Consider the following 105,213-nt stretch of genomic DNA (forward strand, 5'->3'; position numbering starts at 1 on the left):
TGAGAAATCAGGAAGGCTTGCATTCGCTGCAGGGCTCACTTATAGGCTTACCAGAATGGGCCTCAGAACAAGTTATGCAGCAAATTCGTCAACTGACAAATTACGAGCCAATGATCGGTATTATGGGAAAAACTGGAGCGGGTAAGTCCTCATTGTGCAATGCTCTGTTTGCGAGTGAGGTATCGCCGGTCAGCGACATATCAGCCTGTACCCGTGAACCTTTGCGATTCCGTCAGCAGGTTGGCGAACACTTTATGACCATCGTCGACCTGCCCGGCGTGGGTGAAAGCAGAGCTCGTGATACCGAGTATGCTGCGCTGTACCACGAACAACTCCCCCAACTCGACTTGGTACTGTGGCTGATTAAGGCTGATGATCGGGCGCTTGGAGTGGATGAGCACTTTTATTATCAGATAATTGGGGAAGCTTACCGCCATAAGGTGCTGTTTGTTATCAGTCAGTCGGATAAGGTCGAGCCCACTAGTTGTGGAGAGAAATTGTCCACGAAACAGAAACAAAATATCAGCCGTAAAATCTGTCTGCTACATGAGTTGTTCCAGCCGGTAAATCCGATCTGTGCGGTGTCGGTTCGTCTGCAATGGGGACTGCGGGTAATGGCGGAGCGTATGATTCGTTGCCTGCCACGCGAAGCCAGCAGTCCGGTGGCGGTACAGCTTAGTGCTCCACTTCGTACCGATGCCGTTAATAAAAAAGCCCGTGACGATTTTGGTGAAACGGTCGGCTCGGTACTGGACACTATAAGTTCCATGCCCCTGATACCGGCCCCGGTTCGGACAGTCATCCAGTCTGTACGCGACATCGTGGTATCAGTCGCTCGTGCAGTCTGGAATTTCTTCTTCTGAAAATTAACCCTTCTAACCCGTAGTTTCCTGAGCCCTGCCGCGATTGAGCGGTAGGGCTTTTCTGTCTTTATTTTCCCATCATGAGGAATCTGCTTATGACCCGTCTGGCTTCGCGCTTTGGCGCAGCAAATCTTATCCGTCGTGACCGTCCGTTAACCCGCGAAGAGCTATTTCGTGTAGTGCCCAGTGTTTTCAGCGAGGACAAACACGAGTCCCGCAGTGAACGGTACACATATATACCCACGATTTCTCTCCTCGACAGTCTGCAGCGCGAAGGCTTTCAGTCCTTCTTTGCCTGTCAGACCCGAGTGCGTGACCCAGGGCGTCGCGAGCATACAAAGCATATGTTACGTCTGCGCCGAGAAGGGCAGATTACCGGCAAACAGGTCCCGGAAATCATTTTGCTTAATTCTCACGATGGCTCCAGTTCGTATCAGATGCTACCGGGATTATTCCGTGCGGTATGCCAGAACGGGCTTGTCTGCGGTGAGTCGTTTGGCGAGGTGCGTGTGCCGCACAAAGGAGATGTCGTGAGTCAGGTGATTGAGGGGGCGTATGAAGTACTGGGTATTTTTGACCGTGTGGAAGAGAAGCGGGATGCCATGCAGTCGCTGATGCTGCCGCCACCTGCACAACAGGCTCTGGCACAGGCTGCACTGACGTACCGTTTCGGTGAGGACCACCAGCCAGTGACAGCACCTCAGATACTCTCCCCACGCCGCTGGCAGGATGAGAGCAATGATCTGTGGACCACATATCAGCGTATTCAGGAGAACCTGATTAAGGGCGGGCTCAGTGGTCGGAGTGCAAAAGGCGGGCGAACGCATACCCGCGCCGTGCGTGGTATCGACGGAGATGTGAAGCTCAACCGGGCTCTCTGGGTGATGGCTGAAGCGATGCTGAGTGGGTTTCAGTCCTGAGCTTGTTATCAGCATGTTAGGAAAGGACGCTCCCTGTCCGTTTTACCTCCATTGAGTTGAGTGTTTTTTCACCGCATTTCACGGAGCGCCGCGTCGGGCCTGCCTCCAGTGGAAAATAAAAAATAGTTCATTCCATGTCCATACCCTGTCCGCCCCCCTCTTTAGAATCATTTCATATTCAGTCAGTTAACTATTACGGAGATTTAAGATGACACAGGCAGAGCGCCGTCATGACCGGCTGGCTGTCAGGCTGTCACTGATAATCAGCCGCCTGGTTGCAGGTGAAACGCTGAACATAGCGCGGCTGGCTGCAGAGTTTGGTGTGTCAGTCCGTACCCTGCGACGGGATTTTCGCGAACGGCTGATGTACCTCGACCTTGAGTATCGACGGGGGCAATGCCGCCTGCGCAGTACCGGTGGAGGCGTACAGGGCGAGCTGGATGCGCTGACCTTTGCTCACCGGGCAGGACTGGCCGATATTTTTCCGGGGCTGGACCGGCGTCTGGCGGGCATGCTGCTCACTGCAGGAGGGATGCCCTGCCTGGTGTGGCAACCCCCACAGTCAGTGTCACCGGCCAGCTCGCTGGTGTTTTACCGCCTCGTCAGTGCCATTACCGCATGCCAGCGGGTACTGCTGCTGGCCGAGGGAGAGCGCTGTGACGGACTCGCCCCGTACCGACTGATTTCATTCGACGGCTGCTGGTACCTCACCGGTGAACTTAACGGGTATATCACCGTGCATCCTCTGGCGACCATCCATGCGGTGACAGTACTCAACACCACGTTCACCCCGCTAAAACGTCTCAGCCAGTTAACCACACAGTCGGGCTTTATCCGGGCCCTTCCGCACTTCAGCTGTATCCGCGAAGTCCTGTCTCCTGGGCCCTCTGAGGAGGAGCCGGGCAACACACTGATTTAATTATCTCTGTTAAGAAGGAAAAATAATGACCTGGCATTACGAGAAAAATGGCATACGTCACGACAATGTGACTGAAGACGACATCACCGGCCTGATTATGCGCGGTGAACTGACTGCATCCACTTTGGTATGGCGACAGGGCATGACGGAGTGGCAGCCAATCTCCGCTACCCCGCTGGCTTCGGCGCTGCTCCACAGCACTACACCACCGGCACTGCCAGGAAACCGCATTCCGGGCGGAGTGGTATGGACGCTGGCATTTGCTCCCTTCATTGGTTATGCGCTCGAGCTGTGGACGGCAGGGCTGAACGGAATGTCTTTTGACGAGGCATATGAGGCCGTCTCGGGTGGGCAGTACTGGTTCATCACGCTGCTGCTCAATATCGCACTGGGGTATCTCGATGAACGACGCCTGCGTAAGGCCGGAGTGGATACCACCACGTTCGGCAAACTTGCCTGGCTGGTGCCGTTCTATTTGTGGCGGCGGGCGAAAACCCTTGGTCAGAAACCGGCTTACTTTTGGGTATGGCTGGTGATGCTCGGCCTGACTATCTGGGCCTGAATCGTCGCTACCTGATACTTTCTCTGTTAAGGACCAACGTAATGAAAACGCTGATTAAAATACTTGGCATTACCGGCAGCCTTCTGCTCTGTGCAGGAGCTCAGGCCCAGCCTTATAACCGGACGCTACCTGCAGTCGTCAATGACAACAACGGGAACATTTTCTGGTGCGATGCGCATCGTCAGGTTACCGGAAAATGCGAAGCCATGTCTGTTGACCGCCTGGGCGGGATGGTCACGGTGCGTTCCGCACCCTTTAAAGACTGCGAAGGCGGCCTGTGGGGCTGGATAACTATCATGCACAACGATGTGTCGAAGGGATTCACCGTTACTCCGGACAAGAAATTCGGTCTCACCGTAAAAGACCTGTGCCGTCCGGGCACGATAGTGACCTTTAAGCCCAACCAGAAGAAGCCGGAATATGACGACCTGGTGGCACTTTACCAGGGCAAAGAGCTGTTTCGCTACCGACGCTTCTGATAACACACGATACCAACCTCCCTCATTTTGCCCGACAGCGGGCTGGATTAATTCAGGAAGAAGACCATGCTGAAAATAATGACCTCTGCTGTACCCGCCTTCATTCTGTCACTTGCCGCATTCAGTGCCGGTGCTGCTCAGCTTCCGGCAAGCCTGATGGATAAAGACAATCCCGGTCAGGAGTACTGGTGCCAGGGAAACGACATCAACACCTCCATGTGCTCACTGACCGGTGTCAGCGACGACCATAAATTTGCTCTGATTCAGGATTTGCCCGGTCCAGCCTGTGAAGATTTAAGTTTCGGGATTATTGACCTGGTATTTAACACCGGACTTAACATCCCTTATGACGGTGGTGACTGCAAGGGAGATGTAAAGGCCGGGTTTGTTCGTGGCACAAAAGATAATGCCCTGTATGTGAAGATTGTCCGGGGCAGCAAAACTTTGCGCCTGTATAAGGTGCAGACGGGTTTCTGATAATCACCCCACACCTGCATACTCCCATAGCCCCTGACGCATCTGCGTCAGGGGCTTTTGCTTTTAAGGTACACCGAATGTCTGAATCTCATATGCTGCCACCGGGACCTTTCATCCGACAGCAGGCTGAAGCGGTTACCCGCCGGTATCACAACATCAGCATTGAAGACGACCATGGTAGCCACTTCCACCTGGTGGTTCGTGACTCTGAAGGTCGAATGGTCTGGCGGGTGTGGTGCTTTGAACCTGATGCTGGTGAAGGACATAACCGTTATATCCGACAGTACGGCACCCTCAGAGCATCCTCCTCCTGATTACACCCATCCATCATCCCTGCATGTCCTTTATTTCCCATACGCCAGCCATCGTCGCTGGCGTTTTTATTGACGGAGAATATCCATGACGACACAAACGCAATGCAAATTGATGTCCGCTAATGAACCTCAATTTGACCTTACTGCATCACCAGTACCTGACGAGCAGCGTCTCGATTTCTGGCCGCTGCACTTTGGTGCTATCACACAGTGGATAACGCTGGAACCCCGTATTTTCGCCTGGATGGACCGCTTCTGTGATGAGTACAGCGGTGGTATCTGGTCCTTTTACACGCTCAGCAACGGCGGCGCGTTTATGGCCCCTGATGCTGAGGGGGACGATAAATGGCATCTGTTCAACAGCATGAACGGCAATCGTGCGGAAATGAGTGCAGAAGCCGCAGGTATTGCTGTCTGCCTGATTGAATACAACCATTACGCCTGTCACATCGAATGCGATGCCATGACTGAACACTATTACCGACTGCGGGATTACGCTCTGCAGCACCCTGAATCCAGCGGCATTCTGCGCATTATTGATTAAGGATACTTATGATGGAACGGTCACTTATCCCACTGTCTCCGGTACTTCCACTAACCGCACAACGCACGGTAAAACGCGCCTTAACACTGCTTGATCGACACCTGCGCGAAACTGGCGTGGCATTCACCTCCACCCAGGCAGCCCGTGACTGGCTGACACTGAAAATGGCGGGACTGGAACGCGAAGAGTTCATGGTGCTGTACCTGAACCAGCAGAACCAGTTGATTGCCCACGAAACCCTGTTTGCCGGTTCAATCAGCAGCACCGAGGTACATCCCCGTGAGGTGGTCAAACGCGCCCTGTATTTCAATGCGGCAGCAGTGATACTGGCGCATAACCATCCCTCCGGTGACACCACGCCCAGCCTGGCAGATAAGACCATCACGCAGCGTCTGGTGCAGGCGCTTCAGCTCGTTGATATCCGTGTGCCTGACCATCTCATCGTCGGTGGCGCGCAGATATTGTCGTTTGCTGAACACGGTCTGCTTTGAGGTATGAAATGAAAATTATCAGTAAACGCCGGGCGATGACGATTTACCGCCAGTATCCGGCCTCCCGCATTTTTCGATACTCCACCGGTAAGTACCAGTGGCACGGCAGTGTCTGTCATTACAGCGGTAAGGTCGTTCCTGACATTTCCGGCGTGCTGGCGGTATACGCCGAACGCCGCCAGGACCGCAACGGGCCTTATGCCTGTCTGATGAGTATCACTCTGAACTGACAATAAAGAGGTTATAAATGAGCAACACCACATGGGGCCTGCAGCGGGGTATCACGCCGCGCCTGGGAGCACGTCTGGTACAGGAGGGCAATCGGCTGCACTATCTGGCTGACCGGGCCAGTATCACCGGTAAGTTTAGTGACGACGAATGTCTCAAGCTGGATGTGGTATTTCCACATTTTATCAGCCAGATAGAGTCAATGCTGACCACTGGTGAACTGAATCCCCGCCATGCCTACTGCGTAATCTTGTACCACAACGGTTTCACCTGTGAAGCCGATACCCTTGGCAGTTGCGGCTACGTATATATCTCCATTTATCCCACCCAACGCTAACGAAATTCACGAGAACAAACATGAAAACTCTACCTGCAACAACTCAGCAGGCGGCGAAGCTATGTCTGTCGCCCGTGGCTGTCTGGCAAATGTTACTGATACGTCTGCTGGAACAGCACTATGGCCTGACGCTAAACGACACTCCATTCAGTGATGAGACGGTTATTCAGGAACATATCGATGCCGGTATCTCCTTGGCCGATGCAGTCAACTTCCTGGTGGATAAGTACGAACTGGTTCGTATCGATCGCAGGGGGTTTAACTGGCAGGAGCAATCCCCTTATCTTCGGGCGGTAGATATCCTGCGAGCACGACAAGCAACTGGCTTGTTTCGACGGAGCCGTAATAACGCTGTATCGTGAATTTTACGGGCAGTACTTCTGGCTTTTATCACTATCCGGGGATGCTTGCAGCGAGATGAAGAGGGCTGGGAGGTAATTGCTTACCTGACCCATTACCTGACCCAAATTACATCCAAAGAAAAAGGAGTCAGACGATTTCTCATCTAACTCCTTGTTTTATTTGGTGGCCCCTGTTGGGTTTGAACCAACGACCAAGCGATTATGAGTCGCCTGCTCTAACCACTGAGCTAAGGGGCCGTGGCGGTGGATTATAAAGTAACTCCGCGTCGCAATCCAGACATAAGCGTACGGATGCTGATTTTATAAACAATGTATTATCAGTCCGTTATACTGTTACTCTGATGTATTGTTCGGAGTAATTATGGTTAAGGACATACTGGCACCAGGGCTGCGGGTGGTGTTTTGCGGCATCAATCCGGGGCTATCTTCCGCAGGTACAGGGTTCCCCTTTGCGCATCCCGCTAATCGCTTCTGGAAGGTCATCCATCAGGCGGGATTTACCGATCGCCAACTGAAGCCAGAAGAGGCGCAACACCTGCTGGATTTCCGCTGTGGCGTGACAAAATTTGTCGACAGGCCAACGGTACAGGCTAATGAAGTGAAGCTACAGGAGATGCGTAGCGGTGGCCGTAAGCTTATTGAAAAGATTGATGACTATCAGCCCGCCGCGCTGGCGATTCTTGGCAAGCAGGCGTTCGAGCAAGGCTTCAGTCAGCGCGGAGCGCAGTGGGGAAAGCAGACGCTGACCATTGGCGCGACCCAGATTTGGGTATTGCCAAATCCCAGCGGATTGAGCCGGATTACACTGGATAAGCTGGTGGAGGCGTATCGTGAGCTGGATGACGCGCTGGTCATGCGCGGGATGTAAATAAAAACGCCACCTTGCGGTGGCGTTTGAACTTATACGGCGAGATTAATCGTCGAGGAAGCTACGCAGCACTTCAGAACGGCTCGGGTGGCGCAGTTTACGCAGCGCCTTCGCTTCGATCTGACGGATACGTTCGCGGGTAACGTCGAACTGTTTACCTACTTCTTCCAGCGTGTGGTCGGTGTTCATATCGATACCGAAACGCATACGCAGAACTTTCGCTTCACGAGCGGTCAGGCCAGCCAGAACGTCGTGCGTTGCGGCACGCAGGCTCTCGGTAGTGGCCGAGTCCAGCGGCAGCTCGAGGGTGGTATCCTCGATGAAATCACCCAGATGCGAATCTTCATCGTCGCCGATCGGCGTTTCCATGGAGATAGGCTCTTTGGCGATCTTCAGCACTTTACGGATCTTGTCTTCCGGCATCAGCATGCGTTCAGCCAGCTCTTCCGGCGTCGGCTCACGGCCCATCTCTTGCAGCATCTGACGGGAAATACGGTTGAGCTTGTTAATGGTCTCAATCATATGCACCGGAATACGGATGGTACGCGCCTGATCCGCGATAGAGCGGGTAATTGCCTGACGGATCCACCAGGTTGCGTAGGTGGAGAACTTGTAACCACGACGGTATTCAAACTTATCAACCGCTTTCATCAGACCGATGTTGCCTTCCTGAATCAGATCCAGGAACTGCAGACCACGGTTGGTGTATTTCTTGGCGATAGAGATAACCAGACGTAAGTTCGCTTCAACCATCTCTTTTTTCGCACGACGGGCTTTCGCCTCACCGATGGACATGCGACGGTTGATATCTTTAACCTGCTCGATGGTCAGGCCGGTTTCTTCTTCAATCTGCTGCAGTTTCTGCAGGCCGCGGTGAACGTCATCTGCCACGTCGTGCAGTTTTTCAGACCACGGTTTGTTCATCGCGATTGCCGCGTTGAACCACGTTTCGCTGGTTTCATTGCCAGTGAACAGAGTGATGAAGTTTTTCTTCGGCATTTTGCACTGCTCAACGCAGAGCTTCATGATCAGACGTTCCTGAGTACGCACGCGGTCCATCATGACGCGCATGCTGTTTACAAGGTAGTCGAACTGCTTCGGCACCAGGCGGAACTGTTTGAACACTTCAGACAGCTTCTGAATTTCTTCCTGCGCGGCAGCATGGCTGCGGCCTTTGGCCTTGATCGTGTCGCGGGTGATTTCGTACTGGGTACGCAGCTCAGCGAATTTTTCACGCGCTAATTCAGGGTCGATGCTGTTGTCGTCATCGCTGCTGTCGTCGTCATCTTCTTCATCTTCGTCTTCATCTTCATCCATCTCTTCTTGAGAGAGTTCAGAACCGACGTGGGTCGCCGTTGGCGCCATGTCTTCTTCCGCGTTAGGATCGACAAAGCCGGTGATGAGATCGGACAGACGCGCTTCTTCAGCTTCTACGCGATCGTATTGCTCAAGCAGATAGGTGATGGCTTCCGGGTATTCAGCAACGGAGCATTGAACCTGGTTAATCCCGTCTTCGATGCGCTTAGCGATGTCGATTTCGCCTTCACGGGTTAACAGTTCAACGGTACCCATTTCACGCATGTACATGCGGACCGGGTCAGTTGTACGGCCGATTTCGGACTCAACGCTGGACAGAACCTGGGCAGCCGCTTCTTCCGCGTCTTCATCGGTGCTGTTGGAGGTTTCAGCAAGCAGCAGATCATCGGCATCAGGTGCTTCTTCCATCACCTGAATACCCATGTCATTGATCATTTGGATGATGTCTTCGATTTGATCTGAATCGACGATATCTTCCGGCAGATGGTCATTGACCTCGGCATAGGTCAGATAGCCTTGCTCCTTACCACGTTGGACAAGAAGCTTCAGCTGTGACTGCGGGTTTTGCTCCATAAGACGGTATCCACACTTAATTCGTTTGATTGGTGTTGGGCGGTAAAACCGCCAACGGCAAAACGAGGGCATACTTATATTTTGCCGCTGCCTCTCCGTGCGGCTGTCGGGGGCTTCCCGATCGATATTCGGCAGTTAAGCCGTTAAATACTTTTGTCTTTCAGCTATTTCTTGGCCAGTTCCTGGTTCAGCGTCCAGAGTTCCCGGCGTTCTTCGCTGCTTAAACCGTGTGTGCGCTCACGAGCTATCAACTCTTCCTGGCGCAGTTCAAGCATCGAATCAAACATATGGTTGAGTGAGTCGGTGAAGGTTTTTTCTGCGATATCTTTATCTGCTATATCGTCCCACATCGACAGTTTTTCAAGGGTTGCAGCATCATTTGTGCCACGATAGTGCTCTAACAGTTGGCCGGTGGTCAGGCCTGGCTGAGCCAGACAAGTGTTGACCAGTTCTCTGAATAAGCCAAGTCCAGGCAGTTTATTACTGTCCAGTGCGCCTAACGGCGGAACCAGTGGAGCAAGGTCCGGGTTTTGCACCAGCAACCCTATAAGTATACGCATGGTCGTACGTTTTAGCTGTGGAACAGGGCGGGAAGCGCCATTTTCTGCCAGTTTTGGCATTAAACGTTCAAGCTGGCTGTCATCCAGAATGCCGAGCTTGTTTCCCAACTCCTGTCGCAGATAAATGCGCAACGTTTCGCCCGGCACCTGAGTGATCAGCGGCAGCGCCAGCGTGCTGAGCTGCGCGCGTCCGTCCGGGGTACTCAAATCTACCTGTGGCAACAGGCTATTAAATAAAAACGCGGAGAGCGGCAACGCCTGCTCCATCCGGGCTTCGAAAGCCTCTTTCCCTTCTTTACGCACTAACGTATCGGGATCTTCGCCATCAGGTAAAAACATAAAGCGTAGCTGGCGGCCGTCTGTCATATAAGGCAGTGCGGTTTCCAGCGCGCGCCATGCTGCGTCGCGTCCGGCGCGGTCGCCGTCGTAGCAGCAAATCACGTTGTTCGTCGCGCGAAACAACAGTTGGATGTGATCGGCAGTGGTTGACGTCCCAAGGGATGCCACGGCGTAGTTAATGCCGTATTGCGCCAGCGCCACCACATCCATATAACCTTCCACCACTAACAGGCGCTGCGGATCGGCGTTATCCTGCTGGGCTTCATAAAGGCCATACAGCTGGCGACCTTTATGGAAAATATCGGTTTCCGGGGAGTTCAGATACTTCGGCAGGGCATCGCCCAGCACGCGTCCACCAAAACCAATGACCCGACCACGTTTGTCGCGGATGGGGAACATCACCCGTTCGCGAAAACGATCGTAACTGCGTCCCTGATCGTTGGTGACCAACATCCCCGCATCGACCAACGATTTGCGATTCTCAGCATTGCCGCCAAACCGTTTCAGGACGTTATCCCAGCCGGGGGGGGCAAAACCAATAGCAAAACGGGTGATAACGTCGCTACTTAATCCTCGCTTTTCCAGGTACTGGCGCGCAGGGGTAGCGGCGGGCTGCATCAAAGACTGTTGATAAAAAGTGTTCAGGCCGTCCATCAATTGATAAAGGCTTTGCCGTTGATGGCGCTCTATCTGACTGGGGCCACTGCCTGCTTCATAGGGCACTTCAAGGTTGTGCATTGCGGCCAGTTCTTCGACGGTTTCCACAAACTCGAGCTTGTCGTAGTTCATGAGAAAGTCGACGGCGTTGCCATGCGCGCCACACCCAAAGCAGTGATAAAACTGTTTTTCACCGTTTACGGTGAAAGAGGGGGTTTTTTCGTTATGGAACGGACAGCACGCGTGATAATTTTTGCCCTGCTTTTTCAGCTTTACCCGCGCGTCGATGAGATCGACGATGTCGGTTCTTGCCAGCAGGTCATTAATAAATACACGTGGAATTCGTCCAGCCATATGCCCCGTTTATTTTGTTATGACTCACATACACAAAATCATTCAGGATGCATCAAGGCGGCAAGGGAGCGAATCCTCAGGAGCGTACATCAGTACGTGACTGGGGTGAACGACTGCAGCCAACGCAGAGGCAGCTTGAATGATGACGTGTATAAACGAAAATAAGCCGCGCATTCCTTCCGGAAGCACGGCCTTACAACTACAACTCAGTCTGAATTGAGAGCTTTAGCTCTCAATGAATTAGTACAGACGAGTACGGCGTGCGTTTTCGCGAGCCAGTTTCTTCGCGTGACGTTTCACAGCAGAAGCTTTAGCGCGCTTACGTTCGGTAGTCGGTTTTTCATAGAACTCACGACGACGAACTTCCGCCAGAACACCTGCTTTTTCGCATGAACGCTTGAAGCGACGCAGTGCTACGTCGAACGGCTCGTTTTCACGTACTTTAATTACCGGCATGTAACTCTCACCTTTAATAAATTCGGTTTGCCGCTGGCATCAACGCCAGCTTATTTCAAAATGGTGCGGAATTTTACTGCAATTGCTGCTGCTTTGTAAAGCACCCACGCGATTTTGAAAGGGACTTTTATAAGGACAAGGAGTATACACGAGGCATGCGCCTGGGGCGAACAAAGTTTTACATCAACCCGCATTGGTCCTACACTGCGCGGTAATAGAGCGAGGTAAAACAAGTCATGCGTGTACTGGGTATTGAAACATCCTGCGATGAAACCGGCATCGCCATTTACGACGATGAAAAAGGTCTTTTAGCCAACCAATTGTATAGTCAGGTGAAATTACACGCTGACTACGGCGGCGTAGTGCCAGAACTGGCCTCGCGCGATCACGTACGTAAAACCGTACCGCTGATTCAGGCCGCGCTGAAAGAAGCGGGACTCACGGCAAAAGAGATCGATGCGGTGGCGTACACCGCAGGTCCTGGTCTGGTTGGCGCGCTGCTGGTCGGCGCAACCGTAGGACGTTCGCTGGCGTTCGCCTGGGGCGTGCCGGCAATTCCTGTGCACCACATGGAAGGGCATTTGCTGGCGCCGATGCTGGAAGAGAATCCTCCTGCTTTTCCGTTCGTCGCGCTGCTGGTTTCCGGTGGGCACACGCAACTGATTAGCGTCACTGGTATCGGTCAGTATGAATTACTGGGTGAATCGATTGATGACGCGGCAGGTGAAGCGTTCGACAAAACCGCCAAGCTGCTGGGGCTGGATTATCCTGGCGGCCCAATGCTGTCTAAGCTGGCGTCACAGGGTGTGGAAAAACGCTTTGTCTTCCCGCGTCCGATGACCGACCGTCCGGGGCTGGATTTCAGCTTCTCCGGCCTGAAAACCTTCGCCGCGAATACGATTCGTAATAACGAAAATGACGATCAAACGCGTGCAGATATCGCCCGTGCCTTTGAAGATGCGGTGGTTGATACGCTGATGATCAAGTGCAAACGCGCGCTGGATCAAACCGGTTTTAAACGTCTGGTGATGGCGGGGGGCGTGAGCGCTAACCGCACGCTGCGCGCAAAACTGGCCGAAATGATGCAAAAACGCCGCGGCGAAGTGTTCTATGCGCGCCCGGAATTTTGTACCGACAACGGGGCGATGATCGCCTACGCGGGGATGGTGCGTTTTAAAGCGGGCGCAACGGCGGATCTTGGCGTGACCGTGCGTCCACGCTGGCCGCTGGCGGAATTACCGGCGGCGTGAGTTTTTTGCCCGGTGGTGGCTTTGCTTACCGGGCCAACAAAACCGTAGGCCGGGTCAGGCGAAGCCGCCACCCGGCGATAAACCGCGCTACACCCGCAACATTCCTTTCTCTTCCAGAAACGCAATAATCGTCGCCAGACCGTCGCCCGCCTTCAGGTTAGTAAACGTCCACGGACGCTCGCCGCGCATGCGCAGGGTATCGCGTTCCATCACCTCCAGCGAAGCGCCTACGTAAGGGGCCAGATCGGTTTTGTTGATCACCAGAAAATCGGATTTGGTGATCCCCGGCCCGCCTTTACGCGGGATCTTCTCGCCTTCGGCAACGTCGATCACGTAGATTGTCAGATCCGCTAATTCCGGGCTGAAGGTAGCGCTCAGGTTATCGCCGCCGCTTTCCACAAAAATCAGATCCAGGTTGCCGAATTTCTCGCTCAGCGCTTCGACCGCGGCCAGATTCATCGACGCATCTTCGCGGATGGCGGTATGTGGACAGCCGCCAGTTTCCACACCAACTATTCTGTCCGGTTCCAGGGCGCCTGCTTCGGTGAGAATGCGCTGATCTTCTTTGGTGTAGATATCGTTAGTCACGACCGCCAGTTGATAGCTGCTGCGCATGGCTTTGCATAACGCTTCCAGCAGCGCTGTTTTGCCGGAGCCAACCGGGCCGCCAACGCCCACGCGCAGGGGATGCTTGTAATCACTCATTTTTTCTCCTCAGGAACGGAATAAGCGGGAATATTGGGTTTCATGCCGGGCAGACGCGATGGCGGCTAACGGCGTTGCGGATCCGAGGCTGGCATCAGGACACGCCAGCGCTTGTGCCAGACCTTGCGCGTAACGATCGCCAAGCGAAATAATCAACCGCTGCGCTGCCTGCTGGCCAAAGGGAACCAGTTTGACGCCTGCCATCACTGCGCTCTCAATCCAGCTGTAGCCGAGGCTTAATGCCAGGTTCGTCAGGGGGATTTTCCAGCGTACGCCCAGCCAGGCCATGCCGCACAGCTGGCTGTCGGTAAAGAGCGTGCGCCATTCCCGGGAACAGTCTGGTTCCCAGTCGGTGACCAGCCGCGTAAAGGCGATGCCCCGGCTGCGTTCTTCATCCCGCAGTTCGCGGGTTTCCCGACAGGCCAGCAGGTAAGCGGTCCAGCGGCGCGCGGCGGCGAGATCGTCCTGCTCACAGGCGCGATACAATCTCGCCAGCAGCGGTAAGTCGACGGTAAAAAAGTTGTGCTCCATCTGCTGAATTTGCCAGTCAGAGAAGTCATCGACGCTTTTCACCCAGCCGATTTCCACCGCCCACTCCAGACCCTGAGACCAGGTAAACGATCCCACCGGGAGACTGCTGCTGGCGAGCTGCATCAGGCGCAGCTGTTGGGTGCTATGCATCAGTGCGCATGGCCGTGATGATGCCCGTGTGACTCGCTCGCATAGGCACCCGCTTCCGGCTCAAACGGCAACTGGGCAAACGCCACCTCGAGGTTGAACTGGCGCAGCATATCGTCCAGCACATGATCGTGGTGGTAGCGCAGCTCATCGGGCAGGATCTGTAATAGCACGTGGCGATTACCAAGGTGGTAACAGGCTTTGGCGAGCAAAAAAGGGTCGGCGCAGCGTACGACGGAAACCGACTCCGGCGCGGCGATCACTTCGATCACCTCGCGGCCATCGTCGGTAGTCAGCAGATCGCCGCCGCGTAACAGTAAACCGCGCGGTAGCATTAATCCGGCTTCGCGGCCATCGCTCAGCGCCACTCTGGCGCGGCTTTTTACCCGAACATCAATGGGTAGCGTGACGCTTGCGGTGACGCGGTGGGCGTGGTCAAGGCGTTGGGTCAGGTAGATCATCCTCACTCCTTAAAACAGGAAATAGCGTTGCGCCATCGGCAAAACGTCTGCCGGGTCGCTGGTAATCAGTTCACCATCAATGCGTACCTCGTAGGTCTGGGCATCGACGGTGATATTGGGCTGCAGAGCGTTGTGGATCATGTCAGCCTTTTTTACCGTCCGGCAGCCTTTGACGACGGCGATAGCGCTTTGCAAATTAAGTTGCTGCGGGACGTTTTGTGCGTCGGCAGCCTGTGAAATAAAGGTTAGACGGGTGTGATGCCGCGCTGCGCCAAGCGCGCCGAACATCATGCGGTAATGCACCGGCTGCGGGGTAGGGATTGAGGCGTTGATATCACCCATCGGCGCGCAGGCGATCATCCCGCCCTTCACGATGGTCGCCGGTTTTACGCCAAAAAAGGCCGGCGACCACAGCACCAGGTCGGCCAGTTTACCGGGCTCAACCGAGCCGACTTCGTGGGCGATACCGTGGGTCAACGCCGGATTGATGGTGTACTTGGCGATGTAGCGTTTAACACGCTGATTGTCGTTGTCGCCGATTTCTTCTGCCAGCGGACCACGCTGAACCTTCATGCGGTGCGCCACCTGCCAGGTGCGCAGGATCACTTCGCCCACGCGCCCCATTGCCTGTGAATCGGACGAGGTCAGGGAAAACGCGCCAATATCATGCAGCACATCCTCGGCAGCGATCGTTTCCCGGCGAATGCGCGATTCGGCGAAGGCGACGTCTTCAGCGATATCCGGATCGAGATGGTGGCAGACCATCAACATGTCGAGATGCTCGTCGATGGTGTTGACGGTATAAGGCAGCGTCGGGTTGGTGGAGGAGGGCAAAATATTCGGATGTGCGCAGGCGGTGATGATATCCGGCGCATGGCCGCCACCTGCGCCTTCGGTATGGAAGGTATGAATGGTGCGATCGCCGATCGCTGCCAGCGTATCCTCAACAAAACCGGACTCATTGAGCGTGTCGCTGTGCAGCGCCACCTGAATGTCCATTTCGTCGGCCACGGTCAGCGCACAGTCGATAGCGGCAGGCGTGGCGCCCCAGTCTTCGTGGATCTTCAGGCCAATGGCGCCTGCGCTGATTTGCTCGCGCAGGGCATCAGGATTTGAACCATTGCCTTTGCCCAGCAAACCGATGTTAACCGGCAACGTGTCTGCCGCCTGCAGCATGCGGGCGATGTACCACGGGCCCGGCGTGCAGGTGGTGGCATTGGTGCCTGCGGCCGGACCGGTACCACCCCCGATCATCGTCGTCACCCCGGAAACCAGCGCTTCTTGCGCCTGCTGCGGGCAGATCCAGTGAATATGCGTATCCACGCCGCCCGCGGTGACGATCTTGCCTTCTCCGGCGATGACTTCTGTTCCTACGCCTATCGGGATTGTGACATTGGGCTGAATATCGGGATTACCCGCTTTGCCGATGGCGAAGATCCTGCCGTCTTTGATGCCGATATCCGCTTTGACGATCCCCCAGTGATCAACGATCAGCGCATTGGTTATCACCAGATCCACACACGCCTGGGCGCGCATTTGTCCCTGGCCCATACCGTCGCGGATCACTTTTCCGCCGCCGAATTTGACCTCTTCGCCGTAGGTGGTGAAGTCTTTTTCTACCTCGATCCACAGGTCAGTATCCGCCAGACGTACTTTATCGCTGGTGGTTGGGCCAAACATGTCGGCGTATGCCTGGCGGGAAATGTTACTCATTATCTGCCTCCAGCGCGCCCATCACTTCACTGCGAAAACCCACCATCCTTTGTGCGCCAGCGACGCGCACCAGTTCGACTTCGCGCTTTTGCCCCGGTTCAAAACGTACCGCTGTACCTGCGGCAATGTTAAGACGAAAGCCCCGCGTAGCTGCCCTGTCAAAGCGCAGCGCTGGGTTCACCTCGTAAAAGTGATAGTGCGATCCCACCTGGATGGGTCTGTCGCCGTGATTCTCCACTACGATCGTGCAGGTTTCGCGCCCCTGATTGATCGCAATGTTGCCTGCTAAGATCTGATACTCACCTGGGATCATTGCCGCTCCTTAGACGATCGGGTTGTGGACGGTGACCAGTTTCGAACCGTCCGGGAATGTGGCTTCAACCTGAATATCCGGGATCATCTCTGGTACGCCTTCCATCACCTGATCGCGGCGCAGCACGTGACGCCCGTCTTCCATCAGCGCGGCCACGGTTTGCCCGTCGCGCGCCCCTTCCATAATGAAAGCGCTAATCAGCGCCACTGATTCCGGGTAATTCAGCTTCAGCCCGCGGGCCAGGCGACGTTCTGCCACCAGCGCGGCGGTAAACAGCAACAGCTTGTCTTTTTCTCTGGGGGTCAGTTCCATAATGGGCCTCTTAGGTTTGCCAGATTCGCGGTAGCATGGGCGCTTTGTGTGTCAGCAGCGGGCGCAGAAATTGCCAGATGTCACGCATAACGCGCTGAACAATCAGGTTGTCGTTCGCCAGAAAGCGGATTGTCAGCAGCGAGTCGTTAAGCGTTGCCCCGGCATAATCCCCCAATGGCGTAAGCCGCTCGCGCGTTCCCTCCAGCATGTGTTCGTTGGCCGGGTAACACAGCAACGTACCAATCCAGGGATGATGTGCGACGCCGCTCAGATTCCCTGCCTGCATCTGCAAACGCTCTATCAGTAGCGGTTGCCCATCCCGCCACACTTCCAGACGGTTTTGTAGCGTGCCGTGGCTGAACGTTTCCTGCATGACAGGGCGTCCGAGACACAGCAGATCCCAGGCCAGCAAATGGCTTGTAGACGTCAGTTGAAATACGGACTGGACGGTGGCAGTAGCGCCGGGAAAGAAGATCGTATCCTGCGGCAGCCACTCCAGCGTGGCGTGCGGGGCGAGCGTGAAATGCTGGCGTAGCAACGCCTGCGGCCCACGGCTGCGATAAAATTTTCCCGCGCCGGGCTGAGTGATTAACGCATGGCTGTTTTCATCGAGTGATACGGAAATATGTAGCTCATCCCCGCCGACGATCCCGCCAGGTGGATGAAGCAAATAGAGGTGACATACCTCTTCTTCGGGATAAAACGGACGTTGAACCGTCAAAGGTCCATAGTGACGCGCCGAGGCGAGCACCGTTTTGTGCCCGGTGCGGGTAAAGTGCAGATCCAGTTCGGCCTGCCAGCCTCGTGTGAGTGTCTCGTGCGCCAGCGTGTCCAGAGCGTTTCCCTTATCAGCATGAGGGTGTTTGCGTACAAAAAAGTATGCCTCAGCGCATCGGGAAATCGATCATATGAGAAGCTTATGGATAAAGGGGCGACAAGACGTCGCCCCAATGGGATTTTACTGTAAAACGAGAGGCATCCAGACCAGACCGGTGATCACCAGCAGCACGAGGAAAATCAGGCCAAAAATAGCGCCCAGCCGCCAGTAGTCAACCGTTGGCAAATAGCCGCTGCCGTAGTAGATAGGGCTTGGGCCGGTGGCGTAGGGAGTCAGAATACTGCCCAGGCCAATAGCGGCGCCGACCATCAGACAGAAGACCGGCAACGGGATTTCCGGCATCGCCAGCGCGGCGGCGATCATCATTGGCGCAAGGGCGGAGGTATACGCCGTGGCGCTGGCAAAGAAGTAGCGCAGTAAATAAAAGACCACGATGAGCGCCACCATCACCATGATCGGTGAATAGCCGCTCAGCCCGTTTGCCAGCAGCTTGCCGAACCAGGTGATAAAACCGGTGTTATTCAGCCCGGTCGCCAAGGTTATTAACGAGGCCAGCCAGAAAAAGACGTTCCATGCGGCTTTATTACTGACGATGTCATCCCAACTGATGATGCGCAGTACCAGCATCAATGCCACCACGCTGTAACCGACCATTGCGGCGTCAATATAATCGCCACCGAAGATCCACAACACCAGTGCGCCGACCATCAGCCCGAGCATCTTTTTCTCACGTGCGCAGAGCGGTCCCATCGCTTTTAATTCTGTATCCGCCCAGCGCGGCACCTGATCGCCGGATTTCAGCACCGGCGGGTACAACACATACGCCAGCCAGGGCACGATCAGCACCAGTAAAATGCTCAGCGGCAGCATACCCAAGAACCAGTCGCCCCAACTGAGCGCCGTATGAGATGCGCCTTTCATCAGGCCGATCAGCAGCAGGTTCGGCGCCATCGCCGTTAAGAAAATCGCGCTGGTGACGCAGTCGGCGACAATGCCCATCCACATGATGTAGGAGCCAATAGAACGTGAACTGGCGTCATTGGGCTGTGAGTTATACAGCGGCGGCAGGTTGCGGATAATCGGGTAGATTATCCCGGCCCCGCGCGCGGAGTTGGAAGGCGTGACGGGGGCGAGGATAAGCTCGGAGAACATCACCGCGTAACCGAGGAATAACGTCCGGTGCCCCATCTTTTTCACTAACATCAGCGCGATACGCCGACCGAGACCGGTTTTCTCATAGCCGGTACCAAACATAAAGGCCGCGAAAATCAGCCAGATCACCGAGTTAGAAAAGCCAGAAACGGCCCACGACAGCGATTTGGCGGTAAATTTAAAACCGTCCTGCGCGAGTTGTTCCGGGCTGAACAGGATCCACGGTGAAAGTACGGCGATGATCGAAATACCAATCATCGCTACGACCGCGCCGGGTACAGGTTCCAGAATGAGCCCCACAATCACACCGGTAAAGACGGCAAAATAGAGCCAGGTGTGGCTCTCAAGACCGGTGGGGACGGGTAAAACAGCAATAATGGCGATGACCACCAGCGGAGCCAGGTATCGCCACCAACCAGCTAAAGGTGCCATTGTGATATCCCTGCGAAAGGGGAGAGGCTCTGTGCCTCTCCGGAAGGGTTATTTGATGTAGTGCACGTGCTCGCAAATCTCTTCCACGATGGGATCGCGGCGTTCAGCGAACAGCTTTTTGTTTTCGGCGATCAGGTTGTTGCCGTGGGTGTCGATGGACACAATCAGCGGGCCGAACTCTTTGACCCGACATACCCACAAGGATTCCGGCATGCCCAGCTCCGTCCAGTGCACTTCTTCAATCTCTTCAACCTGAGTGGCCGCCAGTACGGCGCAACCTGCCGGGAAGATCACATGCAGCGCTTTGAACTGCTTGCAGCCTTCTTCTGTCAACGGTCCCATACCGCCTTTACCGACCACCAGCTTGACGCCGGTCTGCTCGATAAACTCTTTCTCAAAAGCTTCCATACGCATACTGGTGGTTGGACCGACGGAGACCATCTCCCATTTATCACCGTTCTTACGCACGATTGGGCCTGCGTGGAAAATAGCCTTGCCGTTCAGATCATAAGGAATTGGGCGCTTCAGTTCGATCAGGCGACGGTGGCACACGTCGCGGCAGGTCACCAGCGTACCGCTCAGGTAAATGATATCGCCAACGCGAATATCTTCCAGATCTTCGGCTTTAATCGGGGTGGTGAGGATCTTTTTCATAACGCGCTCCGGGTGTGAGACAGATTTTCGAAGGAGAGATCAGCATGAACCAACAGCGTGCCGCGACGGTGCGCCCAGCAGCCGGTGGAAACAGCAACGCCGATAGTCGACGGGTGGCGCGCGGCGGATTCGATATGCACGCCCATCACGGAGCTATTGCCGGTCAACCCCTGCGGACCAATACCCAGGCGGTTAAGTCCTTCTTCCAGACGCAGTTCCAGTTCGGCCGCTTTTGGGTTGGGATGACGTGAGCCGATAGGACGCAGCACCGCTTTACGGGAAAGCACTGCGGCAGTTTCTACTGAGGTGGCAATGCCTACGCCCACCAGCACCGGCGGGCAGGCGTTAACGGCCAACGTGGAGATATTTTCGAAGACAAATTTCACTACGCCTTCGTAGCCTTCTGAAGGCATTAACACTTTCGAGCGTCCTGGCAGGGTACAGCCGCCGCCTGCCATGTAGACTTCGATTTCCGCGTCATCATTGTCAGGAATGATGTCCCAGGTAACCCACGGCACACCGGTGCCGGTATTTTTGCCGGTATTCACTTCGTCAAAAATCTCTACCGCGTTATGGCGCAGCGGCGCTTTGACCGTGGCGTCTTCAACGGCTTGTTTCAGGATGCTTTGCAGCTCACCCAACAGCGGAAAACGGGAACCGACCTTTACAAAGAACATAATCTCGCCGGTGTCCTGGCAGGCCGGACGGTTCAGATCAATCGCCTTCTGCATGTTGTCAAACATGGTGTGGTAGATGATTTTACCCATCGGCGAGTCTTCGCCTTCCCGCAACTGTTTTAATTTATCCACCACGTCGTCGGGCATACGGGTAGAAATCATGGCGGTAAAGTTCGCGACAATGTTTGTCAGCGTATTTATCGCATTTTGGTTATTTTGATTGCTCATCTTGTAAACTCCAGTTCTTTTATTTTCTGGAAATAAATTCTCCGCCACAAACTATCACTAAAAGTGTGGTTTTATATTATTTGCCACTGTGAATATCCAATTAACAGTTCGTGAATGATGTCCAGGTAAGGCAATAAAAATTGCGCAAAGGCAGGGTTTAATATGCGTGAGGGAATTACACTGCGGTTAACAACATTACGGATATACCGACCATGCTGAACACGTATCCCCTGGCGAAAGACCTGCAGGTGCTGGTTGAAATTGTTCATAGCGGCAGCTTTAGCGCCGCTGCCGCCACGCTGGGGCAGACGCCTGCGTTTGTGACAAAACGTATTCAAATTCTCGAATCCACGCTGGGGACGACGTTGCTTAACCGCTCTGCGCGCGGCGTGGCGTTAACGGAAAGTGGTCAACGTTGCTATGAACATGCGCAGGCGATCCTCGCGGGCTACCAGCATCTGGTTGATGACGTCACGCAAATCAAAACGCGCCCGGCGGGGATGATTCGTATCGGCTGTAGCTTTGGCTTTGGGCGCAGCTATATTGCGCCGGCCATTACCGAACTGATGCATAGTTATCCTGAGTTACAGGTGCATTTTGAGCTTTACGATCGGCAAATTGATTTGGCGCAGGATAATATCGATTTAGATATTCGTATTAATGATGAAATCCCTGATTATTATATTGCGCATTTGTTAACGAAAAACAAAAGAATATTGTGTGCGGCCCCGACCTATTTACAAAAATATGGCGAGCCGATGACGCTACAGGAATTAAGTCGGCACGATTGTCTGGTCACCAAAGAACGCGATATGACCCACGGAGTGTGGGAGCTGGATAACGGTCAGGAGAAAAAATCGGTCAAGGTAGCCGGGCATCTTTCATCGAACAGCGGTGAGATTGTGTTGCAGTGGGCGCTGCAGGGAAAAGGGATCATGTTGCGTTCCGAATGGGACGTACAACCGTTTCTGGCAAGCGGTGAACTGGTGCGTGTACTTCCGGACTATGCACAGAGCGCCAATATCTGGGCGGTTTATCAGGAGCCGCTGTATCGCAGCGTGAAGCTTCGCGTGTGTGTGGAGTTTCTGGCGACGTGGTGCCAGCACAGATTAGGCAAGCCAGTGGAAGGGTATCAAATCCCGTAGGTTGCAGGCCGGATAAGACGCTTTAGCGTCGCCATCCGGCAGTACCGTCACTCAGGATCTCTTTCGCGTTTTTTCTTCAGTTTAGTCCAGATCTTCGGCTCCTGACGGCGCCACAGACGCTGAATGTTGTCATGGTGACGTAGCAGAATTAAGCACGACAACATGGAAACCGGGAAAGTGAACTGGGGATTAAACCACCAGACATAAAAGGGAGCGATCAGCGCGCTGACGATAGCGCCCAACGACGAATAGCCGCTGAGCAAGACGGTCAGCAGCCAGGTTCCCGCCATTACGCCCGTTAAGTCCCAACCAATTGGCGCAATTGCGCCAAAGGCGGTGGCAACGCCTTTCCCACCCTTAAAGCCGAAGAATACCGGCCAGATGTGTCCCAGACAGGCAGCGATCGCTATCAATCCCAGCCAGAAGGGGCTGACGCCTAGCGCATAGGCGCCCCAGACGGGTAACATGCCTTTCAGTACGTCGAAAATCAGTACGGCGACGGCGGCTCCCTTACCACCGATGCGCAGCACGTTTGTCGCGCCCGGATTGCCGGAGCCGCTGTCACGCGGGTCCGGCAATCCAGCGAGGCGGCATACCAGAATGGCACTGGAAATAGAGCCGCAGAGGTACGCGAAGATAATCATTCCAGGCGCGATTGCACTCATAAGCTGTTCCGTTTTGAAAATGTCGTGTAAAACGCTACTTCTATGGATAATACGCATATTTCGCCGGAAGTGGTATCCGGGTTAGTCAAAAAGCAGGCGGGTCGTGATGGATATTGTATTTATAGAGCAACTTTCAGTAATCACCACTATCGGTGTTTACGACTGGGAACAAACGATCGAGCAAAAATTGGTGTTCGATATCGAAATGGCATGGGATAACCGTAAATCGGCTAAAAGCGATGATGTCGCAGATTGCCTGAGCTATGCTGATATTGCTCAAACGGTTGTTAATCATGTGGAAGGCGGACGTTTTGCGCTGGTAGAGCGCGTAGCGGAAGAGGTGGCGGACCTCCTGCTGAGTCGCTTTAATTCCCCATGGGTGCGTATCAAACTCAGTAAGCCTGGCGCGGTGGCGCGTGCGGCAAACGTCGGGGTTATCATTGAGCGTGGCAATAATCTGAAAGAAAATAATTAATTTAATAATTTCTAAAACAAACAGGTATAAAAGGGTCCTTTCGTCGGCTCTTTTTTGCCGTGGTTTCTTTATGTAGGGGTTTATTGATGAGTGATATGCACTCGCTGCTGGTGGCGGCAATTTTGGGTGTGGTCGAAGGTTTGACGGAGTTTTTACCCGTTTCCAGTACCGGCCATATGATTATTGTTGGCCACCTGTTGGGTTTTGAGGGTGATACCGCAAAAACATTTGAAGTGGTGATCCAACTGGGCTCTATTCTGGCCGTCGTGGTGATGTTCTGGCGACGTCTGTTTGGCCTGATTGGCATTCACTTTGGCAAAGCCCCACACGAAGGTACTGGCAAAGGTCGGTTGACGCTGGGCCATATCCTGCTCGGGATGATTCCGGCCGTTGTCCTGGGACTGGTTTTCCACGATACCATCAAATCGCTGTTTAACCCGATCAACGTGATGTATGCGCTGGTGGTAGGGGGCCTGCTGCTGATAGCCGCAGAATGCCTGAAGCCGAAAGAGCCGCGTGCGCCGGGGCTGGATGATATGACCTATCGCCAGGCGTTTATGATCGGTTGTTTCCAGTGTCTGGCGTTGTGGCCGGGTTTTTCCCGCTCCGGGGCGACGATTTCTGGCGGTATGCTGATGGGGGTGAGTCGTTATGCGGCATCTGAGTTTTCTTTCCTGCTGGCGGTGCCGATGATGATGGGCGCGACCGCCCTGGATCTCTACAAGAGCTGGTCTTTCCTCAGCGCGTCAGATATTCCGATGTTTGCAGTCGGTTTCGTGACAGCGTTTATCGTGGCGCTGGTGGCGATCAAAACCTTCCTGCAACTGATTAAACGCATCTCGTTTATTCCTTTTGCGATTTACCGCTTTATTGTGGCGGCCGCCGTTTACGTCGTGTTCTTCTGAATAATTTGATGAAAACATCCTGTTTTTTTACAGGATGTTTTTATTTCCACAATTAATAATTCGCTTCAATTAATATACTGCATATGATTGTTGTGCCTGCATGCTATGGTACTGATGATTTATATGGGAAATTAATTCATCACTTTAGTCTTATTTTTAATTAAACACTGCATAAAGAGTTGTATGCTTTATTTGCTTTGTTAAATAATGTGACTGCAGCAAAGTTAAATTTACATATATTTGTTTCTTAAATGGATGGCGTTTGAATGGAGTAAGTTATGAAATTAAACAAGATTGCACAGTCAGTTATTTTTGCCGCCATAGGGGTTCCTTTCCTGGCATCTGCGGCTTCTGTTACGCATAACGATGATACCAATAGTTTTTCTGGCCTTGATGCCTGGATGATGATTTCGAAAGATTTGGGAAATACCTGGGAAGCCTATACTGACGAAAGTCAGAATAACTTTCCGGGTTCAACCTATGGAATTATTGCCGCCAAAGATGAGCTTGCTATTATATCTCAGCCTTATGATCCAAACTCTACCTATAGAGGTGGAGAGAAAGTTCGCTTCCTGGGCTATTACTGGACGGCGCAATGGTGGGTTGATCAAGGGGTTAGTCCTTCCACGGATTCTGTATGGAAAAAGGGCGATAAAGTCAATTTTAACATTTACTCAGAATTTCAGTTTACCCCTTATACAGGGCAGAAAGCGGAAGAACTGCAAAATAGTGAGAAGAAAAGGGTTAAATCACAGCGCAAAGTGATTGGCTATTTTCCTGAATGGGGGGTTTACGAGGCGCATAATTACTTTACCCCCGATAAGGTGAACTATAAGGGCCTGAGCCATCTTAACTATGGTTTTGCCGTAGTTAAAAACGGTGTAGTGACGATGCATGATACTACGCAGGCGCCTAATTTAATGCGTGAGCTTGACAAGCTTACAGAAAAAAATAATGTCACGTTTATGCTTTCTGTTGGTGGTTGGGATAACTCACAGGAAGGCGTGTTTGAAGCGGCAACTCGCACAGATGAAGGCGTTGAGAAGTTGGCGAACAGCATGGTCGATTATGTCCAAGCATGGAATTTTGATGGTCTGGATATTGACTGGGAGTATCCGGACAACGACAGCGAAAAAGCGCAGTTTACTAAACTTATCAAATCATTACGCGCCAAACTTGATGAGCAGGGGCGCAAAGACGATAAGTACTATCAACTTTCTGCCGCTGTCACAACCAACCATAACAATGTGGCTTATATTAACCCGGCTGTCACCGCAGATTACCTCGACAGTATCAACGTGATGGCATACGACATTCACGGCGCTTTTGATGCAAAAACGGGCCACAATGCTCCGCTTTTCGCCAATCAAAAAGATGACGATCAGAAGTTGAATGTCTCCTCTGCGATGAGTGAATATGCGGATGTTTGGCAGATTCCTAAAGAAAAATTAATGATGGGCGTTCCATATTACGGAAGAGGATGGGGGTCTGTTCCTGCTACACAAATTGAAGCGGGACTGCCGGGGCTATTCGCGCCGGGTGAGGCGTCTGTAAAAGGCGCATGGGATGATGAGGGGCAATATACTGGCACCAACCCGTGGTATGTTCTGAAAGAAAAACTAGCCAGTGGCGAATACAAACGGTATTGGGATCCGCAGTCACATGTTCCTTATTTATATAGCGTAGGCAGTCAGGAGTTTTTAACCTATGATGATCCGCAATCTATTCGTGAAAAAGTAGATTACATCAACCAGCAAGGATTTGGTGGTGCGATTATCTGGGATATCAGTGGCGATACGGCAGATTATGAGTTAGGGAATATTGTTGATGATATTCTGACTACCTCAGTTGCAAAAGAGAAAGGTGCAACGCTCTACACTGATATAAATTATCTGGGTGATGATATTCAGACTAATGATGATATTTCATGTTTAGCCGATGTTAAATCCGCAACAGGCAAAAAAATGAATGACACTATCTCTTCAGTAAAAATTGCTGAGGGTAGTTTGGGTGTGAATGCTTTTACAAACTGTAATTATTCGGGGACAAAAATAGCGCTTCTGGAAAGTAACTCCGCGCTGAGTAGTGGTAATAATGCGATATCATCCGTAAAAATTATCAAGGCAATTGCTTACGAGGACTACGGACTGGAAGGGCGTTCTCTTGTTATGGATGGTGACATTAAGGATCTGTCAACTTACAGCCTCAATGATGCGCTATCTTCAATTCAGGTCGCTCAGGGTTACAAAGCCCGGCTATATGCAAACGGGAATTATAAAGGTAATTATATCGATATCACGGCCGGCAGTGCCGCAATACGTGATGGCTTTAATGATAAAGTTTCTTCTATTCAATTTATCAAAGAATAATTCCGTCTGATAAGAGCTCAACTTGCCCCTTTACAGGGGCAAGTTTTTTTAACCGATCGCCTTTTCTTGCTTCCAGGTGGCCACCGCCGCAATACGACGCCGGGTCAATTCCTCGCGAATCGCCTGACCTTTGAATCCTGCCTCAACGACGTCTTTCGTTGGCACCGCCTGCGCAACCTGCCAGGCTTCACGCAACAGCCTGCCTTGCGGATAATCCGCCGCTTCAAAGCCGGTACGCCCACGCACGTCTGCCTCGCTGGTCAGAGCGATTTGCTCCACGCGCTGTGGTTTACGCCAGGCATCGATGGAATCAAACAGCTTAACGATGGTTTTTGGCTGCAGGATTGGGAAGGTATGAATGAGATCGTGGAACTCAGCCACCAGTTTGGCTAAATCACGGATGTCATTTGGTACGCGCAGGCGTTGACACAGTTGCTCGACCAACTTGACGCCCGCCGGACCATGACCGTGATGGCGTGGCCACAGCGCTTTAGGCGTTAATGCTTTGCCAAGATCGTGGCACAACGTGGCAAAGCGCACGTCGACCTCGGGGCTTAACATGGCGGCCATCGACAGCGTCATCAGGGTGTGAATACCGGTATCGATTTCCGGGTGCCACTTCGCGGGTGCTGGAACGCCGAACAGGGCATCAACTTCAGGAAACAGAACGCGCAGCGCACCGCAGTCGCGCAGAACCTGAAAGAACACCTGGGGATTACGGGTAGTTAAGGCGTTTTCCGTTTCTTTCCACACCCGCTCTGACGTCAGATGTTCCAGTTCACCGGCAGCGGTCATGTCGCGCATCAATGTCATGGTTTCGTCAGCGATACGAAAACCGAGGTGCGCATAGCGGGCAGCAAAGCGCGCCACGCGCAGTACGCGCAGCGGATCTTCGCTAAAGGCGGGAGAAACATGGCGCAGCAGACGGTTTTGCAGATCGCTGCCTCCGTTATACGGGTCGATAATCTTCCCGTCGTCATCGCGGGCCATTGCGTTGATGGTCAGGTCGCGACGTTGAAGATCGTCCTCCAGCGTTACATCCGGCGCGGCGTAACAGGTGAATCCGGTATACCCCGAGCCTGATTTACGCTCGGTTCGCGCCAGCGCATACTCTTCCCGGGTTTGCGGATGCAGAAACACGGGAAAATCGCGGCCTACCTGCTGGTAGCCCGCATCGAGCATTTCTTGTGGCGTGGCGCCGACAACGACCCAATCTTTATCTTTAACCGGTAGCCCTATTAACGCATCCCGAACAGCACCACCGACCAGATAAATCTTCACGCCACTTTCCTTTTGAAAAAAATCATCCCTTAATCATATGTCAGTGTGGCGGAGAAGGCGATTCAGTTCATCCAGCGATCTTTGCGTTTACGGCTTGGGATCATGTGCGGCAGAACCAGGCCGAGCAGCAGACCAAGACCCAGCACGCCGCCGCCGTACATAAACCACTGCATGATGATGGTGCGCTGTTTGTCATCAAGCTGCAGGTTGGCTGCGCTCACCTTCTTTTGCGCCACGATAAGTTCGTTTTTCAGCTTCTGATTTTCTTGTTTCAGCCCGTCGATCACGCTGTCGCTTTGCGACACTTTTTGCTGCATATCGGCGGTGCGCTGATTCCACGTAGTATCGATATTATTGAGCTTATCTGTCAGCGTCTTAACCTGGTTTTCCAGATCGGGAACGCGGGTACGCAGGCTTGGCGTACTGTTCAGCTCTTTCAGTGGGATCCAGGCGGTACGTCCGGTGCTGTCTTTCACCTGGGCATAGTTGGTGTTGGCATCGGTCTGTAATAGCGTGACTTCCTCGCCGGCGTTAACCGTACCCACGAGGCGATAATTATCTCCCGGACCGCTGCGGACCCAGGTGTTCAGTTCGTCAGAGACATAGCGCTTTTCTTCGGCATGTGAGACTGCAGTGGCGCTAAGTGCGAGTAAAGTTAATCCAATCAGGCGTAATTTTGGCATCAGGCTGTCGTTATTGTCATAGAAAGTGGAACGATAGTAGTGGCATCAGTGTCTCTACGCAAAGCATTCGACATCAATCGGAATCATCTGTGTCCTTTTTGCCACCACCCGAAACTTTTACGCCCGTCAAATTGCTCGTTGCATGGCAATTTGGCGCAAAATACTATCTACTTGACCATTAAGAACGAACTTAGTTCGCAGTCAGTTTTCTCAACTGTGACATAACCCATAAGTACAAGACCATGGCCCAGGAAATCGAATTAAAATTTATCGTCAATAGTGATGCTGTAGATGCGCTACGTGAGCGTCTGAATACGCTGGGAGGAGAGCATCACGCGCCCAGCCAGTTGCTGAATATCTACTACGAAACGCCGGATGCCTGGTTGCGTGGTCACGATATGGGCCTGCGTATTCGCGGGGAAAACGGTCATTATGAAATGACCATGAAAATTGCCGGACGGGTAACGGGCGGTCTGCATCAGCGACCAGAATATAACGTTGCGCTGAGCACGCCTGAGCTGGATCTCGCCCTGTTTCCCGCTGAAGTCTGGCCTGATGGCAAGCTACCCACGGAACTCGCTTCTCAGGTGCAGCCGCTGTTTAGCACCGATTTTTACCGTGAAAAATGGTGCCTTGATGTTGACGGTAGCCGGATTGAGATAGCCCTCGACCTTGGGGAAGTGAAAGCGGGCGAGTTTGCTGAGCCTATCTGTGAGCTTGAACTGGAACTGCTAAGCGGCGATACCCGTGCGGTATTGAAGCTGGCAAATCAGCTGGTTTCGCAAACCGGTTTACGTCAGGGCAGCCTGAGCAAAGCGGCGCGTGGCTATCATTTGGCTCAGGGGAATGCGCCGCGTGAACTCAAACCGACGCGCATTTTGCGGGTTCCGGCGAAGGCGAGCATCGAGCAAGGTCTGGAAGCGGCGCTGGAGCTGGCATTATCCCAGTGGCAGTACCATGAAGAGCTGTGGGTACGCGGCGTCAAGGGGGCGAAATCCGAGGTACTGGCGGCAATGGACCTGGTGCGCCACATTCTGATGCTGTTTGGCGGTAATGTGCCACGAAAAGCGAGCGCTCACTTACGTGATTTGCTGACCCAGTCGGAAGCAATCATGGCGTCGGACGTTTCTGCCGTTTCGGCGGTTTACAGCACACAAACGGCGATGGCAAAACTGGCGCTGACCGAATGGCTGGTAACCAAAGGATGGCAGCCGTTCCTTGATGCGAAGGCGCAGGGTAAAATTGCCGACTCCTTTAAGCGTTTCTCAGATATTCATCTCTCGCGCCATGCCGCCGAACTGAAAACCGCTTTTGCTCAGCCGCTGGGCGATCGCTATGCCGATCAGCTTCCACGCCTGACGCGTAACATTGATAGCATGCTGATGCTGGCGGGATATTATGACGAAAATGTCGCCTCGGAATGGATCGCCAACTGGCAGGGCCTGCGACACGCCATTGCGGCCAACCAATATATAGAAATCGAACACTTCCGTAATGAGGCAATCGCGCTGGAACCGTTCTGGCTGCACAGCGGAAAACGATAATCAGGACTGAGGCCGCCATCTGGCGCTATTCAAAGGATAACTCATAAATGAAGCAGCTCTCTTCACCGTTACAGCAGTACTGGCCGACCGTTGTTGAGCGGCTGCCAACAGCAATATCTGAGTCCTCGCTTAGCGTGCAGGCGAAGTCAGTGCTTACATTCAGTGATTTTGTTCGCGACAGCCTTATTGCCCATCCTGAATGGCTGGTCGAGCTGGAAAGCGCAGCGCCTCAGGCCGACGAATGGCGACACTATGCCGCCTGGTTACAGCAGGCGTTGACCGACGTCAGCGATGAAAACACGCTGATGCGTGAGCTACGCCTGTTTCGCCGTCGCATTATGGTGCGTATCGCGTGGGCGCAGACGCTGTCGCTGGTGACGGAAGAGAGTATCTTGCAGCAGCTAAGCCATCTGGCTGAAACGCTGATCGTTGCCGCGCGTGACTGGTTATACGCCGCCTGCTGTCGAGAATGGGGAACGCCTTGTAATCCTGAAGGTGTTGCGCAACCGCTGCTGATTTTAGGCATGGGGAAACTGGGCGGCGGCGAGCTGAATTTTTCCTCCGATATCGACCTGATTTTTGCCTGGCCGGAGCACGGCAGTACGCAGGGCGGGCGACGCGAGCTGGATAACGCGCAGTTCTTTACCCGTATGGGCCAGCGGCTCATCAAGGTCCTGGATCAGCCCACAATGGATGGCTTTGTTTATCGGGTGGACATGCGTCTACGCCCATTTGGCGACAGTGGTCCACTGGTGCTGAGCTTCTCCGCGCTGGAGGATTATTACCAGGAACAAGGCCGCGACTGGGAACGTTATGCAATGGTCAAAGCCCGCATTATGGGCGATGCTGATGGCACTTACGTCAATGAACTCCGCGCCATGCTGCGACCGTTTGTCTTCCGTCGTTATATCGATTTCAGCGTGATCCAGTCTCTGCGTAACATGAAAGGGATGATTGCCCGTGAAGTGCGCCGTCGCGGACTGAAGGACAACATTAAGCTGGGGGCGGGCGGTATTCGTGAAATCGAATTTATCGTGCAGGTCTTCCAGCTTATTCGCGGCGGACGCGAGCCGTCGCTGCAATCCCGCTCACTGTTACCGACGCTGAGCGCCATCAATGCGTTAAACCTGTTGCCAGACACCGATGCGGAGCAACTGCGCGCCGCCTATCTCTATTTACGCCGTCTGGAAAACCTGCTGCAAAGCATCAATGATGAACAGACCCAGACGCTGCCGGGTGATGAACTGAATCGTGCGCGGCTGGCGTGGGGAATGAACGTTGATGACTGGCAGCAGTTGACCGATGTGCTGGCGAGCCATATGCACAATGTGCGACGGGTATTTAACGAACTGATTGGCGATGACGAAGCCGAAACTCAGGAGGAGTCGCTGTCAGAACAGTGGCGCGAACTGTGGCAGGACGCCTTACAGGAAGATGACACCACGCCGGTGCTGACGCATCTGGCGGATGACGATCGGCGACGCGTCCTGTCACTGATCGCGGATTTCCGCAAAGAGCTGGATAAACGCACCATTGGCCCACGCGGACGCCAGGTGCTGGATCATCTAATGCCGCATCTGCTGAGCGATGTCTGTTCGCGTGACGACGCCTCAGTTCCGCTATCGCGCATTACGCCGCTGCTGGTGGGCATTGTCACCCGTACAACCTATCTGGAGCTGCTGAGCGAATTTCCCGGCGCGCTTAAGCACCTGATTTCACTCTGTGCCGCCTCGCCGATGGTCGCCAGCCAGCTGGCGCGCTATCCGCTGTTGCTCGACGAGCTGTTGGATCCGAACACGCTGTATCAACCCACGGCGACAGATGCCTACCGTGATGAGCTGCGCCAGTATTTACTGCGCGTGCCGGAAGATGACGAAGAGCAACAACTGGAAGCGCTGCGCCAGTTTAAGCAAACCCAGCTGTTACGTATTGCCGCGGCTGATATCGCCGGTACGTTGCCGGTGATGAAGGTGAGCGACCACTTAACCTGGCTGGCGGAAGCTATGATTGATGCGGTAGTCCAGCAGGCGTGGACGCAGATGGTCGCTCGCTACGGGCAACCCACCCATCTTGGCGATCGCGAGGGACGCGGTTTTGCCGTGGTCGGCTATGGCAAGCTGGGCGGCTGGGAGTTGGGTTACAGCTCGGATCTCGATCTGATCTTCCTGCACGATTGTCCGATGGATGTAATGACGGATGGCGAACGTGAGATTGACGGGCGACAGTTCTATCTGCGTCTTGCGCAGCGCATTATGCACCTTTTCAGTACCCGTACCTCCTCCGGTATTTTGTATGAAGTGGATGCGCGGCTGCGTCCGTCCGGTGCGGCGGGGATGCTGGTAACATCAGCGGATGCTTTCTCCGATTACCAGCGTAACGAAGCCTGGACATGGGAACATCAGGCGCTGGTGCGCGCGCGCGTAGTATACGGTGACCCCCAGTTGACCTCTCAGTTTGACGCGGTGCGTCGCGATATCATGACCCTCGTCCGCGATGGAAAAACCTTGCAAACCGAGGTGCGCGAAATGCGTGAGAAAATGCGTGCTCATTTGGGCAATAAGCATCGCGATCGTTTTGATATCAAAGCGGACGAAGGCGGCATTACCGATATTGAGTTCATTACGCAATACCTGGTGCTGCGCTATGCCCATGAAAAACCGAAGCTGACGCGTTGGTCGGATAACGTGCGCATTCTGGAATTACTGGCGCAAAATGACATTATGGAAGAGCAGGAGGCGCTGGAGCTTACCCATGCTTATACGACGCTGCGTGATGAACTTCACCATCTTGCCTTGCAGGAGCTTCCGGGCCATGTGGCGCCAGAGTGCTTTGAGGCTGAACGTACGCTGGTGCGCGACAGCTGGCAGAAGTGGCTGGTTGCCGAGTGAAGTGTGCTATTATCGCGCGCAAATTTTAAGACCCTCAGAGAATCTCTCAGGAGACAGGAATGAAAGTAACGCTGCCAGAGTTTGAACGTGCAGGAGTCATGGTTGTCGGTGATGTGATGCTGGATCGCTACTGGTACGGTCCTACCAGCCGTATTTCGCCTGAAGCGCCGGTTCCGGTGGTGAAAGTGGATACCATCGAAGAACGTCCCGGTGGCGCAGCAAACGTGGCGATGAACATTGCCTCCCTGGGAGCGAATTCGCGTCTGGTGGGCCTGACCGGTATTGACGACGCGGCGCGTGCGCTGAGCAAAACGCTGGCGGATGTGAACGTAAAATGTGATTTCGTCTCCGTACCAACCCATCCGACGATTACCAAACTGCGCGTACTTTCCCGTAACCAGCAGCTGATTCGCCTGGATTTCGAAGAAGGTTTTGAAGGTGTGGATCCGCAGCCGTTGCACGAGCGTATTAATCAGGCGCTGGGTTCTATCGGCGCGCTGGTGCTCTCTGATTACGCCAAAGGCGCGCTGGCAAGCGTGCAGCAGATGATTGCGCTGGCGCGTAAGGCCGGAGTTCCGGTGCTTATCGATCCGAAAGGAACCGATTTTGAACGCTACCGTGGCGCTACGCTGCTGACGCCGAATCTGTCTGAGTTTGAAGCGGTTGTTGGTAAGTGCAAAAGCGAAGATGAGCTGGTGGAACGCGGCATGAAATTGATTGCTGATTTCGACCTTTCCTCTTTGCTGATCACGCGTTCCGAGCAGGGGATGACGCTGCTGCAACCGGGCAAAGCACCGCTGCATATGCCGACTCAGGCGCAGGAAGTGTATGACGTGACCGGCGCGGGCGATACGGTTATTGGCGTGCTGGCGGCGACGCTGGCGGCGGGTAACTCTCTGGAAGAAGCGTGCTACTTTGCTAACGCCGCAGCCGGTGTTGTCGTAGGTAAACTGGGGACTTCAACCGTTTCTCCCATTGAACTGGAAAACGCCGTTCGCGGTCGGGCAGATACTGGTTTTGGCGTGATGAGCGAATCTGAGCTGAAACAGGCCGTTGCCAGCGCCCGCAAGCGCGGTGAGAAAGTGGTAATGACCAACGGGGTGTTCGACATTTTGCATGCGGGGCACGTCTCCTATCTGGCAAACGCACGCAAGCTGGGCGATCGCTTGATCGTAGCGGTAAACAGCGATGCTTCGACCAAACGTCTGAAAGGCGAAACGCGTCCGGTCAACCCGCTGGAACAGCGGATGATCGTACTGGGCGCGCTGGAGTCCGTCGACTGGGTGGTCTCTTTTGAAGAAGATACACCGCAGCGTCTGATTGCGGGCATCCTGCCGGATCTGCTGGTAAAAGGCGGCGATTATAAGCCGGAAGATATTGCGGGCAGCAAAGAGGTGTGGGCGAACGGCGGTGAAGTGCTGGTGCTGAACTTCGAAGACGGCTGCTCAACGACTAATATCATCAAAAAGATCCAAAAAGACAGCGATAAATAATCGCCGGGAAGTTTGCCGGATGGCGGTGGAAACACCTTATTCGACCTACGAGATTGTGGGCCGGATAAAACGCGTGAGCGTTGCCATCCGGCATTTCTGTTTCTTATTCTTCAGTGGTTTTTTCAACAGGCTGTGGACTGTTTTTCAGCGGTTCAGCTTTACGATGACGCTCTGTCTCAAAGGCGGCGATTGTCGCGTTTTGCTACAGCATCTTTTCACTCTCCGCACGAGGCATAGGTTTCATAGGAAAGTGTGAGCCTGGGCTATAAATTTGCGCACATTATGTACAAAACCATTTCGCGTATAGGGAAATACTGAAATCAGAAAAAGCATATGGCCTTAGCAGATATTCAATAACTGGAGGGTATGCTCATGCACAGCAACATGTATTCAATGAACAATTTCGATTTCCTGGCCCGCAGTTTTGCCAGGATGCAGGCTGAGGGCCACCCTGTTGATATCCAGGCCGTCACGGGCAATATGGATGAGGAACATCGTAGCTGGTTTTGTAAACGTTATGCGCTGTACTGCCAGCAGGCGACAGAGGCGAAGAAACTCGAGCTGGAACACTAACAGAAAAACGGGCCTTGCGGCCCGTTGTCGTTTTTACTCTTGCGGATCGACTGAGGGGATCGCAGGGGCAGGCTTAACTTCTGCCGTTTTTTCACGCGCTTCCAGCTCAGTCAGGCGTTGTTCAAGCAGCGCCAACTTTTCACGGGTACGCAGCAAAACCTGAGTCTGCACATCAAACTCTTCACGGCTTACCAGGTCCAGACGGGTCAGTTGTGACTGCAGCGTTTGACGAATTTTCTTCTCGACGTCTTCCCCAAACTCCCGGATCCCTTTCGGCATCGACTCGTGAACCTGACGAGCAATCTGCTCAATTTTTTTCGGGTCAATCATTGTGGTTTCCCTGAACTGGTACGTGTTGCTGCTTATTGTAGTGCGAATGGGCGCAGGCATAAACCAGAATTGTGTGAAGCTAAGTCGAGTAAAGGCGTTGATGAAGGTAATCAATAGCGTTATAGTTAACCCGCTTATTCTCAGGGCGGGGCGAAATTCCCCACCGGCGGTAAATCAGCTTAATGCTGAAAGCCCGCGAGCGCTTTGGGTGCAAACTCAAAGGTCAGCAGATCCGGTGTAATTCCGGGGCCGACGGTTAGAGTCCGGATGGGAGAGAGTAACGATCCAGTCGGGCATGGACCCGCTCACGTTATTTTTTTGCCGCTTAGACGGTACTCCTAAGACTGCCCTGATTCTGGTAACCATAATTTTAGTGAGGTTTTTTTACCATGAATCAGACGCTACTTTCCTCTTTTGGTACGCCTTTCGAACGTGTTGAACATGCGCTGTCTGCGCTGCGTGAAGGACGCGGTGTAATGGTGCTTGACGACGAAGATCGTGAAAACGAAGGCGATATGGTTTTCCCGGCAGAGACCATGACCGTTGAACAGATGGCGCTGACCATCCGTCACGGCAGCGGTATTGTTTGCCTGTGCATCACTGAAGACCGACGCAAACAGCTCGATCTGCCAATGATGGTGGAAAATAACACCAGTGCTTACGGTACCGGTTTTACCGTGACCATTGAAGCCGCCGAAGGCGTGACCACCGGCGTTTCCGCTGCAGACCGTGTCACTACGGTACGTGCGGCAATTAAGGATGGCGCAAAACCTTCCGATCTGAACCGCCCGGGACACGTTTTCCCGCTGCGTGCTCAGGCAGGCGGTGTGTTGACTCGCGGCGGTCACACTGAAGCCACCATCGATCTGATGACGCTGGCAGGCTTTAAACCCGCCGGTGTGCTGTGCGAACTGACCAATGACGATGGCACCATGGCGCGCGCGCCGGAGTGCATCGAATTTGCCGGCAAGCACAATATGGCTGTGGTCACTATCGAAGACCTGGTGGCTTACCGTCAGGCGCATGAGCGTAAAGCCAGCTAATTGCTCATTACCACGCTTGTCGTGCCAGGGATAAAAAAACCGAAGTCAGTTTTCTGGCTTCGGTTTTTTGTTATTGCAGTCTGGCTATTTAGTTCTGGTCAGTTTGATTGCCCAGGCGCCGCTCATTATCACTAACAGCAGCAAACATACGCCAAAAGCCAGCAGGCAGGCCTGCGCCATATTCATAAAATGCCACGGCGGCAGGAGATACCAACCTTCCGACTGTTGGTACAGATCGACAAACCACTTTTGCATACTGCTGAGCGCCACGCCATCGGGAACAATGGGCGCATCATAGCCGCAGTCTCCTGTGGGCTTAAACCATTCTGGCGCCCAGTTTGCCAGCGGCAAATTGAACGGGAAGGTCGGATCGGTGGAACATCCCTGTACGCCAAACAGTGAATCTGGGTCCGGGTTATGTACTGCATAATGAATGCTGTTAAGTTTGATGGAAAACTTAATGCCCATGATGCTGCCGTAAAATGCCGCGATGCAGCCGATGAGCTTCAGAACAACATTTTTGGGGTTAAGCGCCGCGATTAGCCCACCAAAAACCATCACGAACATGGCAAAGCGAATGTATACACATTGTTCGCAGGGAGCCATGTAGAGATAGATTTGGAAGAAAGAGTGCGCCAGAATAATTAACCCACCCATTGCGCAAGCCATCAGTAACCACAGAAAGCGCCGTTCCTGCCATCTCACCAGGGTATCAACCGGTGCAATACATAAGTCTCGCCACAGTCCTTTAATGAAAGCCATAGCCGGGTCCCTGTTTATTTTGCCGCCAGCTCTCTGACAAGCTCAGCCATAGAATCAATGGATTTGATGTTTTTGGTGTAGATCAGGTATTTGCCGTTGACGACATAAGCCGGTACGCCCTGAATTTTGGCGACATCATATGCCGCTTTCCATTTCTCCAGCGTTTGCTGGACGGCGGGGTCCTTCAATGCGGTTTCAAAATCCGCCTGACTCATACCCGCAGCATCCAGCCCCGTCTTAATGAATGAGGCAGGATCTTTACCGTCTGACCAGCGCTCTTTCTTGTCGTGGTAGGCTGCGTAATAGGCGAACTTGGCTTTTTTGAACTGAGATTTGGCGTCAAACAATGAAATTCTTGCTGCCTGATCCTTATTGATCATTACCGCAAATACCTCACTGGCCTGTTTGCCGTATTCCCCTTTGGTTTCCAGATGAAATGGTGTGAAGGTAACCACGTCGGCTACTTTTTCTGACACGGGAGCCGTTACGGCTTTATCGTATTTGTAGCAGAACGGACAGGCGTAGCTGAATACTTTGATTAACGTCTTATCCGCATTAGGAATCGGTTTCTCCAGCACCATATAGTCAGTGCCCTCGGTAAAAGCCGATGCTGTAAACGATGAGGCAAGTACGGCGGTTAATACCACGCTTTTAAATAATGAAGTGATCCATTTAGACGACATAATTAATCCTTAATCTAACGTGATTATTTAAACATTTGTTGTGGGTGGACCAGTAATGCACGGTAGTGTGTTTGGTTCGGTTTATCGGAAAGGACATCAATTTCAACTTTGACTTCTTTTGTCTTGTAGTCAATTTCATTGATTTTGCCAATGGTCGGTTGTCCAACGTCAAATAAATTAATCGATCCACCAAAGCCAAACATGGTATCGCGATCTTTTTGATATTCGATAACTGAAGTGATAGGACTATAAAAATCATAGCCGCGCTCTTTTCCGTATTCCCAAATTTGTTGGACGGTTCCTTTTTTCTCATCAATTTTATATTCGACAAAACGGGAGTATTTCATCGTCGGCAAAGCGGGTTGTTCGAGTCCACGGCCATCGCCGTTATCAAAAATGGTTAATGTCCCTTTGCTGGAGAGCCATGCGGTGTGCTGGGTGTAGGTAAAATCGAAATCAGTGTTTTCACACTTGCCATTTTCATCACATTTTAGCACGTTGCCTTTAGCATCTACCGGTTTTAACAACTTGCTTGCCAGCGCTTTATTCCAACCTTTAGATGGCGCCAGGATCCACTTCACCTGTTTATCCCGACCAATTTTTACGACCCCCTGATGGCGGGAAGAGATAATGATAGAGTCATCTTTAGCGTCATAGGCAATGGAGTTGACGTGAGCCCAGTTACGACCCGCACCAACGCCGAGGGCATCACCATAGGGAGTATCTGGCTCCAGTTTCGCCTGTTGGCCTGCGTGCGCGAGGTCGACGTTGACGCATACCGCGCCTGCGTCCAGTGCACCCAGCAGGGCATCACGCATCGGGTCGAGAATTTTTGTCAGATCCCATACGTCAACAACGCGACCGGATCTGTCGACTTCAATAATCTGGTCGCGGATAGTTTGCACGTGAATGCCATCTTCCTTGCGATAATCGCGTTTACCTACGCGAAGCAGTACGGTGTCATTGACCGTTTCGATCGATTCATGCGATGCGTCAAGGAATCCACGCGGCAGCTTATGGTCGGCCAGAATCTGTCCCATCATATCGAATTCATACCAGTGCTGACCCTGCACGGCGGTGAAGGTTCCGCGCGGTGTTTCCCGAATGCCCATCAGGTAACCGCGCTTATTGATATCCATGTCATGGCCGTCATAGAAGGTATCCTGATCCAACCACCAACGATATTCACCTTCCGTATCGACGACGAAGGTAAAAGGGGCGATATCAAAGGGTAATGCGCCACCTGCGGGGCCCGCATCAAGGATGCCGGCATTTTTGTCTTTTTCACCATGCCAGTGGAATTCTGCGCCCTGCGCGGTGAAAGTATGGGTATTCACCAGATACAGACGGTCTTCAAAGCCGGGAGCAACCTTAATAACTTTAGTTTGCTGTAAATCAGAAAGAGAACGGTTATCCATGTAGTGATTAACGATGGCAGATGTTTGCACCACGTAATCTTCCTTCATCGCCTTGCCATTTTCTTTATATTCGATGGTAACTTTATTAGCGTACTTTTGATAAAGGCCAAAAACAGGAATGCCATCGTAAGTGGCGAGTGATTCTTTGCCAACGGTATAAGTAACCGGAACCCCTTTTTCACCTTTACCATGAACGGTGACTTTAACATCCGAAATAACGTGACTATCTAATTCAATCAGTGCGGTAAGTGGGGCATTTCCATAAGGATCAACAACTATTGCACCCAGTTTACCTGCGGGTTGGGCGGGTTGAAAACCTGCGGCAAACGAATTCCCCACAGTTAATCCAAATGCCAGTGCAAGCGTTCCAGCGAGAAGTGTTTTTCGGTATTGCGTAAACATGGATATATCTCCTTATATTACCTGTAAATATAATGGTGCTGAATATATTATGTTTTTACGATGTTAATTAAGCAAAGGATAGTATTGCTGATGCTGCTTTAATGATGAATCAATTAATATTGATGAGGCTTATTGTTCTGCAGAATCTAATTTTTATTATTTGAATAGTATTGGCGAGATATTTTAAGAACAATGTTTATTATTGTGTTGTGTGATCTTGTCGACATAGTTTAATTGTTTATAACGATCTGGGCTATTAGCTTAGTCGCTTATTTATATGATCGAAATCATATATTTGTTTCTGGAATATGCCACTATAGGGGTAGGTTGGAATAAGATAGTGTAAAATTTTAACGTTAAATGTTTAATGATGTTAAATATTAAGGGTAAAAGAATGTTTATTGCCTGGTATTGGATTGTATTAATTGCACTCGTTGCGGTGGGTTATTATTGTCATATGAAGCGTTATTGTCGTGCGTTCCGCCAGGACAGAGATGCGCTGCTTGAGGCGCGTAACAAACTCTTTCGTCGATCTGGCGAAGATAACGGCACGGTTAAGGGACAGGAATAGTCCTTCGCGTTCTGCTATGGATGAGCGGATGCTGTTAAACTTGCAGGGTGGCATCCGCCCTCTGGATTATCCGATTCCCATGGACTGGAGAATGACGAGACTTAACCCCATCACCGACATTCCGCACAATACCCCATAGCTGGGATTATTATTGGGATCGATCTCTTTTGCCAATGGCATCAATTCATCGACGGACAGCGCGACCATAATACCTGCGACGGCCGCCATTATCGCCGCCATCACTACCGGCGAAATCAGACTACCGAGAATTAACCACGCCAGTACGCCGCCCAATATTTCTGCCATGCCCGAAATCCCGGCCCAGAATATCGCGGTGCGTTTAGATCCCGTAGCCGCATAAACCGGACCCGCCACGGCTAATCCTTCAGGAATATTGTGTAATGCGACGGCAAGGGCAATACCAAAGCCCAGTTCGAGGTTGCTGCTGGCGGTAACAAATGTCGCAATTCCTTCCGGGAAGTTGTGCAGGCTAATGCCGAGTGTCAATAAAATCGCGGTACGCCGGATGGAACCGGGTAAAGGCTGCGTGGTTTTTTGCACCAGATCCTGGGGGTGAGCATGCGGCAGTATACGATCGAGGCCAAAGTAGCCCAGCAAGCCCACAATAAACATCCCGTAGCCCAACACCGGCGACATGCCGTCAGCGGCCAGCGCAGCGGGCAGCATCTCCATTAGGGATATCAGTAACATAATTCCGGCAGCGAAACCTAAAGAAAAGGCAAGAACGCGGTTAGAGGGTTTTTGCCCCAGCACGCCGAGAAATGCGCCAATAAACGTGGCGGCGCCTGCCAGTAAAGTCAGAAGTAAAGGTACTGACATCGACAAATCTAACTCCTTATCAATCTGCTGTTCGGGCCAGATCGTCAAAATAACTGATGATCTTCATCATGGTTATCTGAGTTCTTCATCAACCGAAAAAGCGTATTGTGATGGTATCAAAATGACTCCCTCAGTAAGGATATCATCATGTCTTCAGCTCGTATGCCAGCATTGTTTTTGGGCCACGGTAGCCCGATGAATGTTCTGGAAGATAACGTTTATACCCGTGCCTGGCAGCAACTGGGGGAAACGTTGCCGCGTCCGAAAGCCATTGTGGTGGTGTCGGCGCATTGGTTCACTCGTGGAACAGGTGTGACGGCGATGGAAGCGCCAAAAACAATCCACGATTTTGGCGGTTTTCCACAGGCGCTGTATGACACGCATTACCCGGCCCCGGGTTCACCGGAACTGGCTCAGCATCTGGTTGACATGCTTGCTCCGGTGCCAGTGACCTTAGACCAGGAAGCGTGGGGCTTTGACCACGGCTCATGGGGCGTGCTGATCAAGATGTATCCGAATGCGGACATTCCGATGGTGCAGCTGAGCGTCGACAGTACCAAACCCGCGGCCTGGCATTTTGAGATGGGTCGCAAACTGGCGGCGTTGCGTGATGAAGGCATTATGCTGGTGGCCAGCGGTAATGTGGTACACAACCTGCGTACTGCGCGTTGGCACGGTGAGAACACGCCATACCCGTGGGCGACCTCATTCAACGATTATGTGAAGGCCAACCTGACATGGCAGGGACCGGTTGAACAGCACCCGCTGGTCAACTACCTCGATCATGAAGGTGGATCGTTATCGAACCCGACGCCGGATCACTATCTGCCGCTGCTGTACGTTTTGGGCGCATGGGACGGTATGGAACCGGTGACGATCCCGGTTGACGGTATTGAGATGGGCAGTTTGAGTATGCTGTCGGTGCAGGTAGGGTAATTAATGCCCGATGGCGTTGCGCTTATCGGGCCTACGGTTCATGCCGTAGGCCGGGCAAAGCGGAGTCGCCATCCGGCACAACGATTATTCGACAAAAATATGCGGATAGAAGCGCGAGAGATCCTGAGTGATCAACGCTCTGTCTTCACGAATGCCGATGCCTGCGGGTTGATCGTTGATCAGCCAACTGCCAATCAGCATATAGCTGTCGCCAAATTTCGGTAGCTGATGGAACTGCTGGACGATCATGCCTTCTTCGCCATACGGCCCTTCCACGGCTTCGATCGTTTTCCCGTTCTCGATGATGGAGACGTTAGCGCCTTCACGCGAGAAGATTGGCTTAACGACGAATTTATCCATCTGCGGATAGTCGTCTTCGGCGAAATAAGCAGGCAACAGGTTCGGATGGTTCGGGAACATTTCCCACAACAGCGGTAATAGCGCCTTGTTGGAGATGATGCTCTTCCAGGCAGGTTCCAGCCAGCGAACGCCCGCGTCTTCAAGCTTAGTGGAGAACATTTCACGCAGCATGAATTCCCACGGATAGAGCTTGAACAGGTTTGCAATAACCTGATCCTGCATATCCGTGAACTGACCTTTTTCACCCAGGCCAATATCTTCGACATAGAGGAATTCAGTGGCGATCTCAGCCTCGGCAGCGCAATCCTGCAGGTACTGGATCGTACCGCGATCTTCGACCGTATCACGACAGCAGGTCAGATGCAGTAGTTGAAAACCATACTGTTCACGCAGCTCGGTGAAACGCTCGATCAGCTTTTCCTGCAGACTGTTGAACTGATCGCTGCCTTCCGGCAGGTTGCCGGCATTAAGCTGATCTTCCAGCCAGATCCACTGGAAAAACGCGGCTTCGTACAATGACGTTGGCGTATCAGCGTTGTTTTCCAGCAGCTTGGGTTCACCTGTGCCGTCCCACGCCAGATCCAGACGAGAATAAAGCGACGGTTGTTGTGTCTGCCAGGACTGGCGGACAAAGCCCCAGGTATGCTTTGGAATGCGGAATTTTGTCATCAGCTCATCGCTGGCGATGACCTTTTCCACCACTTTGAGGCACATTTGATGCAGCTCTGCGGTGACCTCTTCCAGCTTTTCAACCTGGGCAAGCGTGAGCTTATAGTACGCGTCTTCACACCAGTACGGCTCGCCGTACATGGTGTGAAAGTTGAAACCGTATTCGGTGGCCTTATCGCGCCAGTCCGGGCGCTCAACAATACTGACTCTTTCCATGACCATCAGCCGCCCATTGAACGTGTAGTGGTACCGCTGGCGCTACGTTGCATGGTGCTCTGTTTAGCCACAGATTCGCCAAATCCGCCGCGGGTGACGGTAGTGGTGGTGGCCGGTTTCGGCGCCATGGCGGTTTTCGGCACGGTCATGGTGCGGCCCGGTGTCGCTGCGCCGTAGTTTTTACCGCTGGCGTCAGTGTACTTGCCGTATGCCGGACTGGCCGGGTTTTTCGAGCTGAACAGCGGCTGCTGAGCGCCCATTCCGCCGCCCATCAGTCGGCCCATCATGTAGCCTGCCATCAGCGGCATCCAGAAGCTGCCGCTGCTTTGATTCTGCGCCTGAGCCTGGCCTTCGCCGGTCGGCGCCATACCCGCTTGCGCAGGTGCTTGTTGGCACTGGCCTTCGCCGAATTCAGCGATACAGTCTTCGCGAGTGGCATATTTTGGCGCGGTGCGTTCCGCTTCTTTCAGCGCATTGTTGAACGCGGTGGTACATTCGGCGCTTTTACCCGGATTCGCTGCTGAGCAGTCGTCCGCGTTTTGATAAAGCGAAACCGTTTCGTCGCTCTTTTCACAGCCCGCGAGCATAAACACAGCGGTAACTGCCAGGGCGACAGGAGTCAGATGGCGCGCGCTCCAGCTTTTGCGGAACGAAGCGTGATGTATTGATTTTGTCCGTTTCATATATGTCTTCCAGGACCCAGTGGTAAATACTGCTCAGAATAGAGGATGACTGGTCGAAATTGAAGCGGGAAGAGGCGAGAATGCGCAGGAAGGGGCGGATCTTTACGTTGTCTTACGTTCAGACGGGGCCGAAGCCCCGTCATCAGCATTAATTACGGAACGGGTTGTTGCCGTTGCTGCTGGTTGTACGTGCGGCTGTCGGCTGCGCCGCTGGCGTCGTGCTGTTGGACGTATAACCATCCGCTGCGGCGTCTTGCTGCGCGTTTTGCGGGGCGATCGTATCCGGGGTAGTGGATACCGGTTTACCCAGCGTATTGTTCAGGGCCACCAGATCCTGCTCGTTCAGCGTACCGAGCGCGGATTTGACGTTTAACTGATTGATTAGATAGGTGTAACGCGCATTAGCCAGCTGTTGCTTGGCGTTGTACAGCGTGGTGGTGGCATCCAATACATCCACGATGGTACGTGTACCAACGGAATAACCGGCTTCCATCGCATCCAAAGAACTTTGCGCAGAAACAACCGCTTGTTTGTACGCGTTGATGCTACTGATGGACGCATTAATGTTGTTAAACGAAGAACGAACGGTCTGCACCACGCTGCGGTGTGCGCTTTCCAGTTGTTCGCTTGCGCCAACAAAGTTGTACTGCGCCTGTTTCACCTGCGAGTTAACCATTCCGCCCTGGTAGATAGGCAGCGAGAAGCTCAGGCCGATTTTGTTCTGGCCCATGTTGCTGTCGTCATACTGGGAGGTGTTGGTTTTGGAACCGCTGTATGAAGTATCAGATACGCCAGTAGATGCGGTCAGGTCCAGAGTCGGTAAATGACCGTCCTGTGCCAGGCGAATCTGTTCACGCGCCAGATCCTGGCTCAAACGCGCCTGCAATAAGGTCAGGTTGCGGTTTTCCGCTTCTTTCAGCAGTGCGTTCACCGCCTGCGGTTTGTTGGTTTTGAAGCCGTCAACGTTCAGCGAAGCCAGTTCCGGGTAGTAGTTACCGGTCACCTGGCGCAGTTGTTCCACCGCGTTATCCAGATTGTTGCGCGCGGTAACTTCGTTTGCCAACACGGTATCGTATTGTGAACGGGCGTTCTGCACGTCAGTGATAGCGACCAGGCCAACGTTAAAACGCTGAGTGGTCTGATCTAACTGACGGTAAACCGCATCTTTCTGTGCCTGGGTGTAAGACAGCACGTCAATTGCGTTCAGTACGTTAAAATAGGCGGTGGCGGTATTCAGGATCAGCGTTTGCTGATCGGTCTGATAGGTCACGTCCTGGATGCCCGCTGATTTTTCTTGCAGCGTCAGGGCACGCCATTTTGACATATCAAAAATGGACTGAGTTAACTGCAGAGATGCGCTGGTGGCGTTGGAGTTGACGCCATTTGCATCACGGTAGCCATTGCTGTAGGTGTAATCGGCACCTAATCCCAGTTGCGGCAGTAATGGGCTACGCGCTTCGTTAATTTTTTCGAATGCAGCATCGCGATCGGCGGCGGATTTACGCAATTCCGGGTTGCTCAGGCGTGCTTGCTGATAAACCTGCATCAGGTTCTCTGCCTGGCTCAGAGTACTGAACCCCGACAGGCTCAGGCCGATAAGGATGGGGAGCAATTTCTTCATTTGCATTCCTTGTTGTGAAGCAGTATTTAGCGCTGATCAAATTGTAAAAATATTTGCTGATTCTAGCAGAATCCGCCACTGCAAAAAGTTGGCGTTACGTGCCATACGGCGTTAATTTGCATCAATTTAACACAAGGGCGTTGAAACATCAGTCAAACGACCTTGAAATTCACATTTTAAACACTATTGGTTTCAGGACAGCACAATGCGTAAACCAGACAACTTGCCAATGACTTTCACTAAAAATGATGTAGAAATTATTGCACGAGAAACGCTATACCGCGGATTTTTTTCACTGGATCTTTATCGGTTCCGCCATCGCTTGTTTAACGGCGGTATGAGCGGTGAGGTAAAGCGCGAAATTTTTGAGCGCGGACACGCGGCAGTCTTGCTACCCTTTGACCCTGAGCGGGACGAAGTTGTGCTGGTCGAGCAGATCCGCATCGCGGCGTTTGATACCAGCGCAAGCCCATGGCTACTGGAAATGGTGGCCGGGATGATCGAAGAAGGCGAGAGCGTGGAAGATGTCGCGCGCCGTGAAGCGATGGAAGAAGCCGGGCTTAACGTTAAACGCGTAAAACCGGTGCTGAGTTATCTGGCAAGCCCAGGAGGCACCAGCGAACGCTCATCGATTATGGTGGGTGAAGTGGACGCCACGACCGCGAGCGGAATTCATGGTCTGGCTGATGAAAACGAAGATATTCGTGTTCATGTGGTGAGCCGGGAACAGGCTTACCAATGGGTAGAAGAGGGGATAATCGACAACGCGGCTTCTGTCATCGCTTTGCAATGGTTACAGCTGCACTATCAAGAGTTAAAAACTGAGTGGAAAAAATGAAGCGTTACACACCTGACTTCCCTGAAATGATGCGCCTGTGCGAAACCAATTATTCGCAATTGCGCCGCCTGTTGCCGCGTAATGACGCAGCCGGCGAAACAGTGAGCTATCAGGTGGCAAACGCACAATATCGGTTAACGATCGTTGAATCGACCCGATACACTACGCTTGTCGCGATCGAACAAACGGCACCGGCTGTGACTTACTGGAGCCTGCCGTCCTTAACCGTGCGTCTGTATCATGATGCGAGGGTCGCTGAAGTGTGTTCAAGTCAGCAGATCTTTCGCTTCAAAGCACGGTATGATTATCCAAATAAAAAGTTGCATCAACGCGACGAAAAGCATCAAATTAACCAGTTTCTGGCCGACTGGTTACGGTACTGTTTAGCACATGGAGCGATGGCGATTCCGGTTTATTAGCGTCGTGAAACCTAAGGACACCATTTGGAAAGCCTGTTAACCCTTCCTTTGGCTGGTGAGGCCAGAGTCAGGATCTTACAAATTACAGACACTCACCTGTTTGCCGAAAAGCATGAAACGCTGCTGGGTGTGAATACCTGGGACAGCTATCAATCCGTACTGGATGCAATACATGCTGAGTCGCCAGAGTTCGATCTGATCGTCGCGACTGGCGATTTGGCGCAGGATCAATCCGCTGCGGCTTATCAGCATTTTGCTGAGGGCATCGCAAGTTTTCGTGCGCCCTGCGTTTGGCTCCCGGGTAATCATGATTTTCAGCCTGCAATGTACAGCTCGCTGCAGGACGCGGGCATTTCCCCGGCTAAGCGCGTCTTCATTGGCGAACAGTGGCAAATCTTGTTGCTGGACAGCCAGGTGTTTGGCGTTCCCCACGGCGAGTTAAGCGAATTTCAGCTCGAATGGCTGGAGCGTAAACTTGCCGATGCGCCTGAACGCAATACCTTGCTGCTTCTGCATCATCATCCTCTGCCTGCGGGCTGCAGCTGGCTCGATCAGCACAGTCTGCGCAATGCCGCCGAACTGGACAACGTGCTGGTGAACTATCCGCGCGTGAAGTATCTGCTGTGTGGGCATATTCATCAGGAACTGGATCTGGACTGGAACGGTCGCCGCCTGTTGGCGACGCCATCGACCTGCGTGCAGTTTAAGCCGCATTGTTCTAATTTCACGTTAGATACCATCAGCCCCGGCTGGCGTACGCTGGAGCTGTTTGCTGACGGTACGTTGCAGACTCAGGTGTGTCGTCTGCAGGGTAATCGGTTTCACCCTGATACCGCTTCAGAAGGTTACTGATGTCTACGCTTCTTTATCTTCATGGATTTAACAGTTCTCCTCGTTCGGCGAAGGCATGTTTGCTGAAAAGCTGGCTGGCGGAGCACCATCCGCACGTTGAGATGATTGTACCGCAGCTGCCGCCGTATCCTGCTCAGGCCGCAGAGATGCTGGAATCGATCGTTCTTGAGCATGGCGGCGAGTCGCTGGGGATTGTCGGTTCCTCGTTGGGCGGCTATTACGCCACCTGGCTGTCACAATGTTTTATGTTGCCAGCGGTGGTGGTGAACCCGGCGGTCCGGCCTTATGAACTGCTGGTCGACTATCTTGGTCAAAACGAGAACCCCTACACCGGGCAGCAATATGTGCTAGAGTCACGCCATATTTACGATCTTAAAGTCATGCAGATTGACCCGCTGGAAGCGCCGGATTTGATCTGGTTGCTCCAACAAACGGGCGATGAAGTGTTGGACTACCGCCAGGCGGTGGCGTATTACGCCTCCTGCCGCCAGACAGTTACTGAGGGCGGAAACCACGCATTCACGGGCTTCGAAGATTATTTCAACCAGATTGTCGATTTTCTTGGACTGCACAGTTTCTGACGATCAATTCGAACTGCTTATTTAAACCATGACGCAAACTTATAACGCTGATGCCATTGAGGTACTCACTGGGCTTGAGCCGGTACGCCGTCGCCCTGGGATGTACACCGATACGACCCGTCCGAACCACCTTGGGCAGGAAGTGATTGATAACAGTGTGGATGAAGCACTGGCGGGCCACGCAAAACGTGTGGACGTGATCTTACATGCCGACCAATCTCTGGAAGTCATTGACGATGGTCGCGGCATGCCGGTAGACATTCACCCTGAAGAAGGTGTTCCGGCGGTTGAGTTGATCCTCTGCCGTTTACATGCGGGTGGTAAGTTCTCCAATAAAAACTATCAGTTCTCTGGTGGCTTGCATGGGGTGGGTATCTCCGTGGTCAACGCTCTGTCGAAGCGTGTGGAAGTAAACGTGCGTCGCGACGGGCAGGTGTACAACATCGCGTTTGAGAACGGCGATAAGGTGCAGGATTTACAGGTTGTCGGGACCTGCGGTAAACGCAATACCGGAACCAGCGTGCACTTCTGGCCGGATGAAACCTTCTTCGACAGCCCGCGTTTTTCCGTTTCGCGCTTAACGCACGTCCTGAAAGCTAAAGCGGTATTGTGTCCGGGTGTCGAGATCACCTTTAAAGATGAGGTCAACAATAGCGAACAGCGCTGGTGCTACCAGGATGGTCTGAATGATTATCTGAGCGAAGCGGTGAATGGCCTGCCTACCCTGCCGGAAAAACCGTTTATCGGTAATTTTAGCGGTGAGACGGAAACTGTGGACTGGGCGCTGCTCTGGCTGCCGGAAGGCGGCGAGCTGCTGACCGAAAGCTATGTAAACCTGATCCCAACCATGCAGGGCGGTACGCATGTTAACGGTCTGCGTCAGGGCCTGCTGGATGCGATGCGCGAGTTCTGCGAATACCGCAATATCCTGCCGCGCGGCGTGAAGCTGTCGGCGGAAGATATCTGGGATCGCTGTGCCTATGTGCTGTCGGTGAAAATGCAGGATCCGCAGTTTGCCGGGCAAACCAAAGAGCGCCTCTCCTCGCGCCAGTGCGCGGCATTTGTCTCTGGGGTGGTGAAAGATGCCTTCAGCTTGTGGCTGAACCAGAACGTGCAGTCAGCCGAACTGCTGGCTGAGATGGCGATTTCCAGCGCCCAGCGTCGTCTGCGCGCGGCGAAAAAAGTGGTGCGTAAAAAGCTGACCAGCGGTCCGGCGTTGCCGGGGAAACTGGCGGACTGTACCGCACAGGATCTCAATCGCACCGAACTGTTCCTCGTCGAAGGTGACTCAGCGGGCGGATCGGCCAAACAGGCGCGCGATCGTGAGTATCAGGCGATCATGCCGCTCAAAGGTAAGATCCTCAATACCTGGGAAGTCTCTTCCGATGAAGTGCTGGCCTCGCAGGAAGTTCACGATATTTCGGTGGCGATCGGTATCGATCCGGACAGCGACGACCTGAGCCAGTTACGTTACGGTAAGATCTGTATCCTGGCGGATGCGGACTCCGATGGTCTGCACATCGCCACGCTGCTGTGCGCACTGTTTGTGAAACACTTCCGCACGCTGGTGAAACACGGTCACGTGTACGTGGCGCTGCCGCCGTTATACCGTATCGACCTCGGGAAAGAGGTGTATTACGCGCTGACGGAAGAAGAAAAAGCGGGCGTACTGGAGCAGTTAAAGCGCAAGAAAGGCAAGCCGAACGTGCAGCGCTTTAAAGGTCTGGGTGAAATGAACCCGATGCAACTGCGTGAAACCACGCTGGATCCGAACACTCGTCGCCTGGTGCAACTAATCATTGATGATGAAGACGATCAGCGCACCAACGCAGTGATGGATATGCTGCTGGCCAAGAAGCGTTCTGAAGATCGTCGTAACTGGTTGCAGGAGAAAGGCGACCTGGCGGATCTCGAAGGGTAAGGGGTATGTAGGCCGGATAAGGCGGTTTGTGCCGCCATCCGGCAAGGTCATCATGCCCGATGGCGTACGCTTATCTGGCCCGGCGGCCAGAACAATAACTTAAATGCCCGGCTCCAGAATACGAATATTCATCTCCAGCACATCGCCTTTGACGGCTTCGCTGTAGGCTTTCATATGCGGAGTCTGCAAATGCGCTTCAAGGTGGGCGATGCTTTCCCACTGTTCAATCATGACGATTGAATCCGGGGCTGTAGTCTGAAAACTGACGCCAGCAGCATGATCGACCATCGGCGCGTAGCCGTGGCAACCTTCTTCCTGTAAAACGATCGGAACGATTTTAGCGAACTGATCCAGTACCGCCTGGCGGTGATGTTGACCTGGACGTGTACGGATTTCTGCAATAACGGTAAGCATGGTTAACTCCTTCTAATTCCAGGTTACCAGTTAACCAAAAATTTCGTTCAGATGCTTGCGATATTCTGCGATATAACGCGGGACATCCGGCATTTTAATCACGTCATTGGTGATAAAGGTCGGCAGCGCTTCCATTCCCAGGAACTGGTTTGCTTTATGGAATGGGAGATAAACGCCATCAACCCCAACGCCATGGAAGAACTGATCTTTTTCCGTGAAGGCTTCCATCGGCGCGTTCCAGGTCAGAGACAGCATGTATTTTTTGCCCTGAATCAGTCCGCCGGAACCGTATTTTTTTGACGCATCTGAACGCGTGCGCCCATCGCTGGCGTACAGCGTACCGTGCCCGGCAGTGAACACGTCATCAATGTATTTCTTCACCGTCCACGGCGCGCCCATCCACCAACCCGGCATTTGCCAGATAACTGCGTCTGCCCAGACGAAGTTCTGCACTTCTGCTTGCACATCATAGTCGCTGTCAGCGCGTACGACTCTAACATCATGCCCGAGGTCGCGCAGGATACCGTCCGCGACCTCGGTCAGGGTGTCATTCAATTGCCCATTAGAATGGCCAAATTTTTTCGCACCGTTGATAATCAGGATGTTGCTCATTTTGTGTCCTCAAAGAATAACGTTTGAGGCCGATTCTACGCTGATGATCGGTACGGTGAAATTAGCAAAATGTGCAAAGTCTTTTGCTGACTGCGCAATAATAACGCAGTTACCAACTGATTTTAGCTTCAAAGCCGCCTTGCGGCGCATTACCAAACGAGGCTGACATTCTGTGTAAGGTCGCGATGCGACGGACAATTGACAGCCCCAGACCGCTGCCGGTCACGCTTTGCCCCGGTGGGCGATAAAAGCGTTCTCCAATGTGCATCAGAACTTCCGGCGCAATACCTGGACCATTATCTTTGACGCTAAAATTGCGGGCGTTGAGCGTCACTTCCACAATACTTCCCCGTGGACTATAGCGAATCGCATTATCCAGCAGATTTCGCACCATCAGGCTGAGTAACAGCGGTTGCCCGGTACATGTGATGCCGTGCGCGTTAATCTGCAAACGTACGTCAATATGCGCCTGCTGGGCCGAATGGTAGATATCCATCACCGAAGATTGCAGCAACTCCTCCAGCGAGATTTCCGCCACATCCTGAAGATTGTCGAGGGAGTCAAGGCGCGAAAGCGTCAGTAACTGATCGACCAGACGCGTGGCGCGATCGATCCCGGCCTGCATCTGCATTAAGGCTTTTTGCCGTGCCTGCGGGTCATCGTCAGACAGTTGCGCCACTTCGGTTTGCACTTTCAGCGCCGTCAATGGACTACGCAACTCGTGAGCGGCATCTGAAGTAAAGCGCCGTTCACGCACCATGGTGGTATGAATACGGGTGAAAAGTTGGTTGAGTGATTCAACCAACGGGCGGACCTCGCCAGGAATGCCTTTCAAACTGAGCGGTTCTTCTGATTCCGGGTCGCGTAAACGTAGCGCCTGCGCCAGTTTCTTCAGTGGCTTAAGTTCAAGACTTAACAACACAATCAGGATTAACAGCATCAGCGGCAGAGCGACCAACCACGGCACCAATTGTGCTGTCACAATCGCTAAAGCCATATCTTCACGATATTCCCATTCCTGTCCGACAACGATTCGATACTTTTTATCTGCGGAAGTCAGCCAGACAAAACGCCATTTATCGTTGTCGCCATTCAGATAGCCATCGTCAAAACCTTCCCGGCGATAGCTGTAGGGAATGTATTGGCCATTGTCGCCATCGTGAAGAACCATTTTCCCTTCTGGCGTGTAGGCCGCAAAGGTCAGTACATCGTCGTCAATATGACCATGTTTGAATTTTTTCGGGGTATGCGCGATGCGTTCAGAGGCTTTGAGTTCATCAAGATCCAGCGTGACCAGACGCTTGGCGAACAGCATTTGCTGCGTGTCGAACATCTCATTCACGTTGTCGGTGGTTTGCTTCCAGGCGACAAAGCTGGAAATCAACCAGGTCACTAAAACCAAAATCATGAAGATAAGCGTTAGCCTGATGCGCAGGCTGAGACGTTGTGCGAGTTTCATGCGTCACCCAGGGTGTAGCCAATGCCATGCACGGTACGGATAAAGTCGCTGCCGAGCTTACGGCGTAAGTGATGGACGTGTACTTCAACCGCATTGCTGGAGACGTTTTCGTCCCAGGTATACAGTTTTTCTTCAATCAGTTTGCGGGGCAGGACGCGGCCCTTGTTACGCATAAGCAGCTCCAGCAGCGCGAACTCTTTGGGCTTAAGAGACAACGGTTCGCCAGCCGCCGTGGCGACCAGCGCGCCGGGATCAAGCGTCACCTCGCCATGGCGTAATGTGTTGCTGGCCTGGCCGCTGGCACGACGCACCAGCGCCTCCAGCCTGGCGGCAACTTCAATCAACGCGAAGGGTTTACACAGATAGTCGTCCGCGCCCAGGCGTAAGCCTTCAACGCGTTCTGCCAGCGCGTCGCGGGCGGTCAGGATCAGCACCGGTTCCTGCTTCCCGTTGGCTCGCCACTCGCGCAGGATATCCCGTCCGTCTATGCCTGGCAGCGTCAGGTCGAGGATTACCGCATCATACGGGGCACTGTAGAGTGCTTCTTTCCCCTGACGTCCTTCGGTAAACCAGTCGATGCTAAAACCCATTTTACTCAGACCGGTTTTAAGGCCATCGCCAATCAACGTATCATCTTCAACCAGTAAAATGCGCATATATTCTTCCCTGCGAAAACTCTCTTTGCCGTCAGTAAACCTTGTCGCCGCCGCATCTGTACAGCAAAAAAGAATCTTTTTTTTCCTTAAGAACTTGTTAAGGATTAACTTATTTAATAGTCGTAAACCAACATGAAAGGGAGACATGACGATGAAAAAATTAGCTGCAATGGTTGCCGTAATGGCACTGTGTTCCGCACCTGTTCTGGCAGCGCAGCAGGGCGGCTTCTCTGGGCCAACGACGACCACGCAAAGCCAAAGCGGCGGGTTTGTCGGCCCGAACGGCAGCATCACGACGGTAGCAAGTGCTAAATCGCTGCGCGATGACGCTTGGGTTACCTTGCGTGGGAACATCGTTGAGCGTATTTCCGACGATTTGTATGTGTTTAAAGATGCGACCGGCACGGTGAATGTGGATATTGACCATAAGCGCTGGAACGGCGTAACCGTAACCCCGCAGGATGTGGTTGAGATCCAGGGCGAAGTGGATAAAGACTGGAACTCCGTTGAAATCGACGTGAAACAGATTAGCAAAGTTGCTAAATAATCCCCATCAGGGCCGCATTCGCGGCCCTTTTCTTTGTGACTCAACACGCCAGATAGGGTAGTATCTGCGGCAATATTGCCCTTCAATAGAGGGGTACAAAGTTGAGGAACCACGATTAATGAGCGATATGGCAGAGCGCCTGGCGCTGCATGAATTCACGGAAAACGCCTATCTGAACTACTCCATGTACGTCATCATGGACAGGGCGTTGCCATTTATTGGCGATGGTTTGAAACCCGTTCAGCGTCGCATTGTGTATGCAATGTCTGAACTGGGGCTGAATGCCAGCGCCAAATTTAAAAAATCCGCCCGTACCGTCGGTGACGTGCTGGGTAAATACCACCCGCACGGCGACATCGCCTGCTATGAAGCGATGGTGCTGATGGCGCAGCCGTTCTCTTACCGTTATCCGCTGGTTGATGGTCAGGGAAACTGGGGGGCGCCGGACGATCCCAAATCCTTCGCGGCGATGCGTTATACCGAATCCCGCTTGTCTAAATATGCGGAAGTCCTGCTGGGTGAACTCGGCCAGGGAACGTCGGACTGGGTGCCAAACTTCGACGGCACCATGCAGGAGCCAAAGATGCTGCCTGCGCGTCTGCCAAATATTCTGCTGAACGGTACGACCGGTATTGCCGTTGGTATGGCGACGGACATTCCGCCGCATAACCTGCGAGAAGTCGCCAAAGCGGCGATTACGCTGATTGAGCAGCCGAAAACAACGCTCGATCAACTGCTGGACATCGTGCAGGGGCCGGATTACCCGACCGAAGCCGAGATTATTACCTCGCGTGCGGAAATTCGTAAGATTTACGAAAACGGACGCGGCTCCGTGCGTATGCGCGCGGTATGGACGAAAGAAGACGGCGCGGTGGTGATTTCCGCGCTGCCGCATCAGGTTTCCGGGGCAAAAGTGCTGGAGCAGATCGCTGCTCAAATGCGCAACAAAAAGCTGCCGATGGTTGACGACCTGCGTGACGAATCGGATCACGAAAACCCGACCCGTCTGGTGATTGTCCCGCGCTCCAATCGCGTGGATATGGAACAGGTAATGAACCACCTGTTTGCCACCACCGATCTGGAAAAAAGCTACCGTATCAACCTGAACATGATTGGCCTCGACGGTCGCCCGGCGGTGAAAAACCTGCTGGAGATCCTCACCGAATGGCTGGCGTTCCGCCGTGATACCGTGCGTCGTCGCCTGAACTATCGTCTGGAAAAAGTGCTTAAGCGCCTGCATATCCTTGAAGGTTTGCTGGTGGCGTTCCTCAACATTGACGAAGTGATCGAGATTATTCGTCATGAAGATGAACCTAAGCCTGAGCTGATGTCGCGGTTTGGCATTTCTGAAACGCAGGCTGAAGCTATCCTTGAGCTGAAATTGCGCCATCTGGCCAAACTCGAAGAGATGAAAATCCGCGGTGAGCAGGATGAACTGGCGAAAGAGCGCGATCAACTGCAGGCCATTCTCGCTTCCGAGCGTAAAATGAATAACCTGCTGAAGAAAGAGCTGCAGGCCGATGCCGAGGCCTATGGCGACGATCGCCGCTCCCCGCTGCAGGAACGCGAAGAAGCGAAGGCGATGAGCGAGCACGACATGCTGCCGTCTGAGCCGGTGACCATTGTATTGTCTCAGAGTGGTTGGGTGCGTAGCGCCAAAGGCCACGACATTGATGCGCCAGGATTAAGCTATAAAGCGGGCGACAGCTTTAAGTCGGCAGTGAAGGGCAAGAGCAACCAGCCGGTGGTGTTCGTTGACTCGACCGGACGCAGCTACGCCATCGACCCGATTACGCTGCCGTCGGCACGTGGTCAGGGCGAACCATTGACCGGTAAGCTCACGCTGCCGCCGGGCGCGACGGTGGAGCATATGCTGATGGAAGGCGACGATCAGAAACTGCTGATGGCATCCGATGCGGGCTACGGTTTTGTCTGTACCTTCAACGATCTGGTAGCACGTAACCGTGCGGGTAAGGCATTGATTACGCTGCCTGAAAATGCACGCGTTATGCCGCCGGTGGTGATTGAAGATGAAACCGATATGCTGCTGGCGATAACGATGGCCGGTAGGATGTTGATGTTCCCGGTGAGCGATTTGCCGCAACTGTCGAAAGGCAAAGGGAACAAGATTATCAATATCCCTTCAGCAGAAGCGGCGAAAGGCGAAGATGGCCTGGCGCTGCTCTATGTGCTGCCGCCGCAAAGCACGCTGACTATTCACGTCGGTAAACGCAAAATTAAACTGCGTCCTGAAGAGTTGCAGAAAGTGACCGGCGAACGCGGTCGTCGTGGCACGCTGATGCGTGGTCTACAGCGTATCGATCGCATTGAAATTGACTCGCCTCGACGCGCCAGTCAGGGCGACAGCGAAGAATAACGCGACTGCCCGGCTCTCCCTGCTTTCGCTCAGGGAGAGCCAACGTTAAAATTTCCCGTAAAACCGTTGTTTATTCGTGCGTTGCGATTAACAATACGCTTTTCCAGAGAGCCGCCTTAACAAAGCCCTAACCTGATGCAGAGTTATGTATCCGGTGACGTAAAATGCCAGGCTCTTAGGCCTTAGAGGTTGTTATGTTATATATTTTTCGTTTAATCATTACTGTTATTTACTGCATTCTGGTCTGTATTTTCGGTTGTATATACTGTCTGTTCAGCCCACGGAATCCAAAACACGTCGCAACGTTCGGTCATATGTTTGGCCGCCTGGCTCCCCTTTATGGCCTGAAGGTCGAGTGCCGCATGCCGGCAGACGCGCAGAACTATGGTAATGCTATCTATATTTGTAACCATCAGAACAACTATGACATGGTTACCGCTTCGAATATCGTTCAGCCGCCGACGGTAACGGTGGGTAAAAAAAGCCTGCTGTGGATCCCGTTCTTCGGGCAACTGTACTGGTTAACCGGTAACCTGTTGATCGACAGAAACAACCGTGCTAAAGCGCACAGCACCATTGCAGCCGTGGTGAACCATTTCAAAAAACGTCGTATTTCTATCTGGATGTTCCCGGAAGGGACACGCAGCCGTGGCCGTGGTCTGCTGCCGTTTAAAACCGGTGCGTTTCATGCGGCGATTGCTGCAGGCGTTCCGGTCATTCCAGTCTGCGTTTCTACAACCTCGAACAAGATCAAATTAAACCGACTCAATAATGGTCTGGCGATTGTAGAGATGCTGCCGCCGGTGGATATTAGCCACTTTGGTAAAGATCAGGTTCGTGAACTGGCAGCGCATTGCCGCTCGCTGATGGAACAAAAAATCGCAGAACTCGATAAAGAAGTTGCTGAGCGGGAAGCCGCCGGTAAGGTTTAATCCGCACAATTCGGGTTTTTTACAGGAAAAGATTTCCTGCGTGTTAATCGCCAGTTTTTCATGGAGTTTATATGTCATTCAGTCGGCGTCAGTTCATTCAGGCATCGGGGATCGCACTGTGTGCAGGTGCTGTTCCGCTGAAGGCTAATGCTGCCGGTCAGCAACAACCGTTACCTGTGCCTCCACTGCTGGAGTCTCGTCGGGGGCAGCCGTTATTTATGACGCTGCAACGCGCGCATTGGTCCTTTACACAAGGCACGCGCGCGCCTGTCTGGGGGATTAACGGCCGCTACCTGGGACCGACAATTCGCGTCTGGAAAGGGGATGACGTCAAGCTTATTTACAGCAATCGTCTGACAGAAAATGTCTCGATGACCGTCGCCGGATTACAGGTACCTGGTCCGCTGATGGGGGGCCCGGCGCGCATGATGTCCCCTAATGCGGATTGGGCGCCAGTGCTGCCGATCCGCCAGAATGCCGCCACGCTGTGGTATCACGCCAATACGCCAAATCGTACTGCCCAGCAGGTCTATAACGGTCTTGCCGGGATGTGGCTGGTTGAAGATGAGGTCAGTAAATCCCTGTCTATTCCCAACCATTACGGCGTGGATGATTTTCCGATCATTATCCAGGACAAGCGTCTGGACAACTTTGGGACGCCGGAATACAGCGAACCTGGCAGCGGCGGTTTTGTTGGGGATACGCTTCTGGTTAATGGGGCGCAAAGTCCGTATGTCGAAGTCTCCCGCGGTTGGGTACGCTTGCGTTTGCTGAACGCGTCAAACTCGCGTCGTTACCAACTGCAAATGAGTGATGGCCGTGCGCTGCATGTGATTTCCAGCGATCAGGGCTTTTTACCCGCGCCTGTTTCATTGAAACAGCTCTCGCTGGCGCCAGGCGAACGTCGTGAGATCCTGGTGGATATGACTAACGGTAATGAGGTCTCTATTACCTGTGGCGAGGCGGCCAGCATTGTCGACAGGATCCGGGGATTCTTTGAACCATCAAGTATTCTTATCTCCACGCTGGTGCTGACTCTGCGACCAACCGGCCTCTTGCCGCTGGTGACTGACAGCCTGCCAATGCGCCTGCTGCCAACCGAGATCCTCAGCGGTTCGCCGATTCGCAGCCGTGATATCAGCCTGGATGACGATCCGGGGATCAACGGTCAGTTGTGGGACGTCAACCGCATGGATATTACCGCGCAGCAGGGTACCTGGGAGCGCTGGACGGTGCGGGCGGATATGCCGCAGTCTTTCCATATTGAGGGCGTCTCGTTCCTGATCCGTAATGTGAACGGCGCGATGCCGTTCCCGGAAGACAGAGGCTGGAAAGATACCGTTTGGGTAGATGGGCAGGTCGAGCTACTGGTTTATTTCGGTCAGCCTTCCTGGGCGCATTTCCCGTTCTACTTTAACAGCCAGACGCTGGAAATGGCGGATCGTGGCTCGATCGGTCAGATCCTGGTGAACCCGGCGCCGTAACGCGCCGGGGTTTGCGTTACGCCCGCCAGAACATGCGCGAAAACAGGATCAGTATGGGGTAAATCTCCAGACGCCCCATGATCATGGCCGCGCACATCAGCAGCTTTGCCTCCTCATTTAACGTGCCAAACGTCGTGGCGGTAACGCCAAATCCCAGCCCCATATTGTTGATGCAGGCGGCGACGGTGGCGAAAGAGGAGAAGAGATCGTAGCCCATCAGATTGAGCGCCCAGATAAAAAAGCTGGTGAACAAAACGTAGAGAAAGAAAAAGCTCCATACCGAACGCACCACCCTGTCGCTTACCACGCTGTTACCCACTTTGATGTTCAGCAGGGCGCGAGGATGCGCGAGCTGGTGTAACTCCTGGCGGCACTGCTTGAACATAATCAAAAAGCGCAGCACTTTAATTCCCCCGCACGTCGATCCCACACAACCGCCGAAGAAGCTGGCGCTAAGCAGCATGAAGATCGTGTGCGAGGGCCACTGCGCGTAATCCGCCGTTGACAGGCCATTATCCGTCAGCATGGAGCTGGCCAGAAAAAAGGCATGCACCAGGCTGTCCGTTAGCCCGTACATACCCGCCCGCCAGACCTGCCAGGTGGCGATCAGCGTGACCACCAGCGCAATTAGCAGAAAGAAACGCAGCTCGGCATTACGACGAAAGGGCTTGAAGGTACGTTTTACAATAGCAACGTACCAGAGGGTGAAGTTAAACGCGGATAACAGTGAGAACAGTCCGGCGACGAGTTCTATAGCGTGGCTGTTATAAAAGCCGATGCTCTCGCTGCGAGTGGAAAATCCGCCAAGAGAGACCGTCGACAGCCCGTGGCATAAGGCGTCGAAAAACGACATCCCGGCAGCCCAGTAGGCCAGAGTACAAATAAGACCCAGAATGACGTAGGTCAACCACAGCGTACGTGCGGTATCGGCAAGCCTTGGCGTGAGGCGTTCTTCTTTGAAGGGGCCAGGCATTTCAGACTGATACAGTTTCATGCCGCCAATACCCAGCAGCGGTAATACCGCCACGGCGAGGACAATAACGCCCAGGCCGCCAATAAAATTGAGCTGAGCACGATAGTAAAGATACGATTTCGGCAAGGCGCTGACGTCGCCAATCACCGTTGCGCCAGTGGTGGTAATCCCGGAAACCCCTTCGAACAGGGCATCGGCAAAGGAGAGATTTAAGCCATCGTCCATCCACATCGGCATTGTGCTAATAAACGAAAACAGTAGCCAGAACAAAACGATAATGACGAATCCATCCCGGGTTCTCAGTTGAATTCCCGCATGTTTGGTTGCCAGCCACGCCCCGCCGCCAAGGGTAAAGAAAGTCATAAATGTGCTGAAAAATGCGAAAAAGCTCCGCTCTTTATTTAACAGAGCGATGGTCATCGGCGGCAGCATGGAGAAGCTGTAGAGAAGAACCAGAAATCCGCACAGGTGAACAACAACCCGTAACTGGGAAATATGCAGTGAATCGTTGAGTCGCAATGAAAAATCCCCCGCCGAAAAGAGTGATCTCAACTGGCCGGCATGGTGTTAATTATGATTGATAAAAATGGCTGTCGTAAAATTTAACAATTTATACAACTTTCTACTGGTCTGGTTCAGACTCCACTTCATTTCTTGCCGACATACAGCGTATAATCCCCGGCCTTTGATTATTTTTTTACCATTTTTGGAAGCACTATGAGCGCAATATCCCTGATCCAACCGGACAGAGACCTTTTCTCCTGGCCGCAGTACTGGGCTGCCTGTTTTGGCCCGGCACCGTTTTTGCCGATGTCACGTGACGAAATGGACCAACTTGGCTGGGATAGCTGCGACATCATTCTGGTGACCGGCGATGCCTACGTCGACCACCCAAGCTTTGGTATGGCGATTTGTGGCCGTATGCTGGAAGCTCAGGGCTTTCGCGTCGGAATTATCGCCCAGCCGGAGTGGAACAACAAAGACGATTTTATGCGTTTGGGTAAACCGAACCTGTTCTTTGGTGTGACCGCTGGCAACATGGACTCGATGATCAACCGTTATACCGCCGATCGCCGACTGCGCCATGATGATGCCTACACGCCGGACAACGTGGCGGGTAAACGTCCGGACCGCGCCACGCTGGTCTATACCCAGCGCTGTAAAGAAGCATGGAAAGATGTGCCGGTTATTCTTGGCGGCATTGAGGCCAGCCTGCGCCGCACCGCGCACTACGATTACTGGTCTGATACCGTTCGCCGCTCCGTTTTGGTGGATTCGAAAGCCGATATGCTGATGTTCGGCAACGGCGAACGTCCGCTGGTGGAAGTGGCGCATCGTCTGGCGATGGGGGAAACTATCGATCAGATCCGCGATGTGCGTAACACCGCTATTATGGTTAAAGAAGCGTTGCCGGGCTGGAGTGGGGTGGATTCTACGCGTCTCGACACGCCAGGCAAGATTGACCCGATCCCGCATCCTTACGGTGAAGATCTGCCGTGTGCTGATAACAAACCTGTCGCACCGAAAAAGCAGGAAGCGAAAGCGGTCACCGTGCAGCCACCGCGTCCGAAACCGTGGGAAAAAACCTACGTGCTGCTACCGTCCTTCGAAAAAGTGAAGGGCGATAAAGTGCTGTATGCGCATGCGTCGCGTATCCTGCACCACGAAACTAACCCTGGCTGCGCGCGTGCGTTGATGCAAAAGCATGGCGATCGCTACATCTGGATCAACCCGCCAGCTATTCCGCTGTCTACCGAAGAGATGGACAGCGTCTTTGCGTTACCGTACAAGCGTGTACCGCATCCGGCGTATGGCGACAGCCGTATACCGGCCTATGAGATGATCCGTTTCTCGATCAACATTATGCGTGGCTGCTTTGGCGGCTGCTCGTTCTGTTCGATAACAGAGCACGAAGGCCGTATCATCCAGAGTCGCTCTGAAGATTCGATCATCAATGAAATCGAAGCCATTCGCGACACTGTCCCGGGCTTTACCGGCGTGATTTCCGATCTCGGCGGCCCAACGGCGAACATGTATATGCTGCGCTGTAAGTCACCGCGTGCGGAGCAAACCTGCCGTCGTCTGTCATGCGTCTATCCGGATATTTGTCCGCACATGGATACCAATCATGAGCCGACAATTAACCTCTATCGCCGGGCGCGTGATCTCAAAGGCATTAAAAAGATCCTTATCGCATCCGGTGTGCGCTATGACATCGCGGTGGAAGACCCACGCTACATCAAAGAACTGGCTACCCATCACGTGGGCGGCTATCTGAAGATTGCGCCAGAGCATACTGAAGAAGGCCCGCTGTCGAAGATGATGAAGCCGGGGATGGGCAGCTACGATCGCTTCAAGGAATTGTTCGATACCTACTCTAAACAGGCCGGTAAAGAGCAGTACCTGATCCCGTATTTTATCTCCGCGCACCCGGGTACGCGTGATGAGGATATGGTGAATCTGGCGCTGTGGCTGAAACAACGTCGTTTCCGTCTGGATCAGGTGCAGAACTTCTATCCATCGCCGTTGGCGAACTCCACAACCATGTATTACACCGGGAAAAACCCGTTGGGTAAAATTGGTTATAAGAGTGAAGACGTGGTGGTGCCGAAAGGTGATAAGCAGCGTCGTCTGCATAAAGCCCTGTTGCGCTACCACGATCCAGCCAACTGGCCGTTAATCCGCCAGGCGCTGGAAGATATGGGTAAAAAGCATCTGATCGGCGGGCGTCGCGAATGTCTGGTTCCGGCGCCTACGCTGGAAGAGATGCGCGAAGCGCGTCGCCAGAACCGTCATACTCGTCCGGCGCTGACCAAACACACGCCAGTGGCGCACCAGCGTCAGACGCCTGCCGCGAACAAAAAACGCGGGAAAGTGGCGGGACGTTAATCTGTCTTGCCCGGATAAGGTGCTTGCACCGCTATCGGGCAGAAGAGATCAGTATTTATGCCTCACGAATTCTGGCCGCTAATGCGGCCAGTTTTTCGTCATCAGCCCGTTCATGATCGTGTGACGACAGATATCCTTCATACTGCTCGAAAAATTTGTTCTGCCGCGATTCAATCGGTTTCCAGTGGGTTAAATCGCCAGTACCGTGCATAGGACTTAATTTACTGTGCACATGGTCTACGCCGAAACCTTCGAAGAACATTCCCGTACGACTGACATCCGGGAAAGCCTTATCCAGTTTCTTAGCCACTTTTTGGGTCGCCAGCATCAGGTCCGCTAACGCCTGCGGCGGCATATCGAAGGCATAGCTCGGGTAATGTTTTTTCGGGATCACCACGGTAAAACCGTCGGTGTTCGGGAAAATCGACAGAAAAGCCAGGTGGTGCTCGTCTTCCCATACCTTATGGCAGGGCGCTTTGCCTTCAACAATTTGACAGAAAATACAGGTCATTCCTTTTCTCCGCAGGTAAGGTATTCCTCAGAACGCAGTCAGTTTAGTACAGACCCAACACCTTCCACCACATCAGACCCACGGTAATAAAGACCGCCTGGTTAAACAGGCTGATGATAAATCCTGTGCGCCACCAGACGCCCGTTGGAACGTACCCTGCGCCAAACAGAATTGGACCGCGAGCATGAGTGTACTGGGTGAGCGAGCAGTACAAACTGCTGGTGAAGGCCAGCATTAGCGCCGTGGGGGCCGCGGGAATATTCAGATGCAGCCCGACGCCGAGGAAAACGGCATACAGCGCGGCAATCTGCGCATTTCCGCTGGCAAAAAAGTAGTGGGTATAGAAATAGGCGGCGTTCAGCAGTAGCAGGACGATCACCCAACTGGTCCCGTGCATAGTACTGCTCAGGCTATCGCCAATCAGATTGCCGAACCAGGTGGTGAAGCCCAGTTTTTTCAACTGATTCGCCATCATCAGTAGCGCGGCAAACCAAATCAGCGTATCCCATGCCCCTTTCTCACTTTTGACGTCCTCCCAGCTCAGTACGCCGCTCAGCAATAAAATCGACAGCCCTACAAACGAGGCGGTGGTGGCGTCAACGCCCAGCGTATCGCCAAAAATCCACAGCACCAGCAGTACGCCGACGGTTGCCAGCATCAGCCATTCACCGCGTGACATGCGGCCCATTTCCGCCAGCTCTTTGCGCGCCAGGTTAGGGGCATCCGGCGTGTGTTTGATTTCCGGGCGCACCAGCCAATAGACCAGTAGCGGAACGAGCAGCAAAGAGACCAGACAAGGTAGCAGCGCCGCCATAAACCAGCCGCCCCAGGTCAGCGTAACCCCGGCGTTGGCCGCCAGTTTTACTGCCAGCAGGTTGCCGGTATAGCCGGTCATAAACAGTGCTGCCGTCACGTCGTTGACGTTGCCAATACAGGTGATAAGAAAGGTGCCGATTTTACTGCGGGACTCATCTTCCGGGTTCGAATGGAAACTACGCGCCAGAGAGTCGGCAATCGGATAGATGACGCCGCCGCAGCGCGCCGTATTACTCGGCATAGCGGGAGAGAGGATCAGATCGGCAAAAGCCAGACCGTAGGCGAGTCCCAGCGTGCGCTTGCCGAGCAGGCGGATCATCTGCAACGCAATGCGTCGTCCGAGGCCGGTTTTGATAAACCCTCGGGCAATCATAAAGGCCACGACGATAAGCCAGATAAGTGAGCTGTTCAGTTCGCTGAGTGCCGTGGTGATGGCGCCGCTGGCGGTTTTATCCCCGGCAGCATAGGCGAGCGCGAACACCGTAATACCAATAATGCCGACCGCGCCGATGGGTAAGACTTTCGCCACAATAGAGGCGATGGTGGCAACGAAGATAATTGCCGAATGCCAGGCTGGCGCACTTAACCCAGTGGGGGGAGTAAGCTGCCAGAGACCGGCAGAAATGAGTACTATAAGAATTAATGGGAGCCATTTGACGCCATTACTTTTTTTATCAGCCACGATTACGCACCTATAGGTGTGGTAAATACATTCATTAGATGAATATATTTATTGAATAATTAACAGGTTATGTTGCGTAATGCTGCTCCAGCGACTGCAAGAAATACATCAATATATGTATGTTAATTGTTTCCTGATATTTCATTGCCAGCAAGGCCCGACGGGAGTGTCGGGCCGGAGAGAAGAGATTAACCGCCGAACTGGTCCGGGTCTGGTCCCAGCCGTCTGCCCTGATCGAGTTTCGCGATTTCGCCTAATTCTTCTTTATCCAGGCGGAAGTCCCAGACGTTAAAGTTTTCAGCGATACGGGCAGGCGTCACCGATTTCGGAATAACCACCAGACCGTTATCCAGATGCCAGCGGATGACAATCTGCGCTGGTGATTTACCATATTTCTCTGCGAGGTTACGGATGATCTTTTGGTCGAAGACGTCTTTCCCGCCCTGCGCCAATGGACTCCAGGATTCGGTCTGGATCTTATGCGTGGCGTTCCAGGCATGAAGCTGGCGCTGCTGCATAAGTGGGTGCAGTTCTATCTGGTTGATCACGGGATGAACGCCAGTTTCATCGATCAGGCGCTGGAGATGATTGATCTGAAAGTTGCACACGCCGATGCTCTTAATCAGCCCTTCTTTTTGCAGATCGATCATGTTTTCCCACGCTTCAACGTAGTGATCGATCGCCGGAACAGGCCAGTGCATCAGGTAAAGATCGAGGTAATCGAGCTGGAGTTTCTCCATGCTTTCGAGTAAGGCTTCCCGGGCGCGTTTCTGATCATCATTCCACAGCTTGGTGGTGATGAATAACTCTTCCCGCGGCACGCCGGCATTACGTATAGCTTTGCCGACACCTTCTTCGTTTTTGTATGCGGCGGCGGTATCAATCGAACGATAACCCACTTCCAGTGCTTTATGGATAGCGGTAATGACTTCTTCGTTGCTTGCCTTCCAGACCCCCAGGCCCAGTTGCGGCATGACGTTACCATCCTGTAGCTTAATAATGGTTGGACCGGTCATAATTCCCCCCTGGATTACAGTCACCGGAGCAAGCTCCGGTGAGTTAGGTGTGACTTAAGTCTGGTATAAATACCCAAAAACGAAAGGCGGAGGTTAAAAAACCTTAGCGGGCAGCTTCGTAAATCCGACGGCTGACGTCGAGCGTAATGTCCTGATGTTCACCCAGTTTCGTACCGCCGTGCGCTTGCAGTTTTTCCAGCAGCGCCGGGATGGAGCTACCGTCCAGACCGTAGTCAGACAAGCGTGTTGGTACGCCCATTTGTTCGAAGAAAGCACGGGTAGCGGCAATGGCGGCATCGATACGCTGGTCTTCGGAACCTTCGGTGATATTCCAGATACGTTCTGCGTATTGCAGCAGTTTGGCACGCTTGGTATCGCGTTTTTCATTCCACAGCGCAGGCAGAACGATGGCCAGCGTTTGCGCATGATCCAGACCATGCATCGCGGTCAGTTCGTGGCCCAGCATATGGGTTGCCCAGTCCTGCGGTACGCCTGCGCCAATCAGGCCGTTCAGCGCCTGGGTTGCCGCCCACATCACGTTCGCACGCACGTTGTAGTTTTCCGGCTCCTGCAAGGCTTTCGGACCTTCTTCGATCAGCGTAAGCAGAATGCCTTCGGCAAAGCGATCCTGAATTTTCCCGTCGACCGGATAAGTTACATACTGCTCAACGGTATGCACGAAGGCATCTACAACACCGTTCGCAACCTGACGTGGCGGCAGGGTATAGGTGTAAACCGGATCCAGAACGGCAAATACCGGTTGTACAAACGGGGTCATAAAGGCCAGTTTGTCGCCGGTGGTTTTCCGCGAGATGACCGCGCCGGAGTTAGATTCAGAACCGGTGGCGGGCAGGGTTAATACGGAGCCCATCGGGATGGCGCTTTTTACGTCGTTGCCGTGAGTTTCCAGAATACGCCATGGGTCGATGCCGTCAGCGTACTGTGCCGCTGCCGCGATGAATTTGGTGCCGTCCAGTACCGAACCGCCGCCCACTGCCAGCAGGAACGTTACTTTTTCATCACGCACGAGCTTTACCGCATTCATTAGCGTTTCATAAGACGGGTTTGGCTCAATACCGCCAAACTCCAGCACGTCCAGGCCTTTCAGTGCATCCTGAACCTGTGCCAGGACACCGGTTTTTTTCACACTGCCGCCGCCGTAGGTAATCAGTACGCGGGCATCCTGAGGGATTTGGTCGCGCAGCTCTGCAATAGCGCCTTTACCGAACAGAATTCGGGTTGGGGTATGGAGATTAAAATTGTTCATTGCTCGTTCCCTTGTGTGGGTAAAAAAGAGGGCAGGAGAGTGTCTGCCGGATGATGAACATTGTGGTCGCCAGCCGCGCTGCTCTCAATGCTCATTTCTGCCGATGTCTTGCCCATTTCTACAGATTACTGGAGAAAACGGATAAATCTGCGCATTATGTCAGGGTCGCAAACCGATGATGAAATGGTGCTTTATGAACCGTGAAGAGATCTGCCTTCTGCTGACAGATAAAATTAAGCAGCTGAAAAATAATGAAAATAAACTCAGTGCATTGCTGCCAGATGTCCGCCTGCTGCACGGAACGGAGCCAGCGGCGCGCACACCGGTCATGTATCAGCCAGGCATCATATTTCTCTTCTCTGGACATAAAATTGGTTATATCAATGAACGTGTATTTCGTTATGACGCCAATGAATACTTGCTGCTAACCGTACCTTTACCCTTTGAATGTGAAACGTATGCGACACCGGAGGTTCCGTTGGCCGGAATTTATCTGAATGTCGATATCCTGCAATTGCAGGAGCTGTTGATGGACATTGGAGAAGATGAGCTGTTTCAGCCTGCCATGGCGGCCAGTGGAATTAACTCCGCGACGCTTTCAGACGAAATTCTCTGCGCCGCTGAGCGCCTGTTGGATGTGATGGAGCGCCCGTTGGATGCGCGTATTCTCGGCAAACAGATCATTCGCGAGATCCTCTACCATGTGCTGACCGGGCCGCGCGGCGGCGCGTTACTTGCGCTGGTCAGTCGTCAGACGCATTTCAGCTTGATAAGCCGGGTGCTGAAGCGGATTGAAACCAAATACACCGAAAATCTCAATGTAGAGCAGCTGGCGGCAGAGGCGAACATGAGCGTGTCGGCGTTTCATCATAATTTTAAAGCGGTGACCAGCACGTCGCCGCTGCAATATCTTAAAAGCTATCGTCTGCACAAAGCGCGGATGATGATGATTCATGACGGGATGAAGGCCAGTGCGGCAGCCATGCGTGTCGGCTATGAGAGCGCATCGCAGTTTAGCCGGGAGTTCAAACGTTTCTTTGGCGTGACGCCGGGGGAAGATGCGGCCAGAATTCGGATGATGCAGGGGAGTTGATTTCTTGTCCGTCTGAAAGGTACACCGTAGGCCTTAAAGCTGCGCGCCATAAGGCAAAATGCCGGAGATTATCCGGCCTACGGATGCGACTCAGGCGCTACAGTATTTTTTTTTAATCACCACGAACAGGGTTCCCAACAGACCTGCGGTTAACAGGGCAATCGGTAGGATCATTAAAAAGGTCATCACCTGATCTTCATGGCGTTTAACGAACGGGATCATGCTCAGCGCGTAGCCAAAGCTGGTGACGACGGTGACCCACAGCAGGCCGCTCAACCAGTTAAAAAACTGGAATCGACGGTTAGGCAACCCTGAAATTCCCGCCATAGTCGGCAGCAAGGTACGTACGAACGCCAGGAAGCGCCCGGCCAGCAGCGCCATCAGGCCGTGTTGGTCAAACATGCAGGTGGCGCGCTGATGATATTTTTCAGGTAATTGCGCCAGCCAGCCTTTTACCGTTCGCGTGTTGCCCAGCCAGCGTCCCTGAATGTAACTGAGCCAGCAGCCCAGGCTGGCGGCGGCGGTCAGAATAGCTATGGTAGGTAAAAAACTCATCACGTCCTGGGCGATCAGCGCTCCAGCCAGTAATAACAGGCTGTCTCCGGGTAAAAAGGAGGCGGGCAGCAGGCCATTTTCTAAAAACAGTGTGGCGAACATGACGAAGTACACCACGCTCACAACGTGTGGATCCGCCAGCGCGGCAAAGTCGTGTTGCCAGAGCGCGGAGACAATATCTTGAATAACTACCATGGACTTTCCTGTGGAACAGCGTTTATGTGTGGATTGTACTCCTGAATTGTCCGGGATGCCTTGATCCCGGACGCAACAATTGCAGACTTTTCCACCAGAAGTGTCTGCATATATGTCCATCTATGGCAATGTTACTCGATTCGGGCAAATCCTGCGGCTAAATCGGCAATCAGATCGTCAACATTCTCTAAACCGATATGCAAACGGATAAGCGTTCCGCTGAAGTCCACCTCGCCTTGCGGACGGATTGCCGCAATGTGCTCCGGCTGGTTGGCGAGAATCAGCGACTCAAAACCGCCCCAGGAGTAGGCCATGCTGAACAGGCTGAAGTGATCCAGATACGCGGCTAACTCTTCATTATTTAGCTTCTTATTCAATACAAAGGAGAATAGCCCGCTGCTGCCGGTAAAATCACGTTTCCAGAATTCATGGCCTTTACTGCCGGGCAGCGCCGGGTGATTAACGCGGGCGACCTGTGAGTGGTTGGACAGCCACTCGGCGACCTTTAAGCTGCTTTCATGATGCTGACGTAAGCGTACGCTCAGCGTGCGTAATCCACGGCTGGTCATATAGGCGGTATCGGCGTCGAGCATTTGTCCCATCAGATAGGCATTTTCGCGCAGTTGATCCCAGCAACGGGCATTGGATACCGCTGTGCCGACCATGCCGTCGGAATGACCAATCAGGTATTTCGTACCCGCCTGAATCGAGATATCGATACCGAAATCCAGCGCCTTGAACAGCACGCCGGCAGCCCAGGTGTTATCAATCATGATGACTGCATCAGGCGCAACGCTTCTGACGGCGGCTACAATTGCCGGCACATCATGTACCTCCATGGTGACGGAGCCGGGTGATTCCAGAAAGACAACTTTGGTGTTCGGCTGAATGTGCTTCACAATATCGGCACCCACCAGCGGATCAAACCAGCCCGTTGAGACGCCTAGTTTGCCGAGAATTTTGGTGCAGAAGTCCTGGCTGGGTTCATAGGCGGTATTGGTCATCAACACATGATCGCCTTGTTCAACAAAGGCAAGGATGGTGTTGGCAACGGCTGCCGCGCCGCAAGGGAACAACGCGCAGCCCGCGCCGCCTTCCAGTTCGCACATGGCTTCCTGCAGCGAAAAATGCGTCAGGGTTCCACGACGTCCGTAGAAAAGCGCACCGTTAGCACGGTTGCGCGTGGCCTGCTTTTTTGCCTCAACGCTGTCAAACACCAGCGAAGAAGCGCGCTGGATCACGCTATTTACCGAGCCCAGCGTGTACTTTTTACTGCGTCCTGCGTGCACGAGTTTGGTTTCAAGTTGTTTATCTGCCATGGTGTATTACCTGTTTTTATACGTCTGGATGTCTAAACTACCATGAATCAAAGATGACGCATCCTGCAGAAAGGTCATACAGTAGAAAATAATCTCAAAATGCTTCTGGTGACTTTTTTACTGCGTAAGCGCAAGGAAAAGAAACCAAAGGTGCGGCAATATGTAAATAGTAATGAGAACGACTATCAATTCGACGTTGTTTTGATATGATTACGCTTAGATTTTGTGATTTGCGTCCTGGAGATACAGAGTGGGTAATAATTTGATGCAGACGGACCTTTCCGTCTGGGGTATGTATCAGCACGCCGATATCGTGGTTAAGTGCGTGATGATTGGGCTGATTTTAGCGTCAGTGGTCACCTGGGCTATCTTCTTTAGTAAGAGCCTTGAGTTCTTTACTCAGAAACGCCGTCTTAAGCGTGAACAGCAACTGCTGGCGGATGCCCGCTCTTTAGACCAGGCAAACGAGATTGCCGCAGGATTCGATGCTAAAAGCCTTGGCGCACAGTTGATTTATGAAGCGCAGAACGAGCTGGAACTGTCGGAAGGCAGTGACGACAACGAAGGTATTAAAGAGCGCACCGGTTTCCGTCTGGAGCGTCGTGTAGCGGCAGTAGGTCGTCATATGGGACGCGGTAACGGATACCTGGCCACCATCGGGGCAATCTCGCCTTTCGTGGGTCTGTTCGGTACGGTATGGGGCATCATGAACAGCTTCATCGGGATCGCACAAACCCAAACCACCAACCTGGCCGTTGTTGCGCCGGGTATTGCAGAAGCGCTGTTAGCGACCGCGATTGGTCTGGTTGCGGCGATTCCTGCGGTCGTCATCTACAATATTTTCGCACGTCAGATTGGCAGCTATAAAGCGATGCTGGGCGATGTCGCGGCGCAGGTGCTGTTGCTGCAAAGCCGCGATCTGGACCTGAACGCCAGCGCCTCCGCGCATCCGGTACGTGCTGCGCAGAAATTACGTGTAGGGTAATGTTCCATGGCAATGAGCTTTAATGAAAACCTGGACGATAACGGTGAAATGCATGAAATCAACGTGACGCCGTTTATCGACGTTATGTTGGTTTTATTGATCATCTTTATGGTGGCCGCGCCGCTGGCAACAGTGGATGTGAAGGTGAATCTCCCTGCCTCCACCAGTACGCCGCAGCCGCGTCCCGAAAAACCGGTTTATCTGTCAGTCAAAGCCGATAAGAGTATGTTTATCGGCAACAATCAGGTGACGGATGAAACCATGATTAGCGAGCTCAATACGCTGACAGAAGGGAAGAAAGACACCACAATTTTCTTCCGCGCGGATAAGACCGTCGATTATGAAACCATGATGAAGGTAATGGACTCGCTGCATCAGGCGGGTTTCCTGAAGATTGGTCTGGTCGGTGAAGAGACCGTGAAAGCGAAGTAACTTTCTCGCCGGGTAGTGGTTTTCACCTACCCGGCCTGCTTATCCTGATTCCACGCCCTACAAACCTGTTCTTATCTGTTTTCATCTAACGCGACCGTGGTTATCCTGGTCGGTTCGTAGCTGCCTTCGGACAGCTTGCGCGTCAGGCGTAAGGTGGCCGTTTCTCGCGCGAGTATATGCTGGTAGGTGCTCTCCAGCCGGGCCATGATTTTATCCCGCAGTTCGGGTTGTTGGGCTATGATGGCCTCAATCGCGGCGCCATAGATCTCTTCTTTCGCCTGTAGCGCATAAATTTCACGGCGATTTTGCCATTTCATCCGCACCAGCGCGGCGGGTATAGAAACCATTTCCTGGGCAACGCTTTCCAGCGTTGCGTTTTTATTGGCAATCAGGATGGCTAAATTCTGCTTTAAGACAAACTCATCACTTTTATGGTCATCTAAAGCCAAATAAACATTATTATCCTCAACATCTTTCATTTTATTTCTCTTCCAGAGAATAAAAAATAGGATCGCTGGATTCGCGGGTAATTAAATTAAGCCAAATTTTATTGCCTTGCTCATTAATGATGGCTGTTTTTTCGGTCAAAATTTTACTTAATTCTTGTGCATTAATGTCGCCTTCTGCTTGCAATGAATTGAGCAAGCGCGTGAATGACTCAATCTTTGCCGCGCAAAACAAACGCTCTTTTAAATGACGGTCGCACTCTTCAAACAACATATTGCGCGCCTGGCCGGTCGCTGTAGCGCTGATCAAAATATCTGCTTCATAATCGCTTAATGTTCTCTTTCCCTGAGTCAAATTTTCACTGTTTTCTGTGGGGAAGGTATTAGTCGATGTTTGAGATAAATGATAATGCGCGGGAACAAGATGCTCGGGAAGCATGTTGAAATATCCTTTGATGCCAATACTGTATTGTTTTTAATATGTCAGGCTGCGTTGACAATAGCATGGCGTAATTTTAAAATCAAAAAAAATGGAGCCAGTATATGAACAGTATATTTTATTCTGTTATTACCCTGCTATTGCTTACCTGCGGGGTGCTTTTGTTGATGCGCAGCGCAAATAAAAACCGCTATGCAGAAAATGGTAACGCTGGACACCAGCCGGAAATCTTGAGTAAAGAAGAGGGTGAAGATCATTTTTCTGTATTGATGAATTCGATTACCCCGGTATGGTATTGGCGGGTTAATCACGAATATATCGATTTTATCCACTCGACGATCAAACGGATGACGATGGCGGAGCTGAATGAGACGCCTGGCTTATTTGATGCGCAGCGGCGCTGTAGCGACCTTAACTCTGCGGTGTATAAATATTACGACAATATAAAAAAACGCTGTCTCAGCGGGGAGAAGGTCCCGCATGCCGATCTGGATGTGCTCAACTTACGTCAGTGCTTCAGGGAGTTCAGCCTGGAGGCTTACCCTGCGCTCGTCGCGCTGGTGTGGCCGGAATACCAGCGTCCACAGCTCAAAGCAGAAGAAGTATAAGGTCATGGCGCGTTACCATGGCCGGGTAGATCTACATGGCTACCCGGCACGGAGTGACGAACGGCTATTTGTCAGATGAGGCTTGCCACAGGTTCAGCTCGCCATCAGCGACGTGTTTATCGATCTGCGCCAGTTCTTCGGCGCTGAACGTCAGATTAGCCAATGCCTGAACGTTTTCTTCCAGTTGCTCCGGTCGGCTGGCGCCAATTAATACCGAAGTGACCCGGTTGTCTTTTAGCAGCCAGCTTAAAGCCATTTGCGCCATCGACTGTCCGCGCTGTTGCGCCATCTCATTGAGCAAACGCAGGCTGCTAAGGTTTTCTTCCGTCAGCATATTTTCTGTTAGCCCACGGACTTTTTTCCCTTCACGCTGCATACGTGAACCTTCCGGGATGCCGTTGAGGTATTTCCCCGTCAGCAGTCCCTGGGCCAGCGGCGTAAAGGCAATGCAGCCCATGCCGTTAGCTTCCAGCGTATCCAGCAAGCCACTGCTGTCTACCCAGCGATTAAGCAGGTTGTAAGAGGGTTGGTGGATAAGAAGTGGAATTTTCCATTCCCGCAGCAGTTCGGCCATCTTTTGCGTTCGCTCCGGGGAATAGGATGAAATGCCGACATACAGCGCTTTACCGCTTTGCACCGCATGGGCCAGCGCTGAGGCGGTCTCTTCCATTGGCGTATTTTCGTCCACGCGGTGCGAGTAGAAGATATCGACATAGTCGAGACCCATGCGTTGCAGGCTCTGGTCGAGGCTGGCAAGCAAGTATTTACGCGAACCGCCAGAACCGTACGGCCCTGGCCACATGTCGTAGCCCGCCTTGGTGGAGATGATCAGCTCATCTCGGTATTGTGCAAAATCCTCGCGCAGTAAACGGCCAAAATTCTCTTCTGCGCTGCCTGGAGGCGGCCCATAGTTATTGGCCAAATCAAAATGGGTGATGCCTAAATCAAAGGCTTTACGCAGCAGGGCGCGCTGTGACTCCAGCGCCTGAACGTGCCCAAAACTGTGCCACAAACCCAGCGACAGCGCGGGTAAGCGTAAACCGCTGCGTCCACAGTAGCGATAGAGCATCTGCTCGTAACGTTCAGGATTGGCAAACCAGGCCATGAGATCTCCTTAGTGCAGGTGAATTTCGAAACAGCGTTTCTATTCTAGCGGGTTCTCGGTGAATATTCCGTTCACAGGTCACACTGGGATGAAAAACTGGGCAGAATTCGTTACGCGAGTTATTGAAGGAGACCCGCGTGTGAAGGCTATATATCTCCCTGCGTTAATCACGGCTTTCATAATGATCCGACCTCTCATTATGATAATACTGACTCTGATTTCTCTTGGGAGCGCACTCTTGCAGGGTTTAATAAATATTTACGATAAAAAACAAAGCATTATTAAATAATTTAGGTGAGTTATCTGAATAATAATGCTAGCTAATTTCATTAGCATTCATGTTGATATCATCTGGAGAGATATGGCCTGGACTTAAGAAAGTAAAAAAATAAAGAACGCATTATATCTTCTCTACCGCCTGCCGATAACAAGGGTAAGTATCGCCTGATGGCGAATTCCTCATCAACGGCAAGGAAATTATTATGGGTTTGCTGAAAAACTTCACTATTCGTATTGTCATGTTGGCAATACTGGGACTTTTTTGCCTGCTGTGGTCGGGCGTGGGTTTATTCAGTCTTCATTCTTTATCAAAAATATCAGAAGGGAATGATATTGACCGTCATCTCGTCCATCAGATGACTGTTCTCAGCCAGGGTAACGATCAGTATTTTCGTTTTGTGACGCGGTTAAGTCGCGCAATGGATGTCAAAATGAGCGGCGGAACGCCGGATTTTGCGCCAGCGCAACAGTCCCTGGACAATATGAGTAAAAAACTCCAGGAGATGAAAACATTGTCTCCCGGCCCCATGGATCCGGAAGTCGCCGCGGCGGTGCTGACCAAGTGGCAGGCGTTGCTGGATAACGGCGTTATCCCACAAATGCAACTGGCTCAGCAGGGCACGCTCACGGCCTTTGCGGAGCATGCCAGCACCGTTACGCCAGCCTTGAGCCGTGAATTTGGCGCCAGTGCTGAGCGTTTTAACACCACTGCGGGTGAAAGGCTCGATACCACCCGCGTTATGGTCGATGGCAAAACGTCTATCATCCGGACGCTAATTATCACCGCCGTAATCCTCGGTATTGCGCTCCTGTTCTTTACCGACCGCTACCTCGTCGCCATGATGGTGAAACCTCTGGGACGTATTCGCCAACAATTTCAACAAATTGCGCAGGGCGATCTCAGCCATTCTATTGAAGATTTTGGCCGTAACTGCGTGGGCCAACTGGTGCCGTTACTGTGCGCGATGCAGGACAGCCTGCGCGAAGCCGTGAGTACCATTCGTTCTGGTAGTGACAATATCTGGCGAGGAGCGACGGAAATTTCCACCGGTAATAACGACCTCTCCTCACGTACTGAAGAGCAGGCTGCGGCGCTGGAAGAGACCGCCGCCAGCATGGAGCAGCTGACCGCAACGGTAAAACTGAACGCCGAAAATGCGCGTGAGGCCAGCCAACTGGCCGATACGGCGACAGAAACGGCAGGTAAAGGCAGCTCGTTGGTTTCAGAAGTGGTTGAGACCATGGACGGCATTGCCGCCAGTTCTAAACAGATCGCGGAAATTACCTCTGTGATTAACAGCATTGCTTTCCAGACCAATATTCTGGCGCTTAACGCGGCGGTTGAAGCGGCCAGAGCGGGCGAGCAGGGGCGCGGTTTTGCCGTGGTTGCCGGTGAGGTGCGTAATCTTGCCAGCCGTAGCGCCGGAGCGGCCAAAGAGATTGAGACGCTGATCGGCGAATCGTCGCGTCGTGTCGATCAGGGTGCTCGTCTGGTTAAAGAGACCGGATTAACGATGGAGGCGATTCTGCGCGGCGCGACAGAAGTCACCACCATCATGAAACAAATCGCCTCTGCTTCGGAAGAACAGAACAAAGGCATCTCACAGGTAAGCGTGGCGATCACGCAGATGGACAGCGTTACGCAACAGAACGCCGCGCTGGTCGAACAGGTTTCCGCCGCGGCAGTCGCGCTGGAACGGCAAACGGAAGATCTGCAACGTTCGGTGCAACAGTTCCGTCTATCAGCTAACGACGTGCAATACACTGCCACTTCGACCGCTTCCCCTTCAGCAGAACGCAAAACCTCTGCAACAGCTAAAACGGATGACTGGGTGTCGTTTTAAGCTGGCACAAAAAAGTCCCTGATACCTCTGGTCTTTGCTTAAAAAATCGCTATATAATTTATTATATAGCGATTGGGGGTTATGCATGGACAACCATTTTGGTAAAGGCCTGATGGCCGGATTAAACGCGGAAAATGCGGATAGCGCACGCTCGGTGGCGCATTTTTGCGCGGATTATAAACGCGGTTTTGTACTGGGGTTTTCACATCGAATGTTTGAAAAAACAGGCGATCGACAGCTCAGCGCGTGGGAAGCGGGCATCCTGACGCGTCGCTATGGACTGGATAAGGAGATGGTGATGGATTTCTTTAAAGAGAACCAGTCCAGTACAACAATTCGCTTTTTCATGGCCGGCTATCGGCTCGAAGCTTGATCCGAAAGGGGTATTATCTTGCTTTAATTAATTACACTATTGACCTACGCCTTCGTTTTGTTGCTCCGTCGAAGTATTATATCGCACATAACCATATAAAAAGTGTGGTAAATGGCGCGCCGATCGCAATATGCAACATGCGAATGGTGCAAAATAAAAAGCCAGGTCTTCGCAACGGAATAACTATAAAATGACTGGAGATAACTCTCTCATCAATTCGAGCGGCATCAATCGCCGCGATTTCATGAAGCTTTGTGCAGCACTGGCCGCCACCATGGGGCTCAGTAGCAAAGCCGCCGCAGAAATGGCCGAATCAGTTTCCCGCCCTCAGCGCCCACCGGTTATCTGGATTGGTGCTCAGGAGTGTACGGGTTGTACTGAATCGCTGCTTCGCGCGACACACCCTACAGTGGAAAACCTCGTCCTGGAGACAATCTCTCTGGAATACCACGAGGTACTCTCTGCCGCCTTCGGCCATCAGGTTGAAGAGAATAAACATAACGCTCTGGAGAAGTACAAAGGGCAATATGTTTTGGTTGTAGATGGTTCTATCCCACTGAAAGATAATGGTATTTACTGCATGGTTGCCGGTGAGCCGATCGTGGATCATATCCGCCGGGCCGCTGAAGGCGCAGCCGCTATCATTGCCATTGGCTCTTGCGCCGCGTGGGGTGGTGTTGCTGCTGCTGGCGTTAACCCAACGGGTGCAGTCGGCTTGCAGGAAGTTCTGCCAGGCAAAACCATCATCAACATTCCCGGCTGTCCGCCGAACCCGCATAACTTCCTGGCAACGGTCGCGCATATCATCACTTACGGTAAGCCGCCGAAGCTGGATACCAAAAACCGTCCAACATTCGCCTATGGCCGTTTGATTCACGAACATTGCGAGCGTCGCCCGCACTTCGATGCTGGCCGCTTTGCGAAAGAGTTTGGCGATGAAGGCCACCGTGAAGGCTGGTGTCTCTACCATCTGGGCTGTAAAGGACCCGAAACCTACGGCAACTGCTCAACGCTGCAATTCTGCGATGTTGGCGGCGTGTGGCCGGTGGCTATCGGCCACCCTTGCTACGGCTGTAACGAAGAAGGCGTTGGTTTCCATAAAGGTATTCACCAGCTTGCTCATGTGGAAAACCAAACCCCGCGCTCCGAGAAACCTGACGTCAACATGAAAGAAGGTGGCAATGTCTCTGCCGGCGCGATTGGGCTGCTTGGTGGCGTGGTAGGGCTGGTCGCCGGCGTCAGCGTGATGGCGGTTCGTGAACTGGGTCGTCAGCAGAAGAAAGATAACGCTGACTCACGGGGAGAATAACCGTGAACAGACGTAACTTTATTAAAGCAGCCTCCAGCGGGGCATTGCTGTTGGGCGCTGCGCCGTCCATCAGCCATGCGGCTGCAGAAAACCGTCCGCCGATCCCGGGTTCTCTTGGGATGCTCTATGACTCGACGCTATGCGTGGGCTGCCAGGCCTGTGTCACCAAGTGTCAGGACATCAACTTTCCGGCGCGTAACCCGGAAGGCGAGCAGACCTGGTCAAACAACGACAAGCTGTCGCCGTATACCAATAACATCATCCAGGTGTGGCGTAGCGGAACAGGCGTTAACAAAGACCAGGAAGAAAATGGCTACGCATACATTAAGAAACAGTGCATGCACTGTGTCGATCCGAACTGCGTCTCCGTTTGCCCGGTCTCCGCACTGAAGAAAGATCCGAAAACCGGCATCGTCCACTATGACAAAGATGTCTGCACAGGTTGCCGCTATTGCATGGTCGCCTGTCCGTACAACGTGCCTAAGTACGACTACAACAACCCGTTTGGCGCGCTTCACAAATGTGAACTGTGTAACCAGAAAGGTGTTGAGCGTCTGGATAAAGGCGGTTTACCGGGTTGTGTTGAAGTGTGTCCTGCCGGGGCGGTGATTTTTGGTACGCGTGAAGAGCTGATGGCTGAGGCGAAAAAACGTCTCGCGCTGAAGCCTGGCAGCGAATACCACTATCCGCGTCAGACGGTGAAAGCGGGCGATACCTATCTGCATACGGTACCGAAGTACTACCCACATCTGTACGGTGAGAAGGAAGGTGGTGGTACGCAGGTGATGGTGCTGACGGGTGTTCCTTACGAGGATTTGGATCTGCCAAAACTGGATGATCTTTCAACCGGTGCGCGTTCTGAACATGTTCAACATTCCCTGTATAAGGGCATGATATTACCCCTGGCTGCGCTGGCGGGCTTAACCGTGCTGGTTCGTCGTAACACGAAAAACGACCATCACGACGGAGGAGACGATCATGAGTCATGATCCTAAACCGCTGGGCGGAAAAATAATCAGCAAACCGGTCATTATTTTTGGGCCGTTAATCGTCCTGTGTATGCTCCTGATCGTGAAACGTCTGGTCTTCGGATTGGGTTCAGTCTCCGATCTGAACGGCGGTTTCCCATGGGGTGTATGGATCGCGTTTGACCTGTTGATTGGTACTGGCTTCGCGTGTGGCGGTTGGGCGCTGGCGTGGGCGGTGTATGTTTTCAACAGAGGGCAATACCATCCGTTGGTGCGTCCGGCGCTGCTGGCAAGCCTGTTTGGCTACTCGCTGGGTGGTCTGTCGATCACCATTGACGTCGGTCGTTACTGGAACCTGCCGTATTTCTACATTCCAGGTCACTTCAACGTGAACTCGGTATTGTTCGAAACGGCGGTCTGTATGACCATCTATATCGGCGTCATGGCGCTGGAATTTGCTCCGGCTCTGTTTGAACGTTTGGGGTGGAAAGTCTCCCTCAAGCGTTTGAATAAAGTGATGTTCTTTATTATCGCTCTCGGCGCGCTGCTGCCAACCATGCACCAGTCTTCAATGGGTTCATTGATGATTTCTGCGGGTTATAAGGTGCATCCGCTATGGCAAGCGTATGAAATGTTGCCGCTTTTCTCCGTATTAACCGCCTTTATTATGGGTTTCTCGATCGTCATCTTTGAAGGTTCACTGGTACAAGCCGGTCTGAAAGGTAACGGTCCGGACGAGAAAAGCTTGTTCATCAAGCTGACGAATACCATCAGCATATTGCTGGCGATTTTCGTGGTTCTGCGCTTTGGCGAGTTGATCTATCGCGACAAACTGTCCTATGCGTTTGCAGGCGATCTTTACTCCGTAATGTTCTGGATTGAAGTCGTACTGATGGTCTTCCCGCTGGTGGTGCTGCGCGTCACTAAGCTGCGTAATGACTCACGCATGCTGTATCTGTCCGCGCTGAGCGCATTGCTGGGTTGTGCAACATGGCGTCTGTCCTATTCGCTGGTGGCGTTCAATCCTGGTGGTGGCTACCACTACTTCCCAACCTGGGAAGAACTGTTGATTTCTATTGGTTTTGTGGCTATTGAGATTTGTGCATACATCGTACTCATTCGTCTACTGCCGATACTTCCTCCTTTAAAACAAAACGATCAAAATCGTCATGAGGCGAGCAAAGCATGAGCCAGAGAATTACTATTGATCCGGTAACCCGTATTGAGGGTCATTTACGCATCGACTGCGAAATTGAAAATGGCGTGGTATCTAAAGCATGGGCTTCCGGTACCATGTGGCGCGGCATGGAAGAGATCGTGAAAAACCGCGATCCGCGCGATGCCTGGATGATTGTTCAGCGTATCTGTGGCGTTTGTACTACCACTCACGCTATCTCTTCCGTTCGTGCAGCAGAAAGCGCGCTGAATATTGATGTTCCGGTGAACGCACAGTACATCCGTAACATCATTCTGGCTGCGCACACCACGCATGACCACATTGTTCACTTCTATCAGCTCTCGGCGCTGGACTGGGTGGACATCACCTCGGCGCTGAAAGCCGATCCAGCGAAAGCGTCCGCGATGCTGAACGGTGTGTCCTCCTGGCACCTGAACAGTACGGAAGAGTTCACCAAGGTTCAGAATAAGATCAAAGATCTTGTCGCCAGCGGTCAGTTAGGCATTTTTGCCAACGGTTGCTGGGGTCATCCGGCAATGCAGTTGCCGCCGGAAGTGAACCTGATTGCGGTTGCACACTACCTGCAGGCGCTGGAATGCCAGCGTGATGCCAACCGCGTTGTCGCGCTGTTGGGCGGTAAAACGCCGCATATCCAGAACCTGGCGGTAGGTGGGGTTGCTAACCCAATTAACCTCGACGGCCTCGGCGTGCTGAACCTTGAGCGCCTGATGTACATCAAGTCCTTCATCGACAAGCTGAGCGACTTTGTTGAGCAGGTTTACAAAGTTGATACCGCGGTTATTGCTGCGTTCTACCCTGAGTGGCTGGAACGTGGTCAAGGTGCGGTTAACTATCTGAGCGCGCCGGAATTCCCGACTGACGGTAAAAACGGCAGCTTCCTGTTCCCGGGTGGTTACATCACCAATGAAGATCTGTCGACCTATCGTCCGATCACCTCTCACTCCGATGAATACCTGATCAAAGGGATTCAGGAGAGTGCGAAACACGCGTGGTACAAAGACGAAGCGCCGCAGGCTCCGTGGGAAGGTACAACGGTTCCGGATTACACCGGCTGGTCTGATGACGGCAAATACTCCTGGGTTAAAGCACCGACCTTCTACGGTAAAACGGTTGAAGTGGGTCCGCTGGCCAACATGCTGTGTAAACTGGCGGCCAAACGCGAGTCTACCCATGCCAAGCTGAATGAAATCATCGCGATTTACACCAAGCTGACCGGCAAAACCATCGAAGTGTCGCAACTGCACTCAACGCTGGGCCGTATCATTGGCCGTACCGTTCACTGCTGTGAACTGCAGAACGTTCTGCAGGATCAGTACAACGCGCTGATTGTGAACATTGGTAAAGGCGACCACACCACCTTCGTGAAACCGGATATTCCGGCAACGGGCGAATTTAAAGGCGTTGGTTTCCTCGAAGCGCCGCGCGGTATGCTGTCTCACTGGATGGTGATTAAAGACGGTATTATCAGCAACTACCAGGCGGTTGTTCCGTCAACCTGGAACTCAGGCCCACGTAACTTCAACGATGAAGTCGGACCGTATGAGCGCTCGCTGGTAGGCACGCCAATCGCCGATCCAAACAAACCGCTGGAAGTGGTTCGTACCATTCACTCCTTCGACCCTTGTATGTCATGTGCGGTGCATGTGGTGGACGTTGACGGGAACGAAGTGGTCTCAGTTAAGGTTCTGTAATGAGGATATTAGTCTTAGGGGTCGGCAATATTTTGCTGACCGACGAAGCCATCGGGGTGCGTATCGTTGAGGCGTTAGAGCAACGGTACATCCTGCCAGACTTTGTTGATGTTCTGGACGGTGGTACGGCTGGGATGGAGCTTCTCGGCGATATGGCGAACAGGGATCATCTGATCATTACTGACGCCATAGTGTCGAAGAAAAACACGCCGGGAACGATGATGGTCCTGCGGGATGAAGAGATTCCGGCGCTGTTTACGAACAAAATCTCACCGCACCAGCTTGGCCTGGCCGACGTATTGTCGGCCCTGCGTTTCACCGGCGAGTTTCCGAAAAAGCTGACGTTAGTCGGTATTATTCCGGAATCGCTGGAACCGCATATCGGGCTAACGCCGACGGTTGAAGCCATGATTGAACCTGCGCTTGAGCAGGTTCTTGCCGCGCTTCGCGAATCAGGCGTTGAAGCGATCCCTCGGGAGGCGGCTCATGTCTGAGGAGTTTGTCGGTTTTCAGACGGCCCCGAAGACGCAAATTCAGGCGGCGTTTGAAGAGATTGCCCGGCGTTCAATGCACGATCTTTCCTTCCTGCATCCGAATATGCCGGTGTATGTCTCTGATTTTACGCTGTTTGAAGGTCAGTGGACGGGGTGTGTTATCACACCCTGGATGCTCAGCGCACTGATTTTCCCCGGACCGGACCAGATCTGGCCGGTGCGTAAAGTCAGCGAAAAAATCGGGTTGCGTCTGCCGTATGGCGAAATGACCTTTACCGTGGGTGAACTGGAGGGCGTATCGCAATACCTCTCTTGTTCGCTGATGTCGCCGCTTTCGCATAGCATGTCGGCACAAGAAGGTGTCCGTCTGACTGATGATTGCGCGCGCATGCTGTTATCGCTGCCGGTGAGCGATCCGAATGCGCCGCAGCTAAATCGCCGCGCGCTGCTGCTGGGTCGTCGGAACTGCGAAAATGCATGAGCTGTCCCTTTGTCAGAGCGCGGTTGAGATTGTTCAACAGCAGGCAGAGCAGCACGGTGTCAAACGCGTAACCGGCGTTTGGCTGGAAATTGGCGCACTCTCCTGCGTTGAGGAGAGTGCCGTCCGTTTCAGTTTCGACATCGTCTGTCAGGGGACGCTGGCACAGGGTTGTGAGCTGCATATTGATTACAAACCAGCCCAGGCGTGGTGCTGGGATTGCAGCCAGGTTGTGGAAATCACCCAGCATGATGCGCAGTGTCCACTATGTCAGGGCGATCGTCTGCGGGTTGATGCTGGCGATTCACTGAAAGTGAAAAGTATTGAAGTCGAATAACCCATAGGTTGCTATGGGGCGGAGTCAGATATGTGTATTGGAGTCCCTGGTCAGGTTCTGGCCGTTGGTGAAGATATTCACCAGCTTGCGCAGGTTGAAGTGTGCGGCATCAAACGTGATGTCAATATTGCCCTGATTTGTGAAGGTGATACAGCTGAGCTGGTCGGGCAATGGGTGCTGGTGCACGTAGGGTTCGCCATGAGCATCATTGATGAAGATGAAGCTAAAGCCACGTTAGACGCACTTCGCCGTATGGAGTACGACGTCACCAGCGCGTGATTTTATGCCGGATGGCGGCGCAAACGCCTTATCCGGCCTACGGCATGACATCTTTGTAGGCCTGATAAGACGCCCCGGCGTCGCCATCAGGCATTTTAAGCCTGGCGCTTATCTTCGGTATTGGTATCGAAGTCGCTGGCGTCATGGCGTTCATGAAGCTGTTCGTTCAGCGGCCCGTTGGTACGGTTTACAATACGGCCACGCTTAACCGCCGGACGCGCTGCAATCTCTTTTGCCCAGCGCTGCACGTGTTTGTAGCTTCCTGCGTCAAGGAACTCTGCCGCGTCGTACACGTTGCCCAGAACCACATTGCCAAACCACGGCCAGACCGCCATATCGGCAATAGTGTATTCATCTCCGGCCACAAACTGATGCTGCGCTAATTGCTTATCCAGCACGTCGAGCAGGCGCTTGGCTTCCATTGTGAAGCGATTAATAGCGTACTCAATTTTTACCGGCGCATAGTTATAGAAGTGACCAAAACCACCGCCGAGGAAGGGGGCCGCACCCTGTAGCCAGAACAACCAGTTCAGCGTTTCAGTACGTTTAGCCAAATCCTGCGGCAGGAAGTAACCATATTTTTCCGCCAGATAGAGCAGGATTGCGCCAGACTCGAAAACGCGAACCGGCGGATTTTGCGAGTGATCGCGCAGCGCAGGGATCTTCGAGTTCGGATTCACCTCAACAAAGCCGCTGGAAAACTGATCGCCATCGCCAATACGGATGATCCATGCATCGTATTCCGCGCCCTTGACGCCCTGCGCCAGCAGTTCCTCCAGCATAATCGTCACTTTCTGCCCGTTTGGTGTACCCAGCGAATAGAGCTGCAGCGGATGTTTGCCGACCGGCAGCGTTTTCTCATGGGTGGCGCCGGAAACCGGGCGGTTGATATTGGCGAATGCGCCGCCGTTCGATTTTTCCCACGTCCAGACTTTCGCGGGCTGATAGGTATTGTCTGACATGTTGACCTGCCTTCTGAGTGGTTGTGTTGATGCAGTGTAGCAGTTAGGTAGAACTCAATTTAACAGATTGGGACTTTATGTCGCTTTGTGCTGAAAGGGGAAGATAAATCTAACCCGTTCATTGTAGCCGGGCCGTACTCCATGAAGAGGAAATCAATGTTGGACGGAAATTGCTACCGTATTCACCATCAAAAATTGGCGGTGAATAAGCAGTAATAATGAAAAATGGTGTTCCAGGAGTAAGCGATTATCAGGGCCCGGCGGGTGGGTGGGGCGCGGTAAAAGCCGTCACTGCTTCGGTATTTTCGCAAAAGGCTATCGCCCGCGACATTATCGCAATGTTCAAAATGAACCAGGTGAAAGGGTTCGATTGTCCGGGTTGTGCGTGGCCGGACCCTGGACATCGTGCGCCAATGGAGCTGTGCGAAAATGGCGTGAAGGCGGTCTCCTGGGAGACAACCAGCAAGAAAGCGTCCCCGGAATTTTTCAGCCGTCATCCGGTTTCCACGCTCTGGCACTACAGCGATTATGAACTGGAAAACATTGGTCGTTTGACGCATCCAATGAAATACGATGCAGCGTCAGACACCTGGCAGGCGGTGGATTGGGATATCGCCTTCCACGAGATCGGTGAGCGTCTGCACAGCTATGACTCAGCGGAACAGGTTGAGTTTTACACCTCCGGCAGAACCTCAAATGAGGCGGCATTTCTGTATCAGCTGTTTGCCCGCGAGTATGGCAGCAACAATTTCCCTGATTGCTCAAACATGTGCCACGGTCCTACCAGCACTGGATTAACGCAGGCCATTGGCCTTGGGAAAGGGACCGTTGAACTGGACGACTTTGACCACTGCGATCTGGTCATTTGTATCGGACATAACCCCGGCACTAACCATCCGCGCATGCTGACCACTTTACGCGAGGTTGCCAAACGCGGAGCCAAAATTATCTCCATCAATCCGTTGAACGAAAGGGGGCTTGAGCGCTTTAGCTTCCCGCAAAGCCCAAGAGAGATGTTTGGCGGCCAGGCCACGGAGCTAAGCAGCGATTACTATCAGGTTAAAATAGGCGGTGACGCCTCGCTGCTCAAAGGCATAATGAAAGCGCTGATCGAAATGGATGAAGCGCGGATCTTACTGGATCGACAGCCCTGCCTCGATCATGCTTTTATTCATCAGCATACCGAGGGTTATTCGGCGCTGTATGAAGATTTACGCCAGTGTAGCTGGGCAGAACTGGAACAGGACTCCGGACTGACGCGCAGTCAGATGGAGGATCTGGCACACAGCTATAACAAATCCCGCGCTACCATTATTTGTTACGGGTTGGGGATTACCCAGCATAAAAACGGCACCGGGAACGTTCAGCAACTGGTAAACCTGCTGCTGCTGAAAGGCAATATGGGGAAACCGGGCGCGGGGATCTGCCCGTTGCGCGGTCATTCTAACGTGCAGGGCGATCGTTCCGTGGGTATCAATGAAGCGGCGTCCGAAGAGTTCCTGCAACGCCTTGAGGCGCATTTTGCTATCAACGTGCCGCGCAAGCATGGCCGCTCCAGCGTGGAGAGTATCCGGGCCATCGAACGGGGAGAGGCAAAAGCGCTCATTTGCATGGGGGGTAATCTGGCGGTGGCTATGCCGCAGCCGCAGCGTACTTTTGCGGCGATGAAAAATCTGGATCTGCAGGTCCATGTTGCGACCAAGCTGAACAGATCGCATTTGCTGCTAGCAAAACATAACTACCTGCTGCCCGCGTTAGGGCGAACGGAACGTGACATTCAGGCGACGGGGATCCAGTCGGTGACCGTCGAAGACTCGATGTCGATGGTTCACGCCTCCTGCGGCGCGCTGAAACCGGCTTCCCGCTGGCTAAAATCGGAACCTGCTATTGTTGCTGGTATCGCTCGCGCCACGCTGCCTCTTTCACCAATCAACTGGGAAGCGTTAATCGGAGACTATGCGTTGATCCGTGACGCCATTGCCGCCGTGATCCCAGCGTTCCGTGATTACAACGCACGTATTGCCGAGCCGGGCGGATTTCGCATGGATACGCCCGCCTCGCGACGTGAATGGCGAACGCCGAATGGCAAAGCCAACTTTATCGTCAGCCATCAGCAAGCGGTGGAGCGGGAAAATCAACCTGCCGATGCGTTAGTTCTGGCGACGCTGCGTAGTCACGATCAGTACAACACCACTATCTATGGCATGAACGATCGCTATCGTGGCATTACCGGTCGGCGTGATGTGGTGTTTTTAAGCGCCGAAGAAGCGGCGGCTCGCGGTTTGAGTCAGGGCGATGTGGTCAACGTTCAGGCGCTGGGCGACAACGGCCAGCCCTGTGCGGAACGTGTTATGCACGGTTTAACGGTGGTGATTTACAACATGGCGGCAGGCTCTGTTGGCGCTTATCTGCCTGAAGCGAATATCCTGCTTTCGCTGGATGCGGTAGACACACAGAGTTTGACTCCGGCGTACAAAAGCGTACCGGTCACCCTGAAAAAAGCGTAGTTCCTGCTGTGAATTTTTCGCCTCTGAGCGCCAGCCGCTGCGTTGAGGTGTATGATGATGTCGACCTCTGTCCGGTTAGTGTCGCAGAGCAGGCAATCAGAGCGATAAATTCACGCCAACCTGCTCAGGCTGTATTGTTTTGAGGTAAGGTGCATGAGCAAAGGAACGACCAGTCAGGATGCCCCATTCGGGACATTATTGGGCTACGCCCCAGGCGGCGTAGCAATCTACTCTTCAGATTACAGCTCCCTCGACCCACGGGACTACGACGATGACGCGGCATTTCGCAGCTATATCGACGACGAATATATGGGCCACAAATGGCAGTGCGTAGAGTTTGCCCGCCGTTTTCTCTTCCTGAACTATGGCATGGTTTTCACCGATGTGGGCATGGCATGGGAGATCTTCTCCTTACGCTTCCTGCGTGAAGTGGTGAATGACAATATCCTGCCGTTACAGGCATTTCCGAATGGTTCACCCCGTGCGCCAGTTGCAGGTGCTCTGCTTATCTGGCAGAAAGGCGGCGAATTTAAAGACACCGGCCATGTGGCGGTAGTCACCCAATTGCTGGAAAACAAAATCCGCATTGCCGAACAGAACGTGATCCACACGCCGCTGCCTCCCGGACAGCAGTGGACCCGCGAACTGGAAATGGTGGTTGAAAACGGTTGTTATACCCTGCGTGATACCTTTGACGACACCACCATCCTTGGTTGGATGATCCAGACCGATGATACCCGTGACAGCCTGCCGCAGCCGGAGATCGCCAATGACTCACTGAAAATTAGCGGCGCGCGACTGGAAAATAGTGGCCAGTTCGACGGTAAATGGCTGGATGAGCAGGATCCGCTGCAAAAAGCCTACGTGCTGGCGAACGGTCACGTCATTAATCAGGATCCGCATCAGTACTTCACCATTACCGAGAGCGCGGAGCAGGAGCTGATTAAAGCCACCAACGAACTGCACCTGATGTATCTACACGCGACCGACAAAGTGCTAAAAGACGACAACCTGCTCGCGCTTTTCGACATCCCGAAAATCCTCTGGCCGCGTCTGCGTCTTTCCTGGCAGCGTCGTCGGCATCATATGATCACGGGGCGTATGGATTTCTGTATGGATGAACGCGGACTGAAGGTATATGAGTACAACGCCGATTCCGCATCCTGTCATACCGAAGCCGGTTTGATCCTCGAAAGATGGGCCGAGCGGGGCTACACAGGACAGGGACATAATCCGGCTGAAGGATTGATCAACGAACTGGCTGGCGCCTGGAAACACAGCCGCGCGCGTCCTTTTGTCCACATCATGCAGGATAAGGATATTGAGGAAAACTATCACGCGCAGTTTATGCAGCAGGCGCTGCGTCAGGCCGGGTTTGACAGCAAAATTCTGCGTGGCCTCGATGAGCTACGTTGGGATGACGCCGGTCAGTTGATTGACGGTGATGGTCGCCTGGTGAACTGCGTCTGGAAAACCTGGGCGTGGGAAACCGCGATAGAGCAGGTGCGAGAGGTCAGCGAAACGGAGTATGCCGCAGTGCCCATCCGTACCGGGCATACCAATCAGGAAGTGCGTTTGATAGACGTGCTACTACGCCCGGAAGTGCTGGTCTTCGAGCCTCTGTGGACGGTGATCCCTGGCAACAAAGCGATTCTGCCGATCCTGTGGCAATTGTTCCCGCACCATCGCTATCTGCTTGATACTGATTTCACTGTTAATGAAGAGCTGGCGCGAACCGGTTATGCAGTGAAACCTATTGCAGGACGTTGTGGCAGCAACATCGATCTGGTGAGCCACCAGGAAGAGCTCCTGGATAAAACCAGCGGTAAGTTTGCTGAACAGAAGAACATTTATCAGCAGCTTTGGTGTCTGCCGAAGGTTGCCGATAAATATATTCAGGTTTGTACCTTCACCGTAGGCGGTAACTACGGCGGAACCTGTCTGCGCGGCGACGAGTCGCTGGTAATTAAAAAAGAGAGCGATATAGAGCCGCTGATTGTGGTGAAGGAAGCGTAATCTTTCTTCATGTCCAGAAATGAGGTGCGAAAAGCCGGAGTATATCTTCGGCTTTTTTTATTTATAGTTAAATTGATTCTGATTATATTTTAATAAACACCGTGGCATATATTTATAATGATAATTATTTATTTTGGTAATGTTTCTTAATAAGAATACATTTATTCAGTGAATGCATTTAACATTAATTAATTCCTGTGACTTGTATTAGATAAAGAGCTTCTTGATCTCTTTTTTAAATAAATAATTATAATGTGTTATTTGGTTGATTGGTGATATTGATCATGTTTTCACTTGGATAATATATCGGATTACGTCGCTATACTAATTATAATCATTAATTGTCATTAACAGTCGTTGTTGGCTGCCCACAAAAATGACGTTGTATGAGACTCGTTGAGCGATTGGAAAATGCTCTGTTAGGAAACGCAAAACATCGGCAGGAATCGCCGGTCTGAGAGGGACGTATGGGTGACAGTTTTCAGAATGAAGTGCCAACGGCACGCGTTAATATCAAGTTAGATTTACATACCGGAGGCGTTCAGAAAAAAGTTGAATTGCCGTTAAAACTTTTAACCGTGGGTGATTTCAGTAATGGTAGAGAACAACGACCACTATCGGAACGCGAAAAGGTTGATATTAATAAAAATAATTTCAATGATGTGTTAGCTAAGTTCTCACCAGTAGTTAATCTGAGTGTTAAAAATACGTTAGCTGGCGATGATAGAAATGACGATATTAATCTTACCTTTAAAAACATCCGCGATTTTGAGCCTGAGCAGGTAGCCAGAAATATCCCACAATTACGCGTTCTGTTGGCTATGCGTAACTTACTTCGTGACCTGAAATCTAACTTACTCGATAACGCTGCTTTTCGCCGCGAGCTGGAAACCATCCTAAAGGATCCAGCCCTGAGTCAGGAACTGCGTAATGAACTGGCAACCATGATGCCAGAAGAGATTTAACGCTATACAGGGTTTCCTCCGCTTAATTGGCAGGAATAGTAAAGGACCATAAAAGGAATATGTTGATGTCTGTTCAGGAACATACCTCTTCAGTCGCGGCCACTACGACCAGTGAACGCAGCGTTTATCAATCCCTCTTTGACAAAATTAATCTTTCCCCGGTTTCGGCATTAAAAAATGTAGATGCGTGGCAGAGCGATGAAGCGCTTTCTGATGCCGCTCCGGCTGAACGCGTGACCGCCGCTATTCAGGTTCTGGTCTCATGTCTGGCGGACGCTGCACAGCCAGTAGAGCGCCTGGATAAAACGCTGCTTGATGAACAAATTGCTCGTCTTGATAAGCAGATTAGCGATCAGGTTAATGAAGTTATGCATCATGCTGAGTTTCAGAAGCAAGAATCGCTCTGGCGCGGTTTACATTCGATGATCACCGGCATCGATTTTCGTCGCAATGTCCGGGTAGAAATGATGGATATCAGCAAGGATGCGTTACGTGATGATTTTGACGATGCGCCGGAGCTTATCCAGAGCGGGTTATACCGCCATGTTTATATTGAAGAATATGATCAGCCTGGTGGCGAACCCATTGCGGCAATGATTTCAGCGTACGAATTTGATAACAGCCCGCAGGATATTGCACTGCTGCGCAATATTTCTGGCGTGTCGGCAGCCTGTCATATGCCGTTTATCGGTTCCGTTGGGCCGAAATTTTTCCTGAAAGAAAATATGGAAGAAGTCGCGGCCATAAAAGACATCAATGATTATTTCGAACGTGCTGAATACATCAAGTGGAAAGCATTTCGTGATAGCGACGATTCACGCTACATCGGGCTGACTATGCCGCGTGTATTGGGTCGTCTGCCGTATGGTCCTGATACTGTGCCGGTACGTAGCTTTAACTATGTTGAAGAGGTGAAGGGGCCGGATCACGAAAAATATCTGTGGACCAGCGCATCTTTCTCTTTCGCTGTGAACATGGTGAAAAGTTTTATCAAGAATGGCTGGTGCGTCCAGATCCGTGGGCCGCAGGCGGGCGGCGCAGTTAAAGACTTGCCTATCCATTTGTACGATCTGGGTACGGGTAATCAGGTGAAGATTCCATCTGAGGTGATGATTCCGGAAACCCGGGAGTTTGAATTCGCCAACCTTGGTTTTATTCCGCTTTCTTATTACAAGAATCGTGATTACGCCTGCTTCTTCTCCGCTAACTCGGCTCAGAAACCTGCGCAGTATGATACGCCGGAAGCGACGGCTAACAGTCGGATTAACTCTCGTTTGCCGTATATCTTCCTGCTTTCTCGTATTGCACATTACCTGAAAATACTGCAGCGAGAAAATATTGGTACGACCAAAGATCGCCGCCTGCTTGAGCTTGAGCTTAATAATTGGTTGCGCAGTCTGGTAACCGAAATGACCGATCCTGGCGATGATTTGCAGGCATCACACCCGCTGCGTGATGGGCGTGTCGTGGTGGAGGATATTGAGGATAATCCCGGTTTCTTCCGTGTACGCCTGTATGCCATTCCGCATTTCCAGGTTGAAGGTATGGACGTCAGCTTGTCGTTAGTTTCACAAATGCCTAAGTCGAAATCTTAACGACGCAGCGCACAGGAGGTGCGATGAAGATCTATCGTCCGTTATGGAGCGAGGGGGCCTTTCTGGCTCCCCAGCAGTTTCAGCAACAGACACGTTGGGATGCCTATGTCGCTGACGTTGTTGCTCACATGTCACTTTCATCACCGTGGGGTGTCATCAGCGCGGAGTTTGATGAAAGTGCGCTAACGGTTTCCCGTTTGAATCCCGTTAATCTGGTTGTGCGCTTTCCTGACGGCACGTTAGTGGATACAGGTATTTCAGATAACCTGCCTCCGGCGTGTGATTTATCGCATCTTACTGGTTACAGCAGTGTTGAGATCGTGCTGGCGTTGCCGCTGCTTTCGGCTAATGGCGGCAATCTTTCATCAGGCAACGGCGTTAGCCGTCCGTGTCGCTGGCAGCAGGAATGGCTGCCAGTACAGGATCTCTCAGGTCAGGAAAGAACTGATATGGCAGTGCTGCGGCATGCTATCACCCTCCGGTATAGCCATGACGATAACAGCGCTTACCTGACTTGTCCGGTAGCTTGCCTTATTCGTAATGCTCAGGGGCAATGGGAGCTGGGACGTGATTTTTTACCCCCAGCGCTTTCACTCTCAGCCAGCCCCTCATTAATCAATTCGCTTAGTGATTTGGTGCATCGTATCCAGGCTCGTTGTCGCCGCCTGATGGCCTTGCGCCGAGAAAGTAATGAACGAATGGCGGATTTTGCGGTAGCTGATGTTTCGTTGTTTTGGCTGCTGAATGCGCTTAATAGCTCAGAGCCTGTTCTGAAAGAAATGCTGCAAAACCCAGGCCGTCACCCCGAACTTTTGTGGCGTGAGCTGGCGCGGTTAGCAGGCAGCCTGCTGACTTTTTCATTAGACCATGATGTCAGCGTTGTACCTCCATACCAGCACGCAAATCCGCAGCAGGTATTCCCTCCGCTGTTTGCACTTTTGGTGGAACTGCTGGAAGCCAGCCTGCCATCTCGCGTTGTCGCTATTGAACTGACGCAAGAGCGACAGTTCTGGTATGGCGCTTTGTCGGATGCCCGACTGCGTGAAGGCGCTGATTTTTACCTTTCCGTTCGCTCGGATCTTCCTGCGCATGTCCTCCTTACGCAATTCCCACAGCTCTGTAAAGCAGGGAGCCGGGCAGATGTCTCTGATGTCGTCAATGTGGCACTGAGCGGTATTCCGTTAAAACCGATAACGCATGTACCCGCAGCCATCCCGTTACGACTGGAAAATCAATACTTTGCTCTTGAGATTAATCATCCAGCAGCCCAGGCCATGCTGGATGCCGGTAATTGCGCTTTCTATGTGCCGGGAACGCTGGGAGAGATTCAACTTGAGCTTTTCGCAGTCTTAAGGGATTGAAATAAATGAATAAGGATATTGATCAGGTGTTTTGGCCAACCTGGCTTGCTGTCAGCCAGTTACGTGGCGGGGCGGAAGTCGATGATGGGGCAGCTTTTTATCGCCAGGCCTGTCAATGGGTTGATTCTGCGCGTGAGGCATTGCGTGAGATGGGGTACAGCGAACACAGCGTTGAGCACATGCTCTACACGCAATGTGCGTTACTGGATGAAAGCGTGTTGAACCGCAATCGGCAGGATAGCGGTTATACCACCTGGCTTGCGACCCCTTTACAGGCCCGCTATTTCAACACGACCAATGCAGGAGAAGAGCTCTGGGAGCGCATCCGTACCGTCCTGCGCGAGTCCGTTCCTGATACTGCCGTATTAACCTGCTTTTATCGTGCAATCACGCTCGGTTTTGTTGGGCGCTATCGTGAGCAAGGTGACGAGCGTCGTGAAGATGTTCTTGAAGCGCTGGCGACTCAGGCGATGCCTTTTAAGTTAAAGCACGATGCCCCAGTTATCATGCTGGCCTCTGGATTCTCAGGCGGTAAGCGCCGCTGGTGGTTGGCATGGATTGTCGGTGCGCTGGCGTTGGGTGCCCTGTGGCTGACATTTTCTCATGTCTTACAAGGGCAGGTAGCTCAGCTTATTGGGCAGGGATAAGGCATGGCTCAGTTGCGAGGGATCGTTAACTCTGTGCTGGCGGCCGTGCTGGCTTTGTTGCTGGTCTGGGGATTTAGTCCGTTAAGTGCGGGTGTAAGGAGTGGGCTTACCGTCTTTATTTTACTGCTTTTCATTCCAGGGATGGTTTATGCCTGGCGTCAGTATGGTCGGTTGAAGTCTGCTCATTCTGCTCATGAAGTTCCGCTCCCTCCGGAGAGTTTCAGTGGGCCTGTTGTGCTGGTGTGTGGCGATAATGATCCCTTGTTTGCCGGACGCGGCGATTCTTGCGAGAGTTCACAGGGCTGGTATTTATCTGTCCAGTCCCCGGAGCATTATATTGCTCTGGTTCGTCAGTTAGCTACGCAGCGTCCGGGGCTTCTTATGCGCGTTTCCGTGATGCTGGCCTTGGCTCCAGAACGGCATAATGATGAAGACGCGCTTAAGCACATGCTGCTCAGCTGGCGGCGTGTGGTGGCCCAAAGCCGGCGTTGGTTATCAGGTATACCGCCGTTTTGGCTGTGCTGTTGGCTGAATTCTCCTCAGTGCAATGAGAGTGTACGTTGGTTTATTCGTACGCCTCAGGATGCGGAAGTGCAGTCGGCTACGGGATTAGACGACTTTGCGCCTTTCTCTTCGCAAGAGCGCCCGGCTCGTCATTTTCATCTTACACATGCAGTGTGGTTAGATAATTTACTGGGATGGCTGCAGAAGGTACAAGGCGACACCGAGCGCCATGCTCCGCCTCTTTTCTCTGCTTTACGGGTAGTGTGTTTCACCTCATTGGCGGTCTGCGAAAATAATCTGTGGCAACGGCATATCACGGCTCAAACAACGCTTCCTCCAGCCGCGTCAGCAGCGCCCGTACAGTTGCCTTTTCCTGATTTAGCATTGCCTTTTTTATCCCACCGCCGGGCGCTGACTGCTTTTCAACGAGCGGTGGGCGTAAGTGGTCTTCTGTGCGGCCTTTTTGTCGGGCTGGCAATGACATGCAGCTTTATCAATAACCAGCATCTCATCAGGATCACCAACGATCATTTGACGGTATACCGCCATCTTAGCGGTAATCCTGTCGAGCCAAAGATTCAGGCTCAGGATCAACTTCGTCGGGATGCGCAGCGGCTGGAACGCTGGTATCAGCGAGGTGAACCCCTTTCTCTTTCAATGGGATTGTATCAGGGGATGAGATTGATCCCGCCTTTGCTGGCCGCCATCAGCGACTGGCTACCACCTGAAAAACCGAAAGTGACCTCCCCGCAAACCGTACGTCTGGACAGTATGTCGCTGTTTGATACGGGCAAATGGGCGTTAAAAGCAGGTTCAACAAAAGTACTCATTAGGGCTTTGGTCAATATCAAAGCTAAACCCGGTTGGCTGATCGTCATCGCCGGACATACCGATGATGTGGGTGACGATAAATCTAATCAGCAGCTTTCTCTCAAACGTGCGGAATCTGTTCGCGACTGGATGCGCGATACCGGCGATGTTGCGGAGAGCTGTTTTGCCGTTCAGGGCTATGGCGAATTACGTCCCTACAAAAGCAACGATACGCCTGAGGGGCGGGCAGCTAACCGCCGTGTAGAGATCAGTCTGGTACCGCAGGCTGATGCCTGTCAGGTGCTGGGCATGAAGGAACCGTCACCGCAAGGCGGTGACGCATTAGCGAAGTAAAAAATGGAGAAAGAGTTATGGCAATCCCAGTCTACCTTTGGCTGAAAGACGACGGCGGCGCGGATATTAAAGGCTCTGTTGATGTGAAAGACCGTGTGGGCAGTATCGAAGTCGTGGCCCAGGAACATAATCTGTACATCCCTACGGATAACAACACCGGTAAGTTGACCGGGACGCGCATCCATACCCCGTTCCTTTTCACTAAGGAAATCGATGCCTCCAGCCCGTATCTGTACAAGGCTGTAACCACCGGTCAGACCCTGCGTCAGGCAGAGTTCAAATGGTATCGCATCAATGATGCGGGTCAGGAAGTGGAATACTTCAACACCACACTGCACAACGTGAAAGTGGTGAAAGTAAACCCGGTGATGTACGACATTAAAGATCCCGCTAAAGAGAAGCATAACCACCTGGAACAGATTGAACTGCGCTACGAGAAGATCGTCTGGACCTATAAGGATGGCAACATCATCCATTCTGACGCCTGGAACGAGCGTACTACCGCGTAATGCACTAACGGATGAGGATTTCCTCATCCGTTTTTTTATGCCCTCTGCTGAGCGTCCCGGGCGGGGTTCAGCAGAGAGTATCAACATCACTATTACCTTATGGGCATTGGATTACGGCCACGGGCGGTAGCGTGCCTGAATACAGGGAGTCAGGAAGCAAATGGAACACCAGTCAGCAGTGTTATTACGACGTCTCAACCCCTATTGTGCTCAGGCGCTTGAAGCAGCGGCATCGTTATGCCAGACGCGCGCGCATGCAGAAATCACGCCCGAACACTGGTTACTAAAGCTGCTGGAGCAGGGAGAGGGCGATATTACGGTCATTGCTCGTCGTTATGAATGGGATATCGACAATCTCTGGCAGTCACTGCTGGCGCATCTGGATGTTCAGCCTCGTTCCGTGAAAAGTCGCCCGCAGTTGTCTGATGCGCTCCTTTCTTTAATGCAACAAGCGTGGCTGTGTGCCGCAACGGATGAAAATTCGCAGATACGTGGCGCACATCTGCTGATGGCACTGGTAGGAAAGCCTTCACTATTGCAGTGTGACGGCCTGTGGCCTCTTTTGAGCGCCGGACATATTCAACTGGAACGGCTTCTGCCGCTATTAAATGTCCAGTCGGATGAACGTCCGGAAAGGCAGCAAGAAGCCGCTCTGATGCAGGTTTCCCCAGATGACGAAGCGCGTCCTGGCCTGGCTCAGTCGACGTTGTCGCCAGCATTACAAGGCGTGCTCGAGAAATTTACGCTGGACGTGACCGCGAAAGCGCGTGCTGGCGATATCGACCCGATATTTGGTCGCGATAATGAAATCCGGCAAATGGTGGATGTGCTGTCCCGTCGGCGAAAAAATAATCCCATTCTGGTCGGGGAACCTGGCGTCGGCAAGACCGCTCTGGTGGAGGGGCTGGCGCTGCGTATTGCTGAAGGTAATGTGCCTGATAGCCTGAAATCAGTAACGCTACGCACGCTGGATCTTGGGCTGTTACAAGCCGGTGCTGGAGTGAAAGGTGAGTTTGAGCAGCGGTTAAAAAATATCATTGATGCCGTTCAGCAATCGCCAACGCCTGTTCTGCTCTTTATTGATGAAGCCCATACCATCATCGGGGCTGGTAATCAGGCGGGGGGCGCAGACGCAGCCAACCTGCTAAAACCCGCTCTGGCCAGAGGTGAACTACGAACCATCGCGGCGACCACATGGAGCGAATATAAACAGTATTTTGAGCGTGATGCTGCGCTGGAGCGGCGTTTTCAGATGGTTAAAGTTGATGAGCCGGATGATGACACTGCCTGTTTAATGCTGCGTGGTCTGAAATCACGCTATGCAGAACATCATGGCGTTCACATTACCGACGAAGCGGTTAAAGCCGCCGTTACGCTCTCTCGCCGCTATCTTACCGGGCGGCAATTACCCGACAAAGCCGTCGATCTGCTGGATACCGCAGGTGCAAGAGTGCGGATGAGCCTTGATACCGTTCCTGAACCACTGACGCGTTTGAAGTCGGAGATCACCGCGCTTGAAATTGAAAAGCAGGCATTGCTTGCAGACCTCGCGGTAGGAAATGGCCAGCATGGTGAAAGGCTGGCCAGTATTGAACAGCGGGAAAATCGTCTGCTTGTCGAACTGGATGAACGCGAAACCCAGTACGGCCAGGAATTAACGCTCACTGAGCAACTGCTGGCCGCCCGCCGTGATATTTCTCGTCAGGCGGAAACGGTTGAATTACAGCAGCAGCTTAGTGTGCTTCAGCAGGGTCATCCGTTACTGTTTCCGGATGTAGACGCGCGCACCGTTGCTACGGTGATAGCTGACTGGACCGGTGTACCTTTGTCTTCATTAATGAAGGATTCCCAGGCGGATTTGTTGACGCTTGAAACCCAGATGGGAAACCGCGTTATCGGGCAGGATTACGCGCTGAATACAATCGCACAGCGGTTGCGGGCATCAAAAACAGGGCTTACACCGGAAAATGGCCCACAGGGCGTGTTTCTGCTTACCGGGCCAAGCGGAACCGGCAAAACAGAGACTGCGCTGGCCCTGGCTGACATTCTCTTTGGCGGTGAAAAATCGCTAATCACGATTAATCTGTCTGAGTATCAGGAGCCGCATACTGTGAGCCAGCTAAAGGGCTCACCTCCGGGATACGTGGGTTATGGACAGGGAGGGATCCTGACCGAAGCGGTGCGAAAACGCCCCTATAGCGTGGTACTACTGGATGAAGTAGAAAAAGCGCATCGCGACGTCATGAACCTGTTTTACCAGGTATTTGACCGTGGTTTCATGCGTGACGGCGAAGGTCGTGAAATTGATTTTCGCAATACCGTTATTTTGATGACTTCCAATCTTGGCGGCGACACAGTGATGCAACTGCTGGAAGAGCAACCGGGAACCACAGAGTCAGAGTTGCACGAACTGCTGCGCCCACTGTTGCGCGATCATTTCCAGCCGGCGCTGCTGGCCCGCTTCCAGACAATTATCTACCATCCGCTCAGTGAATCTGCGTTACGTACGATTGTACAGATGAAACTGGAGCAGGTTAGCCAGCGATTACTGCGTCACTACGGCATCACCACAATAATATCCGAGAACCTTTTTGATGCCCTGACCGCCGCTTGCCTGCTACCGGATACGGGAGCGAGGAATATTGATAGTCTGCTGAATCAACAAATCTTACCTGTGCTCAGTCAGCAGTTGTTAACGTATCTTTCCCGGCAGCAAAAACCTCAGCAACTCACTTTAAGTTGGAATGATGAAGAGGGAATGATGCTGGAGTTTAATGATGAGTAAACGTGACGATATTATTGAACCTTCCGAGTGGACCTTGGATCGTAAAACAGGGCTTGTTTACAGCGAAATATTGGGATGGATAGATATAGGCCATGCACAGGGAAGTGATATTAAAAACCTACTGTTAGATATAAAACGAGGTGAATCAAGTCGTGATGGTTATTATGACGTCACCTATAGCCAAAAGATGTTTGTATATCATCGCCAGTTTGGTACAGGAAAGTTTGTTAAGTGGCGTATCAAACAAGGTTTATCTACATGTGAGAAAAACAGCGTTGCGTTAGCCATGATGATGATGACGGCGCGCTTGTTTGAACGTTTGCAATCTAATTGGTGTTTTAGTTGGTATACCGACAGTGGATTTAGCGGAGAGGATCTTACCTCCGATCTTTTAGGCTTCTACCGGGCAATCCTTCCCTCAGACTACCCGTCAAGACTGAGCTTAGTCAGTAAAGAGCGGGCACTGAGTAGATGGGATTTTTATGGGCCGATAGGCAATTATAAGAATAAAGGATTTTTACCATTACTGTTTCCAGACCCCCAGGATAACTGTGCTGTCCATAAACCTTATAAAGGGCGCCTGCCTTCATTTATGACATGGGTGCAACCGTGGAGTGATTTCACTTCTGGTCGGGTAGAAATTATCACCGGGGATGGCGGTTATTATTCATTTTTGTCGAGGTGAATGATAATGAGCTACTATAAAATAATACTGGTGACGATTGCTTTGATTTTCTTGTCATCGCTGCTAATACCCTGGCCAGATAAATTAGAATATCGGGAAAGCGATCTTTTTGACTACTATTTCTATACTGACGTTGATATCAAGCAGGCTCCAAGGATATCAAATAATTATCGCTTTGAATATATTTCTCCTGATGGAAGTACACGGGAAACAAATCTTGTTATTTTTCACGGTGGTGATGTGGGAATTATTCGTGATTATCTAACAGGTCTTGGCTTTCATCTTTATGATTATAGTGATAATGGAAGAGAAGAACTTTGGATATCAAATGATAATCATCGATTTACTTTTTCTATTGTCACTAACAAGAAAAAAGATTTGGTCAGTTTAATAAAAACAATGCGTTGAGGGTAAGTTTTTGTTCTGGAAGTGGCTCTTTATAAATTTACAGGGGTTAAATATATGGGAATGGATGAATCACTTGGCGGCGGGATGTCATTTATATCTGAAAATACGCTGAATCGTTATCAATTGTATATCCCTTCATGCAAGTCTGTACTGGATGTTATTAACTTTAATGGTACAGAGGAAATGAGTTCGCTGTATCGATACGTAGTACATTTTTCCAGCCAGGATAAAGATATTGCGGTCGAATCAATACTCAGAAAATCAACGACATTGACTATGGGAATGGGGGAGTTAAGTGAGTTAACTGCCCGCAAAATCGTACATGGTATTGTGACATCTTTCCATCGTGTCAGTGGTTCAAAAGACCAGGCTATCTATCAGATAATCATTGAACCTTTTGTCGCGTTGCTGAAAAACCAATTTCGCACACACCGTTTCTTTATTAATATGTCAGTTCCTGAAGTGGTTACTCAAATTTTACAGGAGCATGGTTTAAAAGACTGGGAATATAATTTTGATTTAGTAATGGAATATCCCAAAAGAGAGCAAATTAATCAGTATCAGGAGAGCGATCTGGTTTTTATTGAACGCCTGCTCTCTGAAGTTGGAATATTCTTCTTCTTCCGGCTTCAGCCTGATGCTGGCACAGAGGTGATCTATTTTGCTGACAAACAAAGCGCATGGGAGTTTGGTAAAACATTACCGCTAAATAGTCCCTCCGGAATGAATGACAATGGAGTCGACTCAGTCTGGGATATTCAGTTCCAAGAGTCTACGGTGCAGGCATCGGTTACAGCCGGGGATTATAACCATCGCCAGGCTCAGAAAATATTATTTTCAGCACAAGCCGATATGACTTACGGTGAAGGTGACGGGGTGACTTACGGGGATGTTTACCACTATCGCCCACGCCATCTTGAAACGGGTGATCAGGTTTCGCCGGCGCCTGAGACAGGGAATTATTGGGCGCGACTGGAACATGAACGTTATCTCTCCTCACAAGCGACAATCACTGGATTATCAACCGATGTGAGCCTCCGCCCGGCTCAGGTCCTGAATATTACGGAATCGACACCTGTCCCAAAGCTTCCTGCCAGTGTGCGTAACAGCTTGCTGGTTACGGCGGTTTCATTCAGCGCAAGCCGAAAGGAAGCGCTACAAGTGGTGTTGATGGCGACCATTTACAGTGAAACGCGCTGTTGGAGACCTCCACTCAAACCGCGGCCAGTGATTAGCGGCACGCTAATGGCACGTGTTTCAAGCCCGAAAAAGAATGATGAATATGCTCATTTAAATCAGAGCGGGCTTTATTGGGTTAAGTTTGATGCGGACCGCGATGCGAAACAGCAGGGCTACGAAAGTATGCCAGTACGCCTTGCCAAACCCTACGGTGGCGACACCTACGGTATTCACTTCCCGCTGATACAGGGCACAGAAGTGGCGGTGGCGTTCCATGAAGGTGACCCGGACCGGCCCTATATCGCCCATGTGCTGCATGACTCCCGGCATCCTGACCACGTGACACAGGCAAATCATACCCGCAACGTCATCCGCACGCCCGCGAACAACAAGCTGCGCATGGAGGACAAACGGGGTGAGGAGCACGTCAAGCTCAGTACCGAGTACGGCGGGAAGACGCAGCTTAATCTGGGGCATAACGTGGATGCACAGCGTGCGCTGCGGGGAGAGGGGGCCGAGCTGCGCACAGACGACTGGGTGGCGGTACGCGGCGGTAAAGGGGTTCTGATAACGGCAGAGATGCAGGCGGAAGCCGTGGACCGGATGCTGGAGATGGAATGTGTGATACGTCAGCTTGAGCAGGCGCTGTCACTGGCAAGGAGTCTGCAGCGGTCAGCGGAGACGGCAAAGGCAACGGCGGGAGACACAGCGAGCCAGCAGACGCTCAATGATGCGCTGGAGGAACTGGCTCAGCCGGGGCTTATTCTGCATGCGCCAGCGGGTGTAGGGATGATGAGTGCGAAGGCCGTACGGGTGTCCTCGGGAACGGACAGCGTGGGAATAATGTCGGCGCACAATACGGATATTAGTACTGGCAGATCATTTACGGTGGCGGCGAGCGATACGGTAAGCCTGTATGCGCAGGGACAGGGGATGCAGCTGTATGCGGCAAAGGGAAAAGTGGATATTCAGGCCCAGGACGATGAAATGGGCATGACTGCGAAGAATGATATTACGGTAAGCAGCACAGAGGGGAAAATCACCGTGAATGCGAGCGAGGAGCTTTTGCTGAGCTGTGGTGGGGCGTATATCCGGTTGAAAGAGGGGAATATCGAACTGGGATGTCCGAATAATATCCTGCTGAAGTCAATGAATGTGCAGAAATTAGGGGCTACAAGTTTGAATACTCCAGTAGAGGATCTGCCTCGAGGTTATAAAGGTGGTTTCACAATCACTAGTGAAAAGACCGGAGAAATAATGCCTGATGTTAGTTATCGAATGACGACTGCTGAAGGTGATGTATATGAAGGGATATCAGATGAGAATGGTCAGACGATACCAGTATACACAGCAATACCCTCCTCCGTAAAAATTGAGTTTCCGGACAGTAAAACCAGTGATAAGGAATAATCCCTGTGAGTGAAACCAAAACCTCAAATTCTGGTGAGTTTGGCAGTGCAACTGCGCCAGAACAAAAGAAAAATTGGATCGAAATACAGCTTATTGATGAACAAAGAAAACCCGTAGCGAATATGCCTTATATGGCAGATAACGATCCCACGCATAGAGGTGAAAAACCAGCTTCTTATCATGGGGTAAGTGATGCGAATGGTATTATTCGTATTGAAGAAATTCCCCGTTGCACACTGATCCTAAAGATTCAAGCCCAGCCATTGGCTGATGAAATGGAACAGCGCCCGCTAAACACTGAACAAAGAATGAGCTCCGAAACTAGAAAAATGAATGGATTCGGAATTGATGAAGAGACGGGATGTATTATCTATCACGTTGTTATCGGTAATCTTTGCGACAAAGCACCCGCCATGCCCTGGTGGGATGAACAGTATAAACAACATAACAAATATGTATGGGAAAAGGAGGGGGATTCAAATGAATATCAAGATGAGCAAGAAAGACAATACCAGGAGTTACATAAGTTAGCTCAGTATCCAGAATATCATTTTCCCGACCCTGAGTTTTCTGGGCTGAAAATTGCGGCACTTCATTTTAATGCCAGAGTATTAGTGGAAATTTGTCCGTTTAGATCGTGGAACTTATTGCTGCATAATACCAAAAATTATTCAATAGTGAATGCTTATAATCAGGGATTGATGGCTAATTTGACCTATTCAAATAGCGAAGATTTCTTCAAATTCTTTAATGGCTTCATGGATCTATCATCGATTCCTAATCTTGGAAATGGTCGTCAATTGTTTTATCCCGTCGTTATTGATGTACCTTTTAGCAAGAGTTACAAAGGTGCTGTATTTCTCGATACCGCAGAATTGCTAAAAGATACCCCTCAGAGCGAGGGGGAGGTTTTTTTTACAGAAGATAATAAATGTATGGAGTTTGCCGATACGCAAATATTTTATATCTATGGTGATGATGATGTGATCGTGGGCTGGCGTGGTTCACAGGAATTTCAGGACTGGTTAAGTGATTTTACGTTCAGACCCATAGTGACCAGTACCCGGATAGATGATAGCAAAGTGCCTCAACAACTGCTGCCAGAGGGGTTTGTCCATAAAGGCTTTTGGGATGCGTTCAGTATTGCGAAATATGTTTTTGATGACGAGTTTAAGTATTTACTTTTGAGCCTGAAGAATAAATGGGGTAGTTACAAATCATTATATATCTGCGGTCACAGCTTAGGTGGTGCACTATCTCTGATTTATGCCACAGAGCTAAAAGCGTGGAATCCAATCCTTTATACCTATGGAATGCCCAGAACGTTTACCGTCAGTGCCATAAAGAATATGGCGGAGATAGTGCATTACCGGCATGTCAATGACGCCGATATGGTCACCTTTGTTCCGCCGGAAGCGAAGCTGGATAACGATTTGTATGACTATTTTGGTACTTTTTTTGGCTTTATTGCGTCATTAACGCAGTGGGCTTATTCAAAGGTTGTGGCTGACAGCGAGTGTTTTTTACATCATGGCAATGTGGTAGTTTTCTTCAGAGCGGAACAGCACTATACCTGTATGGGGCCTACTTTAGATAGCGATGGAGGGGTCTACAGAAAGACACAATATGTTAAAGCACTGTATGACAGCAGCAAGTTCTATCTTGTTCCGGCATTAGACTCAGGAGCATATTCTCAGGCCGAGAAACTCCAGTCTCAATACACCAGGCTGTTTCCTCCGAACGCTAACCCGGACCAGGATTCATTTATTAACCCGATGCATCACCTGATGGGGGATAAATATATCCCATTCTTAAATAATCAGTTGCTAGAATTATGCGATCCAGGCAGAGAAATGCAGAGAAAAAGAAAGAGAGAAAGGTTTATTAACCGTATTGAACCTTACAAAGGTCCGGTAACGGTCTGTGAGAATGAAAGACAGAGGAATTTACTTTTTAGTAAAATGCAAGAAGAAATGTCAGGCACATTATTAATATCAGAATCTGTGGAGGGCGGGAAAAATGCGCTATTGCGATTTAAAACATTCGCTAATGAGGATGAAGAACTCTAAGCTTCTCTTGTCTCCTTTACTATTCTTGGTTCTTTCCGGATGTGACGGCAGTTTCTTTTCATCTGATGTCAGAAAGGTCACTATAGCAATGGATACGCCGGACCTTCTTGAGAAACCGTGGTTCTCCGTAACCTACCGTTCACATAAATGCCAGCGTACCCGGCGTGATGGTGATTTTAAAAAACACTACGAAGATGATTCCAGTGTCACTACCTATGAACCGGAGCGGGAAAAGAACAGTAATATTTATAGCGTCACGGTGCCGGTGGAAAAGGGCTGGTACTGTGACTGGAAACTGAGTAATGTTGAATTTAAACTAAAGTATAAAAAGGGGAGCGAAATTCTTGAGGGTATTGATAAAACAATTTCTAAAAGAATCACGTTTGTGTTTGATGAGCATTACCCGCGAGCAACGAATGGTCTAACAGAATTCCAGCCCAGAAAGACTCAGGTTATTGATGAGGTTTTTTATCCTTTTAAAACAGAAAATCATCTGGTTGGGAATTATATTGATTTATCTTTCACAGGACGTGTTTATTTTTATTCTTATCGATTCAATAATAATGTTGAACGCGTTCTATTTAGACCAGTCATTCATCCTGATAGGATGGTCATATTAATAGAACCCTTTACATTGAAGCATGACCAAGAGGTTAAGTTGGTTTATCCAGATGGTTATGTTGAATATGGTAACGCATCTCCCAGTTTCGACCGGCTTCAGAAAATAAGTAATGAACGTCAACAATCAGGTGACTGACACCACGCTCGGTCGGGGGCGATTATTACTAATAATCCTTGATTAATTATATCGAGCCATCGGGATATATAATGTAGCTATTCCGGCTAGCCCCGGATGATGGAAACAAAATATGTTTTTTATCAGAAATCAACACAGCTATACAAAGACGGGATATGACACACTCTTGTTTATTCCCCTACTCTGTCTACTGCTGTCCGGATGTGACGGCAGTTTCTTTTCATCTGATGTCAGAAAAGTCACCATAGCAATGGATACGCCGGACCTTCTTGAGAAACCGTGGTTCTCCGTAACCTACCGTTCACATAAATGCCAGCGTACCCGGCGTGATGGTGATTTTAAAAAACACTACGAAGATGATTCCAGTGTCACTACCTATGAACCGGAGCGGGAAAAGAACAGTAATATTTATAGCGTCACGGTGCCGGT

At 52.1% G+C, this 105,213-nt stretch carries 103 protein-coding genes, 1 tRNA gene and 1 riboswitch; of the genes, 64 read left to right on the forward strand and 40 right to left on the reverse strand.

The genetic code is table 11. The annotated features are described in order from the left end of the window. The first annotated feature begins 17 nt into the window (after positions 1–17). From OOJ59_RS21090 to OOJ59_RS21145, 12 genes are all read left to right on the forward strand, one after another. Positions 18–863 carry a GTPase family protein gene (locus tag OOJ59_RS21090; RefSeq protein WP_268063480.1) on the forward strand — a complete coding sequence of 282 codons (846 nt, stop codon included), beginning with the start codon at positions 18–20 and terminating at the stop codon, positions 861–863. Between the two features lie 95 nt (positions 864–958). Further along, positions 959–1,783, forward strand: a complete 825-nt coding sequence (locus tag OOJ59_RS21095; RefSeq protein ID WP_160955857.1) for a DUF932 domain-containing protein — start codon at positions 959–961, stop codon at positions 1,781–1,783. 208 nt (positions 1,784–1,991) lie between these two features. Next, entirely contained in the window at positions 1,992–2,702 is a 711-nt protein-coding gene (locus tag OOJ59_RS21100; RefSeq protein WP_160955858.1) for a DeoR family transcriptional regulator, read from the forward strand. Between the two features lie 25 nt (positions 2,703–2,727). Beyond that, the gene (locus OOJ59_RS21105; protein ID WP_160955859.1) at positions 2,728–3,264 is read left to right on the forward strand and encodes a DUF4339 domain-containing protein; all 537 of its coding nucleotides are present in this window, start codon (positions 2,728–2,730) and stop codon (positions 3,262–3,264) included. Between the two features lie 41 nt (positions 3,265–3,305). Beyond that, a complete protein-coding gene (locus OOJ59_RS21110) occupies positions 3,306–3,743 on the forward strand; it encodes a hypothetical protein (protein ID WP_160955860.1) in 438 nt (145 codons plus the stop codon). 66 nt (positions 3,744–3,809) lie between these two features. Next, a complete protein-coding gene (locus tag OOJ59_RS21115; protein WP_116605315.1) occupies positions 3,810–4,220 on the forward strand; it encodes a hypothetical protein in 411 nt (136 codons plus the stop codon). A gap of 77 nt (positions 4,221–4,297) precedes the next feature. After that, positions 4,298–4,534, forward strand: coding sequence for a DUF905 domain-containing protein (locus OOJ59_RS21120; RefSeq protein ID WP_160955861.1), 237 nt, complete (start codon positions 4,298–4,300; stop codon positions 4,532–4,534). A gap of 85 nt (positions 4,535–4,619) precedes the next feature. Continuing rightward, on the forward strand, positions 4,620–5,078 hold the full coding sequence (locus OOJ59_RS21125; RefSeq protein ID WP_160955862.1) for an antirestriction protein: 459 nt from the start codon (positions 4,620–4,622) through the stop codon (positions 5,076–5,078). Positions 5,079–5,086: 8 nt separating this feature from the next. Beyond that, on the forward strand, positions 5,087–5,569 hold the full coding sequence (gene radC, locus OOJ59_RS21130) for a RadC family protein (RefSeq protein ID WP_160955863.1): 483 nt from the start codon (positions 5,087–5,089) through the stop codon (positions 5,567–5,569). Positions 5,570–5,577: 8 nt separating this feature from the next. Further along, complete coding sequence (locus OOJ59_RS21135; protein ID WP_160955864.1) at positions 5,578–5,799, forward strand: DUF987 domain-containing protein; 222 nt, start codon at positions 5,578–5,580, stop codon at positions 5,797–5,799. Between the two features lie 17 nt (positions 5,800–5,816). Then, the gene (locus OOJ59_RS21140) at positions 5,817–6,134 is read left to right on the forward strand and encodes a type IV toxin-antitoxin system YeeU family antitoxin (RefSeq protein ID WP_160955865.1); all 318 of its coding nucleotides are present in this window, start codon (positions 5,817–5,819) and stop codon (positions 6,132–6,134) included. 20 nt (positions 6,135–6,154) lie between these two features. Next, complete coding sequence (locus OOJ59_RS21145; protein WP_160955866.1) at positions 6,155–6,496, forward strand: TA system toxin CbtA family protein; 342 nt, start codon at positions 6,155–6,157, stop codon at positions 6,494–6,496. 161 nt (positions 6,497–6,657) lie between these two features. On the opposite strand, the gene OOJ59_RS21150 is transcribed toward OOJ59_RS21145, so the two are convergent. Next, a tRNA-Ile gene (locus OOJ59_RS21150) sits at positions 6,658–6,733 on the reverse strand. Positions 6,734–6,857: 124 nt separating this feature from the next. Between OOJ59_RS21150 and mug the strand changes: the two genes are divergently transcribed. Then, positions 6,858–7,364, forward strand: coding sequence for a G/U mismatch-specific DNA glycosylase (mug, locus tag OOJ59_RS21155; RefSeq protein ID WP_069324359.1), 507 nt, complete (start codon positions 6,858–6,860; stop codon positions 7,362–7,364). Between the two features lie 45 nt (positions 7,365–7,409). Here the strand turns inward: mug and rpoD are convergent, their stop codons facing one another. The 3 genes from rpoD to rpsU form a co-directional block, all read right to left on the reverse strand. Then, positions 7,410–9,254 (reverse strand): RNA polymerase sigma factor RpoD, encoded by a 1,845-nt coding sequence (gene rpoD, locus OOJ59_RS21160; protein ID WP_038634001.1) that lies wholly within the window; start codon positions 9,252–9,254, stop codon positions 7,410–7,412. 164 nt (positions 9,255–9,418) lie between these two features. After that, entirely contained in the window at positions 9,419–11,164 is a 1,746-nt protein-coding gene (gene dnaG / locus OOJ59_RS21165; protein ID WP_038633998.1) for a DNA primase, read from the reverse strand. A gap of 240 nt (positions 11,165–11,404) precedes the next feature. Continuing rightward, complete coding sequence (rpsU, locus tag OOJ59_RS21170; protein ID WP_001144069.1) at positions 11,405–11,620, reverse strand: 30S ribosomal protein S21; 216 nt, start codon at positions 11,618–11,620, stop codon at positions 11,405–11,407. Between the two features lie 236 nt (positions 11,621–11,856). Between rpsU and tsaD the strand changes: the two genes are divergently transcribed. Next, positions 11,857–12,870 carry a tRNA (adenosine(37)-N6)-threonylcarbamoyltransferase complex transferase subunit TsaD gene (gene tsaD / locus OOJ59_RS21175; RefSeq protein ID WP_038633989.1) on the forward strand — a complete coding sequence of 338 codons (1,014 nt, stop codon included), beginning with the start codon at positions 11,857–11,859 and terminating at the stop codon, positions 12,868–12,870. Positions 12,871–12,957: 87 nt separating this feature from the next. Here the strand turns inward: tsaD and ureG are convergent, their stop codons facing one another. The 10 genes from ureG to ttdA form a co-directional block, all read right to left on the reverse strand. After that, complete coding sequence (gene ureG, locus OOJ59_RS21180; protein ID WP_038633986.1) at positions 12,958–13,575, reverse strand: urease accessory protein UreG; 618 nt, start codon at positions 13,573–13,575, stop codon at positions 12,958–12,960. A 9-nt stretch (positions 13,576–13,584) separates the two neighbouring features. Next, on the reverse strand, positions 13,585–14,256 hold the full coding sequence (locus OOJ59_RS21185) for an urease accessory protein UreF (RefSeq protein ID WP_038633984.1): 672 nt from the start codon (positions 14,254–14,256) through the stop codon (positions 13,585–13,587). Beyond that, positions 14,256–14,714 (reverse strand): urease accessory protein UreE, encoded by a 459-nt coding sequence (ureE, locus tag OOJ59_RS21190; protein ID WP_160955867.1) that lies wholly within the window; start codon positions 14,712–14,714, stop codon positions 14,256–14,258. Before ureE ends, OOJ59_RS21185 begins: the two co-directional genes overlap by 1 nt. Positions 14,715–14,723: 9 nt before the next feature. After that, complete coding sequence (ureC, locus tag OOJ59_RS21195) at positions 14,724–16,427, reverse strand: urease subunit alpha (RefSeq protein ID WP_160955868.1); 1,704 nt, start codon at positions 16,425–16,427, stop codon at positions 14,724–14,726. After that, positions 16,420–16,740, reverse strand: a complete 321-nt coding sequence (locus OOJ59_RS21200) for an urease subunit beta (RefSeq protein ID WP_160955869.1) — start codon at positions 16,738–16,740, stop codon at positions 16,420–16,422. Before OOJ59_RS21200 ends, ureC begins: the two co-directional genes overlap by 8 nt. Before the next feature lie 9 nt (positions 16,741–16,749). Beyond that, positions 16,750–17,052, reverse strand: coding sequence for an urease subunit gamma (locus tag OOJ59_RS21205; protein WP_003024678.1), 303 nt, complete (start codon positions 17,050–17,052; stop codon positions 16,750–16,752). 10 nt (positions 17,053–17,062) lie between these two features. Further along, positions 17,063–17,887, reverse strand: a complete 825-nt coding sequence (locus tag OOJ59_RS21210) for an urease accessory protein UreD (protein ID WP_199964028.1) — start codon at positions 17,885–17,887, stop codon at positions 17,063–17,065. A gap of 123 nt (positions 17,888–18,010) precedes the next feature. Further along, positions 18,011–19,474 carry an anion permease gene (locus tag OOJ59_RS21215; RefSeq protein ID WP_069324355.1) on the reverse strand — a complete coding sequence of 488 codons (1,464 nt, stop codon included), beginning with the start codon at positions 19,472–19,474 and terminating at the stop codon, positions 18,011–18,013. A gap of 48 nt (positions 19,475–19,522) precedes the next feature. Then, a complete protein-coding gene (gene ttdB, locus OOJ59_RS21220; RefSeq protein ID WP_268063479.1) occupies positions 19,523–20,128 on the reverse strand; it encodes a L(+)-tartrate dehydratase subunit beta in 606 nt (201 codons plus the stop codon). Further along, on the reverse strand, positions 20,125–21,033 hold the full coding sequence (gene ttdA, locus OOJ59_RS21225; RefSeq protein WP_038633966.1) for a L(+)-tartrate dehydratase subunit alpha: 909 nt from the start codon (positions 21,031–21,033) through the stop codon (positions 20,125–20,127). The genes ttdB and ttdA overlap by 4 nt, the downstream gene beginning before the upstream one ends. A gap of 212 nt (positions 21,034–21,245) precedes the next feature. On the opposite strand from ttdA, the gene ttdR reads away from it, so the two are divergent. Beyond that, on the forward strand, positions 21,246–22,178 hold the full coding sequence (gene ttdR, locus OOJ59_RS21230; protein WP_069324353.1) for an L-tartrate utilization transcriptional activator TtdR: 933 nt from the start codon (positions 21,246–21,248) through the stop codon (positions 22,176–22,178). Between the two features lie 47 nt (positions 22,179–22,225). On the opposite strand, the gene plsY is transcribed toward ttdR, so the two are convergent. Continuing rightward, positions 22,226–22,843, reverse strand: a complete 618-nt coding sequence (gene plsY, locus OOJ59_RS21235) for a glycerol-3-phosphate 1-O-acyltransferase PlsY (protein WP_003828443.1) — start codon at positions 22,841–22,843, stop codon at positions 22,226–22,228. Positions 22,844–22,949: 106 nt separating this feature from the next. Between plsY and folB the strand changes: the two genes are divergently transcribed. The 3 genes from folB to OOJ59_RS21250 all read left to right on the forward strand — a co-directional run bounded on the left by folB (position 22,950) and on the right by OOJ59_RS21250 (position 26,592). After that, on the forward strand, positions 22,950–23,318 hold the full coding sequence (folB, locus tag OOJ59_RS21240) for a bifunctional dihydroneopterin aldolase/7,8-dihydroneopterin epimerase (protein WP_038633959.1): 369 nt from the start codon (positions 22,950–22,952) through the stop codon (positions 23,316–23,318). Between the two features lie 86 nt (positions 23,319–23,404). Beyond that, a complete protein-coding gene (bacA, locus tag OOJ59_RS21245) occupies positions 23,405–24,223 on the forward strand; it encodes an undecaprenyl-diphosphate phosphatase (protein WP_038633957.1) in 819 nt (272 codons plus the stop codon). Positions 24,224–24,501: 278 nt separating this feature from the next. Then, positions 24,502–26,592: a glycosyl hydrolase family 18 protein gene (locus OOJ59_RS21250; RefSeq protein WP_160955871.1), complete on the forward strand. Its 2,091-nt coding sequence runs from the start codon at positions 24,502–24,504 to the stop codon at positions 26,590–26,592. Positions 26,593–26,640: 48 nt separating this feature from the next. Here the strand turns inward: OOJ59_RS21250 and OOJ59_RS21255 are convergent, their stop codons facing one another. Continuing rightward, positions 26,641–27,873 (reverse strand): multifunctional CCA addition/repair protein, encoded by a 1,233-nt coding sequence (locus OOJ59_RS21255; protein WP_160955872.1) that lies wholly within the window; start codon positions 27,871–27,873, stop codon positions 26,641–26,643. Positions 27,874–27,935: 62 nt separating this feature from the next. Further along, positions 27,936–28,556 carry a TIGR04211 family SH3 domain-containing protein gene (locus OOJ59_RS21260; protein ID WP_038633948.1) on the reverse strand — a complete coding sequence of 207 codons (621 nt, stop codon included), beginning with the start codon at positions 28,554–28,556 and terminating at the stop codon, positions 27,936–27,938. Positions 28,557–28,798: 242 nt separating this feature from the next. Between OOJ59_RS21260 and OOJ59_RS21265 the strand changes: the two genes are divergently transcribed. From OOJ59_RS21265 to glgS, 4 genes are all read left to right on the forward strand, one after another. Continuing rightward, positions 28,799–30,100 (forward strand): CYTH domain-containing protein, encoded by a 1,302-nt coding sequence (locus OOJ59_RS21265; protein WP_038633946.1) that lies wholly within the window; start codon positions 28,799–28,801, stop codon positions 30,098–30,100. A 47-nt stretch (positions 30,101–30,147) separates the two neighbouring features. Continuing rightward, positions 30,148–32,988, forward strand: coding sequence for a bifunctional [glutamate--ammonia ligase]-adenylyl-L-tyrosine phosphorylase/[glutamate--ammonia-ligase] adenylyltransferase (gene glnE / locus OOJ59_RS21270; protein ID WP_160955873.1), 2,841 nt, complete (start codon positions 30,148–30,150; stop codon positions 32,986–32,988). A 59-nt stretch (positions 32,989–33,047) separates the two neighbouring features. After that, positions 33,048–34,481, forward strand: coding sequence for a bifunctional D-glycero-beta-D-manno-heptose-7-phosphate kinase/D-glycero-beta-D-manno-heptose 1-phosphate adenylyltransferase HldE (gene hldE, locus OOJ59_RS21275; protein WP_121529556.1), 1,434 nt, complete (start codon positions 33,048–33,050; stop codon positions 34,479–34,481). Between the two features lie 366 nt (positions 34,482–34,847). After that, positions 34,848–35,054 (forward strand): cell surface composition regulator GlgS, encoded by a 207-nt coding sequence (gene glgS, locus OOJ59_RS21280; protein WP_087856824.1) that lies wholly within the window; start codon positions 34,848–34,850, stop codon positions 35,052–35,054. Positions 35,055–35,087: 33 nt separating this feature from the next. Here the strand turns inward: glgS and ubiK are convergent, their stop codons facing one another. Further along, positions 35,088–35,384, reverse strand: coding sequence for a ubiquinone biosynthesis accessory factor UbiK (gene ubiK / locus OOJ59_RS21285; protein ID WP_038633935.1), 297 nt, complete (start codon positions 35,382–35,384; stop codon positions 35,088–35,090). Between the two features lie 132 nt (positions 35,385–35,516). Next, a riboswitch (FMN riboswitch) is annotated at positions 35,517–35,667 on the forward strand. A gap of 106 nt (positions 35,668–35,773) precedes the next feature. Between ubiK and ribB the strand changes: the two genes are divergently transcribed. Further along, a complete protein-coding gene (ribB, locus tag OOJ59_RS21290) occupies positions 35,774–36,427 on the forward strand; it encodes a 3,4-dihydroxy-2-butanone-4-phosphate synthase (protein WP_038633931.1) in 654 nt (217 codons plus the stop codon). Positions 36,428–36,511: 84 nt separating this feature from the next. Here ribB and dsbI read toward each other — a convergent pair whose 3' ends face one another. The 3 genes from dsbI to OOJ59_RS21305 are packed head-to-tail and all read right to left on the reverse strand — an operon-like array spanning position 36,512 to position 39,692. Further along, positions 36,512–37,189 carry a protein-disulfide oxidoreductase DsbI gene (gene dsbI, locus OOJ59_RS21295; RefSeq protein WP_160955874.1) on the reverse strand — a complete coding sequence of 226 codons (678 nt, stop codon included), beginning with the start codon at positions 37,187–37,189 and terminating at the stop codon, positions 36,512–36,514. 14 nt (positions 37,190–37,203) lie between these two features. Further along, positions 37,204–37,872 (reverse strand): thiol:disulfide interchange protein DsbA/DsbL, encoded by a 669-nt coding sequence (locus tag OOJ59_RS21300; RefSeq protein ID WP_160955875.1) that lies wholly within the window; start codon positions 37,870–37,872, stop codon positions 37,204–37,206. 23 nt (positions 37,873–37,895) lie between these two features. Continuing rightward, on the reverse strand, positions 37,896–39,692 hold the full coding sequence (locus tag OOJ59_RS21305; RefSeq protein WP_085048724.1) for an aryl-sulfate sulfotransferase: 1,797 nt from the start codon (positions 39,690–39,692) through the stop codon (positions 37,896–37,898). 394 nt (positions 39,693–40,086) lie between these two features. On the opposite strand from OOJ59_RS21305, the gene OOJ59_RS21310 reads away from it, so the two are divergent. Further along, positions 40,087–40,263 (forward strand): hypothetical protein, encoded by a 177-nt coding sequence (locus OOJ59_RS21310; protein WP_069324349.1) that lies wholly within the window; start codon positions 40,087–40,089, stop codon positions 40,261–40,263. Positions 40,264–40,329: 66 nt separating this feature from the next. Here OOJ59_RS21310 and zupT read toward each other — a convergent pair whose 3' ends face one another. Further along, on the reverse strand, positions 40,330–41,103 hold the full coding sequence (zupT, locus tag OOJ59_RS21315; RefSeq protein ID WP_038633928.1) for a zinc transporter ZupT: 774 nt from the start codon (positions 41,101–41,103) through the stop codon (positions 40,330–40,332). Between the two features lie 147 nt (positions 41,104–41,250). On the opposite strand from zupT, the gene ygiD reads away from it, so the two are divergent. Next, positions 41,251–42,039: a 4,5-DOPA dioxygenase extradiol gene (ygiD, locus tag OOJ59_RS21320; RefSeq protein ID WP_121529553.1), complete on the forward strand. Its 789-nt coding sequence runs from the start codon at positions 41,251–41,253 to the stop codon at positions 42,037–42,039. Between the two features lie 84 nt (positions 42,040–42,123). On the opposite strand, the gene OOJ59_RS21325 is transcribed toward ygiD, so the two are convergent. The 3 genes from OOJ59_RS21325 to tolC form a co-directional block, all read right to left on the reverse strand. Further along, a complete protein-coding gene (locus OOJ59_RS21325; RefSeq protein WP_038642878.1) occupies positions 42,124–43,284 on the reverse strand; it encodes a glutathionylspermidine synthase family protein in 1,161 nt (386 codons plus the stop codon). Between the two features lie 5 nt (positions 43,285–43,289). Beyond that, a complete protein-coding gene (locus OOJ59_RS21330) occupies positions 43,290–43,967 on the reverse strand; it encodes a DUF1190 family protein (protein ID WP_006688037.1) in 678 nt (225 codons plus the stop codon). Positions 43,968–44,115: 148 nt separating this feature from the next. After that, positions 44,116–45,594: an outer membrane channel protein TolC gene (gene tolC, locus OOJ59_RS21335; protein ID WP_121529552.1), complete on the reverse strand. Its 1,479-nt coding sequence runs from the start codon at positions 45,592–45,594 to the stop codon at positions 44,116–44,118. Positions 45,595–45,793: 199 nt separating this feature from the next. On the opposite strand from tolC, the gene nudF reads away from it, so the two are divergent. The 5 genes from nudF to parE are packed head-to-tail and all read left to right on the forward strand — an operon-like array spanning position 45,794 to position 50,199. Beyond that, positions 45,794–46,426, forward strand: a complete 633-nt coding sequence (nudF, locus tag OOJ59_RS21340; RefSeq protein WP_038633920.1) for an ADP-ribose diphosphatase — start codon at positions 45,794–45,796, stop codon at positions 46,424–46,426. Beyond that, complete coding sequence (locus OOJ59_RS21345; protein ID WP_003024582.1) at positions 46,423–46,845, forward strand: DUF1249 family protein; 423 nt, start codon at positions 46,423–46,425, stop codon at positions 46,843–46,845. Before nudF ends, OOJ59_RS21345 begins: the two co-directional genes overlap by 4 nt. A gap of 24 nt (positions 46,846–46,869) precedes the next feature. After that, positions 46,870–47,697, forward strand: coding sequence for a 3',5'-cyclic-AMP phosphodiesterase (gene cpdA, locus OOJ59_RS21350; protein ID WP_069324348.1), 828 nt, complete (start codon positions 46,870–46,872; stop codon positions 47,695–47,697). After that, on the forward strand, positions 47,697–48,278 hold the full coding sequence (gene yqiA, locus OOJ59_RS21355) for an esterase YqiA (RefSeq protein ID WP_038633915.1): 582 nt from the start codon (positions 47,697–47,699) through the stop codon (positions 48,276–48,278). Before cpdA ends, yqiA begins: the two co-directional genes overlap by 1 nt. A 28-nt stretch (positions 48,279–48,306) precedes the next feature. Continuing rightward, positions 48,307–50,199, forward strand: a complete 1,893-nt coding sequence (gene parE, locus OOJ59_RS21360) for a DNA topoisomerase IV subunit B (protein WP_005123094.1) — start codon at positions 48,307–48,309, stop codon at positions 50,197–50,199. Positions 50,200–50,298: 99 nt separating this feature from the next. Here parE and OOJ59_RS21365 read toward each other — a convergent pair whose 3' ends face one another. From OOJ59_RS21365 to qseB, 4 genes are all read right to left on the reverse strand, one after another. Continuing rightward, a complete protein-coding gene (locus tag OOJ59_RS21365) occupies positions 50,299–50,613 on the reverse strand; it encodes a putative quinol monooxygenase (RefSeq protein WP_069324347.1) in 315 nt (104 codons plus the stop codon). 30 nt (positions 50,614–50,643) lie between these two features. Next, positions 50,644–51,225 carry an NAD(P)H-dependent oxidoreductase gene (locus OOJ59_RS21370; RefSeq protein ID WP_006688047.1) on the reverse strand — a complete coding sequence of 194 codons (582 nt, stop codon included), beginning with the start codon at positions 51,223–51,225 and terminating at the stop codon, positions 50,644–50,646. Positions 51,226–51,334: 109 nt separating this feature from the next. Beyond that, positions 51,335–52,684 carry a quorum sensing histidine kinase QseC gene (qseC, locus tag OOJ59_RS21375; RefSeq protein WP_069324346.1) on the reverse strand — a complete coding sequence of 450 codons (1,350 nt, stop codon included), beginning with the start codon at positions 52,682–52,684 and terminating at the stop codon, positions 51,335–51,337. Continuing rightward, the gene (gene qseB / locus OOJ59_RS21380; RefSeq protein ID WP_032940770.1) at positions 52,681–53,340 is read right to left on the reverse strand and encodes a quorum sensing response regulator transcription factor QseB; all 660 of its coding nucleotides are present in this window, start codon (positions 53,338–53,340) and stop codon (positions 52,681–52,683) included. The genes qseC and qseB overlap by 4 nt, the downstream gene beginning before the upstream one ends. A gap of 151 nt (positions 53,341–53,491) precedes the next feature. On the opposite strand from qseB, the gene OOJ59_RS21385 reads away from it, so the two are divergent. From OOJ59_RS21385 to ftsP, 4 genes are all read left to right on the forward strand, one after another. Beyond that, positions 53,492–53,887, forward strand: a complete 396-nt coding sequence (locus tag OOJ59_RS21385) for a YgiW/YdeI family stress tolerance OB fold protein (RefSeq protein ID WP_038633899.1) — start codon at positions 53,492–53,494, stop codon at positions 53,885–53,887. A 118-nt stretch (positions 53,888–54,005) separates the two neighbouring features. Continuing rightward, the gene (gene parC / locus OOJ59_RS21390) at positions 54,006–56,264 is read left to right on the forward strand and encodes a DNA topoisomerase IV subunit A (protein ID WP_038633896.1); all 2,259 of its coding nucleotides are present in this window, start codon (positions 54,006–54,008) and stop codon (positions 56,262–56,264) included. 194 nt (positions 56,265–56,458) lie between these two features. Next, positions 56,459–57,196 (forward strand): 1-acylglycerol-3-phosphate O-acyltransferase, encoded by a 738-nt coding sequence (gene plsC, locus OOJ59_RS21395; protein WP_038633894.1) that lies wholly within the window; start codon positions 56,459–56,461, stop codon positions 57,194–57,196. 71 nt (positions 57,197–57,267) lie between these two features. Then, the gene (gene ftsP, locus OOJ59_RS21400) at positions 57,268–58,680 is read left to right on the forward strand and encodes a cell division protein FtsP (protein ID WP_160955876.1); all 1,413 of its coding nucleotides are present in this window, start codon (positions 57,268–57,270) and stop codon (positions 58,678–58,680) included. Between the two features lie 16 nt (positions 58,681–58,696). Here the strand turns inward: ftsP and OOJ59_RS21405 are convergent, their stop codons facing one another. Then, positions 58,697–60,172, reverse strand: coding sequence for a TrkH family potassium uptake protein (locus OOJ59_RS21405; RefSeq protein ID WP_160955877.1), 1,476 nt, complete (start codon positions 60,170–60,172; stop codon positions 58,697–58,699). Positions 60,173–60,370: 198 nt separating this feature from the next. On the opposite strand from OOJ59_RS21405, the gene OOJ59_RS21410 reads away from it, so the two are divergent. Further along, on the forward strand, positions 60,371–62,542 hold the full coding sequence (locus OOJ59_RS21410) for a YgiQ family radical SAM protein (RefSeq protein WP_003024532.1): 2,172 nt from the start codon (positions 60,371–60,373) through the stop codon (positions 62,540–62,542). A 55-nt stretch (positions 62,543–62,597) separates the two neighbouring features. Here the strand turns inward: OOJ59_RS21410 and OOJ59_RS21415 are convergent, their stop codons facing one another. The 4 genes from OOJ59_RS21415 to yqhD all read right to left on the reverse strand — a co-directional run bounded on the left by OOJ59_RS21415 (position 62,598) and on the right by yqhD (position 66,834). Then, the gene (locus tag OOJ59_RS21415; RefSeq protein ID WP_042310999.1) at positions 62,598–63,053 is read right to left on the reverse strand and encodes an HIT family protein; all 456 of its coding nucleotides are present in this window, start codon (positions 63,051–63,053) and stop codon (positions 62,598–62,600) included. 43 nt (positions 63,054–63,096) lie between these two features. Further along, positions 63,097–64,551: a DASS family sodium-coupled anion symporter gene (locus OOJ59_RS21420; RefSeq protein WP_038633882.1), complete on the reverse strand. Its 1,455-nt coding sequence runs from the start codon at positions 64,549–64,551 to the stop codon at positions 63,097–63,099. Positions 64,552–64,739: 188 nt separating this feature from the next. Further along, positions 64,740–65,567: a 2,5-didehydrogluconate reductase DkgA gene (gene dkgA / locus OOJ59_RS21425; RefSeq protein ID WP_160955879.1), complete on the reverse strand. Its 828-nt coding sequence runs from the start codon at positions 65,565–65,567 to the stop codon at positions 64,740–64,742. 103 nt (positions 65,568–65,670) lie between these two features. After that, on the reverse strand, positions 65,671–66,834 hold the full coding sequence (gene yqhD / locus OOJ59_RS21430) for an alcohol dehydrogenase (RefSeq protein ID WP_038633876.1): 1,164 nt from the start codon (positions 66,832–66,834) through the stop codon (positions 65,671–65,673). Positions 66,835–67,027: 193 nt separating this feature from the next. Here yqhD and OOJ59_RS21435 point away from each other — a divergent pair, with 193 nt between their 5' ends. Then, entirely contained in the window at positions 67,028–67,927 is a 900-nt protein-coding gene (locus OOJ59_RS21435; protein WP_069324424.1) for an AraC family transcriptional regulator, read from the forward strand. Positions 67,928–68,017: 90 nt separating this feature from the next. On the opposite strand, the gene yghB is transcribed toward OOJ59_RS21435, so the two are convergent. Continuing rightward, on the reverse strand, positions 68,018–68,677 hold the full coding sequence (gene yghB / locus OOJ59_RS21440; protein ID WP_003024510.1) for a DedA family general envelope maintenance protein YghB: 660 nt from the start codon (positions 68,675–68,677) through the stop codon (positions 68,018–68,020). Positions 68,678–68,808: 131 nt separating this feature from the next. Beyond that, positions 68,809–69,996 (reverse strand): cystathionine beta-lyase, encoded by a 1,188-nt coding sequence (metC, locus tag OOJ59_RS21445; protein ID WP_087856816.1) that lies wholly within the window; start codon positions 69,994–69,996, stop codon positions 68,809–68,811. Positions 69,997–70,246: 250 nt separating this feature from the next. Here metC and exbB point away from each other — a divergent pair, with 250 nt between their 5' ends. Continuing rightward, positions 70,247–70,981: a tol-pal system-associated acyl-CoA thioesterase gene (gene exbB, locus OOJ59_RS21450; protein ID WP_061382446.1), complete on the forward strand. Its 735-nt coding sequence runs from the start codon at positions 70,247–70,249 to the stop codon at positions 70,979–70,981. 6 nt (positions 70,982–70,987) lie between these two features. Then, positions 70,988–71,413 carry a TonB system transport protein ExbD gene (gene exbD / locus OOJ59_RS21455; protein ID WP_038633864.1) on the forward strand — a complete coding sequence of 142 codons (426 nt, stop codon included), beginning with the start codon at positions 70,988–70,990 and terminating at the stop codon, positions 71,411–71,413. A 71-nt stretch (positions 71,414–71,484) separates the two neighbouring features. On the opposite strand, the gene OOJ59_RS21460 is transcribed toward exbD, so the two are convergent. Both OOJ59_RS21460 and OOJ59_RS21465 read right to left on the reverse strand, forming a co-directional pair. Continuing rightward, entirely contained in the window at positions 71,485–71,892 is a 408-nt protein-coding gene (locus tag OOJ59_RS21460) for a hypothetical protein (RefSeq protein ID WP_038633861.1), read from the reverse strand. A gap of 1 nt (position 71,893) precedes the next feature. Next, entirely contained in the window at positions 71,894–72,298 is a 405-nt protein-coding gene (locus OOJ59_RS21465) for a hypothetical protein (protein WP_038633858.1), read from the reverse strand. 104 nt (positions 72,299–72,402) lie between these two features. On the opposite strand from OOJ59_RS21465, the gene OOJ59_RS21470 reads away from it, so the two are divergent. After that, positions 72,403–72,906 (forward strand): ESA_00282 family adhesion-associated protein, encoded by a 504-nt coding sequence (locus OOJ59_RS21470; RefSeq protein WP_038633854.1) that lies wholly within the window; start codon positions 72,403–72,405, stop codon positions 72,904–72,906. 64 nt (positions 72,907–72,970) lie between these two features. On the opposite strand, the gene OOJ59_RS21475 is transcribed toward OOJ59_RS21470, so the two are convergent. Beyond that, positions 72,971–74,011: an aldo/keto reductase gene (locus OOJ59_RS21475; RefSeq protein ID WP_042310975.1), complete on the reverse strand. Its 1,041-nt coding sequence runs from the start codon at positions 74,009–74,011 to the stop codon at positions 72,971–72,973. A gap of 482 nt (positions 74,012–74,493) precedes the next feature. Between OOJ59_RS21475 and OOJ59_RS21485 the strand changes: the two genes are divergently transcribed. From OOJ59_RS21485 to hybG, 10 genes are all read left to right on the forward strand, one after another. Beyond that, entirely contained in the window at positions 74,494–76,134 is a 1,641-nt protein-coding gene (locus OOJ59_RS21485) for a methyl-accepting chemotaxis protein (protein ID WP_160955880.1), read from the forward strand. 85 nt (positions 76,135–76,219) lie between these two features. After that, entirely contained in the window at positions 76,220–76,507 is a 288-nt protein-coding gene (locus OOJ59_RS21490) for a DUF2623 family protein (RefSeq protein WP_038633845.1), read from the forward strand. Positions 76,508–76,697: 190 nt separating this feature from the next. Then, on the forward strand, positions 76,698–77,816 hold the full coding sequence (gene hybO, locus OOJ59_RS21495; protein WP_003024486.1) for a hydrogenase 2 small subunit: 1,119 nt from the start codon (positions 76,698–76,700) through the stop codon (positions 77,814–77,816). A gap of 2 nt (positions 77,817–77,818) precedes the next feature. After that, a complete protein-coding gene (gene hybA / locus OOJ59_RS21500) occupies positions 77,819–78,805 on the forward strand; it encodes a hydrogenase 2 operon protein HybA (RefSeq protein WP_003828357.1) in 987 nt (328 codons plus the stop codon). Beyond that, complete coding sequence (gene hybB / locus OOJ59_RS21505; RefSeq protein ID WP_038633842.1) at positions 78,795–79,973, forward strand: Ni/Fe-hydrogenase cytochrome b subunit; 1,179 nt, start codon at positions 78,795–78,797, stop codon at positions 79,971–79,973. The genes hybA and hybB overlap by 11 nt, the downstream gene beginning before the upstream one ends. After that, a complete protein-coding gene (gene hybC, locus OOJ59_RS21510; protein ID WP_038633838.1) occupies positions 79,970–81,673 on the forward strand; it encodes a hydrogenase 2 large subunit in 1,704 nt (567 codons plus the stop codon). The genes hybB and hybC overlap by 4 nt, the downstream gene beginning before the upstream one ends. Then, positions 81,673–82,167 (forward strand): HyaD/HybD family hydrogenase maturation endopeptidase, encoded by a 495-nt coding sequence (locus OOJ59_RS21515; protein ID WP_160955881.1) that lies wholly within the window; start codon positions 81,673–81,675, stop codon positions 82,165–82,167. The genes hybC and OOJ59_RS21515 overlap by 1 nt, the downstream gene beginning before the upstream one ends. Continuing rightward, positions 82,160–82,648, forward strand: a complete 489-nt coding sequence (gene hybE / locus OOJ59_RS21520; protein WP_079225995.1) for a hydrogenase-2 assembly chaperone — start codon at positions 82,160–82,162, stop codon at positions 82,646–82,648. The genes OOJ59_RS21515 and hybE overlap by 8 nt, the downstream gene beginning before the upstream one ends. Further along, positions 82,641–82,982, forward strand: a complete 342-nt coding sequence (gene hypA / locus OOJ59_RS21525) for a hydrogenase maturation nickel metallochaperone HypA (RefSeq protein ID WP_003828349.1) — start codon at positions 82,641–82,643, stop codon at positions 82,980–82,982. Before hybE ends, hypA begins: the two co-directional genes overlap by 8 nt. Positions 82,983–83,012: 30 nt before the next feature. Then, positions 83,013–83,261 carry a hydrogenase maturation factor HybG gene (gene hybG, locus OOJ59_RS21530; protein WP_003024459.1) on the forward strand — a complete coding sequence of 83 codons (249 nt, stop codon included), beginning with the start codon at positions 83,013–83,015 and terminating at the stop codon, positions 83,259–83,261. A 95-nt stretch (positions 83,262–83,356) separates the two neighbouring features. Here the strand turns inward: hybG and yghU are convergent, their stop codons facing one another. Beyond that, the gene (gene yghU, locus OOJ59_RS21535; protein ID WP_003846344.1) at positions 83,357–84,223 is read right to left on the reverse strand and encodes a glutathione-dependent disulfide-bond oxidoreductase; all 867 of its coding nucleotides are present in this window, start codon (positions 84,221–84,223) and stop codon (positions 83,357–83,359) included. Positions 84,224–84,441: 218 nt separating this feature from the next. Here yghU and OOJ59_RS21540 point away from each other — a divergent pair, with 218 nt between their 5' ends. The 15 genes from OOJ59_RS21540 to OOJ59_RS21610 form a co-directional block, all read left to right on the forward strand. Further along, positions 84,442–86,730: an FdhF/YdeP family oxidoreductase gene (locus OOJ59_RS21540; protein ID WP_160955883.1), complete on the forward strand. Its 2,289-nt coding sequence runs from the start codon at positions 84,442–84,444 to the stop codon at positions 86,728–86,730. 153 nt (positions 86,731–86,883) lie between these two features. Continuing rightward, positions 86,884–88,746, forward strand: coding sequence for a bifunctional glutathionylspermidine amidase/synthase (gss, locus tag OOJ59_RS21545; RefSeq protein ID WP_085048739.1), 1,863 nt, complete (start codon positions 86,884–86,886; stop codon positions 88,744–88,746). 467 nt (positions 88,747–89,213) lie between these two features. Further along, a complete protein-coding gene (gene tssB / locus OOJ59_RS21550; RefSeq protein WP_085048740.1) occupies positions 89,214–89,711 on the forward strand; it encodes a type VI secretion system contractile sheath small subunit in 498 nt (165 codons plus the stop codon). A gap of 65 nt (positions 89,712–89,776) precedes the next feature. Continuing rightward, positions 89,777–91,306: a type VI secretion system contractile sheath large subunit gene (tssC, locus tag OOJ59_RS21555; RefSeq protein WP_069324335.1), complete on the forward strand. Its 1,530-nt coding sequence runs from the start codon at positions 89,777–89,779 to the stop codon at positions 91,304–91,306. Between the two features lie 23 nt (positions 91,307–91,329). After that, on the forward strand, positions 91,330–92,667 hold the full coding sequence (tssK, locus tag OOJ59_RS21560) for a type VI secretion system baseplate subunit TssK (RefSeq protein ID WP_160956350.1): 1,338 nt from the start codon (positions 91,330–91,332) through the stop codon (positions 92,665–92,667). A gap of 5 nt (positions 92,668–92,672) precedes the next feature. Beyond that, positions 92,673–93,314 carry a type VI secretion system protein TssL, short form gene (gene tssL / locus OOJ59_RS21565; RefSeq protein WP_087856812.1) on the forward strand — a complete coding sequence of 214 codons (642 nt, stop codon included), beginning with the start codon at positions 92,673–92,675 and terminating at the stop codon, positions 93,312–93,314. A gap of 3 nt (positions 93,315–93,317) precedes the next feature. Beyond that, positions 93,318–94,982: an OmpA family protein gene (locus OOJ59_RS21570; RefSeq protein WP_121529542.1), complete on the forward strand. Its 1,665-nt coding sequence runs from the start codon at positions 93,318–93,320 to the stop codon at positions 94,980–94,982. A 17-nt stretch (positions 94,983–94,999) separates the two neighbouring features. Beyond that, positions 95,000–95,491, forward strand: coding sequence for a type VI secretion system tube protein TssD (gene tssD, locus OOJ59_RS21575; protein WP_003024437.1), 492 nt, complete (start codon positions 95,000–95,002; stop codon positions 95,489–95,491). A 160-nt stretch (positions 95,492–95,651) separates the two neighbouring features. Next, positions 95,652–98,276, forward strand: coding sequence for a type VI secretion system ATPase TssH (gene tssH / locus OOJ59_RS21580; protein WP_121529541.1), 2,625 nt, complete (start codon positions 95,652–95,654; stop codon positions 98,274–98,276). Further along, the gene (locus tag OOJ59_RS21585) at positions 98,269–98,961 is read left to right on the forward strand and encodes a hypothetical protein (RefSeq protein WP_121529540.1); all 693 of its coding nucleotides are present in this window, start codon (positions 98,269–98,271) and stop codon (positions 98,959–98,961) included. Before tssH ends, OOJ59_RS21585 begins: the two co-directional genes overlap by 8 nt. A 6-nt stretch (positions 98,962–98,967) precedes the next feature. Then, positions 98,968–99,369, forward strand: coding sequence for a hypothetical protein (locus tag OOJ59_RS21590; RefSeq protein ID WP_150345424.1), 402 nt, complete (start codon positions 98,968–98,970; stop codon positions 99,367–99,369). Between the two features lie 54 nt (positions 99,370–99,423). Beyond that, positions 99,424–101,958: a type VI secretion system Vgr family protein gene (locus tag OOJ59_RS21595; RefSeq protein WP_121529538.1), complete on the forward strand. Its 2,535-nt coding sequence runs from the start codon at positions 99,424–99,426 to the stop codon at positions 101,956–101,958. A 5-nt stretch (positions 101,959–101,963) separates the two neighbouring features. Further along, entirely contained in the window at positions 101,964–104,027 is a 2,064-nt protein-coding gene (locus OOJ59_RS21600) for a lipase family protein (protein WP_121529537.1), read from the forward strand. Positions 104,028–104,115: 88 nt separating this feature from the next. Beyond that, a complete protein-coding gene (locus OOJ59_RS21605; protein ID WP_121529536.1) occupies positions 104,116–104,784 on the forward strand; it encodes a hypothetical protein in 669 nt (222 codons plus the stop codon). Positions 104,785–104,896: 112 nt separating this feature from the next. Then, positions 104,897–105,213 (forward strand): hypothetical protein (locus OOJ59_RS21610; protein WP_226809234.1); only part of this gene is annotated, 317 nt, incomplete at its 3' end.

Origin of the sequence: Citrobacter sp. W9 (genome assembly GCF_026719375.1) — a bacterium.
GTDB lineage: Bacteria > Pseudomonadota > Gammaproteobacteria > Enterobacterales > Enterobacteriaceae > Citrobacter > Citrobacter werkmanii.

Coding starts and splice junctions, on each gene's coding strand:
- parC (WP_038633896.1), top strand. CDS start 54,006: ATGAGCGATATGGCAGAGCGCCTGGCGCTGCATGAATTCACGGAAAAC.
- tssC (WP_069324335.1), top strand. CDS start 89,777: ATGTCTGTTCAGGAACATACCTCTTCAGTCGCGGCCACTACGACCAGT.
- dkgA (WP_160955879.1), bottom strand. CDS start 65,567: ATGACCGGTCCAACCATTATTAAGCTACAGGATGGTAACGTCATGCCG.
- yghB (WP_003024510.1), bottom strand. CDS start 68,677: ATGGTAGTTATTCAAGATATTGTCTCCGCGCTCTGGCAACACGACTTT.
- ureC (WP_160955868.1), bottom strand. CDS start 16,427: ATGAGTAACATTTCCCGCCAGGCATACGCCGACATGTTTGGCCCAACC.
- OOJ59_RS21415 (WP_042310999.1), bottom strand. CDS start 63,053: ATGACCTGTATTTTCTGTCAAATTGTTGAAGGCAAAGCGCCCTGCCAT.
- OOJ59_RS21205 (WP_003024678.1), bottom strand. CDS start 17,052: ATGGAACTGACCCCCAGAGAAAAAGACAAGCTGTTGCTGTTTACCGCC.
- OOJ59_RS21260 (WP_038633948.1), bottom strand. CDS start 28,556: ATGCCAAAATTACGCCTGATTGGATTAACTTTACTCGCACTTAGCGCC.
- OOJ59_RS21365 (WP_069324347.1), bottom strand. CDS start 50,613: ATGCTTACCGTTATTGCAGAAATCCGTACACGTCCAGGTCAACATCAC.
- ttdR (WP_069324353.1), top strand. CDS start 21,246: ATGCTGAACACGTATCCCCTGGCGAAAGACCTGCAGGTGCTGGTTGAA.
- OOJ59_RS21325 (WP_038642878.1), bottom strand. CDS start 43,284: ATGGAAAGAGTCAGTATTGTTGAGCGCCCGGACTGGCGCGATAAGGCC.
- OOJ59_RS21140 (WP_160955865.1), top strand. CDS start 5,817: ATGAGCAACACCACATGGGGCCTGCAGCGGGGTATCACGCCGCGCCTG.
- OOJ59_RS21125 (WP_160955862.1), top strand. CDS start 4,620: ATGACGACACAAACGCAATGCAAATTGATGTCCGCTAATGAACCTCAA.
- ubiK (WP_038633935.1), bottom strand. CDS start 35,384: ATGATTGACCCGAAAAAAATTGAGCAGATTGCTCGTCAGGTTCACGAG.
- ygiD (WP_121529553.1), top strand. CDS start 41,251: ATGTCTTCAGCTCGTATGCCAGCATTGTTTTTGGGCCACGGTAGCCCG.
- ribB (WP_038633931.1), top strand. CDS start 35,774: ATGAATCAGACGCTACTTTCCTCTTTTGGTACGCCTTTCGAACGTGTT.
- OOJ59_RS21310 (WP_069324349.1), top strand. CDS start 40,087: ATGTTTATTGCCTGGTATTGGATTGTATTAATTGCACTCGTTGCGGTG.
- OOJ59_RS21490 (WP_038633845.1), top strand. CDS start 76,220: ATGGACAACCATTTTGGTAAAGGCCTGATGGCCGGATTAAACGCGGAA.
- OOJ59_RS21095 (WP_160955857.1), top strand. CDS start 959: ATGACCCGTCTGGCTTCGCGCTTTGGCGCAGCAAATCTTATCCGTCGT.
- glnE (WP_160955873.1), top strand. CDS start 30,148: ATGAAGCAGCTCTCTTCACCGTTACAGCAGTACTGGCCGACCGTTGTT.
- OOJ59_RS21470 (WP_038633854.1), top strand. CDS start 72,403: ATGAACAGTATATTTTATTCTGTTATTACCCTGCTATTGCTTACCTGC.
- OOJ59_RS21570 (WP_121529542.1), top strand. CDS start 93,318: ATGGCTCAGTTGCGAGGGATCGTTAACTCTGTGCTGGCGGCCGTGCTG.
- OOJ59_RS21475 (WP_042310975.1), bottom strand. CDS start 74,011: ATGGCCTGGTTTGCCAATCCTGAACGTTACGAGCAGATGCTCTATCGC.
- yghU (WP_003846344.1), bottom strand. CDS start 84,223: ATGTCAGACAATACCTATCAGCCCGCGAAAGTCTGGACGTGGGAAAAA.
- OOJ59_RS21215 (WP_069324355.1), bottom strand. CDS start 19,474: ATGGCACCTTTAGCTGGTTGGTGGCGATACCTGGCTCCGCTGGTGGTC.
- OOJ59_RS21410 (WP_003024532.1), top strand. CDS start 60,371: ATGAGCGCAATATCCCTGATCCAACCGGACAGAGACCTTTTCTCCTGG.
- qseC (WP_069324346.1), bottom strand. CDS start 52,684: ATGAAACTCGCACAACGTCTCAGCCTGCGCATCAGGCTAACGCTTATC.
- OOJ59_RS21185 (WP_038633984.1), bottom strand. CDS start 14,256: ATGCATAGCACCCAACAGCTGCGCCTGATGCAGCTCGCCAGCAGCAGT.
- hldE (WP_121529556.1), top strand. CDS start 33,048: ATGAAAGTAACGCTGCCAGAGTTTGAACGTGCAGGAGTCATGGTTGTC.
- OOJ59_RS21515 (WP_160955881.1), top strand. CDS start 81,673: ATGAGGATATTAGTCTTAGGGGTCGGCAATATTTTGCTGACCGACGAA.
- OOJ59_RS21120 (WP_160955861.1), top strand. CDS start 4,298: ATGTCTGAATCTCATATGCTGCCACCGGGACCTTTCATCCGACAGCAG.
- OOJ59_RS21305 (WP_085048724.1), bottom strand. CDS start 39,692: ATGTTTACGCAATACCGAAAAACACTTCTCGCTGGAACGCTTGCACTG.
- OOJ59_RS21330 (WP_006688037.1), bottom strand. CDS start 43,967: ATGAAACGGACAAAATCAATACATCACGCTTCGTTCCGCAAAAGCTGG.
- yqiA (WP_038633915.1), top strand. CDS start 47,697: ATGTCTACGCTTCTTTATCTTCATGGATTTAACAGTTCTCCTCGTTCG.
- hybC (WP_038633838.1), top strand. CDS start 79,970: ATGAGCCAGAGAATTACTATTGATCCGGTAACCCGTATTGAGGGTCAT.
- rpoD (WP_038634001.1), bottom strand. CDS start 9,254: ATGGAGCAAAACCCGCAGTCACAGCTGAAGCTTCTTGTCCAACGTGGT.
- hybG (WP_003024459.1), top strand. CDS start 83,013: ATGTGTATTGGAGTCCCTGGTCAGGTTCTGGCCGTTGGTGAAGATATT.
- OOJ59_RS21100 (WP_160955858.1), top strand. CDS start 1,992: ATGACACAGGCAGAGCGCCGTCATGACCGGCTGGCTGTCAGGCTGTCA.
- ttdB (WP_268063479.1), bottom strand. CDS start 20,128: ATGAAAAAGATCCTCACCACCCCGATTAAAGCCGAAGATCTGGAAGAT.
- hybO (WP_003024486.1), top strand. CDS start 76,698: ATGACTGGAGATAACTCTCTCATCAATTCGAGCGGCATCAATCGCCGC.
- qseB (WP_032940770.1), bottom strand. CDS start 53,340: ATGCGCATTTTACTGGTTGAAGATGATACGTTGATTGGCGATGGCCTT.
- OOJ59_RS21110 (WP_160955860.1), top strand. CDS start 3,306: ATGAAAACGCTGATTAAAATACTTGGCATTACCGGCAGCCTTCTGCTC.
- radC (WP_160955863.1), top strand. CDS start 5,087: ATGATGGAACGGTCACTTATCCCACTGTCTCCGGTACTTCCACTAACC.
- OOJ59_RS21465 (WP_038633858.1), bottom strand. CDS start 72,298: ATGCTTCCCGAGCATCTTGTTCCCGCGCATTATCATTTATCTCAAACA.
- OOJ59_RS21300 (WP_160955875.1), bottom strand. CDS start 37,872: ATGTCGTCTAAATGGATCACTTCATTATTTAAAAGCGTGGTATTAACC.
- OOJ59_RS21345 (WP_003024582.1), top strand. CDS start 46,423: ATGAAGCGTTACACACCTGACTTCCCTGAAATGATGCGCCTGTGCGAA.
- bacA (WP_038633957.1), top strand. CDS start 23,405: ATGAGTGATATGCACTCGCTGCTGGTGGCGGCAATTTTGGGTGTGGTC.
- hybB (WP_038633842.1), top strand. CDS start 78,795: ATGAGTCATGATCCTAAACCGCTGGGCGGAAAAATAATCAGCAAACCG.
- ureG (WP_038633986.1), bottom strand. CDS start 13,575: ATGAGTGATTACAAGCATCCCCTGCGCGTGGGCGTTGGCGGCCCGGTT.
- dsbI (WP_160955874.1), bottom strand. CDS start 37,189: ATGGCTTTCATTAAAGGACTGTGGCGAGACTTATGTATTGCACCGGTT.
- mug (WP_069324359.1), top strand. CDS start 6,858: ATGGTTAAGGACATACTGGCACCAGGGCTGCGGGTGGTGTTTTGCGGC.
- OOJ59_RS21460 (WP_038633861.1), bottom strand. CDS start 71,892: ATGAAAGATGTTGAGGATAATAATGTTTATTTGGCTTTAGATGACCAT.
- OOJ59_RS21145 (WP_160955866.1), top strand. CDS start 6,155: ATGAAAACTCTACCTGCAACAACTCAGCAGGCGGCGAAGCTATGTCTG.
- ureE (WP_160955867.1), bottom strand. CDS start 14,714: ATGATCTACCTGACCCAACGCCTTGACCACGCCCACCGCGTCACCGCA.
- tssL (WP_087856812.1), top strand. CDS start 92,673: ATGAATAAGGATATTGATCAGGTGTTTTGGCCAACCTGGCTTGCTGTC.
- OOJ59_RS21590 (WP_150345424.1), top strand. CDS start 98,968: ATGAGCTACTATAAAATAATACTGGTGACGATTGCTTTGATTTTCTTG.
- ttdA (WP_038633966.1), bottom strand. CDS start 21,033: ATGAGCAATCAAAATAACCAAAATGCGATAAATACGCTGACAAACATT.
- OOJ59_RS21265 (WP_038633946.1), top strand. CDS start 28,799: ATGGCCCAGGAAATCGAATTAAAATTTATCGTCAATAGTGATGCTGTA.
- OOJ59_RS21585 (WP_121529540.1), top strand. CDS start 98,269: ATGAGTAAACGTGACGATATTATTGAACCTTCCGAGTGGACCTTGGAT.
- tsaD (WP_038633989.1), top strand. CDS start 11,857: ATGCGTGTACTGGGTATTGAAACATCCTGCGATGAAACCGGCATCGCC.
- tolC (WP_121529552.1), bottom strand. CDS start 45,594: ATGCAAATGAAGAAATTGCTCCCCATCCTTATCGGCCTGAGCCTGTCG.
- plsC (WP_038633894.1), top strand. CDS start 56,459: ATGTTATATATTTTTCGTTTAATCATTACTGTTATTTACTGCATTCTG.
- parE (WP_005123094.1), top strand. CDS start 48,307: ATGACGCAAACTTATAACGCTGATGCCATTGAGGTACTCACTGGGCTT.
- gss (WP_085048739.1), top strand. CDS start 86,884: ATGAGCAAAGGAACGACCAGTCAGGATGCCCCATTCGGGACATTATTG.
- nudF (WP_038633920.1), top strand. CDS start 45,794: ATGCGTAAACCAGACAACTTGCCAATGACTTTCACTAAAAATGATGTA.
- plsY (WP_003828443.1), bottom strand. CDS start 22,843: ATGAGTGCAATCGCGCCTGGAATGATTATCTTCGCGTACCTCTGCGGC.
- metC (WP_087856816.1), bottom strand. CDS start 69,996: ATGGCAGATAAACAACTTGAAACCAAACTCGTGCACGCAGGACGCAGT.
- OOJ59_RS21540 (WP_160955883.1), top strand. CDS start 84,442: ATGAAAAATGGTGTTCCAGGAGTAAGCGATTATCAGGGCCCGGCGGGT.
- OOJ59_RS21435 (WP_069324424.1), top strand. CDS start 67,028: ATGAACCGTGAAGAGATCTGCCTTCTGCTGACAGATAAAATTAAGCAG.
- rpsU (WP_001144069.1), bottom strand. CDS start 11,620: ATGCCGGTAATTAAAGTACGTGAAAACGAGCCGTTCGACGTAGCACTG.
- OOJ59_RS21105 (WP_160955859.1), top strand. CDS start 2,728: ATGACCTGGCATTACGAGAAAAATGGCATACGTCACGACAATGTGACT.
- tssH (WP_121529541.1), top strand. CDS start 95,652: ATGGAACACCAGTCAGCAGTGTTATTACGACGTCTCAACCCCTATTGT.
- OOJ59_RS21385 (WP_038633899.1), top strand. CDS start 53,492: ATGAAAAAATTAGCTGCAATGGTTGCCGTAATGGCACTGTGTTCCGCA.
- OOJ59_RS21485 (WP_160955880.1), top strand. CDS start 74,494: ATGGGTTTGCTGAAAAACTTCACTATTCGTATTGTCATGTTGGCAATA.
- ftsP (WP_160955876.1), top strand. CDS start 57,268: ATGTCATTCAGTCGGCGTCAGTTCATTCAGGCATCGGGGATCGCACTG.
- hybE (WP_079225995.1), top strand. CDS start 82,160: ATGTCTGAGGAGTTTGTCGGTTTTCAGACGGCCCCGAAGACGCAAATT.
- glgS (WP_087856824.1), top strand. CDS start 34,848: ATGCTCATGCACAGCAACATGTATTCAATGAACAATTTCGATTTCCTG.
- OOJ59_RS21370 (WP_006688047.1), bottom strand. CDS start 51,225: ATGAGCAACATCCTGATTATCAACGGTGCGAAAAAATTTGGCCATTCT.
- OOJ59_RS21135 (WP_160955864.1), top strand. CDS start 5,578: ATGAAAATTATCAGTAAACGCCGGGCGATGACGATTTACCGCCAGTAT.
- folB (WP_038633959.1), top strand. CDS start 22,950: ATGGATATTGTATTTATAGAGCAACTTTCAGTAATCACCACTATCGGT.
- OOJ59_RS21250 (WP_160955871.1), top strand. CDS start 24,502: ATGAAATTAAACAAGATTGCACAGTCAGTTATTTTTGCCGCCATAGGG.
- tssB (WP_085048740.1), top strand. CDS start 89,214: ATGGGTGACAGTTTTCAGAATGAAGTGCCAACGGCACGCGTTAATATC.
- OOJ59_RS21200 (WP_160955869.1), bottom strand. CDS start 16,740: ATGATCCCAGGTGAGTATCAGATCTTAGCAGGCAACATTGCGATCAAT.
- zupT (WP_038633928.1), bottom strand. CDS start 41,103: ATGTCAGTACCTTTACTTCTGACTTTACTGGCAGGCGCCGCCACGTTT.
- hypA (WP_003828349.1), top strand. CDS start 82,641: ATGCATGAGCTGTCCCTTTGTCAGAGCGCGGTTGAGATTGTTCAACAG.
- OOJ59_RS21595 (WP_121529538.1), top strand. CDS start 99,424: ATGGGAATGGATGAATCACTTGGCGGCGGGATGTCATTTATATCTGAA.
- tssK (WP_160956350.1), top strand. CDS start 91,330: ATGAAGATCTATCGTCCGTTATGGAGCGAGGGGGCCTTTCTGGCTCCC.
- tssD (WP_003024437.1), top strand. CDS start 95,000: ATGGCAATCCCAGTCTACCTTTGGCTGAAAGACGACGGCGGCGCGGAT.
- dnaG (WP_038633998.1), bottom strand. CDS start 11,164: ATGGCTGGACGAATTCCACGTGTATTTATTAATGACCTGCTGGCAAGA.
- OOJ59_RS21115 (WP_116605315.1), top strand. CDS start 3,810: ATGCTGAAAATAATGACCTCTGCTGTACCCGCCTTCATTCTGTCACTT.
- exbD (WP_038633864.1), top strand. CDS start 70,988: ATGGCAATGAGCTTTAATGAAAACCTGGACGATAACGGTGAAATGCAT.
- yqhD (WP_038633876.1), bottom strand. CDS start 66,834: ATGAACAATTTTAATCTCCATACCCCAACCCGAATTCTGTTCGGTAAA.
- OOJ59_RS21605 (WP_121529536.1), top strand. CDS start 104,116: ATGGATACGCCGGACCTTCTTGAGAAACCGTGGTTCTCCGTAACCTAC.